Annotated in this window: 98 protein-coding genes and 2 pseudogenes (1 of these 100 running past the window's edge); 42 read left to right on the top strand and 58 right to left on the bottom strand. The window is 66.6% G+C overall.

The window, feature by feature from the left end; translation table 11 throughout:
- Nucleotides 1-166 precede the first annotated feature (166 nt).
- The 3 genes from A5733_RS03475 to A5733_RS03485 are packed head-to-tail and all read right to left on the bottom strand — an operon-like array spanning nucleotide 167 to nucleotide 3,601.
- Nucleotides 167-772 (bottom strand): BMC domain-containing protein, encoded by a 606-nt coding sequence (locus A5733_RS03475; protein WP_067768028.1) that lies wholly within the window; start codon nucleotides 770-772, stop codon nucleotides 167-169.
- A gap of 4 nt (nucleotides 773-776) precedes the next feature.
- Nucleotides 777-2,324: an aldehyde dehydrogenase family protein gene (locus tag A5733_RS03480; RefSeq protein WP_067768030.1), complete on the bottom strand. Its 1,548-nt coding sequence runs from the start codon at nucleotides 2,322-2,324 to the stop codon at nucleotides 777-779.
- Nucleotides 2,321-3,601, bottom strand: coding sequence for an aspartate aminotransferase family protein (locus tag A5733_RS03485; protein ID WP_067768032.1), 1,281 nt, complete (start codon nucleotides 3,599-3,601; stop codon nucleotides 2,321-2,323). The genes A5733_RS03480 and A5733_RS03485 overlap by 4 nt, the downstream gene beginning before the upstream one ends.
- Nucleotides 3,602-3,785: 184 nt before the next feature.
- Between A5733_RS03485 and A5733_RS03490 the strand changes: the two genes are divergently transcribed.
- Nucleotides 3,786-5,321: an APC family permease gene (locus A5733_RS03490; protein ID WP_076239102.1), complete on the top strand. Its 1,536-nt coding sequence runs from the start codon at nucleotides 3,786-3,788 to the stop codon at nucleotides 5,319-5,321.
- A 21-nt stretch (nucleotides 5,322-5,342) separates the two neighbouring features.
- Nucleotides 5,343-5,588 carry a hypothetical protein gene (locus tag A5733_RS03495; RefSeq protein WP_076239103.1) on the top strand — a complete coding sequence of 82 codons (246 nt, stop codon included), beginning with the start codon at nucleotides 5,343-5,345 and terminating at the stop codon, nucleotides 5,586-5,588.
- A 20-nt stretch (nucleotides 5,589-5,608) separates the two neighbouring features.
- On the opposite strand, the gene A5733_RS03500 is transcribed toward A5733_RS03495, so the two are convergent.
- The 4 genes from A5733_RS03500 to A5733_RS03515 all read right to left on the bottom strand — a co-directional run bounded on the left by A5733_RS03500 (nucleotide 5,609) and on the right by A5733_RS03515 (nucleotide 9,493).
- The gene (locus A5733_RS03500) at nucleotides 5,609-6,049 is read right to left on the bottom strand and encodes a TA system VapC family ribonuclease toxin (RefSeq protein ID WP_083665977.1); all 441 of its coding nucleotides are present in this window, start codon (nucleotides 6,047-6,049) and stop codon (nucleotides 5,609-5,611) included.
- Nucleotides 6,042-6,272 carry a hypothetical protein gene (locus A5733_RS03505; RefSeq protein ID WP_076239222.1) on the bottom strand — a complete coding sequence of 77 codons (231 nt, stop codon included), beginning with the start codon at nucleotides 6,270-6,272 and terminating at the stop codon, nucleotides 6,042-6,044. The genes A5733_RS03500 and A5733_RS03505 overlap by 8 nt, the downstream gene beginning before the upstream one ends.
- A 68-nt stretch (nucleotides 6,273-6,340) precedes the next feature.
- Entirely contained in the window at nucleotides 6,341-7,168 is an 828-nt protein-coding gene (locus tag A5733_RS03510) for an alpha/beta hydrolase (RefSeq protein ID WP_082957624.1), read from the bottom strand.
- A 162-nt stretch (nucleotides 7,169-7,330) separates the two neighbouring features.
- Entirely contained in the window at nucleotides 7,331-9,493 is a 2,163-nt protein-coding gene (locus A5733_RS03515; RefSeq protein WP_076239104.1) for an acyl-CoA dehydrogenase, read from the bottom strand.
- Nucleotides 9,494-9,616: 123 nt separating this feature from the next.
- On the opposite strand from A5733_RS03515, the gene A5733_RS03520 reads away from it, so the two are divergent.
- From A5733_RS03520 to A5733_RS03530, 3 genes are all read left to right on the top strand, one after another.
- A complete protein-coding gene (locus tag A5733_RS03520) occupies nucleotides 9,617-10,840 on the top strand; it encodes an alpha/beta hydrolase (RefSeq protein WP_076239105.1) in 1,224 nt (407 codons plus the stop codon).
- A gap of 27 nt (nucleotides 10,841-10,867) precedes the next feature.
- A complete protein-coding gene (locus A5733_RS03525; protein WP_076239106.1) occupies nucleotides 10,868-12,286 on the top strand; it encodes a wax ester/triacylglycerol synthase family O-acyltransferase in 1,419 nt (472 codons plus the stop codon).
- 173 nt (nucleotides 12,287-12,459) lie between these two features.
- On the top strand, nucleotides 12,460-12,648 hold the full coding sequence (locus A5733_RS03530; protein WP_076193987.1) for a ferredoxin: 189 nt from the start codon (nucleotides 12,460-12,462) through the stop codon (nucleotides 12,646-12,648).
- An 84-nt stretch (nucleotides 12,649-12,732) separates the two neighbouring features.
- Here A5733_RS03530 and A5733_RS03535 read toward each other — a convergent pair whose 3' ends face one another.
- The 5 genes from A5733_RS03535 to A5733_RS03555 are packed head-to-tail and all read right to left on the bottom strand — an operon-like array spanning nucleotide 12,733 to nucleotide 17,091.
- On the bottom strand, nucleotides 12,733-13,578 hold the full coding sequence (locus tag A5733_RS03535; protein WP_076239107.1) for a TauD/TfdA family dioxygenase: 846 nt from the start codon (nucleotides 13,576-13,578) through the stop codon (nucleotides 12,733-12,735).
- A gap of 28 nt (nucleotides 13,579-13,606) precedes the next feature.
- Entirely contained in the window at nucleotides 13,607-13,942 is a 336-nt protein-coding gene (locus tag A5733_RS03540; protein ID WP_067768047.1) for a hypothetical protein, read from the bottom strand.
- A complete protein-coding gene (locus A5733_RS03545; protein ID WP_076239108.1) occupies nucleotides 13,939-15,213 on the bottom strand; it encodes an aromatic ring-hydroxylating dioxygenase subunit alpha in 1,275 nt (424 codons plus the stop codon). Before A5733_RS03545 ends, A5733_RS03540 begins: the two co-directional genes overlap by 4 nt.
- Nucleotides 15,214-15,269: 56 nt before the next feature.
- Nucleotides 15,270-16,016: an SDR family NAD(P)-dependent oxidoreductase gene (locus tag A5733_RS03550; RefSeq protein WP_255376476.1), complete on the bottom strand. Its 747-nt coding sequence runs from the start codon at nucleotides 16,014-16,016 to the stop codon at nucleotides 15,270-15,272.
- A 10-nt stretch (nucleotides 16,017-16,026) separates the two neighbouring features.
- Nucleotides 16,027-17,091: a ferredoxin--NADP reductase gene (locus tag A5733_RS03555; protein WP_076239109.1), complete on the bottom strand. Its 1,065-nt coding sequence runs from the start codon at nucleotides 17,089-17,091 to the stop codon at nucleotides 16,027-16,029.
- A gap of 232 nt (nucleotides 17,092-17,323) precedes the next feature.
- On the opposite strand from A5733_RS03555, the gene A5733_RS03560 reads away from it, so the two are divergent.
- Nucleotides 17,324-18,421: an acyl-CoA desaturase gene (locus A5733_RS03560; protein WP_076239110.1), complete on the top strand. Its 1,098-nt coding sequence runs from the start codon at nucleotides 17,324-17,326 to the stop codon at nucleotides 18,419-18,421.
- A 25-nt stretch (nucleotides 18,422-18,446) separates the two neighbouring features.
- Here A5733_RS03560 and A5733_RS03565 read toward each other — a convergent pair whose 3' ends face one another.
- The 4 genes from A5733_RS03565 to A5733_RS03580 are packed head-to-tail and all read right to left on the bottom strand — an operon-like array spanning nucleotide 18,447 to nucleotide 21,801.
- Entirely contained in the window at nucleotides 18,447-18,899 is a 453-nt protein-coding gene (locus tag A5733_RS03565) for a MarR family winged helix-turn-helix transcriptional regulator (protein ID WP_076239111.1), read from the bottom strand.
- Nucleotides 18,900-18,948: 49 nt separating this feature from the next.
- Nucleotides 18,949-20,208 carry an amidohydrolase family protein gene (locus A5733_RS03570; RefSeq protein ID WP_076239112.1) on the bottom strand — a complete coding sequence of 420 codons (1,260 nt, stop codon included), beginning with the start codon at nucleotides 20,206-20,208 and terminating at the stop codon, nucleotides 18,949-18,951.
- Nucleotides 20,205-20,531 (bottom strand): hypothetical protein, encoded by a 327-nt coding sequence (locus A5733_RS03575; protein WP_076239113.1) that lies wholly within the window; start codon nucleotides 20,529-20,531, stop codon nucleotides 20,205-20,207. Before A5733_RS03575 ends, A5733_RS03570 begins: the two co-directional genes overlap by 4 nt.
- A gap of 4 nt (nucleotides 20,532-20,535) precedes the next feature.
- Nucleotides 20,536-21,801 (bottom strand): aromatic ring-hydroxylating dioxygenase subunit alpha, encoded by a 1,266-nt coding sequence (locus A5733_RS03580; RefSeq protein WP_076239114.1) that lies wholly within the window; start codon nucleotides 21,799-21,801, stop codon nucleotides 20,536-20,538.
- A gap of 104 nt (nucleotides 21,802-21,905) precedes the next feature.
- On the opposite strand from A5733_RS03580, the gene A5733_RS03585 reads away from it, so the two are divergent.
- Both A5733_RS03585 and A5733_RS03590 read left to right on the top strand, forming a co-directional pair.
- Nucleotides 21,906-23,366, top strand: a complete 1,461-nt coding sequence (locus tag A5733_RS03585) for an aldehyde dehydrogenase (RefSeq protein ID WP_076239115.1) — start codon at nucleotides 21,906-21,908, stop codon at nucleotides 23,364-23,366.
- Nucleotides 23,367-23,376: 10 nt separating this feature from the next.
- Complete coding sequence (locus A5733_RS03590; protein WP_067768066.1) at nucleotides 23,377-24,519, top strand: amidohydrolase family protein; 1,143 nt, start codon at nucleotides 23,377-23,379, stop codon at nucleotides 24,517-24,519.
- Nucleotides 24,520-24,607: 88 nt separating this feature from the next.
- Here the strand turns inward: A5733_RS03590 and A5733_RS03595 are convergent, their stop codons facing one another.
- Nucleotides 24,608-25,210 carry a TetR/AcrR family transcriptional regulator gene (locus A5733_RS03595; protein ID WP_076239116.1) on the bottom strand — a complete coding sequence of 201 codons (603 nt, stop codon included), beginning with the start codon at nucleotides 25,208-25,210 and terminating at the stop codon, nucleotides 24,608-24,610.
- 123 nt (nucleotides 25,211-25,333) lie between these two features.
- Between A5733_RS03595 and A5733_RS03600 the strand changes: the two genes are divergently transcribed.
- From A5733_RS03600 to A5733_RS03610, 3 genes are read left to right on the top strand one after another with little or no spacing between them, the layout of a single operon-like run.
- A complete protein-coding gene (locus A5733_RS03600) occupies nucleotides 25,334-26,512 on the top strand; it encodes a spirocyclase AveC family protein (protein WP_076239117.1) in 1,179 nt (392 codons plus the stop codon).
- A complete protein-coding gene (locus A5733_RS03605; RefSeq protein WP_076239118.1) occupies nucleotides 26,499-27,317 on the top strand; it encodes a CbbQ/NirQ/NorQ/GpvN family protein in 819 nt (272 codons plus the stop codon). Before A5733_RS03600 ends, A5733_RS03605 begins: the two co-directional genes overlap by 14 nt.
- Nucleotides 27,314-29,017: a nitric oxide reductase activation protein NorD gene (locus A5733_RS03610; RefSeq protein WP_076239119.1), complete on the top strand. Its 1,704-nt coding sequence runs from the start codon at nucleotides 27,314-27,316 to the stop codon at nucleotides 29,015-29,017. Before A5733_RS03605 ends, A5733_RS03610 begins: the two co-directional genes overlap by 4 nt.
- 22 nt (nucleotides 29,018-29,039) lie before the next feature.
- Here the strand turns inward: A5733_RS03610 and A5733_RS03615 are convergent, their stop codons facing one another.
- The 3 genes from A5733_RS03615 to A5733_RS03625 are packed head-to-tail and all read right to left on the bottom strand — an operon-like array spanning nucleotide 29,040 to nucleotide 32,715.
- Nucleotides 29,040-30,263: an alpha/beta hydrolase gene (locus A5733_RS03615; RefSeq protein ID WP_198938720.1), complete on the bottom strand. Its 1,224-nt coding sequence runs from the start codon at nucleotides 30,261-30,263 to the stop codon at nucleotides 29,040-29,042.
- Nucleotides 30,256-31,845 (bottom strand): acyl-CoA ligase FadD12, encoded by a 1,590-nt coding sequence (gene fadD12 / locus A5733_RS03620; RefSeq protein ID WP_067768101.1) that lies wholly within the window; start codon nucleotides 31,843-31,845, stop codon nucleotides 30,256-30,258. Before fadD12 ends, A5733_RS03615 begins: the two co-directional genes overlap by 8 nt.
- Before the next feature lie 60 nt (nucleotides 31,846-31,905).
- Nucleotides 31,906-32,715 carry a 1-acyl-sn-glycerol-3-phosphate acyltransferase gene (locus tag A5733_RS03625; RefSeq protein WP_076239121.1) on the bottom strand — a complete coding sequence of 270 codons (810 nt, stop codon included), beginning with the start codon at nucleotides 32,713-32,715 and terminating at the stop codon, nucleotides 31,906-31,908.
- A gap of 183 nt (nucleotides 32,716-32,898) precedes the next feature.
- Between A5733_RS03625 and A5733_RS03630 the strand changes: the two genes are divergently transcribed.
- Both A5733_RS03630 and A5733_RS03635 read left to right on the top strand, forming a co-directional pair.
- On the top strand, nucleotides 32,899-33,135 hold the full coding sequence (locus A5733_RS03630; RefSeq protein ID WP_076239122.1) for a type II toxin-antitoxin system Phd/YefM family antitoxin: 237 nt from the start codon (nucleotides 32,899-32,901) through the stop codon (nucleotides 33,133-33,135).
- Nucleotides 33,132-33,527 carry a type II toxin-antitoxin system VapC family toxin gene (locus A5733_RS03635; protein ID WP_067768081.1) on the top strand — a complete coding sequence of 132 codons (396 nt, stop codon included), beginning with the start codon at nucleotides 33,132-33,134 and terminating at the stop codon, nucleotides 33,525-33,527. The genes A5733_RS03630 and A5733_RS03635 overlap by 4 nt, the downstream gene beginning before the upstream one ends.
- 49 nt (nucleotides 33,528-33,576) lie before the next feature.
- On the opposite strand, the gene A5733_RS03640 is transcribed toward A5733_RS03635, so the two are convergent.
- Nucleotides 33,577-33,891, bottom strand: a complete 315-nt coding sequence (locus tag A5733_RS03640; protein WP_076239123.1) for a hypothetical protein — start codon at nucleotides 33,889-33,891, stop codon at nucleotides 33,577-33,579.
- A 153-nt stretch (nucleotides 33,892-34,044) separates the two neighbouring features.
- On the opposite strand from A5733_RS03640, the gene A5733_RS03645 reads away from it, so the two are divergent.
- Nucleotides 34,045-34,875 carry an arylamine N-acetyltransferase gene (locus A5733_RS03645; protein WP_076239225.1) on the top strand — a complete coding sequence of 277 codons (831 nt, stop codon included), beginning with the start codon at nucleotides 34,045-34,047 and terminating at the stop codon, nucleotides 34,873-34,875.
- Nucleotides 34,876-34,891: 16 nt separating this feature from the next.
- On the opposite strand, the gene A5733_RS03650 is transcribed toward A5733_RS03645, so the two are convergent.
- Complete coding sequence (locus A5733_RS03650) at nucleotides 34,892-35,419, bottom strand: DUF488 family protein (RefSeq protein WP_076239124.1); 528 nt, start codon at nucleotides 35,417-35,419, stop codon at nucleotides 34,892-34,894.
- A 77-nt stretch (nucleotides 35,420-35,496) separates the two neighbouring features.
- Between A5733_RS03650 and A5733_RS03655 the strand changes: the two genes are divergently transcribed.
- Nucleotides 35,497-35,721, top strand: coding sequence for a DUF2945 domain-containing protein (locus A5733_RS03655; RefSeq protein WP_076239226.1), 225 nt, complete (start codon nucleotides 35,497-35,499; stop codon nucleotides 35,719-35,721).
- A 49-nt stretch (nucleotides 35,722-35,770) separates the two neighbouring features.
- Nucleotides 35,771-36,322 (top strand): dihydrofolate reductase family protein, encoded by a 552-nt coding sequence (locus A5733_RS03660; protein ID WP_076239227.1) that lies wholly within the window; start codon nucleotides 35,771-35,773, stop codon nucleotides 36,320-36,322.
- A 118-nt stretch (nucleotides 36,323-36,440) separates the two neighbouring features.
- Here the strand turns inward: A5733_RS03660 and A5733_RS03665 are convergent, their stop codons facing one another.
- Together A5733_RS03665 and A5733_RS03670 are read right to left on the bottom strand one after the other, a co-directional pair.
- The gene (locus A5733_RS03665) at nucleotides 36,441-37,913 is read right to left on the bottom strand and encodes an aldehyde dehydrogenase (RefSeq protein WP_076239125.1); all 1,473 of its coding nucleotides are present in this window, start codon (nucleotides 37,911-37,913) and stop codon (nucleotides 36,441-36,443) included.
- Between the two features lie 55 nt (nucleotides 37,914-37,968).
- A complete protein-coding gene (locus tag A5733_RS03670) occupies nucleotides 37,969-38,727 on the bottom strand; it encodes a class I SAM-dependent methyltransferase (RefSeq protein ID WP_369830899.1) in 759 nt (252 codons plus the stop codon).
- A 48-nt stretch (nucleotides 38,728-38,775) separates the two neighbouring features.
- On the opposite strand from A5733_RS03670, the gene A5733_RS03675 reads away from it, so the two are divergent.
- Nucleotides 38,776-39,945 carry a glycosyltransferase family 4 protein gene (locus A5733_RS03675; RefSeq protein ID WP_076239127.1) on the top strand — a complete coding sequence of 390 codons (1,170 nt, stop codon included), beginning with the start codon at nucleotides 38,776-38,778 and terminating at the stop codon, nucleotides 39,943-39,945.
- A gap of 419 nt (nucleotides 39,946-40,364) precedes the next feature.
- On the opposite strand, the gene A5733_RS03680 is transcribed toward A5733_RS03675, so the two are convergent.
- Genes A5733_RS03680 through A5733_RS03690 form a run of 3 tightly spaced genes read right to left on the bottom strand, consistent with a single transcriptional unit; the run spans nucleotide 40,365 to nucleotide 43,414 of the window.
- A complete protein-coding gene (locus A5733_RS03680) occupies nucleotides 40,365-40,544 on the bottom strand; it encodes a hypothetical protein (protein WP_198938721.1) in 180 nt (59 codons plus the stop codon).
- Nucleotides 40,545-40,580: 36 nt separating this feature from the next.
- Nucleotides 40,581-42,203 carry a hypothetical protein gene (locus tag A5733_RS03685; RefSeq protein WP_198938724.1) on the bottom strand — a complete coding sequence of 541 codons (1,623 nt, stop codon included), beginning with the start codon at nucleotides 42,201-42,203 and terminating at the stop codon, nucleotides 40,581-40,583.
- A gap of 20 nt (nucleotides 42,204-42,223) precedes the next feature.
- The gene (locus tag A5733_RS03690; protein WP_076239129.1) at nucleotides 42,224-43,414 is read right to left on the bottom strand and encodes a DUF3068 domain-containing protein; all 1,191 of its coding nucleotides are present in this window, start codon (nucleotides 43,412-43,414) and stop codon (nucleotides 42,224-42,226) included.
- Nucleotides 43,415-43,649: 235 nt separating this feature from the next.
- Here A5733_RS03690 and A5733_RS03695 point away from each other — a divergent pair, with 235 nt between their 5' ends.
- Nucleotides 43,650-44,768 carry an acyltransferase gene (locus A5733_RS03695; protein WP_233152616.1) on the top strand — a complete coding sequence of 373 codons (1,119 nt, stop codon included), beginning with the start codon at nucleotides 43,650-43,652 and terminating at the stop codon, nucleotides 44,766-44,768.
- Between the two features lie 5 nt (nucleotides 44,769-44,773).
- Here A5733_RS03695 and A5733_RS03700 read toward each other — a convergent pair whose 3' ends face one another.
- Together A5733_RS03700 and A5733_RS03705 are read right to left on the bottom strand one after the other, a co-directional pair.
- Nucleotides 44,774-45,745 carry a phosphotriesterase gene (locus A5733_RS03700; protein ID WP_076239130.1) on the bottom strand — a complete coding sequence of 324 codons (972 nt, stop codon included), beginning with the start codon at nucleotides 45,743-45,745 and terminating at the stop codon, nucleotides 44,774-44,776.
- A 58-nt stretch (nucleotides 45,746-45,803) separates the two neighbouring features.
- A complete protein-coding gene (locus A5733_RS03705) occupies nucleotides 45,804-46,121 on the bottom strand; it encodes a GNAT family N-acetyltransferase (protein ID WP_076239131.1) in 318 nt (105 codons plus the stop codon).
- A 40-nt stretch (nucleotides 46,122-46,161) separates the two neighbouring features.
- Between A5733_RS03705 and A5733_RS03710 the strand changes: the two genes are divergently transcribed.
- From A5733_RS03710 to A5733_RS28165, 3 genes are all read left to right on the top strand, one after another.
- Nucleotides 46,162-47,748: an MFS transporter gene (locus A5733_RS03710; protein WP_076239132.1), complete on the top strand. Its 1,587-nt coding sequence runs from the start codon at nucleotides 46,162-46,164 to the stop codon at nucleotides 47,746-47,748.
- 105 nt (nucleotides 47,749-47,853) lie between these two features.
- On the top strand, nucleotides 47,854-48,792 hold the full coding sequence (locus A5733_RS03715; protein WP_067775895.1) for a R2-like ligand-binding oxidase: 939 nt from the start codon (nucleotides 47,854-47,856) through the stop codon (nucleotides 48,790-48,792).
- A gap of 1,252 nt (nucleotides 48,793-50,044) precedes the next feature.
- Nucleotides 50,045-50,251: a DUF3253 domain-containing protein gene (locus tag A5733_RS28165; protein WP_369830900.1), complete on the top strand. Its 207-nt coding sequence runs from the start codon at nucleotides 50,045-50,047 to the stop codon at nucleotides 50,249-50,251.
- Nucleotides 50,252-50,906: 655 nt separating this feature from the next.
- Here the strand turns inward: A5733_RS28165 and A5733_RS28170 are convergent.
- A pseudogene (locus A5733_RS28170) lies at nucleotides 50,907-53,024 on the bottom strand (DUF3367 domain-containing protein); the annotation flags it as partial.
- 7 nt (nucleotides 53,025-53,031) lie between these two features.
- Entirely contained in the window at nucleotides 53,032-53,205 is a 174-nt protein-coding gene (locus tag A5733_RS03725) for a DUF2613 domain-containing protein (RefSeq protein WP_003891682.1), read from the bottom strand.
- A gap of 103 nt (nucleotides 53,206-53,308) precedes the next feature.
- Between A5733_RS03725 and A5733_RS03730 the strand changes: the two genes are divergently transcribed.
- From A5733_RS03730 to A5733_RS03750, 5 genes are all read left to right on the top strand, one after another.
- Complete coding sequence (locus A5733_RS03730) at nucleotides 53,309-54,445, top strand: glycoside hydrolase family 3 N-terminal domain-containing protein (RefSeq protein WP_067775892.1); 1,137 nt, start codon at nucleotides 53,309-53,311, stop codon at nucleotides 54,443-54,445.
- A gap of 36 nt (nucleotides 54,446-54,481) precedes the next feature.
- Nucleotides 54,482-55,105 (top strand): TetR/AcrR family transcriptional regulator, encoded by a 624-nt coding sequence (locus tag A5733_RS03735; protein ID WP_067775889.1) that lies wholly within the window; start codon nucleotides 54,482-54,484, stop codon nucleotides 55,103-55,105.
- Between the two features lie 71 nt (nucleotides 55,106-55,176).
- Entirely contained in the window at nucleotides 55,177-55,482 is a 306-nt protein-coding gene (locus tag A5733_RS03740) for a type VII secretion target (RefSeq protein ID WP_067775886.1), read from the top strand.
- 1 nt (nucleotide 55,483) lies between these two features.
- Complete coding sequence (locus tag A5733_RS03745) at nucleotides 55,484-57,361, top strand: alpha/beta hydrolase (RefSeq protein ID WP_076239133.1); 1,878 nt, start codon at nucleotides 55,484-55,486, stop codon at nucleotides 57,359-57,361.
- Nucleotides 57,358-57,867, top strand: a complete 510-nt coding sequence (locus tag A5733_RS03750) for a hypothetical protein (protein WP_067775880.1) — start codon at nucleotides 57,358-57,360, stop codon at nucleotides 57,865-57,867. Before A5733_RS03745 ends, A5733_RS03750 begins: the two co-directional genes overlap by 4 nt.
- On the opposite strand, the gene A5733_RS03755 is transcribed toward A5733_RS03750, so the two are convergent.
- Nucleotides 57,864-58,952, bottom strand: coding sequence for a methyltransferase (locus A5733_RS03755; protein WP_067775938.1), 1,089 nt, complete (start codon nucleotides 58,950-58,952; stop codon nucleotides 57,864-57,866). The two genes, A5733_RS03750 and A5733_RS03755, sit on opposite strands and share 4 nt — an antisense overlap.
- A gap of 144 nt (nucleotides 58,953-59,096) precedes the next feature.
- Between A5733_RS03755 and A5733_RS03760 the strand changes: the two genes are divergently transcribed.
- From A5733_RS03760 to A5733_RS03770, 3 genes are read left to right on the top strand one after another with little or no spacing between them, the layout of a single operon-like run.
- A complete protein-coding gene (locus A5733_RS03760) occupies nucleotides 59,097-60,572 on the top strand; it encodes a DUF3375 domain-containing protein (protein WP_067775877.1) in 1,476 nt (491 codons plus the stop codon).
- Nucleotides 60,569-61,312, top strand: a complete 744-nt coding sequence (locus tag A5733_RS03765) for a DUF4194 domain-containing protein (RefSeq protein ID WP_076239134.1) — start codon at nucleotides 60,569-60,571, stop codon at nucleotides 61,310-61,312. The genes A5733_RS03760 and A5733_RS03765 overlap by 4 nt, the downstream gene beginning before the upstream one ends.
- Nucleotides 61,305-64,667: an ATP-binding protein gene (locus A5733_RS03770; protein ID WP_076239135.1), complete on the top strand. Its 3,363-nt coding sequence runs from the start codon at nucleotides 61,305-61,307 to the stop codon at nucleotides 64,665-64,667. The genes A5733_RS03765 and A5733_RS03770 overlap by 8 nt, the downstream gene beginning before the upstream one ends.
- 91 nt (nucleotides 64,668-64,758) lie before the next feature.
- Here the strand turns inward: A5733_RS03770 and A5733_RS03775 are convergent, their stop codons facing one another.
- Both A5733_RS03775 and A5733_RS03780 read right to left on the bottom strand, forming a co-directional pair.
- On the bottom strand, nucleotides 64,759-65,574 hold the full coding sequence (locus A5733_RS03775; RefSeq protein ID WP_067775935.1) for a MaoC/PaaZ C-terminal domain-containing protein: 816 nt from the start codon (nucleotides 65,572-65,574) through the stop codon (nucleotides 64,759-64,761).
- Between the two features lie 13 nt (nucleotides 65,575-65,587).
- Nucleotides 65,588-66,940, bottom strand: a complete 1,353-nt coding sequence (locus A5733_RS03780; RefSeq protein WP_076239136.1) for a 3-oxoacyl-ACP reductase — start codon at nucleotides 66,938-66,940, stop codon at nucleotides 65,588-65,590.
- Between the two features lie 109 nt (nucleotides 66,941-67,049).
- Between A5733_RS03780 and A5733_RS03785 the strand changes: the two genes are divergently transcribed.
- Together A5733_RS03785 and A5733_RS03790 are read left to right on the top strand one after the other, a co-directional pair.
- On the top strand, nucleotides 67,050-68,351 hold the full coding sequence (locus A5733_RS03785; protein ID WP_067775932.1) for an acetyl-CoA C-acetyltransferase: 1,302 nt from the start codon (nucleotides 67,050-67,052) through the stop codon (nucleotides 68,349-68,351).
- A 391-nt stretch (nucleotides 68,352-68,742) separates the two neighbouring features.
- Complete coding sequence (locus A5733_RS03790) at nucleotides 68,743-69,654, top strand: TIGR03564 family F420-dependent LLM class oxidoreductase (protein WP_067775866.1); 912 nt, start codon at nucleotides 68,743-68,745, stop codon at nucleotides 69,652-69,654.
- A gap of 48 nt (nucleotides 69,655-69,702) precedes the next feature.
- Here the strand turns inward: A5733_RS03790 and A5733_RS03795 are convergent, their stop codons facing one another.
- Together A5733_RS03795 and A5733_RS03800 are read right to left on the bottom strand one after the other, a co-directional pair.
- Entirely contained in the window at nucleotides 69,703-72,591 is a 2,889-nt protein-coding gene (locus A5733_RS03795) for an RND family transporter (RefSeq protein WP_076239137.1), read from the bottom strand.
- The gene (locus tag A5733_RS03800) at nucleotides 72,588-73,034 is read right to left on the bottom strand and encodes an MmpS family transport accessory protein (protein WP_067775861.1); all 447 of its coding nucleotides are present in this window, start codon (nucleotides 73,032-73,034) and stop codon (nucleotides 72,588-72,590) included. The genes A5733_RS03795 and A5733_RS03800 overlap by 4 nt, the downstream gene beginning before the upstream one ends.
- Nucleotides 73,035-73,161: 127 nt before the next feature.
- Between A5733_RS03800 and A5733_RS03805 the strand changes: the two genes are divergently transcribed.
- Nucleotides 73,162-73,755, top strand: a complete 594-nt coding sequence (locus A5733_RS03805; RefSeq protein WP_076239138.1) for a TetR/AcrR family transcriptional regulator — start codon at nucleotides 73,162-73,164, stop codon at nucleotides 73,753-73,755.
- 12 nt (nucleotides 73,756-73,767) lie between these two features.
- Here A5733_RS03805 and A5733_RS03810 read toward each other — a convergent pair whose 3' ends face one another.
- Together A5733_RS03810 and A5733_RS03815 are read right to left on the bottom strand one after the other, a co-directional pair.
- Nucleotides 73,768-74,061 (bottom strand): DUF3618 domain-containing protein, encoded by a 294-nt coding sequence (locus A5733_RS03810; RefSeq protein ID WP_076239139.1) that lies wholly within the window; start codon nucleotides 74,059-74,061, stop codon nucleotides 73,768-73,770.
- A complete protein-coding gene (locus tag A5733_RS03815; protein WP_076239140.1) occupies nucleotides 74,048-74,458 on the bottom strand; it encodes a phage holin family protein in 411 nt (136 codons plus the stop codon). The genes A5733_RS03810 and A5733_RS03815 overlap by 14 nt, the downstream gene beginning before the upstream one ends.
- A 172-nt stretch (nucleotides 74,459-74,630) precedes the next feature.
- On the opposite strand from A5733_RS03815, the gene A5733_RS03820 reads away from it, so the two are divergent.
- Nucleotides 74,631-74,903 carry a DUF4235 domain-containing protein gene (locus A5733_RS03820; protein ID WP_175616177.1) on the top strand — a complete coding sequence of 91 codons (273 nt, stop codon included), beginning with the start codon at nucleotides 74,631-74,633 and terminating at the stop codon, nucleotides 74,901-74,903.
- 40 nt (nucleotides 74,904-74,943) lie between these two features.
- Here the strand turns inward: A5733_RS03820 and A5733_RS27815 are convergent.
- From A5733_RS27815 to A5733_RS03840, 4 genes and pseudogenes are all read right to left on the bottom strand, one after another.
- Nucleotides 74,944-75,408, bottom strand: a pseudogene (locus tag A5733_RS27815) (hypothetical protein); the annotation flags it as partial.
- Between the two features lie 143 nt (nucleotides 75,409-75,551).
- On the bottom strand, nucleotides 75,552-76,484 hold the full coding sequence (locus tag A5733_RS03830) for a GGDEF domain-containing protein (protein ID WP_233152608.1): 933 nt from the start codon (nucleotides 76,482-76,484) through the stop codon (nucleotides 75,552-75,554).
- A 35-nt stretch (nucleotides 76,485-76,519) separates the two neighbouring features.
- Nucleotides 76,520-77,155: a DUF1361 domain-containing protein gene (locus A5733_RS03835; RefSeq protein ID WP_076239142.1), complete on the bottom strand. Its 636-nt coding sequence runs from the start codon at nucleotides 77,153-77,155 to the stop codon at nucleotides 76,520-76,522.
- Nucleotides 77,156-77,252: 97 nt separating this feature from the next.
- Complete coding sequence (locus tag A5733_RS03840; RefSeq protein WP_076239143.1) at nucleotides 77,253-79,091, bottom strand: acyl-CoA dehydrogenase; 1,839 nt, start codon at nucleotides 79,089-79,091, stop codon at nucleotides 77,253-77,255.
- Between the two features lie 236 nt (nucleotides 79,092-79,327).
- Between A5733_RS03840 and A5733_RS03845 the strand changes: the two genes are divergently transcribed.
- Nucleotides 79,328-80,428, top strand: a complete 1,101-nt coding sequence (locus A5733_RS03845) for a dihydrodipicolinate reductase (protein ID WP_076239144.1) — start codon at nucleotides 79,328-79,330, stop codon at nucleotides 80,426-80,428.
- 50 nt (nucleotides 80,429-80,478) lie between these two features.
- Here the strand turns inward: A5733_RS03845 and A5733_RS03850 are convergent, their stop codons facing one another.
- Nucleotides 80,479-91,533, bottom strand: coding sequence for a type I polyketide synthase (locus tag A5733_RS03850; protein ID WP_076239145.1), 11,055 nt, complete (start codon nucleotides 91,531-91,533; stop codon nucleotides 80,479-80,481).
- A gap of 192 nt (nucleotides 91,534-91,725) precedes the next feature.
- Here A5733_RS03850 and A5733_RS03855 point away from each other — a divergent pair, with 192 nt between their 5' ends.
- The 4 genes from A5733_RS03855 to A5733_RS03870 all read left to right on the top strand — a co-directional run bounded on the left by A5733_RS03855 (nucleotide 91,726) and on the right by A5733_RS03870 (nucleotide 99,191).
- Nucleotides 91,726-93,147 carry a condensation domain-containing protein gene (locus A5733_RS03855; protein WP_076239146.1) on the top strand — a complete coding sequence of 474 codons (1,422 nt, stop codon included), beginning with the start codon at nucleotides 91,726-91,728 and terminating at the stop codon, nucleotides 93,145-93,147.
- Nucleotides 93,148-93,213: 66 nt separating this feature from the next.
- Nucleotides 93,214-96,207, top strand: coding sequence for an RND family transporter (locus A5733_RS03860; RefSeq protein WP_076239147.1), 2,994 nt, complete (start codon nucleotides 93,214-93,216; stop codon nucleotides 96,205-96,207).
- A gap of 70 nt (nucleotides 96,208-96,277) precedes the next feature.
- Nucleotides 96,278-97,393, top strand: coding sequence for an acyltransferase PE (gene pe, locus A5733_RS03865; protein WP_076239148.1), 1,116 nt, complete (start codon nucleotides 96,278-96,280; stop codon nucleotides 97,391-97,393).
- A gap of 55 nt (nucleotides 97,394-97,448) precedes the next feature.
- Nucleotides 97,449-99,191, top strand: coding sequence for an AMP-binding protein (locus tag A5733_RS03870; protein ID WP_197508395.1), 1,743 nt, complete (start codon nucleotides 97,449-97,451; stop codon nucleotides 99,189-99,191).
- 6 nt (nucleotides 99,192-99,197) lie between these two features.
- Here A5733_RS03870 and A5733_RS03875 read toward each other — a convergent pair whose 3' ends face one another.
- Nucleotides 99,198-99,860, bottom strand: a complete 663-nt coding sequence (locus A5733_RS03875; RefSeq protein ID WP_076239149.1) for a GAP family protein — start codon at nucleotides 99,858-99,860, stop codon at nucleotides 99,198-99,200.
- Nucleotides 99,861-99,951: 91 nt separating this feature from the next.
- Between A5733_RS03875 and A5733_RS03880 the strand changes: the two genes are divergently transcribed.
- The gene (locus A5733_RS03880; protein WP_067775820.1) at nucleotides 99,952-100,437 is read left to right on the top strand and encodes a flavin reductase family protein; all 486 of its coding nucleotides are present in this window, start codon (nucleotides 99,952-99,954) and stop codon (nucleotides 100,435-100,437) included.
- A 14-nt stretch (nucleotides 100,438-100,451) separates the two neighbouring features.
- Here A5733_RS03880 and A5733_RS26935 read toward each other — a convergent pair whose 3' ends face one another.
- From A5733_RS26935 to A5733_RS03935, 12 genes are all read right to left on the bottom strand, one after another.
- The gene (locus A5733_RS26935) at nucleotides 100,452-100,613 is read right to left on the bottom strand and encodes a hypothetical protein (protein ID WP_142253790.1); all 162 of its coding nucleotides are present in this window, start codon (nucleotides 100,611-100,613) and stop codon (nucleotides 100,452-100,454) included.
- Between the two features lie 75 nt (nucleotides 100,614-100,688).
- Nucleotides 100,689-101,540, bottom strand: a complete 852-nt coding sequence (locus A5733_RS03885; protein WP_076239150.1) for a hypothetical protein — start codon at nucleotides 101,538-101,540, stop codon at nucleotides 100,689-100,691.
- On the bottom strand, nucleotides 101,537-102,565 hold the full coding sequence (locus A5733_RS27650; protein ID WP_076239151.1) for a hypothetical protein: 1,029 nt from the start codon (nucleotides 102,563-102,565) through the stop codon (nucleotides 101,537-101,539). The genes A5733_RS03885 and A5733_RS27650 overlap by 4 nt, the downstream gene beginning before the upstream one ends.
- A complete protein-coding gene (locus A5733_RS03895) occupies nucleotides 102,562-103,599 on the bottom strand; it encodes a VWA domain-containing protein (RefSeq protein WP_076239152.1) in 1,038 nt (345 codons plus the stop codon). The genes A5733_RS27650 and A5733_RS03895 overlap by 4 nt, the downstream gene beginning before the upstream one ends.
- Complete coding sequence (locus A5733_RS03900) at nucleotides 103,596-104,672, bottom strand: hypothetical protein (RefSeq protein WP_076239153.1); 1,077 nt, start codon at nucleotides 104,670-104,672, stop codon at nucleotides 103,596-103,598. The genes A5733_RS03895 and A5733_RS03900 overlap by 4 nt, the downstream gene beginning before the upstream one ends.
- Nucleotides 104,663-105,136, bottom strand: coding sequence for a hypothetical protein (locus A5733_RS03905; RefSeq protein WP_076239154.1), 474 nt, complete (start codon nucleotides 105,134-105,136; stop codon nucleotides 104,663-104,665). Before A5733_RS03905 ends, A5733_RS03900 begins: the two co-directional genes overlap by 10 nt.
- Nucleotides 105,136-106,026, bottom strand: a complete 891-nt coding sequence (locus A5733_RS03910) for a DUF58 domain-containing protein (protein WP_076239155.1) — start codon at nucleotides 106,024-106,026, stop codon at nucleotides 105,136-105,138. The genes A5733_RS03905 and A5733_RS03910 overlap by 1 nt, the downstream gene beginning before the upstream one ends.
- A gap of 9 nt (nucleotides 106,027-106,035) precedes the next feature.
- Complete coding sequence (locus A5733_RS03915; RefSeq protein ID WP_067775800.1) at nucleotides 106,036-107,040, bottom strand: MoxR family ATPase; 1,005 nt, start codon at nucleotides 107,038-107,040, stop codon at nucleotides 106,036-106,038.
- Between the two features lie 145 nt (nucleotides 107,041-107,185).
- Entirely contained in the window at nucleotides 107,186-107,938 is a 753-nt protein-coding gene (locus A5733_RS03920) for a succinate dehydrogenase/fumarate reductase iron-sulfur subunit (RefSeq protein ID WP_076239156.1), read from the bottom strand.
- A 2-nt stretch (nucleotides 107,939-107,940) separates the two neighbouring features.
- A complete protein-coding gene (locus A5733_RS03925; RefSeq protein ID WP_076239231.1) occupies nucleotides 107,941-109,848 on the bottom strand; it encodes a fumarate reductase/succinate dehydrogenase flavoprotein subunit in 1,908 nt (635 codons plus the stop codon).
- Between the two features lie 64 nt (nucleotides 109,849-109,912).
- Nucleotides 109,913-110,734, bottom strand: a complete 822-nt coding sequence (locus tag A5733_RS03930) for a hypothetical protein (RefSeq protein WP_076239157.1) — start codon at nucleotides 110,732-110,734, stop codon at nucleotides 109,913-109,915.
- 50 nt (nucleotides 110,735-110,784) lie between these two features.
- Complete coding sequence (locus tag A5733_RS03935; protein ID WP_067775791.1) at nucleotides 110,785-111,081, bottom strand: hypothetical protein; 297 nt, start codon at nucleotides 111,079-111,081, stop codon at nucleotides 110,785-110,787.
- Between the two features lie 198 nt (nucleotides 111,082-111,279).
- Here A5733_RS03935 and A5733_RS03940 point away from each other — a divergent pair, with 198 nt between their 5' ends.
- On the top strand, nucleotides 111,280-112,038 hold the full coding sequence (locus A5733_RS03940; RefSeq protein WP_076239232.1) for an isocitrate lyase/phosphoenolpyruvate mutase family protein: 759 nt from the start codon (nucleotides 111,280-111,282) through the stop codon (nucleotides 112,036-112,038).
- A 129-nt stretch (nucleotides 112,039-112,167) separates the two neighbouring features.
- The gene (locus A5733_RS03945; RefSeq protein WP_083665981.1) at nucleotides 112,168-112,632 is read left to right on the top strand and encodes a hypothetical protein; all 465 of its coding nucleotides are present in this window, start codon (nucleotides 112,168-112,170) and stop codon (nucleotides 112,630-112,632) included.
- A 54-nt stretch (nucleotides 112,633-112,686) separates the two neighbouring features.
- Here the strand turns inward: A5733_RS03945 and A5733_RS03950 are convergent, their stop codons facing one another.
- Nucleotides 112,687-113,166, bottom strand: a complete 480-nt coding sequence (locus tag A5733_RS03950) for an Hsp20/alpha crystallin family protein (protein ID WP_076239159.1) — start codon at nucleotides 113,164-113,166, stop codon at nucleotides 112,687-112,689.
- 107 nt (nucleotides 113,167-113,273) lie between these two features.
- A complete protein-coding gene (locus A5733_RS03955) occupies nucleotides 113,274-114,182 on the bottom strand; it encodes a DMT family transporter (RefSeq protein ID WP_076239160.1) in 909 nt (302 codons plus the stop codon).
- On the opposite strand from A5733_RS03955, the gene A5733_RS03960 reads away from it, so the two are divergent.
- Nucleotides 114,181-115,343, top strand: partial view of a PLP-dependent aminotransferase family protein gene (locus tag A5733_RS03960; RefSeq protein WP_076239161.1) — the 5' portion only. 250 nt of this gene lie beyond the right edge of the window; the window shows 1,163 of its 1,413 coding nt (coding positions 1-1,163); its start codon is at nucleotides 114,181-114,183; its stop codon lies beyond the right edge, outside the window. The two genes, A5733_RS03955 and A5733_RS03960, sit on opposite strands and share 2 nt — an antisense overlap.

Consider the following 115,343-nt stretch of genomic DNA (forward strand, 5'->3'; position numbering starts at 1 on the left):
GTTGTGTTTAAGTGCCAGGCCAAGCCGGCTGGTGGGGGGGCCGGGGCGGGGGGGGGGGGGACAGCCACCGGCCCCGGGGTCTTGGATGCCGGCCCCGCCGACAGGCCCGCTACCGCTTCGCGAACCACTTCGCGCACCAAGGCACGTAGGTCGTCTCTGCTGACGTTCATGCAGTGGCCCTGGCCAGTGCGTCTTGGGCCGCCTCGGCCGCGGTGCGGATGTCGGCCTCGGTACCGGACAGGTACACGCGGCCGGTGGCGCCGATCATCCGGAAGTCGATCACCTTGATGTCGGCGGCTTTCTCGGCCTCGTTGGTGGCCAGGATCGCGTAGGACGCCGGCTGAACCTCGAGGACGAACAGCGATTCCCCGGGCAGCACCATCGAGCCGATCTTGTTGCGGTTGATCAGGAATGCGTGTTGGTGGTCGACGCTGGAGATGATCCGCGAGGCCAGCACTTCCGGTCGTTTCGCGTTGCCGGTGTCACCGCCGAGCTCATCGAGCGCGGCGTCGGCCGCGGCCTTCACCGCACCGGTCTCACCGTGGAACTCCAGGTACCCGAATTGCCGCTCGACCACGAGGATTCCGGCCTTGACCTCGGCATGCTTGAGCGCCACGTCGGTGACCCCCTCGATGTCGAGGCCGGGGGCCACCTCGATGATCTGGGCTGCCTGGTTGGCCCGGGGCAGGGCACCTTTGATCCAGGTGCCCAGATACGACATCGTCTGCGGTTGCAGCCGGTCGATGAAGATAAAGGAACGCAGTTCGGCCACAGCCCTACCTCTTGATCAGTTGTGCGAGTTCTTCGACGACCAGCGCGCGCAGCTCGGCCCGCAACGCGTCCAGCCCCGGGTCGTTCGACCGGCCTGTCGCGGCATAGGAGCGGCGCGGTGGCACCGCGACGCCGTTGCGGTCGTTGGATGCGCGCGGATACTCCGGCACGGGACCGGCGGGCGCGTGCCACGGGTCGATGCCCGCGAAATTGCCCATCGGCACCGCCGAATCGCTGTTGTAGGCGATGCGGGCCCAGTTGATCAGGTTCTGCGGTTGCAGGTTCTCACCGATCGAGCTGCGCCCGACGAAACCGGTGCCGATGGTCATCGACGGCGCCAGGTTGGTGTCCAGCCCTGAACTGCCGGTGCTGTTGCCGACGTTGACCGACACCCGCAGCACGGGTACCTGCGCAGCGAAATCGGTGATCACCGAGGCGTTCTCGCTGTGGATGGCGGCCGAGTGGCCGGCCCCGCCGATCCGGACGACGGCCCGGGCCGCGCGGATACCGCGGGCGGCGTCGGCCGCGGTGGTCATGCCCAGCACCGGGGACAGCTTTTCGTGGGCCAGCATCTCCTCGGCGATCACGTCACCGAACGGCGCGATGAGCACCCGGGTCTTGGGGGTCACCCGCAGCCCGGCCTGCCCGGCGATCCAGGCGGCGTCGCGGCCCACGACCTCGGTGTTGAGGTGGCCGTCGGCAAACATGTAGGCCCGCAGCCGCCGTGCGCTGTCCTCGTCGAGGATGTGTGCCCCGGCGCGGGTCAGTGCCCCGCCGAGCCGCTCGGCGATCGCGTCCTCGGCGATCAGCACGGATTCGTTGGTACACAGCACCGAGTTGTCGAACGCCTTGCTGTCCACGATCCGCTTGGCCGCCGCATTGAGATCGGCGCTGGCCTCGACGAACACCGGGACGTTGCCCGGCCCGACGCCCAGTGCCGGGTTACCCGACGAGTACGCCGCCCGCACGACGCCGGTGCCGCCGGTGGCGACGATGACATCGGTGCGCTCGTCGGCCATCAGGGCCTGGACGAGGGGGATCGATGGTTCGTCGATCACCTGCACGATGCCGTCGGGTGCACCGGCGGCGACGGCCGCCTCGGCCAGGAGCCGGGCCGCGTCGGCCGAGCACCGCTTGGCCCGCGGGTGTGGGGCGATGACGACGGCGTTGCGGGTCATCAGGGCCAGGATGGTCTTGAAGTACACCGTGGCAACGGGATTGGTGGTGGGGGTGAGCGCGAGAACCACTCCGGCGGGCCGGGGTAGCTCGACGATCTTGCGTGCGGTGTCGACGCGGGGCGACACGTAGTCCTCACCCGCGTAGTAGTCGACGATGCCGCGGGAGCAGGCCCGGTTCTTGGTCACCTTGTCGGCGGCCACACCCATACCCGTCTCGACGACGGCCTCGGTGGCGAACCGTTCGGCCGCCGCGTAGGCGGCGTCGGCCACCGCGTTGACGATGTTGGTCACCGCAGCGGCGTCGTAGTCGGCGTATGCCGCAGCGGCCCAGCGGGCCCGCTCCAGCATGTGCCCGGCTTGTGCGGTACTGGTCATGATGCTTTACGTCCTCTCACGACGGACTCGGCCCGGGCCACCGCAACGGCGAGGCGGTCCAGCACGTCTTCACACAGCTCGCGCGAGAGCAACAGGCCCGGCTTGAACTGCAGCACACGGGGATCCAGCGTGGAGAAGATCGCCCACACCCCGTTGTCATAGAGCTCGCGCATCACGAACTTGGCGCCCTCGGGGTGATCGAACTCCAGTCCGATCACCACACCGTTCTGCCGGATGCCGACGAACCAGTCCGGATGGTCGGCTTGGATGCGCTGTAGCCCGTGGTCGAAGATGTCGGCGATGTAGTGCACCATCGAGCGCACCTCGGGCCGGGTGGAGATCTCCAGCGTCTTCAGCGCTGCGACACAACCCAGTTCGGCGCCACCGAAGGTGGAGATGTGGCCGAAGCCGTCCTCATCGAGCCACTTCGCGGCGCGATCACTGAGCAGGGCCGCGGTGATTGGGTACATACCGCCGGACAGGCCCTTGCCGGTCACCAGGATGTCGGGCTCGATGCCGTGCTTGGTGATGCCCCACAGCTCGCCGGTACGCATCAGCCCGGTCTGGACCTCGTCGGCGATGTAGAGCGTGCCGTGTTTTTCGGTGGCCGCCTTGACCGCTTCGAGGTAACCCGGTGCGGGAAGCGGGAATCCGTAGGTGGCCGGAATGGTCTCCATGATCACCGCCGCGACGTCGCCGCCGGCCAGCACGCGTTCCATCGCCTCGATGTCGTTGAACGGCACCTGCAGGAACTCATCGGGCTGATCGGCCAGGAAGAACTTGGCGAACCGATCGTCGCCGGTGGCCACCGCCAGACCGGTGTGCCCGTGGTAGGCCTTGACGATCGAGACGATCTTGCGCCGCTTGGTGGCGTGCCGGGCGCTCTTGAGGGCGATGTCGATCGCCTCGCCGCCGCCGGACCCGTAGGCCACCTTCTTGATCGACGCCGGCGCGGTCTCGACCAGGCGCTGTGCCAGCGCGGTGCGGGCCACCGACGGGAAGTGGTGGTTGCCGACGTCGAAGTGCGTCATGCCTTCGGTGATCGCCTGCATCACTTCGGGATTGCGGTGGCCGAGGTTGTAGGTTCCCCCGTTGAGATGCATATCGATCAGGCGGCGTCCGCCCATATCCCACAGGAAATATCCCTCGCGGCGGTCGATCACCAGATCGACACCCGTGTCGGTCCAGAACTGTGTCTTGTCTGGATTCCAGAACGTCTTGGCTCGTTCCAGCACTTCGGCTTTGGAATCGAACGTGAACGTGCCGTAGTCGTACATGCGGCTCCCTCTTCAGCTATCCGGTAGCTGTGATGGCCCTCACCGTAAACGGTTGCGACCATTTGTGTCAATGGTTGCAGGAAACGCTTGCGAACGCCTTTTGGTCATGCCAATATGCGTAAGGTTCGTTATGTGGTGCAGGCCACAACGGGCGTCCACTGTAACCTGGAAGGTATTCCACTAGATGACCGATCAAGCTGTCGCTGGGAGCGAAACTGCAGCTCATGACGTCCAGAGACTGAAACGCAACGCCGTCGGCACCGTCGGCGTCATCTTCATGGCGGTGGCGACCGCCGCCCCGATCACGGCAATGGTCGGCAACGTCCCGATCGCTGTCGGATTCGGAAATGGTTCACATGCGCCGGCCGGCTACATCGTCGCAACCGTAGTCCTCGGCCTCTTCGCCGTCGGCTACGCGACCATGGCCAAGCACATCACCACCACCGGTGCGTTCTACGGCTATATCTCCCACGGACTCGGCCGTATCGTCGGCATGGCCAGCGGCGGATTGATCACCATGGCCTATGTGGTGTTCGAGGCCTCGTTGATCGGGATCTTCTCGTTCTTCTTCCAGAACTTCATGCAATCCCAGCTGGGCATCCACATCCACTGGATCATCCCGGCGCTGCTGATGCTGGTCACCAACGCGGTGCTGACCTACTTCGACGTGAACCTCACCGCCAAGGTGCTCGGGGTGTTCCTGGTGACCGAGATCGTCATGTTGGCGCTCGGTGCGGTGGCAGTGCTGTTCCAGGGTGGCGGTCCGGACGGATTCGCCGTCGCCGAGACCATCAATCCCATCGGGGCGTTCTCTCCGGCAGCCGGAATTGCCGGTGCCAGTGCCGGTTTGGGTCTGTTCTTCGCCTTCTGGTCCTGGGTCGGCTTCGAATCGACCGCCATGTACGGCGAGGAGTCGCGTAACCCAAAGAAGATCATCCCCCGGGCCACCATGCTCAGTGTCGTCGGCGTCGGTGTGTTCTACGTGTTCGTGTCCTGGATGGCGATCGCCGGCACCGGCCCGCAGCACGCGGTGGAACTCGCGCAGGATTCCGCGACGTCCTCGGAGATTTTCTTCGGGCCGGTGCGTGACACCTACGGCGAGTGGGCGATCACGGTGTTCAACATCCTGCTGGTCACCGGATCCTTCGCCTGCGGTATGGCGTTCCACAACTGCGCCTCGCGCTACCTGTACGCCCTCGGTCGTGAGGGACTGTCCAAGAACTTGCAGAAGACCTTGGGCGCAACACATCCCACGCACGGCTCACCGCACATCGCCTCGTTCGTGCAGAGCGGGATCGCGTTGGTGATCATCCTGGCCTTCCTGTTCGCCGGGATGGATCCGTACGTGCACATGTACACGCTGCTGGCCATCCTCGGCACCATGGCGATCCTGATCGTGCAGTCGCTGTGCGCCTTCTCGGTCATCAGCTACTTCCACATCCGCAAGAACCACCCGGTCTCCAAGCACTGGTTCAAGACCCTGATCGCCCCGGGCCTCGGCGGAATCGGCATGCTCTACGTCGTGTACCTGCTGTGGGAGCACAAGGATGCGGCGGCAGGCACGGCGTCGGGCACCCTGCTGTTCAAGCTCACGCCGTGGATCGTGGTGGGCATCTTCATCCTGGGCGCGGGTATGGCCACGTACTTCAAGCTGCGTGACCCGCGCCGTTACGAACTGATCGGCCGGATCGTGTTCGAGGACACCGTCGTTCGAGACTGAGTCAACGGACAACGCTGGTAGATGGACACTTTCGAACGTCTCCTGCTGAAGTTCGTCCTCGCGTGGGCTCCCTACGGGGGTCCACGCGAGGACGATGTCTGGCTAGAGTTCGGTATGACCGCCGAACAGCTGTGCGTCCGGTTCGCCCGGATCGTCACCAGATTGGTCCCGCGGGTCAGGACGCTGTCGGCCGCCGATCGCTGCCTGTTGGAGCGGGCCTGCCGGTACCTACGTCACCAACGTGAATCAGCTGAACGCGGCGCGTAGGTACGCGCCGGCCGGCACTTTCAGAGCACCCGGACGAAACGCTGGTCTCGCGGTGTCAACGCCGCAGTCATGCGCCGGTCGAAGGTGACCAGTTGACCGCCCTCGGATGCGACCAGATTGACCAGATGAAAGTCTGTCGCTTGCTTGTGTCCGGAGAAACCGATGGTGTCGATCGAGGCGCTGGCCAGACTGGAACTGTCGGCAATGAACACCGCGCGGTTGTGGGCCCGCAATTTGGTGAGCACTGCGAGGACCTGCGCTGTCGATATCTGTTGACCCACCACTGCCGGGTTGAGCAGCAGGCGCACCAAGCCGTTCTCGGTAATCGGTGTCGTGGCGAAACGCGGGCAGGTTGCCAGCCACGCGTGCGCCTGACGGTGATGCTGGTGGGTGGCGTTGGTCAGGGCGACGAGCACGTTCACGTCGGGCATGGTGAACGTGGGCTCTGGCTCCTCAGGCATCCTCGGCTAAAGCCTTCTCAACCATTTCATCGGTGATCAGGTGGCCTTCGACCGCTGGGAGGACCGGAAAATCCGGATCCTCAAGCTCGGCAGTCGCGTGCTGAGCTTCGTAGCCGGCCATCGCGAGCTCCGAAATCGCCTGGCCCAGGGTCATTCCACGAGCGCGGGCCATTCCTTTGGCAGCAGCGAGGACGCGCTCGTCGATGTCGACTGTCGTCCGCATTTCGCCATGGTACATCACGCATCACGCATCAGTTTATGGCTTGTCGGTACCTACGTCACCAACGTGAATCAGCCGAAAGTCGCACGTAGGTAGTCGCATTGGCTGGCCAGGAAGGACTGGGCCACAGCAGTTTTCGCGGCGATCTGGTCGAATCCGTGGAACGCCCCGTGCACCTCTTCGACGTGAACCTCGACCCCGGCGGCGCGCAGACGTTCGGCGTAGGCCAAGTCTTCGTCGTGGAACAGGTCCAGCGTGCCGACGCCGATCCACGTCGGTGGCAGCCCGGCGAGATCGGTGCGGCGCCCGGGCACGGCCACGGCCGGGTCCGCCTTACCGAGGTAGGCAGACCAGCCGAACTTGTTGCTGCCCTGGGTCCACAACCGGTGACCGGGATTCTCCAGCTCCGGGCCCACCGACCGGTCGTCGAGCATCGGGTAGACCAGGATCTGCGCCGCGAGGGGAACCTCACCGCGATCGCGGGCCAGCAGGGCCAGGGCGGCGGCCAGGCCGCCACCGGCGCTGGCCCCGGCCACTGCAACCCGTGCGGCGTCGACCGCGGGCAGCCGCGACAACCATTTCAGGGCGTCATAGCAATCCTCGAGGCCGGCCGGGTAGGGGTTCTGCGGGGCCAGCCGGTATTTGACCGCGGCCACGGTGGCCCCGAGCTCCCGGGCAAACCGTCGGCAGAGCGCGTCGTCCTGGGCGGGGCTGCCCAGTACGTACCCGCCACCATGGATCCACAACAGCGCCGGTGCCGGGGTGGTGACGCCCTCGGGCCGGAACAGCCGGACCCCGACACCCGAGCTCAAGGTGAGCACCTCGACGTCTCTCGGTGTCTGCCGGTTCTGCAGGCTGGTCAGCCGCTGAAACAGCGGCAGCGAGCGCCGGTTCACCATTCCGCGTGGGAGGAAGCGGGCGATGCGTGCAAGGTCGGGATGGAAACCGGTGCTGGACGTCACGCTGTCTTTTCTACCGTGCCCGGAATCTGTCGACGTCGGTTTCCACGTCAGGGTCGTCGATCCGGCCCGCGCACAGCCCTGACGTGGAAAGCGGCGAATCTACTTCAGCAGCGGGTCGCGGGGCAGGCCCAGGATGCGCTCGGCGATCGTGTTCCGGGTGATCTCCGACGTGCCGCCCGCGATCGTCATCGCCCGGTTGCCCAGGTAGGCGCGGGTCAGCTTCGGCGTCTGCCCGGTCACCCCGGCCGAGCCGACCAGATCCATGCCCAGTTCGGTCAGATGCTGGGAGTGCTCGGCCACCAGCAGCTTGGTGACGTTGCCCTCGGGCCCGGGTTCGGTGCCCGCGATGGCCCGGCTGACCCGGCGCAGGTTCAGCAGCCGCAATGTGTGGCCGACGGCGATCACCTCGCCGGCCCGGCGGACATAGCGGGCGCCGTCGGAATCCGTGTCGATCAGGGCCACGAGCTCGTCGGCGTCGAATCCGGTCGGGGCGGCCGAGCCGCCGCCGATCGAGATGCGCTCGTTGCCGAGAGTGGCGCGGGCCACCAGCCAGCCCTTGTTCACGTCGCCCACGACATCGGCGTCCGGAACGAACACGTCGTCGAAGAACACCTCGTTGAAGTGGGCGTCACCGGTCAGGCCCCGCAACGGATTGACGGTGACTCCAGGGGCTTTCATGTCGATCGCCATCATCGTGACACCGGCGTGCTTGGGCGCCTCGGGGTCGGTGCGCACGGTGGCCAGCCCCCACTGGCAGTGCTGCGCCAGGCTGGTCCAGACCTTCTGGCCGGTCACCCGCCAGCCGCCGTCGACTTTCTTGGCGGCGGTGCGCACCGCGGCCGCATCCGAACCGGCGCCCGGCTCGGAGAACAGCTGGCACCACATCACCTCACCGCGGAGCACGGGCTCCACCCAGCGCTCGCGCTGATCGTCGGTGCCGGCCTGGGCGATGGTCAGCGTCACCCAGCCGGTGATCCCCATGTCCGCGCGCTCGATGTCGGCGAACTCCTCTTCGATCACCAACTGCTCCAACACATTTGCGGCGCGTCCGTACGGCTTGGGCCAGTGCGGCACCAGGTAACCGGAGTCCACCAGGTAGTCGCGGCGCTTGTCCTCGGGCAGTTCCTTCACGGCCGACGCCGCCGCCTGTGCGTCCTGGCGGTACTGCTCGGCCTCGTCCGGCAGGGCGAAGGACGCCCCGTGGGCCTGCCCGGTGCGTTGCCCCTCGACCACGTCGATCAGCGGATCGGCGCCGTCACCGAGCACCGCGGCCAGCGTCCGGGCCCGACGCAGGTAGAGATGCGCGTCGTGTTCCCAGGTGAACGCGATGCCACCGTGCAGTTGAACATTGTTCTGCGTGCAGAAGATCTGCGCCCGGATGGCGTGCGCGGCGGCCACCGCGGCGGCGAACCAGGCTCCGTCGAGGTCGTCGGCGCGGGCGGCATCCCAGACTGCGGCGGTGGTTTGCTCGGCGTCGACGAGCATGTTGGCGGCGTGGTGCTTGACCGCTTGGAACGTGCCGATGGTGCGGCCGAACTGCTCGCGCACCTTGGCGTAGTCGACGGCCATGTCCAGTGCGGCCCAGGAGACTCCGACGGCTTCTGCCGAACCGAGGATGCGGAACACCGTGCGGGCTCCGCGGGCGGCGCCGCGCAGGATCCGGCTCTCGTCGACGGCCACCGCGCGCAGGTCGACGGAGCCGATGCTGCGGGTGGTGTCCAGGGAGTCCTCGGCGGTGACGGTGATCCCGTCGGCGGTGGCGTCCAGGATGACGACGTCGTCTCCGGCGGCGAGCACGAGAACCTGCGCGTCGGGCGCCCCGAGCACGGCGCGCGCCTGCCCGCCGAGTCGGCCGTCGTCGCCGATGCTCACCGAGCCGGCCAGGCCGAGCGCGGCCACGGTCGCCCCGTCGGCCAGCCCCGGAAGGAGTTCGGCGCGAACGGGATCCGGCGCGAAATGGTCGATGACCACGGCAGCCGATACTGTCGGCAGAAACGGTCCGGGGCACAGTTCTCGGCCGGCGACCTCGGCCACCACGGCCAGCTCGGGCAGGCCGAACCCGGAGCCGCCGTACTCCTCGGCAATGGCCAGGCCGTTCCAACCGAGTGCGGCGCCGGCCGCCCAGATGTCGGCGGGGTAGCGGCCGGGGGTCTCCAGTGTGGCGCGCGCGGCGGCCCGGCTGTCGAGCCGGTTCAACTGTCCGAGCGCCGACTCGGCGAGGTCCTGGTGCTCTTCGGTGATGGCCAGCGCAGAATGGGTCATGGTCAGCGAAGCTAACGGCGGCGGGTGCCGACGTCGACGTGATCCAGGTCACAACACGACGGCTAGTGAACAACTCGGCGAAGTTGTCACCTGAGTCCAACCCCGGCGGGGTAGGCTCGCGAAATGACGGCACGACCGGATACCCGGTACCCCGCACCGACTCTCGCCGATCGGGCGCGATGGTTGCTGACGGCCAAGCCCGCGGACCATATGCTGGCGCTGAGCGTGGCATCAGCTTCGCTGCCGGTCGTCGGCAAGCACCTGGAACCGTTCGGAGCCATGGCCGCGATGGGTGTGTGGGGCTTCCGTAACCTGCCCGAGTTCGTCACCGCCTCGGCGAAGTCCTGGCTGGCCCCCGGTGCCGCCGGAATTCGCAAGTCCGAGCGCGAGCAGACCAATGCCGTGGTGCAAGAGGCCATGCGTGCCGTGGTGTCCGCGGCTGACCTGGCCGTCGACTGGCCGGCGCCGGACAACATGCCGCCGCTGTGGCGGACCCGTGAGTACCGTCGCGACGTGTACCGCACCTCGGTGCGCTACGGCGACGACCCGTCGCAGCTTCTCGATGTCTGGCGGCCCCGGGACCTGCCCGCCGAACCGGCGCCCGTGCTGCTGTTCGTGCCGGGTGGCGCCTGGGTGCACGGTGGCCGGGTCTTGCAGGGGTATGCCTTGTTGTCGCATCTGGCGCGACAGGGGTGGGTGTGCCTGTCCATCGACTACCGGGTGGCCCCGCATCACCGCTGGCCGCGGCATCTCACCGACGTCAAGGCGGCGATCGCGTGGGCACGGGCCAATGTCGACAAGTTCGGTGGCGACCGCAACTTCGTCGCCGTCGCGGGCTGCTCGGCCGGCGGCCACCTCGCCGCGCTGGCCGGCCTCACCCCCAACCACCCCGATCTGCAGGGCGACCTGCCCGACGGCTCCGACACCACCGTCGACGCCGTTGTCGGTATCTACGGACGCTACGACTGGGAGGACCGCTCCACCGAGGAGCGGATCCGCTTCGTCGACTTCCTGGAACGAGTCGTGGTGGGCCGCAAGCTCGACCGGCACCCCGAGATCTTCCGGCTGGCCTCGCCGATCGCCCAGGTTCACCCCGACGCTCCGCCGTTCCTGGTCATCCACGGCACCGGGGACAGTGTCATCCCGGTCGCCCAGGCCCGCAGCTTCGTCGACCGGCTCAAGGCCGTGTCCCGATCGGTGGTCGGCTACATTGAACTGCCGGGTGCCGGGCACGCCTTCGACATGACCGACGGGGCCCGAACTGGAGCGATGGCGACCGCAATTGGGTTGTTCCTCAACCAAATTCACAGAAACAGGGCGATTGACCGGACTAAAGCGGTTATATAGACGCCTCCACACCTGGGGAGGGACACCGTGAAGCGGTTGAGTGGGTGGGACGCGTTTCTGCTGTACACAGAGACGCCCACCGTGCACATGCACACATTGAAGATCGCCGTCATCGCGCTCGACGATCTTGGGGGACGTAAGTTCGGGATCGACGAGTTCCGTGAGGTGATCCGCGCACGCCTGCACAAGCTCGAACCGTTCTGCTACCAACTCGTCGACATCCCGTTCAAGTTCCACCACCCGATGTGGCGGGAGAACTGCGACGTCGACCTGGAGTACCACGTGCGGCCGTGGCGGGTGCGCGAGCCCGGTGGGCGCCGGGAACTCGACGAGGCCATCGGGCAGATCGGCAGCACCCAGCTGGACCGCAACCGGCCGCTGTGGGAGATGTACTTCGTTGAGGGTCTGGCCAACGATCGGATCGCGGTGGTCAACAAGATTCACCACGCGCTGGCCGACGGTATCGCCTCGGCGAACCTGCTGGCCCGCGGCATGGACCTGCAGGACGGACCGAAACACGACGACGCCTGCTACGCAGCCGATCCGGCGCCGTCGAAGACCGAACTCGTGCGCTCGGCGTTCACCGACCACATGCGCCAGCTCGGCCGGCTTCCCGGCACCTTCCGCTACACCGCCCAGGGCTTCGGGCGGGTGCGACGCAGCCACCGCAAGCTGTCACCGGAGCTGACCCGGCCCTTCACCCCGCCGCCCAGCTTCATGAACCACATCCTCGAGGAAAAGCGGCTGTTCGCCACGGCCACCTTGGCCTTGGCCGATGTCAAGGAGACCGGCAAGGCGCTCGGGGTCACGATCAACGACCTGGTGCTGGCGATGTCCTCAGGGGCGCTGCGCAAACTGTCGCTCAAATACGACGGTCACGCCGACCATCCGCTGTTGGCCTCGGTGCCGATGAGCTTCGACTTCTCGCCAGACCGTATCTCGGGCAACCGGTTCAGCGGTGTGTTGGTTGCGTTGCCCGTCGATGTCGCCGACACCGCCGAGCGGGTTCGTTGTGCGCACGATACGGCCGCGCTGGCCAAGGAAAGCCACCAACTGATCGGCCCCGAGCTGATCGCCCGGTGGGCGGCCTACATGCCGCCGGCGCCCGTGGAAGCGGTGTTCAAGTGGCTGGCCAACAAGGACGGCCAGAACAAGGTGCTCAACCTGAACATCTCGAATGTGCCCGGCCCGCGCGAGCGCGGCAAGGTCGGTGGTGCCACGGTCACCGAGATCTATTCGGTGGGACCGATCACCACCGGCAGCGGGCTGAACATCACGGTGTGGAGCTACGTCGACCAACTCAACATCTCGGTGCTCTCCGACGAGGCCACCGTCGACGATCCACATGAGGTCACCGACGGCATGCTCGAGGAGTTCCGTGAAATCCGCCGGGTGGCAGGGCTTTCCGATGAACTGACGGTGGTCGACTCCGCGATGCCGCAATAGCCCTGCCCCGCGAGCGTGCGTGTCTGCCCCTGGACACGCCGTCAAGCGTCAGCAGTTTGCGCACGCTCGCCGGAGCCCGGCCGCGTCGGGATTCCGTATGGCCTGTCCATCCGGCAACTCTTGACGTAGGATTTTTCCAACTAGGACTTGGATAAATTCCTGTGGAGGCTGCCGTGCGCGTCGAAGTTGACCTGGATCGCTGTGAAGGCAACGCCATCTGCGAGAAGCTCGCGCCGCAACTGTTCGAGCTCGACGAGGACGACTACTCCGTCGTCAAACTCGATCCGGTGCCGCCGGAGTTGGAAGAGCTCGCCGCCCGTGCGATCGAGGAATGCCCGCGCGCGGCACTGCGGCGCGGCTAGCCTGCAGCCCGCGAGCGTGCGCAGAAGGTTGCTGTTGCGCGGCGTGTCGGGCGACAGACGCGCACGTTCGCGGTGCGAGCTTTACTACTGGATCGGCTCGTCGCCGAGCACCGTGGTGCGCAGCATGTGCCGGCGTGAGTTGGGCTCATACGGCGCGGCGCGGTGCAACACCCCCTGGTTGTCCCAGATGACGGTGTCGCCGACGGACCACTTGTGGCTGTAGACCTTGTCCGGCGTGGTGGCGTGGTCGAGGAGTTCGGCCAACAGTGCCCGGCCTTCGTCGCGGTCCATGCCGACGATGTAGTCGGCGGAGGCGCCCAGTACCAAGGACTTTCGTCCGCTGCGGTGGGTCCACACCAGTGGGTTCTCGTGTGTCGGGCGAGCGGCCCACCGCGCGCGTTGCTCGGGTGTCGGATCGGGGTAGACGCGACGCTGTGAGGCCTCCAGGGAGTGCACCACCCGCAGCGTGGCGTAGCGCTCCTGCTCGGCGTCGGACAGGGATTCGTAGGCCGCATATGCGTTGGCGAACTCTGTTTCCCCGCCGCGGGCGGCCACCTCCACCGCCGAGAGCACCGTGGCCTTCTGCGGACATTCGTCGTGCATGGGGGTGCAGCCGTCGATGTGCCAGTCGAAGGTGGCCTTGAGGTACTCGGCCGCCTTGTTCTTCGACTTGTCCAGGGTGATCGGGTAGATGCCCGCCACTGGGTGATGACCGTCGGCGGAGTGGTCGATCTCGCCGAGGCGCCGCGACAATGCGACTTGGGCCTGCGGATCGAGGTGCAAGTCGTGGAAGACCAGCACGCCGTTGTCTTCCAGGGCGTCCAGGATGGCCGCGCCCAGGCTGTCGTCGGCGCCGAGGCGCTCGGGATCGACGCCGACAACCTCGGCGCCCACGGACGTGGTCAGCTTGTTGATGGTCAACACACTCATCGGTGTGCCCTTTCGTGTTCGGTGGCGGTTATGGCCGTGGTTCTCCGGTGCGGACCATGACGGCATCGGCGGAGTCGGTCGGGGCCGGCTGGTGCATGATCTCCACCGACATCGCGACCATGATCAACGAATAGATCAAGTGCAGCAGGTTGATCGCGTCGTCGGGCATGTCGTCGAGCGGAAACTTGTCGCAGTACTCGATCGCCTCTTCCAGCCGCGGGAAGAACGCGTCATAGAACTCGTGCATCTCCGGCATGGCGCTGGCCAGGCGACGTTCCCAGCGCTCGGTCTCGGTTGCCAGACACCAGGTTTCGGCGTACGGCTCCAGTTCGGCGAAGGCGCTGGGTAACCGCGGGGAGGTCATCGTGAGGCTCCCGCCGGGGTGAGGTCGCGCTGATACGCCTCGACCCAGTCGACCGCCGTCTTGTGCAGATGGCGCACCAGGATCTCCTGATCGTTGAGCGGGTAGTCGTCGATGACGTCGTACTCGAGCGCGGCCTGGGTGCCGCCGAGCATGCCGGCATCCTGCAGGGCGAACTCCTTGAGCACCACGGCGGCCACCTCGTGCTCGATGCGTTCACGCACGGTGCGGGCCGGGTGGAAATACGTGAAGGCCTCGTACCGGTGGGTGTTGTGCGAGGTCGGCCAGTACCGGTACAGCAGGTACCAGCCGCCGTAGATCAGGATCTCGATGTTGGGGAAGATCTGGAAGTTGCTGATCCCCCACGGCTCGATGTTGCCGGGGTTGAGTCCGTGCATCGGCAATTCACCCAGGTCGGGGGTCCGCCACGGACCCACCAGCCCGCTCTGGGTGGCCCGCTCGATCGGGTACATGTACTCGGGTGCCAGCAGCCAGCGCCGGGTGCCCGCCGTGGAGACGAGCCGGTGCGGGCCGTCCAGCTGGAAATGGCCACAGGTGAAGCCGGCGTTGGGATCTCGGACCTCCGGCGGCACCTGCTGGGTGTGCAGCGACGGCACGTGGTAGTACTCCTGGAAGGCGTCGGCGAAGATCTTCCAGTTGCTGTTGTTGTGCGCCACCCAGTCGTAGCGCTCCGTCAGCTTGTCGAAGGGATAGTCGTCGAGCGCGGTGACCATGGGACCGAGAAACTCCCGCAGGCTTTGGCGCGGTTCCCGGTCGAAGTTGACGAACACGAAGCCGGCCCAGACGTCGCAGTGCACCGGTACCAGGCCGTAGTCCGCGAGGTTGAATTCGGTGAAGCGTTCGGCATCGGGCGCCGAGGTCAGCCGACCGTCCAGTCCGTAACGCCACCCGCAGTGCCGGCACTCGAATTCGTCTCCGGCGTTACGCAATTCGGTGGCCCGGAAGTCCACGGGCACGACGGTGTGTCCGCGGCGACGGCACAGGTTGTGGAAGGCGAGGATGGTGCCGTCGTGGTCTTTGACCAGCAGCAGCGAGGCATCGGCCGCCTCGATCTGGCGGGTGATGTAACTGCCGGCCTCCGGCGTCTCCTCGACCCGGCTGACGTTGAGCCACGCGCGCTTGAAGATCGCCTCGCGTTCCATGGCGTAGAACTCTTCGGAGATGGAGTCGCGGAACGGGATCGGGCCGGTGCCCAGGTCGGGATAGTGTTCGGTCCAGGATCCCTCGGCCGGTTTGGGCCACTTGGTTGCCATGCGAACCTCCGTGTGACTAGTGGTTTTCCAATTGTCGAGCCGGGTCTACACGACCGCTACATCACGGAGCCGCCGTTGACCCCGAGGGTCTGGCCGGTGATGAAGCCGGCCTCCTCGGAGCACAGGAACCCCACGGCCGCAGCGATATCCGCTCCGGTGCCCAATCTGCCGAGGGGGATGTTGGCGGCGATGGTCTCATTGGGCGGCAGATAGCCCGCCGCTTGGGACTGGTGCTGCATCGGGGTCTCGATTCCCGACGGCGGGATGTTGTTCACCGTGATGCCGTGCGGGGCGTATTCGCGCGCCAGCGACTTCGTCAAGGTCAGCAGCGCCCCTTTCGACGCGGCGTAATGCGCCGCGAACGGGGTGCCACGCTGGGCGCTGGAGGAGGAGATCATCACGATGCGGCCCCATCCCGCGTCGACCATGTCGGGAAGCGCCACCTGGCAGCAGCGGAAGGTGCCGCTCAGGTTCACCTCGATCATCTGTGACCACGACTGCTCGGTGATGTCGGCGAAGGAGGCGTAACCAAACAGGCCCGCGCTGGTCACCAGAATGCCGACCGGACCGAGTTCGCTGCGCACCTTGTCGAACGCGTCCTGCACCGCGGCGCGGTCAGTGACGTCGGCGCCGACCGCGACGGCGGTCACGCCAACTGACCGTAGATCCTCGGTAACCCGTTGTGCTTCATCGGTGTTCACATCGAGCACGGCGACCGCATGGCCGCGGCGCCCTAGTTCGTGGCACGTCGCCTCACCCATCCCGGAGGCCCCGCCGGTCACCACGGCCACCCTGTTCGTCACGTCAGCCACCTCATTCGTAGACCACTCTCACTGTGCGACTGGTGGGTAGCGCCTGACAGGTCACCACCCAGCCGTCGGCGACCTCGTCGTCGTCGAGGGCGTCGTTGTTGAGCATGCGTGCGCTGCCCTCGACCACCTGCGCCATACAGGTTCCGCACGAACCGGTTTCGCACGACGACGGCGCCTTCAGGCCGGCCAGCCGGGCGGTCTGCAACAGGGTGTTCCCGGCGCGGTATGGCGCGGTGACGGTGCTGCGGTCGAGTTCGATGGTCACCTCTTCGGTGACCGCGGGTTCGGCTGGGTCTGGCACGGGGACGGCGGCCACGCTGAAGCGCTCCAGATGCACCTGCTGCTTGGGGATTCCGGAGTCGAAGAGGACCCTTTCGACGGTGTCCATGAACGGGGCGGGCCCGCAGACGTAGTAATCGGTTTCCGCGTGGCTACCGTCGGCGATGAAGTCGGCGATGTGTTGCGGCGAGACGACGCCGTCCAGATCGTCGAGATGATGGTGCACCGCAAGGCGCTCGCTGTAGGTGTCGACGAGGGCGGCCAACGCCTCCCGGAAGATGACGGAGTCAAGGTTGCGGTTGGCGTAGAACAGTCGAGTGCTGCGGGTGGTGGCGGCCAGTGCCGACTGCACCAACGAGAACACCGGGGTGATGCCGCTGCCGCCGGCGAAGGTGACGACGTTGCGCGCGCCGGCGGTGAGTACGAAGCGGCCTTCGGGGGGTGCGACGTGCAGTTCGTCGCCCACGCGCACAGTGTCGTTGATCCAGTTGGAGACCAGGCCGTCGCGATCACGCTTGACGGTGATCCGCAGGTCGGGATCGACGGCCGGCGACGATGACATCGAGTAGCACCGGCGGTGTTCAGCCCCATCGATTCTCGGCCGAATGGTGATGAATTGCCCTGCCGCATAACGGAACCGGTCTCTGATCGGCTCGGGGATATCGAGCACCAGGGACACCGCGTCGGAGGTCTCCCGGATCACCTGCTTGATCCGCGCGGGGATGAACCCGTCGGCGTCGGTCACGTCGGCGGATTCCATGCGGGGTGTCGTCGTCGATGTCTCCATCGCGGCCAACAATATCAAGTACTTGTCATTAATCTCAAGTGGTAGATAACGCCTGTCGTGGGGGAGGCATGACCAACTCTGGTGGAGGTGCGCGGACGGTCCGCCAGCGCCGCCATTTCGCCTGGTCGGCGCGCTCGATTACCTGTCGGTAACTCTGAGGCTCTAGGCTGCGGTCCGACGCTCGCGGTGATTGTGCCGCTCTACCTGCCGCACACACCCCGAGGACACCTTGATGGCGATCGCCGATGTTCCCGCCTACCTGCATCTCAGCAGCGCCGACGTCGAAAAGATCGCCGATGAACTCGATGCCATCCGCCGCGACGTCGAGGAGTCGCTCGGGGCGCCGGACGCGGCCTACATCCGGCGGGTGATCCATTTCCAGCGCGCGCTCGATGTCGCCGCGAGACTGATGATCGCCGGTACTCGGTCGAAGGCCGGATGGTTGGCGGGGACGTGCGCGCTGGCATATGCGAAGTCCATCGAGAACATGGAACTGGGCCACAACATCTCCCACGGCCAGTGGGATTGGATGAACGATCCCGAGATCCACTCCAGCACCTGGGAGTGGGACATGGTCGGGCATTCCGCGCAGTGGCGGTACTCGCACAACTACCGGCATCATGTGTACAGCAATGTGCTCGGGATGGACGAGGACATCGGCTACCGCCTGCATCGGGTCACCACCGACCAGCCGTGGCGCTGGGTCCACTTGGCAACTCCGGTGCGGAACCTGGTGCTGGCCGCGATGTTCGAGTGGGGCATCGCCCTGCATGGCCTGCACTCCGAGCGTCTGCGGCATGAGACGCCAGACGGCCTTGCCGTGGAGAAGCGGAAGTTCTTCGGCAAGATCGCCCGCCAGCTGAGCAAGGATTACGTGGTCCTGCCCGCCCTGAGCCTGCGCCGGTGGCGGCGGACTCTGGCGGCCAACATCACCGCGAATGTGGTCCGGAACCTGTGGGTGTACGTGAACATCATCTGCGGGCACATCCCCGACGGCACCGAGACGTTCGACCCGGCGGTGGTCACCGACGAGACCAAAGGCGAGTGGTATCTGCGGCAAATGGTCGGGACGGCAAACTTCAACGCGAGCCGGCTGCCGGCGTTCTCAGGCGGTCACCTGTGCTACCAGATCGAGCATCACCTGTTCCCCGACCTGCCGAGCAACCGCCTCCCGCAGGTCAGCGTTCGCGTACGGGAACTGTGCGACAAATACGACCTGCCCTACAACACGGCATCGCTTCCGCGCCAGTACTTCCGGACTCAGTGGATCATCCACGGGTTGGCGTTTCCCGACTGGATGGTGAGCATCGGCCGCCGACGCCGCAAATAGGCCTGGCGGCCTCCACCGGGAGACGTCATGGGTCGATGTGATCGGCGTGCGGCGTGTGGCCCGTACCTTGTTCGATCACCCGGCGCAGCAGAGCCTTCAACTGCTCCTGCTCGTCCTCACTGAGCACCCCGAACACCCGGTCGTGGGCGGCGACGGCATCGGCGACCACCGCCGAGGCCACCGCCCGACCCTCGTCGGTCAGAAAGACCTGAAGGATGCGGCCGTGCTGGGGGTCCTGCTTGCGCTCGACCAGGCCACGCTTCTCCAGAGCGGTGAGCGCGAGTTGTACGCCCTGGGGCGTGATCAACAGACGGCGGGCCAACTCGGCCCCCGACAGGCCCGGTTGGTTGGCCAACTGCCGCAGGACACCGATCTGAGCGGTGCTGACGCCGTGATCCTTGACCGACTCGTTGACGGCCGTGAGCGAGAAATAGAACGCCTGCTTGAGCCACCACAGGGTGTTCTCGGTGAGGTCCATCTTCTCGTCTCCTGCCACATGCGCGTCAACTCGACGCTAGCGCACAGTGCTACTTGTGCTTGACGACGCTGCCGTCCTTCATCACGAACCGGACGTCGAGTGTGGTCGCGATGTCCACGCTGGGATCGCCGACGACGGCGATGACGTCGGCCAGATAGCCCGGGGTCAGTTGACCCAGTTCGTCGGCGGCATCGACCAGGTCGGCGGCCACCACCGTGGCGGCCTGCAGGGCCTGCATCGGGGTCATGCCGCGTTCGACGAGCGCACACAGCTCCTTGGCATTCTCACCGTGGGGGATCGCCGGCGCATCGGTGCCGCACGCCACGCGCACCCCGGCGGCAATAGCCTTGGGCAGCATGGATTTTGCCCGCGGGAACACGTCGAGCGCCTTCTTGCGCAACTCCGGCGCGATCCGATCGATGGCCATCGCATCGGTGAGATACGTGGTTGACACCAGGAACGTGCCGTGGTCGACCATCATCTGGATCGTCTCGTCGCTGGCCAGGAATCCGTGTTCGATGCAGTCGATGCCGGCCCGGATGCAGGCCTGGATGGCGCTGTCCCCGACGGCGTGGGCGGCGACTTTCACCCCGGCGCGGTGGGCTTCGTCGGCGATCGCGGCGAACTCGGCATCGGAGTACTGCTGGGCACCCGGTGCGGTGCTGTGGGACATCACGCCGCCGGAGGCCGACACCTTGATCAGCTTGGCGCCGTGGCGGATCTGGTAACGCACACACGCGATGACGTCGGGGACACCGTTGGCAATGCCCTCGGCGACCGACAGCGGCATGATGCCCGGCGCCAGCCGCTGGAACACCGTGGGGTCCAGGTGGCCGCCGTAGGGGGTGACCGCGTGTCCGGCCGGGTAGATGCGCGGGCCGACGTGCCAGCCCTGATCGATCGCCCGCTGCAACGCGACGTCGAGCAGATAGCCGCCGGTCTTGACCATCAACCCCAGGTTGCGCACGGTGGTGAACCCGGCCTCCAGGGTGGTACGGGCGTTGACCGCGCCGCGCAGCGTCCGGTACGCCGGGTCGTCCTGCACCCCGTGCATCGGGGTGGGCAGCCCATTGGGGTTGCCCGGCCCGCCGATCAACAGGTTCAGTTCCATGTCCATCAGGCCGGGCAGCAGCGTGACATCGCCCAGATCGATGGTGGTGGCCGAATCCGGCAGTGGGCCTCCGGGATTGACCGCCGTGATGCGGTTGCCCTCGACGACCACAACGGCCGGGGAGCGGACCTGACCGCCGACGACGTCCACCCACCGGGCGGCGCGCAATACCGTCGGCTGATCGACGGTGCCGGTCACGGCACGGGCTCGACGACGCAGTCCAGCGATGTCGCGCCGGAGTCCGGTACCCGCGGTTGTTTCCAGCATTCCACCGGGAAGGACACCGTGATCATCGAGTACAGCAGGTGCATCAGGTTGAGCACATCCTCGGGCATGTCGTCGAGGCTGAACTTGTCGCAGAAGCTGATGGCTTCCTCCGCGCGCGGGGTGATCGCGTCGTAGAAGGCCTGCATCTCGGTCATCGTCGAGCCCAGCCGCTTGGCGTAGCGCTGCGGTTCACTGGACAGGCACCAATCCGAGAACTGTTCGAAATCGGCGAATTCCGCCGGTAGTTTGCTCATCGGTTCACACCCCCGCAGTCTTGCGCTGGTAGTCCTCGATCCATGCCGCGGTCTCCTTGTGCAGGTGGCGCAGCAGGATCTCCTGGTCGCACAGCAGGAACTCGTCGACCACCCGGGTCTCGATCGAGCTCTGGGTGGCCTCCAGGGTGTTGGCGTCCTGTAGGCCGTATTCCTTGAACGACACCGCGGCCAGCTCCTGGGCCAACCGCTCCCGCGGCGTGCGCGGCTGCGGGAAGTACAGCGTGCATTCGAAGAGGTGGGTGTTGAACGAGGTCGGCCAGTAGTGGTACGTCAGGTACCAGCCCTGGCCCCAGAACAGCATGACGAAGTTCGGGAAGAGCTGGAAGGAGTCCAGCCCCCACGGATCGCATTTGGCGGGGTTGAGGCCGGCCGGCATCTCGCCCAGGTCCGGCTTGTCCCACGGCCCGAAAAGCCCACTCTGACAGATGTCTTCGATGGGCTTGCGCATCTCGTCGGCCATCTCCCAGGCCCGCACCCCGGACGTGCTGACCAGGCGGTGCGGCCCTTCGATGCGGTAGTGCGGTGCTTCGAAGCCCGCCTCGGCGGCGGCCTTCGAGTAGGCGGTCGGGGATTGGTTCGCATGCAGGATGGGTGCGTGGTAGAACTCCTGGAAGGCATCCATATAGAGCTTCCAATTCGCTTTCACCTCAGAGCGATAGGTGAACCGTGACGTCATCTTGTCGAACGGATAGCCCGCCAGGTCGGTGATCATCGGGCCCAGGAATTCGCGCAGGGACTGCTCGGGTGTCTTGGCGAAGTTGACGAAGATGAAGCCCTCCCACACCTCGCAATGCACGGGCACGAGGCCGTAGCGACTCTTGTCGAGATCGAAGAACTCGGCCTCCTGCTGGACGAAGGTCAGCTCACCGTCCAGGTCGTATCGCCAGGCGTGGTACTTGCAGGTGAACTGCCGGCACACCCCGCTGGTCTCCTCCAACGGCATGTCATCCCACACCAGTTTGTTGCCACGGTGGCGGCAGACGTTATGGAAGGCCTTGACCTCGCCCGATTTGTTGCGCACCACGATGATCGAGGTGTTGGCCGCCTTCATTTCCCGGGTGAAATAGCTGCCCTTACGTGAAAGTTGTTCCACCCGGCCGACATTCAACCACGCGCGCTTGAAGATCGCCTGGCGTTCCAGCTCGTAGATCTCCGGGCTGATCGAGTCTTCGTAGGACACCGGCCCGGTGCCCAACTCGGGGTAGTGCTGGGTCCAGCTGCCTTCAGCCGGCTTGGAAAACCGAGCCATGCCCGCTCCTCTGCGATGTGATTCGACAGGCTCGACGGTAGACGGCGGTTCCCTCAATGACAAGTAGTTGATACTCTTACTTCGACTGAGGCGGGAGGGTCCGGATGGATCAGCATCTTGGGGAGTATCTCGGTGTCGAAGCCGACTGGTCGCCGAGCGGCGACCCGGCCGACACGATCGAAATCATCTCGCCGCACACCGAGCAACCCATCGCCCGCGTACCGGCCGCCAGTCTGGCCGACGTCGACGCCGCGGTCGACGCCGCTCGTGCGGCCATCGACCGGGGGCCCTGGCCCCGGTTGGCGCCCGCCGAGCGCATCGCCGCGGTGCGCAGGCTGGCCGGCATCTACGCGCAGCGACGCGACGAGATGGCACAACTGATCTCGGCCGAGATCGGCGCACCGATCAGCTTCGCCCAACGCGCGCAGGTCGGGTTGCCGACGATGATGATGTCGGCCTTCTGCGACCTGGCCGAAACCTATCCCTGGCATGAGGTCCGGCGCGGATTCTTCGGCTCCGACGTCCAGGTCAAGAGGCAGCCGGTGGGCGTCGTGGCCGCGGTCGTCCCGTGGAACATGCCGCAATTCCTCATCGTCACCAAGCTGGTCCCCGCGCTGCTGGCCGGCTGCGCGGTGGTGCTCAAACCCGCGCCCGAATCTCCCTTGGATGCACTGCTTTTGGCCGAGATGCTCAAGGAGGTCGGCCTGCCTGACGGCGTCGTCACCGTCGTGCCGGGCGACGCCGCGGTCGGCAGTCACCTGGTCTCGCACCCCGGCGTCGACAAGGTCTCGTTCACCGGCTCGAGTGCGGCCGGGCGGGCCGTCGCAGCGGCGGCCGCGGCCAACCTGACCAAGGTCAGCCTCGAGCTCGGCGGCAAGTCGGCGGCCATCGTCCTCGATGACGCCGACCCCGAAACCGTCGCCGCCGGCGTCCGGTCGGCCAGCCTGTCCAACAGCGGCCAGATCTGCAATGCGCTGACCCGCATCCTGGTTCCGGCTGCGCGGGCGCAGGACTACGTCGACGCCCTGGCCGCCCGGATGGGCGCTCTCGTCGTGGGCGACCCGGCCGACCCGGCCACCGAGCTGGGGCCGCTGGTGTCGCGTCGGCAGCAGCAGCGGGTGCGCGATTACATCGACCTCGGCGAACGGGAAGGGGCCAGGCTGGTCTGCGGCGGGACCGCCCTGCCCGACGGACTCGACAGCGGCTGGTACGTGCGGCCCACGCTGTTCGCCGACGCCGACAATTCGATGCGCATCGCCCGCGAGGAGATCTTCGGCCCGGTGCTCACCGTGATCGGCTACCGGGACGAGGACGACGCCGTCGCGATCGCCAACGACTCCGACTACGGCCTGGCCGGCTCGGTGTGGACCGCCGACACCGATCGCGGCGTGAGCATCGCCGACCGTGTACAAACCGGCACTTTCGGGGTAAACCAGGGATACACAATGGATCCGTTCGCACCGTTCGGCGGCGTCAAGTACAGCGGGTACGGCCGGGAGCTGGGCCGCGAAGGTCTCGACGGTTACCTCGAGGCCAAGTCCATCGCCGTCGCACCCGCACGTTGAGGGGACGAGCATGACCGTCACAGCTTCGCCGAGGATTCCGGCCACCGAACGCATCGCGGTCCGCTGCGTCGATTCCGATGTGCATCCCGTGCCCCGACGCGGGGACCTGGGCCAGTACCTGCCCGAGCCGTGGCGCACCCGGTATTTCGGTTCGCACGACGTGGGCGATCTCATCTACTACGACGCCCCCGACTACGCGCACGCCTACGCCATGCGCACCGATTCCTTCCCGGCCGACGGTGAATTCGCCGGCAGTGATCCTGACCTCGCCTTCCGGCAGTTGATCATGGAGGCCGGCGCCGACATCGCCATCCTCGAGCCCGCGGCGTACTCGGCGCACATCCCCGAGGCCAACCACGTGATGAACTGTGCGCTCAACGACTGGCAGGCCAACCACTGGCTCGATTCCCACAACAACTGGCACGAACGCTGGCGCGGCTCGATCTGCCTGGCCGTCGAAGCCCCCGAGCTCGGCGCGCAGGAGATCGAACGGTGGGCCGGCCATCCGTACATGGCGCAGATCCTGATCAAGGCGGAGCCGCGGCCGTCGTGGGGCGATCCGAAGTACGACCCGATCTGGGCCGCGGCCACCAGGCACGACATCACGGTGAGCTGCCATCTGTCCCGCGGCGAGTACGAGGAACTGCCGATCCCGCCGGTCGGATTCCCCAGCTACAACCACGACTTCATGGTCACGTATTCGTTGTTGGCGGCCAACCAGGTGATGAGCCTGATTTTCGACGGGGTGTTCGACCGGTTCCCGACGCTGCGCATCGTGTTCGTCGAGCATGCGTTCACCTGGATCCTGCCGTTGATGTGGCGGATGGATGCGATCTACGAGGCGCGCAAGAGCTGGATGGACATCAAGCGCAAGCCGAGCGAATACGTCAAGGACCACATCAAGTTCACCACCCAGCCCCTGGACTATCCGGAGGACAAGACCGAGCTGTCGCGGGCGTTCGAGTGGATGGAGTGCGACAAGATCCTGCTGTTCTCGTCGGACTACCCGCACTGGACCTACGACGATCCGCGCTGGCTGGTCAAACACCTGCCCGAGCACGCCCGCGAAAATGTGATGTTCCGCAACGGAATTCAGACCTATAAGCTCCCCGAGACCGTGCCGGTGCTCGAAGGTCAGGTGCGCGTCTTCTAGGGCGCGCCCAACTCCTGCGCCGAGACTACGGTTTATCGCCCAAATTCCGGCGAATGACGCCAAGAACCGTAGCGTCGGCGGGACTGAGTCATGGCAGCTTGATCGCCGACACGTACATGTCGACGATCGGCCGATAGAGGTCGACGTCATCGAGCTCGCTGCCCAGCACCACCGAATCGCTGGTGGCGATAAGCACCTGCGCAAAGGTCCTCGGCGGGATCAACAATGTGCCACCGAGTTTCTCGATGCCCTCGACGATGAAGGTCGCCAGCGCGTCGACCACCTCGGATCGCTTGGCCGCGACGCGATCCCGTGAGTCCGGGTTTCTGCGGAGGTAGAGCGTGAACTCGTGGCCCAACGCGGCATGCTCGGCGCCGCGGTCCTGGCTCAGCTGGCGCCAACGCGTGGCGATCTCGTCGCGTTCGTGGACACCGACCTGCTTCGCGCTCGACATCACCTCGGCGAAGTTGTCGAAATACCGCCGCCAGTAACGGTCACTCACCGCCAGGAACAGGTCTTCCTTGGTGGCGAAGTGCTTGTAGATCGCACCTTTGGTGTAACCGGCGGCCCGCGCGATGTCGTCCAGAGTGGCTGGCGCAAAACCTCTTTCGGCGAATACCTCTTCGGCGGCATCGAGCAGCACTGAGCGGGTGTGCTCAAGTCTGCGTTCGCGGGTCCAGCGCTCAGCCATGGCAAAAGTCTGCCACAGAATCTGAGTAACCTATTGGAATCTCAGATACCGATAAGTATATTTACCGCATCGGTTGGCCGCGTTCCGCCGAATGCCTCCACGATCGCCAAGGGGAAACCGAACATGAGTGATCTGTCCAAGAAGCCCGCCGTCACCGAATCGGTCGGTGGCATCGCCGAACTCGACAAGCAGGGCCCGCCGTCGTCGAACGCGTACCGAATCTGGGCGACCGTCGGCGGCGCGTTCCTGCTGGTGACGTTGTATGTCTTCACCCGGTGGGTGACCGGGCCATATTTCGAGTCGGTGCCGGGCGGGCCGAGCGAACCACCGATGTACATGAAGATCCCGCTGATCGCCAACGCCGTCGTGCTCTGGGTAGGTCTGCCGTTCGCGTTGTGGTTCTTCATCATTCGGCCGTGGCTGCGGGAGCGGCGCATCACGCTCGACGGCATGCTCCTGGTGTCGATGGGCCTGATGATGTTCCAGGATCCGATGCTCAACTACTACAGCACCTGGTGCACGTATAACGCGTGGCTGTTCAACCAGGGGTCATGGGCGCCGTACTTCCCGGGCTGGGTGGCGCACGAGGAACCGGGTCATACGGTGCCCGAACCGCTGCTGACCAACGTCCCGGGCTACGCCTACGGTGTCCTGCTGCTCACCATCGTCGGCTGCGCGATCATGCGCAAGATCAAGAACCGTTGGCCGGCGATCAGCAATCTGCGGTTGGTCTTGGTCACCTATGCGATCGCGATCGTCTTCGACTTCGTCATGGAGGCCCTGATCATGTTGCCGATCGGGTTCTACTCCTATCCCGGTGCCATCCAGTCCTTGTCGTTCAACGCCGGCACCTACTACCAGTGGCCGATCTACGAGGGCTTCATGTGGGGCGGGGTCCAGACGGCGCTTGTCTGCCTGCGCTTCTTCACCGACGACCGCGGCCGCACCCTGGTCGAACGGGGGATCGACCGGGTCCGCGGCGGGTTTGTCAAACAACAGTTCGTCCGCTTCCTGGCCATCTTCGGCGGTGTCAGCGCATGCTTCTTCCTGTTCTACAACGTTCCCGCGACCTGGCTCGGCACGCAGGCCGATCCGTGGCCGGAGGATGTGCAGAAGCGTTCCTACTTCAATCCCGGCATCTGCGGCGAAGGGACCGACCGACCGTGCCCGAACCCCGACCTGCCGTTACCGACCCACCGTTCGGGCTACATCAATCACGAGGGTGAACTGGTCCTGCCCGAAGGCGTGACCATCCCGCCGGTCGTGCCGATCCAACGGGCGAACAACGATGACGGTCAGTAAGATTCGGCCAATCGGCGAAGCGGGTGCCCCGTCGCCGTACTACCGGGCCGCGGGAGGGGAGATCGAGACCTTCCGGGCGGCTGCCCGCCGCGGCGCGCCGGTGTTGCTCAAAGGTCCCACCGGGTGCGGGAAGACGCGTTTCGTCGAGGCAATGGCGCACGAACTCGGTCGTGAGCTCGTCACCGTGGCCGGCCATGAGGACATGACATCGGCGGATCTGGTGGGCCGCTTCCTTTTGAAGGGCGGTGAAACCGTCTGGGTGGACGGCCCGTTGACCAGAGCGGTACGCGAGGGTGCCATCTGCTATCTCGACGAGATCGTGGAGGCGCGGCAGGACACGACGGTGGTCATCCATCCGCTCGCCGATCACCGACGCGAACTGCCCATCGACCGGCTCGGCACCACGCTGCCCGCGGCGCCGGGCTTTCAACTGGTGATCTCCTACAACCCCGGCTACCAGAGCATCCTCAAGAGCCTCAAAGACTCGACCCGACAACGCTTTGTCGCAATCAGCCTGGACTTCCCGGCTGCCGAGATCGAGACCCAGATCGTGGCCCACGAGGCCGGGATCGACTCCACCACTGCGGAATCGCTGGTCCGGCTCGGAAACGCCATCCGAGGTCTGGACCGCTCGGCACTGAGCGAGGTGGCGTCGACCCGCATGCTGATCCTCGCCGGCGGGCTGGTCGCCGAAGGGCTCAGTCTGCGCGACGCGATCCAGTCCGCGGTGGTGGAGGTGCTCTCGGACGATCCCGATGTGATCCGGGGTCTCGGGGAACTCGTCGAGGCCGTCCTGTCACGGTGAGCACCGGTTACCCCGAGCCGCACCACTTTCGGTTCCTGGCCGGTTTCCTCGCCGGGCGGCCGGTCGATGTCGCCGTGGCCCGCGCAGACGAATTGGCCTACACCGACGGCCAGATCATCTTCGTGTCGGCAAATGCCGACCCGGACCGGCAGCGTCGCGAAGTGCTGGTCCAGAGTGCGCTTCTGGGAGCCGGCAGCCTCGAAGGTCAGTACGTCAAGCGGCTGCGGGCCCGGCCTGTGGCGACCCGCCGCTACCTGACGCTGGAAGGCCACCGCGTCCTTGCCGAGCTCAGCCCGCGCGTTGCCCTGGCGGCTGCGGTCTGTCCCGCCTGCGCTGCGCAGTCCACCAATTCGGAGGAATCACTGCACATTGCCTTGGGCAGAACCACACTCGACGCACCACCGGAGTGGTTCGGGACCATCAAACCGTCCACACTGATCCGCGCCCGCATCGGCGGTGAGCCGGGGTCGCGGGCCACCGATGCCGACGTCCGGATGAACGCCGCGCAACCCGACCCGTCCGAGATGGTTCAGGACGATGACGACGACGGCGGACCGGCCGAGAAGAGCTGGATCCTCAAGCTGTTCGAGGTTCCCATCGGCGCGCAGGCGCCCGCGAGATTCTTGCGCTCGCTGTTCGGCAGTTCTCGCTCGTCCGAAAGTGAGGGTGCCGGTGCGGAGTTGGGCGTCGGATCGATCCGACGGACATCGCGCGCCGGGGTGAATGCGCGTCCCGTACCGACCCCGATTCACTTCACCGGTGCCGAGAAGCCTGTTGCAGCGCTCGCCGTCGGTGGCGCGTGGTATCCGGAATGGGATGTCTTCAGTGACCGGTATCGAGAAGAGTGGTGCCGTGTGATCGACTTTCCCGTCACCGCCACGGTCGACGTCTCAGCCGTCGGTGTGACGCGTGACGCGGTGCTGCGACGCAGACTGGCGCGAGTGGGCCTCGGTCCGAAAGTGTTGCGCGCCCGAGCCGACGGCGACGACGTGGACACCGAGGCCTTGATCGACCTGTTCGTCGATCTGCGCTCAGGCTATTCATCACCCGAGCATGTGTACACCGAGCGCCGCAAGCTCGCCCGCAATCTCGGGGTGCTCATCCTCGTCGACGCATCGGGATCGGCGACCGACGCCGACGGCGACGGCCTCGCCGTCCATGAACACCAACGCCGTGCGGCTGCGACGCTCGCCGTGACACTCGAGGAGCTCGGCGACCGCGTCGCGGTGTACGGATTTCGCTCACAGGGGCGTCGCGCGGTGCACCTGCTGGCCGTCAAGACCTTCGGCCACCGCTTCGGGGCCGCCGAACGGGCCCGGCTCAGCCGGCTGCAGCCGTACGGCTATACCCGGTTGGGGGCCGGTATCCGGGGCGCCGGAGAGATCCTGAAAACTCAAGCCGGAACGCCGAATCGGCTGTTGATCGTGCTCTCCGACGGCTACCCCTACGACGACGGCTACGAAGGCCACTACGCTCGGGCCGACGCCGCCAAGGCCCTCGAGGAACTCAGAGCCGATGGGGTGGCCTGCCTGTGCCTGTCCATCGGTGCGGATGCCGACGCCGACGCACTCGATCAGGTTTTCGGCGCAGCCAGTCATGCCAGTGCTGCCACGTTGGGCGAGCTGAGCCCGCGGATGGATGAGCTGTTCTTGGCGGCCTTACGTGAACTCGCCGCACCCAAACCGGCCCGGCGAAACTAATTTCGGCCCAGTTACTTCTCAGCTATTTCCGCGCCGCCCAGACCCGCGCCCACGTCAGGAACTTCGCGACCGCATCGGCCGTGTAGTGCCCGCGTGGTGAACCGAAGAAGTCGAACGCGTGCTGGGCATGCGGAATCTCGGCATAGATCACCGGTGACTTCGACACGTTGCGCAGGGCTTCGACGAACTCACGACCCTCGACCACCGGGATGAGTGAGTCGTTGGTCCCGTGCAACACGAAAAACGGTGGGGCGTCGGGGTGGACGAGGGTGATCGGTGAGGCGTCGCGGTACACCTGGTCGTCGGTGCCCAGCGGAATCTTGACGATCAGCCGTTCCAGGATCTCCATGAACTCGGCCCGGCCGGGGCCGGTGGTGGAAAACCAGTCGTAACGGCCGTAGACCGGCACCGCGGCGGCCACCGAGGTGTCGGCATCCTCGAAACCCGGCTGCCACTTGGGATCGTTGGGGGTCAGCGCGGCCAGCGCCGTCAGATGCCCGCCTGCCGATCCACCGGTGATGCAGACCGCGTCGGGGTCACCGCCGTACTCGGCGATGTTCTCCTTCACCCAGGCCAGCGCCCGCTTCACGTCGATGATGTGGTTGGGCCACGGGTGCCGCGGGCTGATGCGGTAGCCGATCGACACGCAGATCCAGCCCTGCTCGGCCAGGTAGCTCATCAGGGGATAGGACTGCGGCCGGCGCATACCGATCATCCAGGCCCCGCCCGGAACCTGCAGCAGCACCGGGGCCTTGCCGTCCCGCGGTAGGTCCGGGCGCATCCAGATATCGGCCAGGTTGGCCCGGTGCGGGCCGTAATGCACGGTCTCACGTGCGTAGCGGCGCCGGCTCATCGACGTGGAGTACACCTCGCCGCGGCGCAACGGCCGCAGGGCCGCGGGATACTCCTCGGCCAGGGCCTCGTGTACCGGATCTTCGAAATACGGCCGGGATTGCACGTTGCGCCGGTGCACCAGCACCAACAACGCCCAGGAGGTTGCCTTGAGCAGCAACGAGATTCGTCCACCCGTGGAGCGGTAATCGCCGCGGATGGCGCGTCGCACCGCATCCAGCGCCGACACCGTGATCACCAGCGGCGCGTTCTCCGAGGTCGGCCAACCGAACGCGAAGGCCGGAATGGTGCTGTAACCCTTGCGGCCGAGCGGTTTCACTGCGTTCGCAGCATTGAGGAACTCGGCGGCCGCCGTGAGCAGTCGCCTTCTCAGACCGGGTTGGCGTTCAGCCATTCACCTTCTCCTGGAGCGCGCGTCGGTCGATCTTGCCGGTGCTGTTGCGCGGCAACTCGTCGAGGACGGCGATCTCCCGCGGCACCTTGTAATTGGCCAGGTTCTCTCGAACATACGCTTTCAAGTCATCCGGGCTGGTGGGGGCGTCGGAGCCGGACAGCACCACAAACGCCGCCAGCCGCTGCCCGAACTGCTCGTCGTCGACACCGATCACCGCGGCCTCGGCAACCTCGGGATGGCCGGCCAGGACCTTCTCCACCTCGATCGGGTACACGTTCTCGCCGCCGGAGACGATCATCTCGTCATCGCGGCCGACCACGAACAACCGACCCGCCTCGTCCAGATAGCCGACATCGCCCGAGGACATGAACCCGTCGTGGAATTGCTTGGTGGTGCCGGAGGTGTAGCCGTCGAACTGTGTCGAGTTGCGTACGTAGATGGTGCCCACCTCGCCGGTGGGAACCTCGTTGAACTCGGCGTCCAGAATGCGGATCTCGGTGCCCTCGGCGGGTTTCCCCGCAGTATCGGGCGCGGCGCGCAGATCGGCAGGTGTCGCGGTGGCGATCATGCCGGCCTCGGTGGCGTTGTAGTTGTTGTAGATGATGTCGCCGAACCGGTCCATGAACGCGGTGACGACGTCGGGACGCATCCGCGAACCCGACGCCGCGGCGAACCGCAGCGAGCGACCGTCATAGCGGCGCAACACATTCTCGGGCAGTTCCATGATCCGGTCGAACATCACCGGCACCACACACAGGCCCTTGGCCCGGTGCCGGTCGACGAGCTCGAGGGTGGCTTCCGGATCGAACTTGCGTCGGGTGACGATCGTGCAGGCCATCGACGCCGCGAAGGCCAGCTGGGAGAAACCCCAGGCGTGGAACATCGGCGCAACGATCACCACCCGCTCCTCGGTGTGCCACGGGGTGCGGTCCAGGATCGACTTGAGCACTTCCGGCCCACCACCGGAATGCTTGGCGCCCTTGGGTGTTCCGGTCGTTCCCGACGTCAGAAGGATCACTTTGCTTTTCTCGCTCGAGCGCCGCGGCTCGGTCCCGCGATGTTCTTCGACCAGCTTGGCGACCGTGACGTCGTGCACGTGGGTGTCGGTCCAGGCCACGATCCGGGTGGTCGACGGGCGGTCCGCCAGTGCGCGGTCGACGATCTCGGCGAACTCCTCGTCGTAGATGACGGCATCCACCGACTCGCGTTCGACCACCTCGGCCATCGCCGGGCCGGCGAACGAGGTGTTGAGCAGCAGCACGTCGGCACCGATGCGGTTCGCGGCGATCAGCGACAGCACGAAGCCACGGTGGTTACGGGCCATGATGCCCAGCACCTTCGGCTCACCGGCCGGCAAGGCCTGCAGGCCGGCCGCCAAGGCGTCGGCCTGCTGGTCGACCTGTTGCCAGGTCAGCGTGCCGAGTTCGTCGACCAGGCCCGGCCGATTCGGGCACCGTTGTGCGGCGGCCGCGAAACCTGAAGTGACACTCATGTTCTCGCGAGCCATCGCGGCAGCGATGCGCAGATACTTGTCCGGCCGCATCGGCGCGATCAACCCGGCCCGGCGCATGGTGGTGACCATCCCGACGGCATCGGTGACCCGGTCCAGCGGCCCGGTCAGCAGATCAAGAGGTCCCACGGTTCAGCCGATCACCGGGAACCGACGCTGTTCGGCCAACTCATCGAGGGCCCGCTGCATGACCCGACGGACATGAGCGTCGACCTCGTCGATGTCCGGGTCGTCGCCGAACTCGGCAATGATGTCGATCGGCGGCAGCGTCTTCATCACGATCTTGGACGGCAACGGCACATTGAGCGGAAGTACCGCCGACAGGCCGAACGGGAAGCCGAAGGAGACCGGCACGATCTTGGTGCGGGCCAGGCGTGCGATGGGGCCGAGTGCCTTGGCCACCCCCGTACCCCGGGACAGGAAGAAGTGAGTTTCCTGACCGCCGATTCCGACCATGGGCACGATCGGTACGCCGGCGTTGATCGCGGCCTTGACATAACCGGTGCGGCCGGCGAAGTCGATCTGGTTGGCCGAGAGGGTGGGCCGGTACACGTCGTAGTCACCGCCGGGGAACACGACGACGACACCGCCCGAGCGCAGGGCCTCGTCGGCGTTCTCGTGGTTGGCCCGGATGAAGCCGGTCTTCTTGAAGAAGGCCGCCGTCGGTCCGGTCATCAACATGTCGTGACTGAGGGTGTACACCGGCCGTTCGTAGCCGAACTTCTCGTAGAAACCCGTGGCGAATACCGGAACGTCCAACGCGAACAAGCCACCGGAATGGTTCGACACCACCAGCGCGCCGCCGTTGGGAAAACTGTCCAACCCACGGACCTCGGCACGGTGATAGCCCTTGATCAGCGGCCGCAGGAAGCCCATGACCTTCTCGGTCAGACCCGGATCCCACTTCGTGATTTCGGACGGGTCGATGTCGGTTGCGGCCACAGAGTCCCCCTGAGGTGAAATGAAACGTGTTCTAGTTTGCCCAGTGTACCCAGGTCGGGGGCAAAAAACCGATTCGCGCTCAAAGTTCTTGCACCCGATATCGGATTGCCGCCGTCAATACTTTCAAACTTCCCGTCCGGTAAGACTAGTTCCACTAGTCCGACTGGTTCTAAACTCGGCTGGATGAAGACCGTCACCAGCACGGAGGCGAAAGCCAAGCTGAACGCCCTTCTGGCCGAGGTCGAGGCGACTGGGGTCTCCGTCACGATCACGTCCCATGGCCGCCCCGTCGCCGTGCTATCCCCAGTTGCTCCGCGGGGGCGGACCTTCGGGCAGTTCCCCGGCATCCAGATCCCGCAAGACTTCGACGAGCCGCTGCCACCTGGCGAACTCGACGCGTGGGAGGGCCTCAGCTCGTGACCGCGATTCTTCTCGACACCAACGCGGTGCTGTGGCTGGTGAAGTCACCGGACCAGGTGCTGCCGGCGGCTCTGAACATCCTGGAAGATCCGACGAACGCGTTATTTGTTTCTGCGGCTTCGGCGTGGGAAATCGCGACAAAGACGCGCCTTGGCCGACTCGATGGCACCGCGCTGCTCTCGAGCTGGTCGGACATTCTTGAGGCGATGGGAGCCGTGGATCTGCCGATCGATTCGGCGGACGCTGCGCTGGCCGGCCAACTCAACTGGGAGCACCGTGATCCATTCGACCGCATGATCGTCGCTCAGGCCATGCGTCGAGGGCTCACGATTGCCACCAGTGACAAGGAAATTCGCGAGGGGGCGATCACCCCCGTCATCATCACCCGTTGATTCTCCGGACCAGCTACGGCCACCTGCGGCTTCGTCGTCGTGCGATTGTTCAAGTGGTAGGCGGTATTTCAAGCGGATGTTGGCTCAACGGATCGACCACGATCCACGCAGTTTTCATCGGTTCGATCGAACGGTTGAGCTGGAGAATGCTTTCGATGTCACCCTCAAGCACCATGTACGCCGCACGATTCGCCTTGTCGTAGAACTCTTTCATGCCGTCGATGCTCCGAAACACCGGAAAGAACCGAACGCCGCTGCGCTCGAGCAGAAACAACTTTTGGCGGCCGTCCTTCGTATCGCCAAAGGGTGTCGAATACCAGACTTTGGTTTCGAGAGGGACTGCCTCCGGTCCAGGGCCGCGCATGCCGCGGTCAGTGATTCCCGGAGTTGCGGGCAGCCCGTCGCTCGAATCAGGCACTGACATGCCGCTTGTATAGCACCTGACTGCGGTTTCGGTTTGCGCATTCGAATGGTGACATTGACCTCAACCACTGTTGAGGCAGCATCATGGATGACCATGGGATTCGACCTCACTGTGTACTTCGACCGGATCGACTACCACGGCTCGGCAGCAGCCGATCTGGCCACACTGCAGGACATCGTGGCCGCCCATGGCCGGTCCATCCCGTTCGAGAACCTCGACCCGCTGCTGGGTGTTCCGGTCGACGATCTCAGCGCCGAGGCACTGGCCGACAAGCTCGTCACCCGACGCCGCGGCGGGTACTGCTATGAGCACAACGGACTGCTCGGTTACGCCCTCGACGCGTTGGGCTACGGCATCGAGCGTCTCGCCGGACGCGTGGTCTGGATGAAAGGACCCGACGCGCCGTTGCCCGCGCTCACCCACAACGTGTTGGCCGTGACGGTCCCGGGTGAGGCGGGACGCTTCCTGGTCGACGTCGGCTTTGGCGGGCAGACCTTGTCGTCGCCGATCCGGCTGCAGGCCGGCGCGGTGCAGCAGACCCGGCACGAGCCGTACCGTCTGCTCGAGCCGGCCGGCGGCGAGTTCGAGTTGGCCGCTCAGGTCCGCGGCCAGTGGCAGCCGCTGTACCGGTTCACCACGGCGCCGCAACCGCGAATCGACCTGGAGGTCGGAAGCTGGTATGCCTCAACGCATCCCGGTGGCGTCTTTGTCGTCGGGCTGACGGCGGCGCTGGTGACCGACGACGCCCGGATAAACCTGCGCGGCCGGAACCTCTCCATCCACCGCCACGGCGAGACCGAACGTATCCGCTTCGACAGTGCCGCAGAGGTTCTCGACGCGCTCACCGAGCGGTTCGGCATCAAGCTGTCCGATCTGGACGACGTGGACGTCGAGGCTCGGGTGGCGCAGGTGTTGGACAGTTGAGCCGGCCCGCTCTGTGTCAGCCGTCCGCCGGGTAGATCAGCTTTCCGCCCTCGAGTTTCGCGTTGTCGTTCAAGGTGGCCGGCCGGGCGGAGGTGGCCGACATGATGTGGGTGACCTCGACCCCCTCGATGATCAAGGCATCGGTGATCAGCCGACGATGGCACCGCCACGGCACGGCCTCGCTGCACATGATCACCGGCCGGTGTTCCCTGGACAGCTCGATCAGCTCACCGAGGCCCTCGGCGAACTCGGGAGTCTGCATGTAATCGGCATAATCGCGGAACGCCTTGACCCGCCACGCGGTATTCAAGGTGGGGGTGCCTGCCGGCGTGTGGCGGCGGCCACCGAGTTTCGGCAGCCACTGATAACCGATGTCGGGCGGCAGGCTGTCGATGATGGCCGCCTTGTTCCACTGCGGGAACTTCCGGGACGCCGGGAATGAGCGCACGTCGACCAGATAGGTGAGGTCGTATGTGCGCAATAGCTCGACCAGTTCGCCGAATTCACGGGTCGAGTGACCGACTGTCCACACCCGCTGGGTCATGTTCTCTCCTCCTCGGCGCTGGCATACCCCGGGTCGGCCCAGTTTCACCCCAGATGGCCGCGGGTAGCTCACATGACATGAACACCCGATTCAAAGTTGGCGACCACGTCAAATGGAACTCCGAAGCCGGGTATGTCAGCGGCAAGATCATCAAGGTTCATACCCGTGACGTGGACTACAAGGGGCACATGCGTCGCGCGAGTGGTGACGAGCCGCAATACGAGATCGCAAGCGACAAGACCGATCACGTCGCGATGCACAAGGGCTCAGCGCTCCAGAAGATTCCCCAAAACGGCGATTGATCCGGGCCGGCCGGCGGCCATACTGATCCCCGTGGATGAGAGGCTGACCGTGAAAACCGTGTACTACACCGCGTCGAGTCTGGACGGGTACATCGTCGACAGCGACGACAGCTTGGACTGGCTGATCTCACGTGACATCGACCAGAACGGGCCGTTCGGCTACGACGAATTCATCGGAACCATCGGCGCCTTGGTGATGGGATCTGCCACCTACGAGTGGATCGTGAAGAACCAGCCCGGCGAGTGGATGTACGAGCAGCCGACGTGGGTGCTGACTCACCGGCCGCAGATCGTCGTCGCCGGGCATCCCGTGCACGTTCATTCCGGAAGCGTCGGCGAGTTGCATCCACAGTTGGTGACGGCCGCGGCGGGCAAGGATGTCTGGGTGGTCGGCGGGGGAGAGGTCGCCGCTCAATTCGTCGCGGCGGGCTTGATCGACGAGATGATCGTCAGCTACGCGCCCTGTTCCCTGGGGGAGGGTGCACGCGTGCTGCCGGTCCGTTCCGAATGGGTACCGGCCGAATCGGCGCTCAACGGCGAGTTCGTCTGCGTTCGCTGGGTCAGGGCCAGTGCCAGGGCGGACAGTTCGCCGGGCCGCTGACATTTCCCCTGCCGAACAGACACAAACCCTTACCTTTTCGCGCGAAAAGGTAAGGGTTTGCGTCTGCTCGCGGGAAGAACCCGCGGGAAGAACCCGCGGGGAGAACTCGCGGGGAGAACTAGGGGGTGTAGCCGAACGGCAGCAGCACGCTCTTGGCCTGGGTGTAGGCGTCGATGCCCTCGGGACCGTTCTCGCGGCCGATGCCGGAGTTCTTGTACCCGCCGAACGGTGAACCCGGATCGAAGGCGTACATGTTCACCGCGTACGTGCCGGTGCGGATCTTCGAGGCGATCTCGAGAGCCTTGGGGAAGTCGGTGGTGTACACGCTGCCGGCCAGGCCGTAGGGCGAGTCGTTGGCGATGCGCACCGCGTCGTCCTCGTCCTCGAACGGAATGACCACGAGCACCGGCCCGAAGATCTCCTCCTGGGCGATGGTCATCGAGTTGTCGACATCGGCGAACACCGTCGGCTGCACGAACCAGCCCGAATCCAGACCCTCGGGACGGCCGCCACCGGTGACGACGCGCGCGCCCTCCTCGATGCCCTTCTTGATGTAACCCTCGACGCGGTCGCGCTGCTTTTCGCTGATCACCGGGCCGATCATGGCGGCCGGATCATCGGGCAGCCCGGCCTGCATGGCGCCGACAGCGCCGGCCAACTTCTCCACGACCTCGTCGTAACGGGACCGCGGGGCCAGGATGCGGGTCTGGCCGACGCAGGCTTGCCCGCTGTTCATCAGCCCGGAGAACACCAGCATGGGCAGCGTGGAATCCAGGTCGGCGTCCTCGAGGATGATCGCTGCGGACTTGCCGCCGAGTTCCAGCGTGCACGGCTTGAGCTTTTCGGCCGCGATCTTGCCGATCTCCTTGCCGACCGCCGACGAGCCGGTGAAGGTGAACTTGTCCAGCTCCGGGTTGTTGGTCAGGGCACGGCCGGTCTCGGGGCCGCCCGGAACCACCGACAGCACGCCTTCGGGCAGGCCGGCCTCGGCGAACACCTCGGCCAGCAGGTTTGTGGTCAGCGGGGTCTCGCCGGCGGGCTTGAGCACCACGGTGCATCCGGCCAGCAGGGCCGGCCCCAGCTTGTTGCAGGCCAGGAAGAACGGCACATTCCAGGCGATGACGGCGCCGACCACACCGATCGGCTCCTTGAGCACCAGCGTCTGGCCGTAGATGCCGTCGCGGATGTCGCGCCAGGTGTACTTGTCGGCCGCACCTGCGTAGTACTGCAGGCCGGACACACCCGCGCCGAACTGCATCATGTCGACGATCGTCTGCGGCTGGCCGGTCTCCAGCTTCAGCAAGTGCTTGAACTCTTCGGCGCGCGCATTGATCAGCTCGACAGCCTTGGCCAGGACGGCCTGCCGTTCCTCGGGCGACAGGTGCGGCCACGGGCCCTCGTCGAACGCCTTGCGCGCTGCGGCGCAGGCCGCGTTCACATCGGCCTCGGCGGCCAACGGCACCTGCCCGACCTTCTCACCGGTGGCCGGCGAGAAAACTTCGATGATCTCCGAGGTCGACGGCTCGACCCACTGACCACCGATGAAAAGCTTGTCGTAATCGGTCTTGGCGACAGTTGCGCTCTGTGTCATGGCCGTCACATTACCGAGGAATCGGCCAAACGAGAACCTGTTCCAGTTGACGGTTTCAGGATGGCCGGAGAACCAGCACCAGATTGCTCACCAGGAACTCCCGCAACCCCGGCACCGCGGTCATCCACCACGCCCATCGTGGGTGGTAGCGGGGAAAAGCGGCGATCAGGGAACCGGTCGAGCGCGCCCACTCCAGACCGTCGGCCGCCGACACCGCGAACAACGACGAGCCGTAGTCGTTTTTCGGTCGGTGGCCGTGCTTGCGGGTGTAACGCTCGGCCGCCCGGGCGCCCCCGAGGTAATGCGTCAGCCCCATCTCATGGCCGCCGAATGGGCCCAGCCACACCGTGTAGGACAGCACCGCCAACCCGCCGGGCCGCGTGACCCGCAGCATCTCGTTGCCCAACCGCCAGGGTTGGCGTACGTGCTCGGCGACATTGGACGACAGGCAGATGTCGACGCTGGAATCGGCGAATGGCAGTGCCATGCCCGACGCCCGGACGAATGTGCCCTCCGCGGCGTCGGCCGCCGGGCCGGCGTGCATTTCACGGGCGTCGGGCTCCACTCCGATGTAGCGCATTCCGGCCGCGTCGAACGCCGAGGCGAAGTAGCCCGGTCCGCCGCCCACGTCGAGCACGGTCCGCCCCGCCGGGGATTCGCCGGTGCTCGCGGTCCACAGATCGGTGACCATGGCGACGGTATCGGCGGCCAGCGCGCCGTAGAAGCGGGCCGGGTCGCTCTGCTCGAACCGGAACTGGGCCAGCAGGCCGATCGACCGACGCAGGCTCGCCCGCCGGGCGAAGCGTGCCGAGATGTCGCTGGGCTGCACCCGCCCAACCTACTCACCGGTACCCTCAACACGATGCCTGCCCGTCCTGACCCCCGCCTCCGGAGCGTCCTGCTGCTCTGCTGGCGTGACACCGGTCATCCTCAGGGCGGTGGCAGCGAGGCGTATCTCCAGCGGATCGGGGCCTGCCTGGCCGACGACGGTGTCGACGTCACCCTGCGCACCGCCCGTTACCCGGGCGCCGCCCGTCGTGAGGTGATCGACGGCGTGCGGATCAGCCGGGCCGGCGGGCCCCACAGCGTCTACATCTGGGCCGGGCTGGCCATGGTGGCTGCCCGCGTCGGGCTCGGTCCGTTGCGCCGGGTTCGGCCCGACGTGGTCGTCGACACCCAGAACGGATTGCCGTTCCTGGCCCGGCTGGCGTTCGGCCGGCGCGTGGCGGTGCTGGTGCACCACTGTCACCGGGAACTGTGGCCGGTGGCCGGACCGGTGCGGGGCCGGATCGGCTGGTTCGTCGAATCCAAGCTCTCGCCGCGTCTGCACCGCCGCAACCAGTACGTGACGGTGTCGCTGCCTTCGGCCCGCGACCTCAACGAACTCGGCGTCGATTCCAGTCGGATTGCGGTGGTACGCAACGGGCTTGACGAAGCGCCCGGCGCCACCCTGGAGCTGCCGCGGTCGCAGACGCCGCGGCTCGTGGTGCTCTCGCGTCTGGTGCCGCACAAGCAGATCGAGGACGCCCTGGCGGCCGTCGCCGTATTGCGCACCGAGGTGCCCGGACTGCACCTGGACATCCTCGGCGGGGGTTGGTGGCGGGAGCGCCTGGTCGAGCATGCCGAACTGCTGGGTATCTCCGACTCGGTGACATTCCACGGCCACGTCGACGAAGAGACGAAACACCGTGTGCTGCAGCAGAGCTGGTTACATGTGCTGCCCTCGCGCAAGGAAGGTTGGGGGCTCGCGGTCACCGAAGCAGCTCAACATGGCGTGCCGACCATCGGTTATCGCGCCTCCGGCGGGCTGACCGACTCGATTGTCGACGGCGTCACCGGCCTGCTGGTCGAGGACCGCGATGCCCTGGTCGCCGCGATCCGTCAGTTGTTGAACGACCCGGTCCAGCGAATCCAGTTGGGCAGCAAGGCGCAGGCCCGCAGCGACGAGTTCTCCTGGACGCTGTCCGCGGATGCGATGCGGGCAGTGCTGGAGTCCGTGCATGACGGGCAGTACGTCAGCGGCTTGGTGTAGCCGCCCCGAAGACGTGAGCTCGGCGTCTTGGGCGTCGCTGGTCGCTTCCGCCACGGTTTTCCGGGCGGTATGCGATGTGCCCGCCTAGTAGCGACAATCGAGCGACAATCGCCACATCGGTATCGTGACGTCTCACCAATCCCATTGTCGCTCGGCGATTTTGACCCTGGCGCACCATTGGCCTCATGAACATCAGCTGTCCAGTGCCCGCATGCGAGCGACTCTGTCGCTGATAGTTGAGCAACCCAAAATCCGTGGCGGGTGGGGCTTTTGGTGCTTCAGTGACGTGAGTAGTGAATAGCTGTGTGACGAACGGTGCCCATGATGCTCACGCGCCGATTGTCGCTGAGTTGTCGCGCATAGGCGGGCACCTCGCCACCCACTTGCGTTCCGCGACGCAAAAAGGCCAACCAGGCCGGTTACCCAGGGAATTCGATCGCGCACGCGAGGCCGGGCGCCTGGGCCAGTCGGACATCGAGGGTCACCAAAGGTGCATCGATGGCTTCGGCCAATGCGACGTAACCGGCATCGTGGCTGGACAGGTTGTCTCGCGGTTCCCAGATGCGCTGCGCCAGAGCCTGGTACGGCGAATAATTCACAGGCAGGCTGAGTGGGTCGGCATAAGCTACGGGCGGCTAAGGGTCCAACGATGCCCGCGAACCAACCCGCCGGGCACTGGCGGCCATCCCTACAGCGCCCGCCACCAGGGCGGACAACCACACCAGGTGCGCGACGATCATCAACGCGCGGTGCGGGGACGACGGAGACGAACCGCCCACCCGGTGCACGCTCACCTCGCCGCCGGATTCACGCACCACCCAGCCCACCCCGGCCTCGGCCAACTGCTGGTCGGTGGCGCCGGACAGCACCAGGTCCTGCACGGCCCGCGCTCGTGCCCCCTCCCCGGGCACGGTCTGGCCGCCGATGGACAGATCACCAGTCTGGAACACCTCGGCACGAACCCAGCGGGGCAGTGGGTCGAGCACCGGCGCGCCTCCGGCCCAAGGGAATTCGCGCATACTGTCCGGAGGCAACGCGACCACGGGCCGGGGATCGGCGTTGATCTGGGCTGCCGCGGCGGCCCAACTCGCGGGATAGTGCACGGCGCGCATCTGATTGCCCACGCCCCACGCCAGATCCGGCAACACCGCGATCAACACCGCGCAGCACACCGCGGCCGCGGCGGCAGCCGGTACCCGCAATCGACTCAACGTCACCGGGGCGGCAGCAGCAGCCAGCACGTAACCGGGGATGGCCAGGGCCATCCACTTCTGCCCGTCCCGCACCACACCGAGACCGGGAACGGCCCGCACCACCGCCTCGACGAACGCCAGTCCGGGCCCGGTGGCCATCGCGGCCGGGATCAGCACTGCGGCGGCCGCCAAGATCAGCAGTGGCACAGCCGACCGGTTACGAATCACCACAGGCAGACCGAGCGCCACGATACCGAGCAAGGCAACCGTCGCCACAAACGCGAAAACCGTTGTGCGCGAGTCGGGTACCGCTTCACCGTTCCAGATCCCGCCCAGGCCGGCCAGGCTGCCCACGGTGGCCAGACCGGGTTCGGCCCGGGCGGCGAACGCCTGCACCCCGGCCGCCGAGTCCGGCGACGACACGGCTCCGCCCACCACCGCTGCCACCAGCCACGGCGTCGCGGCCAGTACCGCCGCACCCAATCCGAGACCAGCCGCCCGAAGCCGCGGCCAACCGGCCTCCGGCGCCGCGACACACACCAGCGCGACCGTGGCGGCCAACATCAGACCCGTCGGCGTCAACCCGGCCAACGCGATCCAGAACACCACGCCCCAGACCGGGCCCCGGCCCGCACCGGCGCGGAGCTTGACCACCGATACCGCCACCCACGGCAGCGCGCCGTAGCCGACCAACAGACTCCAGTGGCCCTGCAGCAATCGTTCGGCCACATACGGATTCCAGATCACCAGCGTCGCAGCGATGAACTGGCCTGCCGAACCGGCGGCCAGCACGGTGGAGGCCAGTCGCGCCGCACCCCAACCGGCCAGCCACAGGCCGGCCACCAGAAGTATCTTCACGACCACCCCACCGTCCAGCACGGTCGAGGTGACCGCGACGAGGAAGTCCTGGGGCAGGGCCCGGGGTGCGGCCTCGGTCAGTCCCAGCGCCGCATCGGTCAGATACGACCGCGGGGTGGAGACGGCGTCGCGCAAAAGCAGGTAACCGGGTCCCAGCAGGGGCCCGGTTACCAGTAACGACAGTGCCAGCGAGTAGGCCGGCAGCAGTGCGGAGCGCAGACGCAGATCTATCGGTCCGGCGGTAGATCTGATGGGCGTTGCGCAGGCAGCTTCTCGGTCTTGGCCTCGGCGCCGGGGACCTGGAAGCCCTGGGTGTCGAAGAAGCCGTGATCGGCGGTGTCGAGCCCCGGATCGATCAGCGTGGACTCGGCGCGCACCGCGAACGAACCCACCACGGCACCGCCGACAAGGGCCAGCAGGCCCAGCGCGGTGAATGTGATCGGCAGGATCCGGGTCCACAACGCCACCCGGTCGCGCTCGTCTTGAGCCGCGGCAACCTGGGATTCCACGGTCTCCTCGTTGTAGGTGACCTTGTAGTCGACGTAGGTCACCTCTGGCTTGAGCGCATCGCGTGCGTAGTACTGATATCCGTGGTCCTCGGCCTTGACGATGGTGCCGGACACCGGATCGACCCAGAAGGTGCGCTGTGCGGCGTAGAAGCGGTCCATCGTGATCCGCTCGTCCGGCTCACCGGGGACACCCCACATCTCGGGGCTCGCGGTGACCGAACTGTCCGCGTCGTCCTCGTAGAGCGAGGAGTACTTGACCGGCTCGGCCAGCTTGCCGTCGGCGTCGTAGCCGACGTTCTGGATGAACCGGTAGGTGGTCAAGCCGTTGATGTCTTCTTCACCGTCGTAGTTCGCATCGAACGGCTTCTGCGCGATCGGATCGAAGAACGGGTAGGTCTTCTTCTCCGTGTCAAACGGGAATCGGTAGCTCAGGCCCTCGTGCGGCAACGCGATGTTCGTCGGCGGCTTCTCGTCCTCGATCGCCCGCGGCTTCTGCAGCGCGCCGCCCGGGTTGTTGTCGCTGGACACCGCCAGTGCGGTGCTGCGGTTCATCGTGACGGTGTCGACCATCGCCAACAACAGGCCGGAGTCCTTCTGGCGATCGGTGCGCCGCAGCGAACTGCCCACCTGCAGCGTCACCACTTCGGCGTTCGACGGCGACTCCACGCTGACCTGCTGTTGCAGGGCGACCGGCACGTTGCGGTCCACGGAGAACTTCTCGGCGGTCAATGATTCCGGATCGAACGCGGTCGCGGTTCCGTCGCTGACCAGGCTGGTATCCAGGTTGAGCGGGATCTTCGCGATCTTGCCCTTGGTATAGGTGGTGAGCAACAGTGCGGCGATGAGCAGGGCTGCACCGAGCCCCATCAGTCCGCATGCCGCGATACGCAGCGCCACTGCGCGGTTCAAACCGGGCCTCCTTCAGTGTGGGCCAACTCGTCGTGAGGCAAACCCGTTCGACCCTAACAGCACTATTTAAGGCCATTACTTACTCCGGCGGCACCCCACCGGTGCATTGACCCGCAGTTTGGCGGGGTTGTCGGGGCGCGGCACACTGGTCGCCGTGGCCACCGGAGGATCGGACCGGGACACCGGTACGGAACCGGTCGGCGGGACACGCAGCTTCCTGCCGGCTGTCGAAGGCATGCGCGCCTGCGCGGCCATGGGCGTGGTGCTCACCCACGTCGCCTTCCAGACCGGGCACACCACCGGGGTGAGCGGCCGGTTCTTCGGCCGGTTCGACCTCGCCGTGGCGGTGTTCTTCGCGCTGTCGGGCTTTCTGCTGTGGCGTGGCCACGCCGCCGCTGCCCGGGGATTGCGGCCGCGTCCCCGCACCGGTCACTACCTGCGCTCCCGCGTCGTGCGCATCATGCCCGGCTACGTGGTGGCCGTCGTGGTGATCATCCTGCTGCTTCCCGAGGCCAAGGCCGATCTGACGGTGTGGTTGGCCAACCTCACGTTGACCCAGATCTACGTGCCGCTGACGTTGACGGCGGGACTGACCCAGATGTGGAGCCTGTCGGTCGAGGTCAGCTTCTATCTGGCCCTGCCGGTGCTGGCCCTGCTGGCGCGACGGCTCCCGGTGCGGGCGCGCATCGGCGTGATCATCGCGGTGGCGGCGCTGAGCCTGCTGTGGGTGCGCATCCCGTTCGACGGGACGACGGGCCTCAACCCGTGGAACTGGCCGCCGGCGTTCTTCTCGTGGTTCGCCGCCGGCATGGTCTTGGCCGAGCTGACGGTGAGCCCGTTCGGTTGGGTGCACCGCCTGGCCCGACGGCGGGTGCTCATGGCCGTCATCGCTGCGGTGGCCTTCGCGATCGCGGCGTCGCCGCTGGCCGGGCTGGAGGGCCTGCGACCCGGTTCGGTCGAACAGGTGACGCTCAAGACCGCGATGGGCGCGATCGTCGCAGGTGCGCTGCTGGCCCCGCTGGTGCTCGATCACCCCGACACCCGGCACCGGATCCTGGGCAACCGGGTGATGGTGACGCTGGGCCGCTGGTCCTACGGGTTGTTTGTCTGGCATCTGGCCGCCCTGGCCATGGTGTTCCCGATGATCGGGGAGTTCCTTTTCAACGGGCAGATGCTGATCGTGTTGGTGCTGACGCTCGTGTTCGGCTTCGCGCTGGCGGCGGTGAGCTACGCGTTGGTGGAGTCGCCGTGCCGAGAAGCATTGCGGCGCTGGGAATACCGCAACGAACGTCCGGTTCCGCCGCTGGACAGCTCGATCACCGGCGAGCCCGAGCCCGCGCCGGCGGCGCGCTGAGGCGGTCAGTACCCGCCCTGGCGCTCGAAGATCCGGCGCGGGTTGTCCACCAACATCGTGGTGATCTGTTCCTCGGTGACCCCACGGTCACGCAGTGCGGGCAGCACGTCGTCGTGGATGTGCAGGTAATGGCTGTTGGGCAGGGCCGCTTTGGTCTTCTCGTCGGGCAGCGCATCGAAGTAGCACCAGGTGTCGTGGGAGAGCACCATCTTGTCGGCGTGACCGCGCCGGCACATCGTCGCGACGGTGGCGACCCGCTCCTCGAACGGTAGGAAGACGTCCACCCCGAACCGGTCCATGCCGATGTAGGAGCCGTTGGCGATCAACTCCTCGAGGTAGCCGATGTCGGTGGTGTCGCCGCAATGGCCGATCACCACCCGGGACAGGTCGACGCCCTCCTCGGCGAAGATGCGCTGTTGCTCCAGGCCGCGGCGGGTGGCGGCGTGGGTATGGGTGGAGATCGGCGCGCCGGTATGCCGGTGGGCCTGGGCGACGGCCCGCAAGACCCGTTCCACACCGGGCGTGACACCGGGTTCGTCGGTGGCGCACTTGAGGATTGCCGCCTTGATACCGGTATCGGCAATGCCCCCTTCGATGTCGCGGACGAACATCTCGGTCATCGGGTCGACCCCGCCCGCCGCGGGCGCGTTGAAGTGGAAGGTCAGGGGCAGATCGTTGTAGGTGTAGAAGCCGGTGGCGACGACGATGTTGAGGTCGGTGGCTTCGGCGATCCGGGCGATGCGCGGAATGTAGCGGCCCAGTCCGATCACCGTGAGGTCGACGATGGTGTCGATGCCACGGGATTTGAGTTCGGTGAGCCGCGCGATGGCATCGGCTTCCCGGCTGGCGTCGTCACCCCAGGACTCTGGATAGTTCTGGGTCATCTCGGCCGACATGATGAAGACGTGCTCGTGCATGAGCGTGGTCCCGAGGTCGGCTACGTCGATGGCACCCCGCGCGGTGTTCACAGTCGGCACAATCGGAGATGCTAGGCCGAATTCGCCACTGCGTACTGAGATTTGGTTTCCGTCCGGCTCAGGTGGCCGCTTCGACCGCCGCCTGCACCTCCGGGGTGGCCGGGTCCAGAACGTCGTCGAAGTCGTGGTGCTTCTGCACGTACTTGACGACGAACGGGCACACCGCGACGATGCGCTTGCCGGCATTGCGTGTGTCGGTCAGTGCGCCGGACACCAGCTCACCGCCGAGGCCCTGGCCGCCGAACTTGTCGTCGACCTCGGTGTGGTGGAAGATACGTTGATCGCCGGAGTCGACATAGGCGGCAAGGCCGGCATGCTCACCATCGACGGTGATCTCGTAGTGGTGTGCTTCGGGAATGTTGCGGACTTCAGCCATGTCCCCACTATGCCGCAGCCGCACTGGCACGATCTGTCAGATGGCCGTCACCACAACGTCGACCTGGGCGCCGTTGGCCTCGCCGATCTACCGCGCGCTGTGGATCGCGCAGTTCGTCTCCAACCTGGGTACCTGGATGCAGACGGTGGGTGCGCAGTGGATGCTCGTCGACGATCCGCGGGCCCCGGTGCTGGTGCCGTTGGTGCAGACCGCCACCACCCTGCCGGTGATGTTGCTGGCGCTGCCCTCTGGTGTGCTCGCCGACCTGGTCGACCGGCGCCGGCTGCTACTGGCCACCCAGGGGGCGATGGCGGCCGGTGTCGCCGCCCTTGCCACGTTGACCGGCGCGGGTCTGGCGACCCCGACGGTGCTGCTGACCCTGCTGTTCCTGATCGGCTGCGGGCAGGCGTTGACCGCCCCGGCCTGGCAGGCGATCCAGCCCGATCTGGTTCCGCGAGAACAGATCCCCGCGGTCGCGGCGCTCGGCAGCATGAGTATGAACGGTGCCCGGGCGATCGGTCCGGCGATCGCCGGTGCACTGGTGTCGCTGTCCGGGCCGACACTGGTGTTTGCGCTCAATGCCATTTCGTTCTTCGGCATCGTCGTGGTTCTGCTGCTCTGGCGCCGCCCGGCCGTCGAACAGCTGTTGCCCGCCGAGCGACCGCTGGCCGCGCTGAGCGCCGGGGGACGGTTCATCCGCCGCTCGCCGATCATCCGCCGGATCCTGCTGCGGGCGGTGTTGTTCATCGCGCCGGGAAGCGCGCTGTGGGGCCTGCTCGCGGTCATCGCCGAGCGTCAACTCGGGTTGACGTCGTCCGGGTACGGGCTGCTGCTGGGCGCGTTGGGTGTCGGCGCGGTGCTCGGTGCACTGGTCCTGGGGCGGCTGCAGTCGAGATTCGGCCTCAACACGTTGCTGATCGTGGCCGCACTCGGATTTGGCGGTGGCACAGCGGTTCTCGCGCTCGTGCACAACTTCGCCGTGGTACTGGCGGCGCTCGTCGTCGGCGGTACGTGTTGGCTGTTGGCACTGTCCACGCTCAACGCCTCGATGCAGCTGAGCCTGCCGGCCTGGGTACGGGCCCGCGGCCTGTCGGTGTACCAGTTGACCTTCATGGGCGGGCAGGCCATCGGCTCGCTGGTGTGGGGCCTGGTCGCCGGGGCCACCAGCACCGTGACGGCCCTGTTGATCAGCGCCGCCCTGCTGGTGTTGTGCGCGCTGTCAGCCTGGTGGTGGCCGTTGCACGCACGCACCGGCGATCTCGATCTCACACCGTCGGCGCACTGGCCCGAACCGGCCCTGGTGTTCGAGCCGGCACCCCCGGACGGTCCGGTCCTGGTGCTCACCTCCTACCGGGTGGCATCCCAGCATGAGAGCGAGTTCTTCGCGGCCATGGGCGTGCTCGGCCGGTCGCGGCAACGCACCGGCGCCACGCAATGGCAGCTGTTCCGCAGTGTCGAGGCTGAAGCCGTCTTCGTCGAGGCCTTCGTGGTGCGGTCGTGGGACGAGCATCTACGTCAACACCGCACCCGGCTGACCGGGAACGATCTGCTCATCGAGCAGTCGGTGGAACAGTGGGTCGAGGGCCCGCCGGTGTCGCATCATCTGATCGCGGTGAAGACCCGTTGAACGCCCCTGAATACCCCTGAAGACCTATTGACGGGCCGCCGAGCGTCCCCTTGACTGTGATCTATGCCACATTAAGATGGCGGGCGCATCCGAGGAGGTCTGCCCATGACTAGAACACGGTTCGGCTCGCTCGCGGCCGGTGGTCTCAACTGGGACAGCTTGCCGCTGAAGCTCTTTGCCGGGGGAAACGCCAAGTTCTGGAACCCGGCCGATATCGACTTCTCCCGCGACCGGGAGGACTGGGAGGCGCTGACCGAGCGGGAACGCGAGTACGCCACCCGACTGTGCGCGCAGTTCATCGCCGGTGAGGAAGCCGTCACCAACGACATCCAGCCGTTCATGAGCGCCATGCGGGCCGAGGGCCGTCTCGGCGACGAAATGTATCTGACCCAGTTCGCTTTCGAAGAGGCCAAGCACACGCAGGTGTTCCGGATGTGGCTGGACGCCGTCGGGGTGACCCAGGACCTGCACGGCTACTTCGACGAGTTGCCCGCCTACCGGCAGATCTTCTGTGACGAGCTGCCGGAGTCGCTCGAGAAGCTGACGGTCGACCCCTCGCCGGCCGCTCAGGTGCGGGCTTCGGTGGTCTACAACCATGTCGTGGAGGGGATGCTGGCGTTGACCGGCTACTTCGCCTGGCACCGGATCTGCGTGGGGCGCGGCATCCTGCCCGGGATGCAGGAGTTGGTGCGCCGGATCGGTGACGACGAGCGCCGCCACATGGCCTGGGGTACCTTCACCTGCCGCAGGCACGTCGCCGCCGACGACGCCAACTGGGAAGTCTTCGAATCCCGGATGACCGAGCTGATCCCGCTGGCCCTACGTCTCACCGAAGAGGGCTTCGCGCTGTACGCCCCGGACGTTCCGTTCGGTCTGGTCGAGGACGAGTTCATGCAGTACTCCAGCGACAAGGGGATGCGCCGGTTCGGCACGATCAGCAGTGCGCGTGGTCGGCCTGTCTCCGAGATCGACCTTGACTATTCGCCGTTGCAGTTGGAGGACACCTTCGCCGACGAGGACAAGCGGGCCCTGGCGACCGCCTGATCCGTCACCGTCGACGCCGCGACGACGAGCACCGACACCAGCGCAAGAAGCTGCAGCCAACCGGAGTGCCCGACGTAGCCGTCGACCGAGCGCCACGGGTACTGGCTCAGCGCGGCGCCGGCGAGGATGAGCCCGCCCGCGGCCGCCGACACCGTGATCTTCTCGCGCAGGTCTTCGCGATCACGCAGCAGATGCCGCAGGCCGAGAACGGCAGCGGCCACCCCCAACCCCGCCAGACCGGAGATCGCCGTTCCGACCGCGAGTACCGCTGCGCTGGCGAGCACTGGGGGAACCGGCCACGGCCGGGCCGGCTCGAGTTCGGGATCGCGGCGCCGGGCCGGCCACAACGCCAGCAGTGCCAGCACGGGCAGCAACGCGAGCCCGGCGATCAAGCCGATGCGGTAGGGCGTGTTCGACGGGAAGGTCAGCGTCACAGGTCCGGCGTCCCCGGCCGGGATCACCCAACCCTGCTGCCAGCCGTTGACCTTCACCGGCGTGAGCTCGGTGCCATCGGTGCCTCGCGCCGTCCAACCGGGGTTCACGCTCTCGGGGACCACCAGGACGCGGGCGGTGGCCGACGCCGGCACCTGCACCTCGCGCCGATCCGGTGACCACACCGGAGTGTCCACGGGAGTGGTTGTGGCGGTGGACAATTCGACAGCGGCCGGCGTGTTGAGCACGATCCCGTCGACGACGAAGGCGGCGCCCGGGCTGACCAACAGCTCCTGTTGCCCGGCGGGCAGCGTCACCGGGTCGGTCCGGCAGGGATGGGCCGGGATCGGGTCGCCGTCGAGCAGGGCGCCCACCGTGGTGCGCACCGAGGTCTGGATGAACTGCCCGGCCACACCGATGATCGGGCCCTGCCCGCACGGAAGTGACACTGCCCGTTGGCGATTGGCGGCCGCGTCGGCGGCGGCGATCGGCTTGCCGGCGACGTCGATGGCGGTCAGTTCGGCCAGCCCGGGCGGCTTGAGCTGATCGAATCCCAGTGAGGTCCGGTCGATGATGTCGTTCCACCCCAGCAGGGACACCGTGATCGTGTCCGTCGTCCGCGGCTTGAGTGTCACGGTGGTGGCCTCGCCCTCGGCGGGCAGCTTGTGCATCTGCGGACCGTCACCGAGGTCGATCGCCACCAGGGTCGGATGTGCGGGCGGCTGCGTGGTGCCGGGGTCGATCCGCAGCGCACCCACCTCGGCCGGTGCGGGCAGCTTCAGGGTCAGCGTCGGAGGCGCCTTGAACTGCACCACACGTTGTGGCGCGGTCCACGACGTCCTCGGATCGCCGTCGGTGGCGGCATACGACGAGCCGAGCACGTCGATCGGGTCGGCGTCGCCGAAGGCGCGGGTCTTGCCGGGTTGGGCGATCAGATCGGCCAGCTTCGGCCCCTGGCGGGACCGGACCCATACGGTCGGCTGCACCTCCGTGGCACTCGGCACCGACAGGGTGCGGCTCAGGTTGACCGGCTCCTCGGACGCCAGCGCCAACGACGCCGCGCAGCGCACGCCGGCCGGACTGTCGGCGCATCCGGGGCGGCCCAGCAGTTCGGTGCCCAGATCCCATTGCGCCACAACCGCCTCCGCCGGTGGTGGCGGAACCTCGACGGTGTGCCGCAACGTGATGGGGTGAGCGAAGCCCGACGCGTCGTACTGGGTGACCGCCAGGTCGGTGATACCGAACTGCACGCCTGCCGACCCGTCGTCGGTGGCGACTGCGGTAACCCGTACCCACGGTGTCTCACCGACGGGCAGCGGCACCGTCAACGGTTGTCCGGCGGTGTCGAACCGCAGGCTGCTGGTACCCGTCGCGGTGGCCACCTCGATCCGGCGCACCTGGGCGCCGACCGCGGTGGCACTGGGAGTGATGGTCAACGTGGCGTTGGTGACCGGATGGTCGAAATCGACCTGCAGCCACTGACCCACGGCGGCCTGCAGCGCATTGGACACCCACGCGGTCGAGCTGTCGCTGTCGACGGCCGCGGCGGGGCCGGTGGCCGGTGCGACGTTGGGGAGCGCGGTGGAATCGGCCGCCGAACTCGACACCGAGACCCGTCCGCCGTTCCACTTGCCGTACACCACGGCGGCACCGTCGGCCGGGTAGTCCGGCACCCGGTTGTGGGTGTGGCGGGCATCGTCGGGCGTGCGGATCGCCGAGGCATGGTCGTCGACGCGGCCGTAGTCGATCTCGCGGGCGGTCGGGGTGTCGGTGACGATGACGCCGCCGGTCTTGTCCGGCTGCACCGGTAGGCCGGCCCGTTCGGCGTCTCCGGCCAACAGCACCGGCCCCAGTGGGGGCCGGCCGGTCAGGCGACGTCGCTCGTCCAAGCGGAGCAGGGCCTCGGGAGCACCGGCCACCCGGGTCATGGCGTCGGCATCGACCAGATAGGGCGCGCTCGGGTTGGTCTGACCGGTGTCGACGCGGTAGATCTCGACGGCAGGGTAGCGCGGACGCAGACCGCTGTCTGCGACGAAACCCTCCAGGGTCCCCGGCCCCACGGGCGCACCGAACTCGGCCATTTTGACGATCCCGCGTGATCCTTCCAGAGCCCGGTGCACCAGGACCGGACGTGCCGACCGGGACACATCCGGATCCAGGTCGTTCCGCACCACTACGTAGGAAATGCCTTGGCGGGCAAGGGTATCGGCCAGTCCGTCGGACGGCCGGCCGGCGGCGAACAACCGCTGCACCGAATCCAGGGCGCGGATCGTCTCCGGCGGTGTCAACGGGATGGAGTCGCGTACCCCCCACGGGCTCGAGCCGAGCACCTGCAGGGGTTCGTCGTGGCTGTTGCCCCACGTCTGGGTGGCGAACGGGGCGCCGGGGGCGACGAGGACGCGGCCCCGGTCGGTGTTGTGTTCATCGAGCCAGTCGGCCGCATCGTGCCAGTACTGCGGGATCGCGGTGAAGGTTCCGGCCGGTGCGATTCGGCCGGTCCAGGCGATCGAGGTGCCCGCGGCGAGTGCCGACAGCACCACGATGGCCACCGCGATCCGCTTGTCACGTTCGGGTCGGGAGAACGCTCTGAGCCAGACGAGCCGGGGTGCGCTGCCGGGCAACGGGATCCGGCCCAGCAGATGTGCGATGCCCAGGGCCAGCGGCAGCCGCAGTACCGGGTCGAGCTTGGCCAGGTTACGCAGCGGTGTTCCGGTTCCGTCCAGGAAGTCCTGGACCGCGGTCGCCACTGGCGAGCCGAGTCCCCCGGAATAGCCGAGCGCGAGCAGCACCACACCGGTCAGCAGCATGGTGATCAGCCGACCGCGGGCGGGCATCGAGCGCAGTGCGAGTCCGGCCAGGCCCGCCGCGGCCACCAGGGTGGTGGCCAGCACCGCGACCGTACTCGTCACCATCGAGGCGGCGGCGGTGGCGGTGGGCGCCACGAACGGGGTCCAGCTGTGGGTGCCGCGCAGCATCTCGGTCAGCGACATCCACTGGGTGGTGACGCCCGAGGATTCGATGAAGTCCAAGAACGGCGGGCTGATCCGGCCCAACAGCACCAGGGCCACCACCCACCAGGTGACGGCCAGCGCCCCGCACAACGCCCACCACGCGGTGAACCGCCACCACAACCGGTTCGGCCGGTGACAGGCCCACCAGATGATCGCGGCCAGGCATCCCGTCAACGTGGCCACCGCGTTGACCGCACCCATCAGCGCGACGGCGCCCGCCGACCGGGCGGCCATCAGCCGCAGGTTCCGGTCGCCCCGCAGCGCCAGGATGACCGGCAACAACACCCACGGCGCCAGCATCATCGGCAGCGTCTCCGAGGAGATCGCGCCCAAGGTAGTCAGCACGCGCGGTGACAGGGTGAAGGCCAGCGCACCGAGAACCCGGGAACTCCTACTGCCGATGCTCAGGGCCTCGGCGACCCGAATCACACCCCAGAAGCCGAGAGTGAGCAGCAGCGCCCACCACAACCGCTGCGTCACCCAACCGGGAATGCCGAGCAGATCACCGGCCAGGAAGAAGGCGCCGTGTGGGAAGAGGTAGCCGTAGGCCTGGTTCTGCGCCTGCCCGAACGGCAGATCGCTGTTCCACAGGTTGAACGCCCGAGCTAAAAACCGCAGCGGGTTCGCGGTCAGGTCGAGCTTGGTGTCGGGTGAGATCTCTCCGGGTGACTGGGCGAATGTCAGGAGCAGTGTCGCAGCGGCGACCACCCACAGCCAGCGCCGCGGCAGGGGCACATCCAAGCCTCGCCGCGGCAGGGGCACATCCAAGCCTCGCCGCGGCAGCGGCACATCCAAGCTAAGACCGGTCGCCGTACTCGACCCGGTTGAGCACCGATGACGCCGGGTCGCCCGCTTGCAGCGGAGGCTTCGTATCCTGCTGCACCATCAGCGTCACACCGAAAACGGCGGCCGCCCCCAACAGCAGGCCGACGACAATGCTGGCCGCGGAGGGTACGACGAACCGATTCACCCGGCCAACCTAGCACGACAACACCACCGTTCCGGGTGAGGAGCAGCGGGACCGACACGCAGAGAATCGATAACGGCTTGTTCACCGGCTAAGGTCGGGGCCCATGGCTTCACCGCGTCTCGTCGCAACCTTCGTCGCGTTGTCCGGACTGCTGCTGGCCTGCTCGCCGAGCAACCCGTCGTCGGCACCGTCTTCCCCCGAGCACAAGCCGATGTCCACCAACGCGCCGCTGCCCGCGGCCCCGGTATGTGATCTCGCGGACCTGTCGCCGCGCGACAAACTCGCCCAATTGCTGACCGTCGGTGTCACCGACGGGAACGACGCCCGTGCGGTGGTCGCCGACCAGCACGTCGGCGGCATCATGATCGGCAGCTGGACCGACCTGTCGATGCTGTCCGATGGAACGGTGGCCGACATCGCCGGGGCCGGTCCACTGCCGGTCGCGATCACTGTGGACGAGGAAGGCGGCCGGGTGTCGCGGTTGTCCTCGTTGATCGGTGAGCAGCCCTCGGCCCGGGTGCTGGCCCAGACCCACACCGTCGACGAGGTGTACGGCATCGCGCTGGAGCGTGGCAAGAAGATGCGCGGGCTGGGCATCACGGTCGACTTCGCGCCCGTCGTCGACGTCTCCGACGCCCCGGACGACACCGTCATCGGCGACCGGTCCTTCTCTGCCGACCCGGCCAAGGTCACCGAATATGCCGGTGCCTACGCCCGCGGTCTGCGCGAGGCCGGGGTGCTCCCGGTGCTCAAGCACTTCCCCGGCCACGGTCACGGCTCGGGTGATTCGCATACCGGCTCGGTGACCACGCCGCCGCTGGCCGATCTGCAGAACAACGACCTGATCCCGTACCGCACCCTGACCACCGAGGCGCCGGTCGCGGTGATGGTCGGTCACGTCGAGGTGCCCGGTCTGACCGGCACCGACCCGGCCAGCCTCAGCCCGGCGGCCTATCAGCTGCTGCGCTCGGGTGGCTACGGCGGTCCGGGGTTCAACGGCCTGGTCTACACCGACGACCTGTCGAGCATGGCGGCGATCAACCAGCGTTACGGCGTGGCCGACGCGGTGCTGCGGGCCCTGCAGGCCGGCGCGGACAACGCACTGTGGATCACCACCGATGAGGTGCCCGCGGTGCTCGATGGCCTGGAGAAAGCACTCGCCGACGGTCAACTGAGCCAGGCCACCGTGGACGCCGCGTTGCAGCGCAATGCCGCGGCCAAGGGTGGCGTCCGCTGCTGAGAGTCCGCGGGCTCCGGCGACGCTTATCCTGTTCGGATGGCAGGTGGAACGAAGCGGCTGCCGAGGGCCGTACGCGAACAGCAGATGCTCGATGCTGCGGTACAGATTTTCTCGGTCAACGGCTACCACGAGACGTCGATGGACGCCATCGCCGCCGAGGCCGAGATCTCCAAGCCGATGCTGTACCTCTACTACGGCTCCAAAGAAGAGTTGTTCGGGGCCTGCCTGAACCGTGAGCTGGCCCGGTTCGTGGACACCGTGCGCGGTCAGATCGACTTCAGCCAGAGCCCGAAGGATCTGCTTCGGACGGCGGTGCTGGCGTTTCTGACCTACATCGACAGCAACCGGGCCTCGTGGATGGTGCTCTACACCCAGGCCACCAGCTCGCAGGCGTTCGCGCACACGGTCCGGGAAGGCCGTGAGCGGATCATCGACCTGGTCGCCCGGCTGTTGAGCACCGGCACCCGCAATCCGTCGCCGGACAGTGATTTCGAGATGATGGCCGTGGCGCTGGTGGGCGCCGGCGAGGCGATCGCCAGCCGGGTGAGCACCGGAGATGCCGACGTCGACGAGTCCGCCGAGCTGATGATCAACCTGTTCTGGCGCGGTCTGAAAGGCACGCCGTCGGACGCGGGCACACAGTCGGTGAGCGCCGGCTGAGCTTTTGGTCGCGGCAGCCCGCACGGAAATTGCTGTCCGGGTGACCCCGGTGCGGGCCATACGCTTGGAGCATGGGTTCTGAGCTCAAGGTTGCTCCCGGACAGTTGCGGGCCGCTGCCGGAACCGAGTCCGCCGTGGGTGCGGCCGTTTCCGGCCTGGATGTCGGTCAGCCGTTGAGCGCAGCGGCCGCGGCGATGCCGGGCCTGCAGAGCGGTGCCGCATGCGGCCAGGTCGCCCCGATCGTCGACGGTGCGGCAAAGACGGTCGGCAGCGAGGTCAGTGCGCACGCCGGCAAGCTGACCTCCGCGGCAGACGCCTACCAGCGCACCGACGACGAGTCCGCGCGTCGACTGAACTCGATCAAGCCGACCGGCTGACATGCCCGCGTCGATCTCTCAGGTGGAAGCGTCCAACCCTGAGGCACTCGTGCAGAGCGGCGCCGACATCGGCAACCGCGCATCGGTGCTGTCGGCCCAGATGGATCAGCAGCGAGCGATGATCGACACCCTGCGGTCGGGCTGGACAGGTACCTCGGCGGACGCCGCCATCGCAAGCGCGACAGCGTCATTGGAACGCATGCAACGCCTCCATGACAGCCTGACCGCGTTGCAGACCGCCCTGCAGTCAGGTGGCGCCGAGTTGGTGCAGCAACGCAACGCCATTCTCGGCAGCGTCGAACAGCTTCGAGGACAGGGCTGGCAGGTCGCCGACGACGGCACGGTCTCGATCCGTCCCGGCAGCGCGCTGGACTTCTTCTCGCGGTTGAGTCCGGTGAACCGGATGCTGCTGCAGGCGATGGCCGCCCGGGCGTCGGCGCAACTCAAGACGATGCTGGCGCAGTTCGAGACCACCGACACCAAAGTGGGACAACAGGTTCGCGATGCCGCGGCCTCGCTCAGCGCGCCGGACCCCAAGCAGGCACCCGATCCGAACAGCCCCAAGGCATTGGTGGACCGGCTGGCCGGGATGACGCCCGACGAGCGGGCCGCGTTCCTGGCGGGGCTGAGTCCGGAAACCCTGCACGAGATGGTGCTGGCCGACCCGCAGGTGATGGGCAACACCGACGGGGTGCCGTTCGATACCAGGATCGAAGCCAACAACATCAACATCCGCAACGCGCTCGCCGAGGAGAAGGCCAAGGAACATCCTGACGAGGCCCGCGTCAAGCAACTTGAGGCGATGCTGACCCCGATCAAGGATCCCAACGGCAGCGGCAATCTGGTGCCGCGCAAGTTCGTGGCCTTCTCCACCGAGGGCAACGGACGGATGATCGAGATGATCGGTGACATCAAGCCCGGCATCAAGGGCGTGGGCGTCGTCGTTCCCGGTACCAACACCAACCTCAACGGCAGTGGTTCGAACCACGCGTCGGCCATGGAACTGGCCAAGCAGTCCGGGTCGCCGGTCTTCCTGTTCCTCGGCGACGATTTCCCCCAGGGCCTGGACAAGGCTGCCGACCCGTCCTATGCCGCGTCGATGGCCCCGAAACTGGTGTCGTTCGGACACGAGATCGACCGCGCGGTGGGCGAGCGCGCACCGGGCACGCCGGTCACCTATATCGGCCATTCCTATGGTGGTGCCATCGTCGGCACTGCCGAGCAGATGGGTCTGCGCGCCGACCGGATTCTGCATGCGTCGTCGGCCGGCACCGGGATCCTCACCGGCGAGTACACCAATCCGAACCCCGACGTGCAGCGTTATTCGATGACCGCGCCGGGTGATCCGATTGCCGTGGTGCAGTCGTTGCCCCGCGATGTGTCCCTGTCGAACATCCCGGGGGTGGATCAGATCCCGGGTATCCCGCACAACGTCGACGGACGCATCGGCAACCCGTTGGGTGGGCTGCCCTCGGCGACCGATCCCGACAACATTCCCGGCGTCACCCGGCTCGACACCGGGTACTACGGGCCGGAAGGGGCCCACCCCAACCAGGTGATCGTGGGTACGGATGCGCACGGAAAGTATTGGGACGACTATGATTCCGATGCGTTCCGGAACATGGTGGCGGTGATCAACGGCGGCGAGGCCACGGGTTACGTCGAGCGCGGGATCCAGACCAACTACGTCGACATCGATGTCGGCGACGACGGGAACTTCGGGGCCGAGGCCGCCGACCAGGGGCGTGCGGCCGGTGGGCCGAAGATCCCCAACCTGCCGTGGGATGACAACGGATCCTACGATCGACGGCAACATCCGTGGGATAATCCGGTGGTGACGGACAATCCCGGCCGCGGACCTCGAGTGCAGGTCAAATGAAGCTCGCCACAACAGTTTTCGTGACCATGCTGGTGCTCGCCACCAGCTCCTGCGGGCTCTTCCGTAAAGACAATCCCGGTATCGAAGGGGAGGCGACGATGCAGCCCACCACCTTGACCGTGACCGAGGCCGCCCGGGTGGCAGCCGGTTATGTCTCGGCGATCGTCGACAAGCCGGTCAGTCCCGATCCGGCGTACGCCCGGAAGATCGGCTGCCGCACCGATGACGCGTTGATGTCGGTCGGTCCGCCGTGGAAGGTGCAGGTCTCCGAGTGGACCGTCGACCCGGCGCCGGCAGCGGTCGAGGCGGCGCTCACCCGCATCGATGCCCTGCGCGATCAGGGATTCCAACCGGTCCCGTGGACCCGGCCGGATCCCGAGCCGGAGAACTACAAGGTCTACCAGGATGGCCGCGGTTACGTGGTCTCGGTCAAGGCCGAAACGACGGCGGGCGGCGTGTACGGACTCGATGTGCATGCCACCTCACCATGCGCGGAAGAGGATTAGACCGCCGTCCCCTCCACCACGCTGAACGGCGAGGCCGTCGGCACCACGCGGGTCAACCGGAATCCGGCTTGCTGGTAGAGCTTTCGGTATTCATCCTCGTTGCGCTCCCGCGCCGCGATGCCGATCAGCATCTCCATGTCGGTCCACTTGCCGAGGTACTCCCGGTCATGGTCGGGTATCACGCCTTCGACCAGCAGCAGGGTGGTGCCCGGCGCCGCGGCCGCACGCACGTTGCGCAGGAGCGTCAACGCCAAGGCGTCAGGCCAGTCGTGGATGATGTTCTTCATCAGGTAGGCGTCGGCGCCATCGGGGACGCTGTCGAAGAACGAGCCCGCGACGATGCGGACCCGGTCGGTCACCCCGTACCGGTCCAGCAGCTCCGGCGCCCCCTCGACCACCTGAGGCAGGTCATAGAGCACTCCGCGGGCGGCCGGGGTGGCTTCGAGGACAGCCGCCAGCAGGCGGCCGTGGCCACCGCCGACATCGGCGATCGTGGAAAAGCGGGAGAAGTCGTAGGCCGCCACCACCGGCGCGATCGCCAATTCGGAGATGCTGGTCATGGCGTCGTTGAAGATCGCCCCGAGTTCGGGGTCGGAGCCGATGTAGTCGAACGTCTCCATGCCGCGCAGCTTGGGGACGACGGCCTCACCGGTGCGGACCGCGTCGGCCAGATGGCTCCAGTGCTCGCGGTGCTGCGGTGAGCCGACGAATTTCGCCATCCCAGCGATCGAGACCGGGGCGTCTTTGCGCAAGGTGTCGCCCAGCGCGTTGAGCGCATAACGACCGTCTCGGGTGCGACGGAAGATGCCCTCGCCCACCAGGGCCCGCATCAACCGGTCCAGGGCGTCCGGGTCGGCCTGGACCCGGGCGGCCAACTCTGCGGGGCGCAGCGGCCCGTCGGCCAGCGCGTCAGCCACCCCCAGCTGTGCGGCGACGGTGATGCCCTGGGCAACCCAGGCACCCAGGATCATCTCGAGCACCGCCGCCGGCGGCGGTACCGCACGTTGATGCAGGCGACGCAGATGATGGCGGATGCGTTCGACGGCGCGCACCAACCGGGCGGGCGGAACCTTCGCAGGAGGCATCGAATGAATGTAGGGCACCGCTGCTGAGGCGTTGGTCACTATTCGGCCACAACGGTGGCGATCAGCAAACCGAACGGGCGTCGGGCCCGTCAGCTCAGCCGCATAAAGTGGGGCCGATGTCCATTGCGAAACGAAGGGCCGGCCATGCCTGACTCCGGCGATCGAGCTGGTGCCGGCGGTGCGCTGGAACAGCTCTATCAGCTCAACTGTGAGCTGGCCGATTCGCGCTCGGCGCGGCTGCTGGTGACCAACAACCTGGCCACCTACCTCACGCTGATGGAACGCCACCTGGATCGCGGGACCAAGCTCACCGAGACCGAGCTGGTGGTGCGGTTGGAACGCGACCTGGCCGATCTCGGCTCCGAAACCGAACAGTCGGGCCTGGCCTTGATCAAGTACTGGGCCAGCCAGGGCTGGTTGCACCGCGTCACCGAGCAGTCCGGGGGCAGTGAACGCAACGTCTGCTACCTGACGTACGAGGCACGGGCCGTGCTCGATTTCGCCCGCCGCATGCGCCGCGAGGACACGATCGCCACCGGCGGCTCGATCACCGGCATCGCGGCCGGGCTGCGCCGGGTCGCCGGGCAGGTCAGCAACGACCCAGAGCGCATCCGAGCCGACATCGAAGCCGAAATCGCCAAGCTGCGTGACGAATTGGAAGCCCTGGAGCAGGGGCAGCGGCCCGAACCCGACCTGGTCGACGTCGAGGACGAGGCCCGTGCCATCGCGTTGCAGATGGAGCAGATCGTCTCCGACATCGGGCAGTACGGCAGCATGCTCAACCGCATCACCACCAGATTGCTGGACGCCTCCGCCGACACCGATCTGGGGTACCGGGAACGCCAGCGCCAACTGTTCGACGACTACGAGTCGTTGTTCGCCTCTCGGGAGAGCGCGTCGTACACCGCGTTCACCCGGATGATCCAAGATCCCGACCAACGGGCCGCGTTGGTGGCCGACATCGAGGCGGTCACCCGGGAACTGCCGCACCTGGATCCGAGCCTGCGTGAAGTGATGACCGGGTTCTTCAGCCTGGTGTCGGCCCAGACGGCCGAGGTGGGCCGCACCCGCCAGCGCTGTGCCCGCCGGATCAAGCGGTTCGTGGCGTCGGGCACCTTGGAACACAGCCGCGGCGTCACCCGCCAGCTCAACGACGCCCTGGCCAGCGCACATGACCTGCTCAGCGTCTCCCTGGCCGACAGCCGCCTCGGTGTCGAGGTTCCGCTGGTCCGGACCGACTTCAACTCCATCGGCGCCGTGGCCTTCAAGATCCGTGACGCCATCCCGCCGTCGCCGGCCGAGCCGTCCGAGGGGGAGGTGAACCTCTCGGCGTTCTCCGCGCTGGCCTCCCAGGTGGATGCCGCCGAGTTGGCCGAGTTGGTCAACGGCGCGGTGGCCGCTGGCCCCGTTTCGTTGCCCGACGCGATCGAACTGCTGGACTCGGCTTACCTGGGGCACGTGATCGTGCTGTGGTCCTGGGCGCTCAAGCAGCACACCTCCGACGGCGCCGAGACCGTCCGGGTGCGGTTCCGGTCGCTGGAAGGCGTGGACCGCGAAATCGAGATTCCCCGGCTGGTCTTCACCGAGCCGATACCAACTGCCAGCGAGAGCATGCTATGACCGACACCCCGGACACCCCCGACACCTCGCCCGTCTCGGATGCGGCGATCGATTTCGATGCCCTGCCGAGCATCGACGCGGTCGAGCGTTCCGCCGAACCGCACCGCGCGCCCCGCTTCGACGGGGATGTCAGCGAGTTACCCGACCGGGCCTGCTGGGCGCTGCAGCACCTGCTGTCACGTCGCTACGTCAGCAAGGACAATCACTCCGAACTGTGGTCCTGGGTGACGCGATACCGTGCCGAACTCACAGTGCGGCTCTCGGAACTCGATATGCGCCTGTGCATCTCGGACGATCACGACATCGCCTACGTCAAACAGGCGGACTACGAATCACAGTGGCGGCGCCGGCTGCTGCGCCGTGAGACGCTGAACACTTACGACTCGATCCTGGCCCTGCATCTGGCCAAGCTGATGCGGGCCGCGGCGCGCGACGAGAACGTCCTGATCAGCCGCGACGAGATTCACGAGCTGTTCGCCGGGGTCAACAACGACACCGACCGGGACACCGCGTCTTTCGACAAACGGATCGACAATGCGATCGAGCGGCTCACCGACATCGAGATGCTGGCCCGCAACCGGGAAGACGAAGACAGCTTCACCATCAGCCCCGTGGTCAACGCGATCATGACGGCATCGATGATCACCGAACTGCAACAGCAGTTCGAGCAGCTCAAGCGGGCGGCGAACGGCACCAGCACATCTGAACGGCTCGAGGATGAAGTGGACGCACATGGCTGAACCGACCAACCAGTTCTATCTGTCGCGCCTGCAGGTCATCAACTGGGGTGTGTTCGACGGGTACCACTCGATCCCGTTCAGTCCCCAGGGCACCCTGATCACCGGCTCCTCGGGAAGCGGCAAATCGTCACTGCTGGACGCGATTTCGCTGGCATTTCTGCCGTCGCACCGGCGCAACTTCAACGCCTCCGGTGACACCACCGCCGCCGGCTCGGGCACCGGCAAACGCACCGTCGACAAGTATGTCCGGGGAGCGTGGGGTGAGCGGCGCGAGGGCACCAACCGCCAGATCATGTACCTGCGCGGCACGGGCCCGGCGTGGTCGGCAGTGGCCGTCACCTACAGTGATCGCACCGGACGCTCGGTCACCGGGCTTGTGCTCAAATGGCTGGCCGCCGAGAAGACCTCCGATCCGGGAAGCCGTTACTACCTGATCGACGCCGACCGCGACATCTTCGGTCTGTGCAACCGGTGGGCGGCCAACGGCTATGACGCCGCGGTGTTCCGCGACGACGGCTGGACCGGCGGCCGCAGCGAGAGCCAGTACCTCGCGCAGCTGTACTCCAGCATCGGCATCCGGGCCTCGGAAGCCGCCCAGCAGCTGCTGGGTAAGGCGAAATCACTGAAAAGCGTTGGCGGGCTGGAGCAATTCGTCCGGGAGTTCATGCTCGACGAGCCGGTCAGCCTCAGCGGCGTGGAAGAGGCGCTTGAGCAGATCAATCCGCTGGTCGAGGCCCGCGGCCTGCTCGACGTGGCCCGGCGCAAGCGCAACACCCTGGGCAACATCGCTGCGGTGCAGGCGCGGTACGCCGACGAGGCGGCGAAGTTCGGGGTGATCGACACCATCGACAATGCGATGATCCGCGACTACGTCGACCACCTCCGCCTGGCGCAGGCCGGGCCGGAGATCGACAACCTCGACGATCAGATCACCCAACTCGGTGCCCAGCGCGACGAATTCGGTTCGCAGCAACGGCAACTGAAGAACGAACACAACTCGCTGATGGCGCAGATCAACACCATGACGGTGGATCTGGTGCCGTTGCAGCAGCGGCTCACCGAGGCCGAGCGGATCAGCGAAGAGGTGTCGCGGCGGCGCAGCGCCTACGAGGACAAGGTCACCTCGCTGGGGCTGACGCCGCCGGACAATGGCGAGGAATTCTGGTCGCTGCGCGAGACCTTGATGGACGAGGCCGACCGGCTGCACCGGGAGCTGTTCACCGGCAACCAGCCCTACGTCGAGGCCTCGGCCAAGGAGGTGCGGGCGCGGGAAACCCGCGAGAGTGTGGAAGCCGAGCTCGAGCGGGTGCAGCGGCTGGGCTCGCCGCTGCCCAAGACCGAGTACGAGATGCGGGCCCGTATCGCCCGTGCCCTCGACATCTCCGAGCGGGATCTGGTCTACGTCGCCGAGCTGATGGAGCTCAAGCCCGAGGAGACCCGCTGGCGGCTGGCCGTCGAAAAAGTGTTGCGCGGGGCGGGATTACGCTTGCTGGTCCCCGACGCCTACATGGAACGCGCCCTGCGGTTCGTCAACGAGAACGACATGCGTGGCCGCATCCAGTTGCAGCACGTCCAGCATGGTGCCCAGCTGCGCACCCCCGCGCCGGACACCCTGGCCACCAAGTTGCAGTTGGCCGATCCCACCCATGACAGCGCGGTGGAGGCCCTCAATGTGATCGCCGCCGTCGGGGACTACGTGTGCGTCGACGGGCCCGAGGAGTTCACCCAGCAGGCCCGGGCGGTCACCGACCAGGGGTTGCGGAAGGACAGTGGCCGGCTGTCGATCAAGGACGACCGCTCGCGCCTGCGGCCGTCGGACTACATCTTCCTCGGCGGTACCGCAGCGAAAATCGAAGCGCTGCAGGATGATCTGGCGGCGGCCCAGGACGTCTACCAGACTGCACGGACCGCACGTGAGCGGCTCGACGAGCACCGTGGCCAACTGCAGTCCCGCGAGCGGGCCTGCCGTGCGCTGTGTGACCAGTACATGCAGTGGAGCGACATCGACACCGACTCGGTCGACGAGATGCTCGAGCGGCTGCAGGACGAACACGACCTGCTCGTCTCGGACAACCCCGACGCCGAGCGGCTGCAACTTCGGGCCGACGAGTGCTGGGAACGGGTCGAGAAGGTCATCCAGCAGATCGGCTCGCTCAACGAGCGCGAGACCGCCCTGGACCGCAGGCGGACCGCGCTTCTGGAACTGAGCGAGGCGCTGACCGAACGGCTCGGTTCCAGCGAGCTTCCGCAACACACCCGCGACACCATCGACGGTTACGCCGCCGATATGGCGTTGCCGCTGGAACTGCTCGAATCCGAGCCGTACCGAGCTGAATTGGCCCGGGTCATCGGTCGCGAGCGCGACCGGCTGCGGGCCGACCGCAACCGCTCGCACGATGAGCTGGCCGGCATCATGGCCGCCTACGACAGCTCCTTCCCGGATGCGATCCCCAACGACAGTGACGTGTTCGACGAGCGGGTCCACGACTACGTCGCGTTGTGCCGACGCATCGACGAGCGGGAACTGCCCGACGCCTACGAGCGCATGCAGCGGCTGATCACCGAGCAGGCGCCCGGCGCGATCCTGAACCTGCACATGATCGCCGACAACGAGGCCCGGCGCATCACCGAGCAGATCGCTCGCGTCAACACCGGTCTCGGCGCGGTGGAGTTCAACCGCGGCACCCGGCTGACGTTGCACGCCGGTACCCGCCACCTGGCCGCGGTGGACGAGCTCAACGAGAAGGCCCAACGGATCTCGTCTCGCGTGTCGCTGGTCAGCTTCGGCGACGAGACCGCGATGTTTGATCAGTACACCGACATCCTGCAACTGCGAAAGTTGTTGGCCGGCATCACCCCCGAGGACCGGCAGTGGACCCGCGACGCGTTGGATGTGCGGAACCGGTTCGTGCTGTACTGCGAGGAGCGCGACGCCGAGACCGGTGAGGTGATCCGCACCTACAGCAACTCCGGTGACAACTCCGGTGGTGAGCAGGAAAAGCTCATGGCGTTCTGTCTGGCCGGGGCGCTGAGCTTCAACCTGGCCAGCCCGGACAGCAACGACACCCGGCCACTGTTCGCCCAGCTTATGTTGGACGAGGCGTTCTCCAAGTCGGATCCCCAGTTCGCCCAGCAGGCGCTTTCGGCGTTCCGTAAGTTCGGGTTCCAGTTGGTGATCGTGTCGACCGTGCAGAACAGCACGACCATCCAGCCCTACATCGACAACGTGGTGATGGTGTCCAAGTCAGATGCGTCGGCGCCCAATGCCCGGCCGGTCGCGTCGGTCACGTCAGCGTCGATCTCCGAATTCGTCGATCTGCGGCGCACTTCCGGGGACGCCGTCCCCAGCGCGTGACGTCCCGTCGTCGTCGCGAACAGACGCAAACCCGCACATATTCACGCCAGAAAGCGCAGGTTTGCGTCTGCTCGCGGGGGAAAGTCCAGGCTCAGAGCCCGGCGACCGTCGCGGTCAGGTGCGGGTAGCCCTTCTTCAGGTTGCGCAGGGTCAGCTCCCAGCCGTCGGCGTCGCGCTCGACGTACAGTCCGGCCTTGGCCGGCAGCACCACCGGCTTGGCGAACCGCACCGAGTACTTCACGGCATCGGGGAGCTGCCCCTCGATGTTCGCCAGAACGGCGGCCGCACTGAACATCCCGTGGGCGATCACCGTGGGGAAGCCGAACAGCTTGGCGGCCACGCCGTTGGTGTGGATCGGGTTGTGGTCCCCGCCGATCGATGCGTACTGCCGGATCTGTCCGGGCGTGATACTCAGAACGGCGTTGGGCGGCGGCAGCTTTGGCTGCTTCTGGGGTTCTGGCTTCGGTTCACCGGACAGGCTGGTCTTCTGCTGGTGCAGGAACGTCGTCACCTGGTGCCAGGCCAGCTCGTTGCCGACCTTGAGCTCGGTGACGATGTCCACCAGCAGGCCCTTGCGGTGTTCCCGCAGGTTCTCCGCATGTACCGCCGCGCTGACGGTATCGGTCACCTTGATCGGTCGGTACTGCGTGATGTGGTTTTCAATGTGCACCGAACCCATTGCGGCGAACGGGAAATCGAATCCGGTCACCAGGGACATCACGGTCGGGAAGGTCAGCGCGAACGGGTAGGTCAGCGGCAGGGTGTCGCCGAACCGCAACCCGGTCACCTGCGCATAGGCGGCGACGTTCGCCGGGTCGATCGGCAGCTGATCGACGGTGACGGTGTGCGCCGGCAGTGTCTCGGTGCGGGGGATGAACGGCAGTGCCCCGACCACGGCGCGCAGCATGTTGTTCACCGGTTCAGGCTCCCAACATGGCCTGGCCGCAGACCCGGATCGTGTTGGCCGTCACCGCGTTCGACGCCGGGCTGGCGAAGTAGGCGATCAACTCGGCCACATCGACCGGCTGCCCGCCCTGGAACAGCGAGTTCAGCCGGCGACCCACCTCACGGGTGGCCAGCGGGATGGCCTCGGTCATCTTGGTCTCGATGAAGCCCGGCGCCACGGCGTTGATCGTGATGTCTTTCTCGGCCAGCACGGGGGCGAGTGCCTCGGTGAGCCCGATCATGCCGGCCTTGGTGGCGGCGTAATTGGTCTGTCCACGGTTGCCGGCGATGCCTGCCATCGAGGACAGTCCGATCACCCGGCCACCCTCACCCAGGACCCCGGCCTCCACCAGACCTTCGGTGAGCCGTTGCGGGGCAAGCAGGTTCACCGCGATCACGGCGTCCCACCGGCCTTCGTCCATGTTGGCCAGCAGCTTGTCGCGGGTGATGCCGGCATTGTTGACCAGGATGTCGACCTTGCCGCCGTGGTGCTCGGTGACATGTGCGGCAATCGTGTCGACGGCATCATCTGCGGTGACATCCAGCGTCAGCGCGGTCCCACCGACCTTGTGCGCGACCTTGTGCAGATCATCGGCGGCCTGGGGAACGTCGACCGCGACCACGATCGCGCCGTCGCGGGCGAACACCTCGGCGATCGTCGCACCGATACCGCGGGCCGCGCCGGTCACCACGGCGACCTTGCCGGCCAGGGGCTTGTCCCAGTCGGCCGGCGGTGTGGAGTCGGCCGCACCGACCCGGTACACCTGCCCGTCGACGTAGGCCGACTTGGCCGAGAGGATGAACCGCATCGTCGACTCCAGGCCGGTGGCGGCGGGCTTGGCGTCGGCGGCCAGATAGACCAGCGAGACGGTGGCGCCGCGGCGCAGCTCCTTGCCCAGCGAGCGGGTGAAGCCGTCCAGCGCGCGCTGGGCGATCTGGGCGTGCACGCTGCCGGCCTGCTCCGGCGTCGTCCCGATCACGACCACCCGCGCGCACGAACCGAGGTTGCGCAGCACCGGGGTGAAGAACTTGTAGAGCTCTTTCAGACCGGCGGCGTCGGTGATGCCGGTGGCGTCGAGCACCACGCCGCCGAACGAATCGGCCCAGCGGCCGCCGATGTTGTTGGAGACGACGTCGTAGTCCCCGGCCAGGGCGAGGCGCAGCGGCTCGGCTACCCGGCCCTCCCCGCCGATCAGCAGCGACCCGGCCAGGGGCGGATCACCGGCGCGGTAGCGGCGCAGGGTCTCGGGCTGCGGTACGCCCAGCTGCTTGGCCAGGAACGAGCCCGGCCCGGAGTTGACCACTTGGGAAAACAGGTCGGAAGCCACTTCAGCTGCCTTTCGCTTCGCAGTACTGCGTTGTCCATACCGAACTTACTCCAGAGTAAGAACAGTGGGTAATATGGCCCCGGACAACCCGACAGTGGAGGGCAAACAAATGGCCAACAACACGACCCGGCGACGCGTTGCCGTTTTGGGTGGCAACCGAATTCCATTCGCACGGTCCGACGGCGCCTATGCCAACGCCTCCAACCAGGACATGTTCACCGCCGCCCTGGACGGGCTGATCGAGCGTTTCGATCTGGCCGGTGAACGTCTCGGCGCGGTGATCGGTGGTGCGGTGCTCAAGCACAGCCGCGACTTCAACCTGATGCGTGAATGCGTGCTGGGTAGCTCGTTGTCGCCGTACACCCCGGCCTACGACATCCAGCAGGCCTGCGGCACCGGTCTGCAGGCGGCCACCTCGGCCGCCAACGCCATCGCGCTGGGCCAGTACGAGTCGGCCGCGGCCGGTGGCGTCGACACCGCCTCCGACGCCCCGATCGCATTCGGCAACGACCTGCGTCAGGTGCTGTTGGGCCTGCGCCGGGCCAAGTCCAACCTTGACCGGCTCAAGCTCGTCGGCAAGCTGCCGGCCTCCCTCGGGGTCGAGATCCCGGTCAACAGCGAGCCCCGCACCGGTATGTCGATGGGCGAGCACGCCGCGGTCACCGCCAAGAAGATGGGCATCAAGCGCGTCGACCAGGACGAACTGGCCGCAGCCAGCCACCGCAACATGGCCGCCGCCTACGACAGCGGTTTCTTCGACGATCTCGTCACGCCGTTCCTCGGGCTCTACCGCGACAACAACCTGCGGGCAGATTCCACGCCGGAGAAGCTGGCCAAGCTCAAGCCGGTCTTCGGCGTCAAGGCCGGCGACGCGACCATGACCGCGGGCAACTCGACCCCGCTGACCGACGGCGCCTCGGTGGCCCTGCTGGCCAGTGAGGACTGGGCCTCGGCGCATGGCCACGAGCCGCTGGCCTACTTCGTCGACTCCGAGACCGCCGCCGTGGACTACGTCAACGGACCCGATGGTCTGCTGATGGCGCCGACCTACGCGGTGCCCCGGCTGCTGGCACGCAACGGCCTGACCCTGCAGGACTTCGACTTCTACGAGATCCACGAGGCGTTCGCCTCGGTGGTGCTGGCCACCCTGAGCGCCTGGGAGTCCGACGAGTACTGCAAGGAACGGCTCGGTCTGGACAAGGCGCTGGGCTCCATCGACCGGTCCAAGCTCAACGTCAACGGCTCCTCCCTGGCGGCCGGTCACCCGTTCGCGGCCACCGGTGGCCGGATCGTGGCGCAGTTGGCCAAGCAGTTGGCCGAGAAGAAGAAGCAAACCGGTCAGCCGGTGCGTGGGCTGATCTCGATCTGTGCGGCGGGTGGGCAGGGCGTCGCGGCTGTTTTGGAGGCGTAGCTTGCGGAGCCCGACCATCGATCTGGAGGTGTAGCTACGCCTGACCGCCGCGGGAAAAAACATCCGAAAAGTTTGTTTTGGAGATGTGTAACGGCAGCGGCATAGGGGTCGATACATGGGTAGCTCCGTGTTGCCGTCTGACCCCCCGACCCGACGGCAACACGGGGCACCTAGTTCCAAAAAATTCGCTGAATTTGGCCGTACTTCCCTCTGGTTCGAGGGGTGCCCGAGGCGTACGATCGACCCTACGACGGGTTCGGGAGTGACTGATCCAAAGAGTCGGTACAGGGGTGAAAGACCGACTGCGTGAGTCGAATGAGACGCCCCCAAGTGTCCTCCCGAACCCGCCCTTTTTTGCCCCATGACGGCCAGTGCCGCCTAGCGTGGTGGCATGCAGATCAGCCTCATCGCCTCTCTGAGTGAAACCGGTGGCCGCTCTCCTGTCGACGCCACCGTGGAAAACCTGGCGCGATTGCGTGACGAGGGTTTCCGACGCGTCTGGATGACCCAGATGCCCTATGAACCCGATCTGCTGACCGTGCTGGCGGTGGCGTTCCGGGAAGTCGACGGGATCGAGGTAGGCAGCGGGGTGATCCCGATCCAGAACCAGCACCCGATGCTGCTGGCACAGCGCGCGCTCACCCTCAGCCTGATCAGCGGCGGCCGGTTTCTCCTCGGCCTGGGCATGACACATGCCGCGGTCACCGAGGGCATGTGGGGCATTCCGTGGGACAAGCCGGTCCGACGGCTCCGTGAGTACCTGGACGGGCTGCAACCCCTGCTGAATGGCGAGCCCGCCGACGCACCCGGTGAAACCGTCACCACGCGCGGTGCGCTGCAGATCCCGGGGGCGTCCGCGCCGGACGTGTACATCGCCGCGCTGGGGCCGCAGCTGCTCAAACTCGCCGGCAAGCGCACCGCAGGCACCGTCACCTGGATGACGGGGCCGACCACGCTGGCCGAGCACGTCGCCCCGACCCTGCGCGAGGCTGCCGGAGACCGGCCGGTCCGGGTCGTCGCAGCGCTTCCGGTCAGTGTCACCGACGACGTCGACGGTGCCCGCGCCCAGGCCGCCAAACAGTTCGCGATGTACGGGCACCTGCCGTCCTACCGGGCCATGCTCGATCGGGAGGGTTACGCCGGCCCGGAGGATGCGGCCATCATCGGCGACGAAAGCACCGTGGCGGAACGCATTCGGTCACTCGGCGAGATCGGTGTCGACGAGTACGTCGGGGTGGTGTTCGACGCGTCCGCCGAGACCAGGGCTCGCACCCGGGCCCTGCTGCGCACCCTCGATTCCTGACCGCGAGCAGACACAAACCCTTACCAAATCCCGTGATTTGGTAAGGGTTTACGTCTGCTCGGCAGGCTCCGGATCGAGCAGCTTCCGCACGGAGGTCCGGGTGCCGTAGGGCCGCAGCATCCGGCTGGCCGGACGCGGACGCACGATCTGTGGCCACCAGAACCACCGGCCGAGCAGCGCGGCGATGGACGGGGTCATGAACGACCGCACGATCAACGTGTCGAAGAGCAGACCGAGGCCGATGGTGGTGCCGATCTGGCCGAGCACGATCAGATCGCTGAAGATGAACGAGGACATCGTGAACGCGAACACCAGGCCGGCCGCGGTCACCACCTTGCCGGTGCCGGCCATGGCCCGGATGACGCCGGTTTTCAGTCCGGCTCCGATCTCCTCTTGGAACCGCGAGATCAACAGCAGGTTGTAGTCGGCGCCGACCGCCAGCAGCAGGATGATCGCCAGCGCCAGCACGATCCAGTACAGCGGGATGCCGAAGATGTACTGCCACACCAGGACTGACAGGCCGAACGACGCGCCCAGTGACAGGGCCACCGTGCCCACGATGACGAACGCGGCGACCAGGCTGCGGGTGATGAACATCATGATGAGCAGGATCAGCGCCAACGCCGCCAGCGCCGCGATGATCAGGTCGTAGCGGGCACCGTCCTGGATGTCCTTGTACGCAGACGCGGTTCCGGCCACGTAGATCTTGGCGTCCGACAGGGGAGTGGCCTTGATGGCATCGAACGCGGAGTCCTTGATCGCGTCGATGTGTGAGATGCCTTCGGGTGTCGCGGGTGTTCCCTCATGCGTGATGATCATGCGGGCGGCCTTGCCGTCGGGAGAGAGGAACAGTTTCAAGCCGCGTTTGAAGTCCGGATTGTCGAAGGCCTCCGGTGGCAGATAGAACGAGTCGTCGTTCTTGGCGGCGTCGAACGCCTGCCCCATCGCGGTCGCATTTTGCAGGGCCTCCTCGGACTGCGTGTTGGTGCCGGCGGTGGTGGCGTAGTTCGACAGTGTGAGGTCACGGTTACGTTCCTGGATGGCGATCTGCGGTGGGAGCAGGGCCAGCAGTTGCGGTTGCAGCGCGTCGAGCTTGTCCAGGCTCGCCGTGATCTGTCCGAACTGGTCGCTGAGCTTGTCGATGCCGTCGAGCGCGTCGAACACCGATCGCAGTGCCGCGCACATCGGGATGTCGAAACAGTGTGGCTCCCAATAGAAGTAGTTTCGCAGCGGCCGGAACTGGTCGTCGAAGTTGGCGATCTTGTCGCGCAGATCGTTCACGATCGCGACGGTGTCGTGGAACGCCTGGGTCTGCTCATGGGTGGCATCGGCGCTGGCCTGCTGCAGCGTGACCTGCCGTTTGAGGATGTTGATGGTGTTGGACAGCTCGTTGGCCTGCTTGAGCAGGTCGGCGGCACGGTCCTGCTGATAGCCGAGATTCATGATCTGGCTGGCGCTTTGGGCGCTGATCTGGAACGGGATGGAGCTGTGTTTGATCGGGGTCCCCAGCGGTCGGGTGATCGATTGCACCAGCGAGATGCCGCGGGTGTGCAGAACGGCCTTCGCGACCCGTTCGAGGACCAGCATGTCCGCCGGGTTACGCATGTCATGATCGGTCTCGATCATCAGCAACTCGGGGTTGAGCCGGGCCTCGGAGAAGTGGCGCGCGGCGGCCGCGTATCCGATGTTCGCCGGGGCCGATTCCGGTAGGTAGGGCCGGCCGTCGTAACTGGTCTTGTATCCCGGCAAGGCGAGCAGACCGATCAGTGCGATCAGGCACGACACCACCAGGATGGGCCCGGGCCAGCGCACGATGGCGGTGCCGATCCGGCGCCAACCTTGGTTCCGCGCTTTACGTTTCGGCTCCAACAGACCGAAACGGCTGAAGATGGTGAGCATGGCGGGGCCCAGGGTCAATGCGGCGGCCAGCGTGACGAGCACCCCGATGGCCGCGGGCACACCGAGGGTTTGGAAGTAGGGCAGCCGGGTGAAATGCAGGCACGCCACCGCCCCGGCGATGGTCAGCCCGGAGCCGACGATGACGTGCACCGTGCCGGCGAACATGTCGTGATAGGCGGTTTCGGAGTCCATGCCGCGGTTACGCGCTTCGTGGTACCGGCCGACGATGAAGATGCCGTAGTCGGTGCCGGCGGCGATCGCCAACAGGGTGAGCAGGTTCGTCGAATAGGTGGACAGCCCGATGATCCCGGAATGGGCCAGCGCGGCCACGACGCCGCGTGCGGCCGCCAGCTCGATGAGCACCGTGACGAGCATGATCAGCATCGTGGTCACCGAGCGGTAGACGACCAGCAACATCACCGCGATCACCAGAAAGGTTATGCCAGTGACCTTTTCGGTGCCCTTGCTGCCGACTTCGAAGTTGTCGGTGATGAGTGGCGCGGCGCCGGTGACGTAGGCCTTGACCCCGGGCGGAGGGGGGACACTGGCGACGATGTCGCGGATGGCGTCGACGGATTGGTTGGACAACGCCTCGCCCTGGTTGCCGGCGAGATAGACCTGCACCAGCGCGGCCTTGCCGTCCTTGCTCTGCGAACCGCCTGCGGTGAGCGGGTCGCCCCAGAAATCCTGGATGTGTTCGACGTGCTCGGTGTCCGCGGCCAGTCGCTTCACCAGGGTGTCGTAGAAGCGGTGCGCCTCGTCGCCCAACGGTTGGTCGCCTTCGAGCACGATCATGGCCGCGCTGTCGGAGTCGAACTCGTCGAAGACCTGGCCGATGTGGCGCATCGCCTGGGTTGACGGTGCGTCGGGCGCGTTGAGCCCCACCGAGCGGGCCGCGCCGACGACTTCCAGTTGGGGCACAAGGATATTCGTCAACGCAGCGACGAGGACCCACAGCAGCAGGATGGGCACGGCGAGCGCGCGAATGGTGCGGGCGGTGCGCGACCCGACTGCACCGTCGGATCCGTGGCCGCTCATGCGGATTTGTCCAAGCAGGCGATGTAACCGTTCACGTTGTCGGTGGACCTTTCGTCCTTGACCACACCATTGACGGTGATGCGGCACCCGATGTACTCGCCGTCGCCCTGCGCGCGCAGATCGGCGAACAGCGTCGGATCATCCGTCACCAGCATCTGTGACCACGGCAGCGTCACGTCCTCGGCCCGCTGGGGTTGTGCGTCGATGTCGAGGTAGTTGACGGTGGCAACCGATCCGGGGGATCCGAACACTTCGAACAGCACGCGCTTGGGGTTGTAACCGGTGTTCTCCAAGGTGTCGGCACTGGGCCGGGACACCTCGTTGTCCGAGCCGAATATGCCGTGGAGGCGGCTGACGGTGAAGGCGACGACCGCCACCACGAGCACGGCAACGATCACCATCCAGCGTCGCCTGATCAGTCTGCCTACCGAGATCCCCTGCATCTCAGAGCCTTTCGAGAACCAGCGCACCCCGCGCCTTGAGGCGGGGGACTCGGCCGTTCCAAGCGCCTGAACGGTACCGTACGGTACAGTTTTTGATAGGGCAATACCCACGGGTGAAAGGTTCTCGGTGATTTCCACGTCGACAGCGCACGAACTTCCGGCCTCGCAGTGGACCGAGCGGGAAGCCGAATTGCTGTCGGTGACGCTGCGGCTCCTGCAGCAGCACGGCTACGACCGGTTGACCGTGGAAGCCGTGGCCACCGAGGCGAAGTCGAGCAAGGCCACCATCTACCGGCGGTGGCCGTCGAAGACGGAACTGGTGCTGGCGGCGTTCATCGAGGGCACCCGCGTCCAGCTGGTGGCGCCTCGGACCGGTTCATTGCGCACGGATCTGCTGAGTATCGGGGCGTCGGTGTGCGCTCAGGCGCGTCAGCACGGCAGCACGATGAGCGCGATCATGAGCGAGATCGCGCACAGCCCGGAATTGAGCGCGGCACTACAGCAGCAGTTCGTCCTCGAGCGCAAAAAGCTGATGGCCGACGTTCTGACCGAGGCGGTCGAGCGCGGCGAGATCGACGCCGCCGCCATCCACGACGAGCTCTGGGATGTGATGCCCGGCTATCTGGTGTTCCGATCCCTGATACCGGGCCGTCCGCCCACCGACGAGACGGTGCGCGCGCTGGTGGACGACGTCCTGATGCCCAGCTTGACCCGACTGTAGGATTCGTCGGCCTCAGCGGCGGCGCCACCACCACAGCAGGCCGATCGCGGCGAGCACAGCGATCACCGCGGCCGTGGGCACCGCGGGTTTGGCCTTGGCGGCGTCGGTGGCGGCGTGGGCCCGATCGACGACGGCATGCTTGGTTTCGGCCGCCTTGTGCTGGGCGCGGCCCTTGACGTCGAGTTTGTCGGACAGCGCGGCCACGGTGTCGCCCAGCTCGCTGCGCGTCTTGTCGATGTCGGACTGCAGTTCGTCGATGCCCGCGTCGGGCCCGGGCTCGGGCGGAAGGCGGTCAGCGCCGGCCATGTCGTGCCTCCTTGAGCTCATCGAGATCGTGTTTGACGCTGTCCACTGACTCGGCCGCCCGCGGCGGCACCTTCTGGACCTGGTTGCGGCTGACCATGGCGGCCACTCCGGCACCGAGGAACAGCACGGCCGCCACGATCACGGCGGCGGCCCAGACCGGCAGGACCAACGAGAGCGCCGCCACCGCCGCGGCGATGACGGTCGCCAGGCCGAGCACGGCCAGCAGCCCGGCGGCACTGATCAGACCCGCGCCGATCCCGGCGTGGCGTGCGGAGTCCTGGAACTCCCGCTGGGCCAGTCGGAGTTCGTCGCGAATCAGCCGGGTGGTCTGCTGCTGCAGTTGACCGAGGAGCTCCGCGGTGGATGCGTCGCTGATGGGTTTTGGTGCGGTAGTCATCGGTGGGACCTTTCCCCAGGCGTACTACTTCCCTCACAGCTGTGCCCGACGCGGGACCCGGCGAAACCTTCTGCCGATGACTGCGCCGTTACAACTGCCCACTTCGGGGTATCTGATTTGCAGGCCCGGCTAGCTCTCGTTCTCCGGGCCGTCGCCGATACGAGGAGGATCCGTGAGCAGAGGCTCGAAGGTGCTGTACATGCCGCTTTCGATGATGACGAGCGTGGCCGGAGGATTGCTGGCCAGCGCGCTGTTCACCCAGATCTGGAAGCGCATCGACGAACCCAACCGGAAGCCGCCCGACCCGAAGGACCTCAATCGGTCGACCGCCAAGGCTCTGTCCGCGGCGGCCCTGCAGGGGCTGGTGTTCGGCCTGACGCGCGCTGCCGTCGACCGGGCCGGAGCCAAGGGTTATCGGGCCCTGGCCGGCGAATCGCCGGTCTGAGGCCGGGCGGGTGCTCAGTCGACCCAGGCGCGCCGGCTGGTCGCCCGGACGCGGCTGTTGGTCGCGTTGTGCGGCCCGCGCAAGGTGCGGCGGGTGCCTGCCCATCATGCCGGCGACGGTCGTCGCGGTTGATGCGCCGGTTGAGCACCCGCTCGTCACGCTTGGTCAGCGTGCGATTACGCCGGACCAGCAGATCCAGCTGCTGCCAGCTCAATCCGTCGAGTTCACCATCGGTGTCGTGGGTGGCGACGACGACGCAGCCGCGCAGCAGCGGTACGGTCTTGGCGCTGAAAGTGGTTGTGGCCAACAAGAGTTCAGTGGCACGTCGGTTGGCGAGACGTTGGCACCCGTGGCTTGACGGGCTGAACCAGAAGTCGAACTGCCGGTCGGCTGAGGTCAGCGATTGCAGTCCGTGGTCATGGACGAGTTGGTCGATGTCGGCGGTGGTGTAGGCCCGGGTTTCATAGATGGCGCCATTGACGCTGAAATATAGGACGGTGTTCATGGTGATGGTCCATTCGACTCTTTCTTCTTGTGCGGTCGCGGGTCCGCTCCGCTGTTACTGAAGTTACCCATGTGGCAAATGGGATAAACCTCGATAACGATTCCGAAACGCAATCCGCTGGCGCAGAGGCGGGGGAACGGCTGCTAAATGATGCCTTTACGCTGCCGCTTGCGCTGGTACAGGCTTCTGTCCGCGGATTCCATTAGTCGCGCGAATACCCGGATGTCGCCCGGTGGCCCGACGGAAAGGCCGGTGCTGACGTAGACCGGCCCCAGGTTGGCGAGATCGTCGGCCATCGCGGCCGCCTGTTGCGCATCCAGGCCGGCGGTCACCGCCACGAATTCGTCGCCGCCGAGCCGGCCCAGCACCGCAGAGCCGGGCAATCGGGAACGCCATGACCGGGCCAGCTGGACCAACACGTGATCTCCCGCTGCATGGCCGCCTTGATCGTTGATCGACTTGAAGTCATCGATGTCGAGCAGGATCACCGCCAGCATCTCTCCACGCCGGCGGGCCCGCGCGGCCAGGTTCTCGACCTCCCGTTCCACACCGGTCCGGTTCCACACCGACGTCAAAGGATCCCGCAGGGCGGCATCCAGGAGTGCCGCATGCAGCAGCCCGAGCACCTCGGCTGCGCCCACAATGGACACCGTGAAGAGCAGCAGCCACAGCGCCGGCACCACGGCGGGCGCAATCAGCAGGGCGGCCACGGACGCCGCCGCCAGTAGTGCCGCGATCACCCGCGCGGTGGAAGGCCGGTGCCAGCTGCGCACCAACACCGCCAGGAACATCAGGGGAATCAGCGACCACACCTGCGCCACCGCCAGACGATGCGTCAGCAACGCGGCGACGGGTGCGGCCGCCGCGCAGCCCAGCACCACGAGGTAGCGCGGCCCGACAATCGGCCCGCGCCCAGCGACGACCAGCCCGAGCCCGCACAACACCACCGCGATCCATTCGCCGCGCGCGTCATCCCGGCCCAACGATGTCACGGCGGCCAGCAGATAGAGCACCAGCAGGATCGCCAGGTAGCTCAACAGCATCCGATGCCGAAGCACCTCACCGAAACGTGGCACACCGCAATTCTGGACCCTGGCGGCGGCCTGCTCGGTCAGGTTCGTAACCCGTTGAGTGCCCACACCGTCAGATAGGCCAGCCCGAAGAACGCCGCAACGGCGATCGCGACGCCCGTCGACTGGACGTAGGACAGCGGGGAGCGCACCCATTCGAATGTCGCCGCCACCACCGCGTCGGGGCGGGTGACCAGGTCCCAGGAGTTCCACCGTTGGAACCGGCCGATCACCACGCCGACCGCGCACAGTGCCACCGACGCCACCACGGCCAGCCAGCCCCAGAACGCACCGAATTCGTCGTCCAGTCGCCGATGTACGAGCAGTAGCGACACCACGCCGAGCAGGATTCCCGTCCACGCGGCGAACCCGTATTGCAGCACGTGGCGCCACAATTCGTAGCCCTCACCGAGATGCACAAGGTCGGTGACCAGGTAGGGGGAATTCGGCAGGAACGCCAGCCAGACCAGGCCGAGGGGCAACAACCACAGCCGGCGCTCCACCAGATCGAAAGCCACCGCGCAGATCATCGGGATCCAGGCCAGAATCAGATTCCACACCAGGAACTTGGTCGGGTAGGACATCGGGGCGGACGGATCGGTGATCCCGAGAGCGAGGGTCAGCGCCGTCGTCGCCATCAGCGAGACGACCAGCAGGATGCCGCGGGCTTCGGTCATGTGATCAGTGTGCCTGGTCGCGTCACGGTTGCCGCCCGAGCGCGCGAAAACCCCCAATTCCGCAGGGAAAAGGGGGCTTTCGCGCTACTCGTGAGGTCTAGAACGCAGCCTCGTCGAGTTCCATCACCTCGTTGTCGAGGGTCTCGATGACCTGGCGGGTGCTGCTCAGCAGCGGCAGCATGTTCTTGGCGAAGAACGACGCGGCCGCGATCTTGCCTTCGAGGTAGCTGCGCTCGTCACCGGTAGCGCCGGCGTCGAGCTTCTCGATCGCCACCGCGGCCTGGCGAGCCAGCAGCCAGCCAAGCAGCAGGTCGCCGACCGACATCAGGAAGCGCACCGAACCCAGGCCCACCTTGTAGATGCTGGCCTGGTCCTCTTGCGCGGCCATCAGGTAGCCGGTCAGGCTGGCGGCCATGCCCTGCACGTCCTCCAGCGCGGTGGCCAGCAGGGCGCGCTCGGTCTTCAGTCGGCCGTTGCCGGTCTCGTTCTTGATGAACTGCTCGATCTCACCGGAGACGAAGGCCAGCGCCTGGCCCTTGTCGCGGACGATCTTGCGGAAGAAGAAGTCTTGCGCCTGGATGGCGGTGGTGCCCTCGTAGAGCGAGTCGATCTTCGAGTCGCGGACGTACTGCTCGAGCGGGTAGTCCTGCAGGAAGCCGGAGCCACCGAAGGTCTGCAGCGACTCCTGGCCCAGCAGGACGAAAGCCCGCTCGGACCCGCAGCCCTTGACGATCGGCAGCAGCAGGTCGTTGACCTTGTGCGCCAACTCGGGCTCGATGCCGTGGACAGCCTTGGCGACGTCCTCGTCCTGGAAGGTCGCGGTGTACAGGTAGACGGCGCGCATGCCCTCGGCGTAGGCCTTCTGGGTCATCAGGCTGCGACGCACGTCGGGGTGATGGGTGATGGTGACGCGCGGGGCGGTCTTGTCCATCATCTGGGTCAGGTCGGCGCCCTGCACCCGCTCCTTGGCGTACTCGAGAGCGTTGAGGTAGCCGGTCGACAGGGTGGCGATGGCCTTGGTGCCCACCATCATTCGTGCCTGCTCGATCACGTCGAACATCTGCGCGATGCCGTTGTGAACCTCGCCGACGAGCCAGCCCTTGGCGGGCGTGCCGTGCTGACCGAAGGTGAGCTCACAGGTGGTGGAGACCTTCAGGCCCATCTTGTGCTCGACGTTGGTGACGAAGACGCCGTTGCGCTCGCCCAATTCGCCGGTCTCGAAGTCGAAGTGGTACTTCGGCACGAAGAACAGCGACAGACCCTTGGTGCCCGGGCCTGCGCCCTCGGGGCGGGCCAGCACCAGGTGCATGATGTTCTCGAACATGTCGTCGGAGTCGGCGGAGGTGATGAAGCGCTTCACGCCGTCGATGTGCCAGGAGCCGTCCTCCTGCTGCACGGCCTTGGTGCGGCCGGCGCCGACGTCGGAGCCCGCGTCGGGCTCGGTGAGGACCATGGTGGCGCCCCAGCCGCGCTCAGCGGCCAGCACGGCCCACTTCTTCTGCTCGTCGGTGCCGTTGTTGTAGAAGATCTCGCACATGCCCGCGCCCATCGCGTACATGTACGCCGCGGGGTTGGCGCCGAGGACGTGCTCGATCACGGCCCACTGCAGGGCGCGCGGCACCGGCATACCGCCGAGTTCCTCGGACAGGCCGACCTTGTCCCAGCCACCTTCGAGCAGCGCGCGCATCGACTTCTTGAACGACTCGGGCAGCTTCACGCTGTGGGTCTTGGGATCGAACACCGGCGGGTTGCGATCGCCATCGGCGAACGATTCGGCGATCGGTCCCTCGGCCAGACGGGCGATCTCCGCGAGCATCTCACGCGCCGAGTCCTGGTCGAGATCGGCGAACTTGCCGGAGCCGAACACCTTGTCGATGCCGAAGACGTCGAACAGGTTGAATACCTGGTCGCGGACATTGCTCTTGTAGTGGCTCACTTTTCCTCCTCGTGAGAATGCCACCTGAGGTTGGGTACTTCGGATAAGTTACCCACCAGTAACTGCGGCTAACTATACCGTTCAGTAACTTCAACGCAAAGAAACTCTGAGCAATTTCTGGCAGCTAACCAACCCAGCGGTTGATCGAGGTTTGTAGCCACTCATCGCAGCACCGCTGACCTGTGGTTTTGGTTCATTGTGACGATCCTCACGAATTTGGCCACTAGGGTGACCGGATGCGTCGAATCGCGGTGTGGGGCACGGGAAACATGGGCGCGACGGCGATCAGATCGGCCACGGCGTTCCCGGGCCTGCAACTGAGCGCGGTCATCACGTCGTCCGAGGACAAAGCCGGTGGTGACGCCGCGGCGTTCGCCGGGCTCGACGCCCCGACCGGCGTCATCGCCACCACCGATGTCGACACGGCGCTTGCCCAGTGCGACGCCGTTGCCTACATGGCCTCGGGTGACATTCGTCCCGACGAGGCCATCGCCGACATCGAACGGTGCCTGCGGTCGGGTGCGCACGTCGTCACGCCGTCGCTCTACTCCCTCTACGACCCGGTCTCGGCGCCGGCCGAATGGGTCGAGCGGCTGACCGCCGCCGCGGTCGAGGGATCCGCGACGCTGCTGGTCAGCGGTGTCGACCCGGGTTGGGGCAACGACGCGCTGGCCGTCACCGCCGCCAGTCTCTGCACCCGGATCGACACGATCTGCTGCCAGGAGATCTTCGACTACTCCACCTACAACCAGCCCGAGGCAGTGCGGGTGCGCTGCGGATTCGGCGGCTCGATGGACGAGGTGCCGCTGATGCTGTTGCCCTCGATCCCGACGATGGTGTGGGGCGGAAACGTTCGGATGATCGGCCGCGGACTCGGGCTGGAGATCGACGAGATCACCGAGGATGTGCAGCGCAGACCGCTCGACGAAGCGATCGACACCGTCATGGGCCGCTTCGAGCAAGGCACTCAAGGTGCCTTCTGGCTCAAGGTGATCGGCTGGTCAAATGGCCGACAGCGCATCGTCATCGACCACATCACCCGCATCCACCCGTCCTGCGCCCCGGACTGGCCACAACCCGACGAAGGTGTCGGCGACCACCGGGTGATCATCGACGGCGACCCGCAGCTGACCATCGTGACCCGCGCCGACGTACCCGGCGGGACTCGCGCCGACGGCGGCAACACCACCGCGGCCAACCGGCTACTCGGGGCCGTCAACTGGCTGGCCGAACAAAAGCCGGGCATCTACGACGGGCTCGACGTGCCACTCCATCAACCGCTGCCCGCCGAGGTCGCCGCCACCCGCTGGGTCACCTCACCCGCCGAGCAGACGTAAACCCGTAACAAATCAAGGGATTTGGTACGGGTTTACGTCTGCTCGCGGGGCTAGTCTGCGGCCGGGGTCTCCGTCTCCGGCGAATCCGCCGCGTCCGCATCGGGCAGCTGGCCCACCAGATATTCGGCGAGGCCGCCGATGGTCGGGTAGTCGAACACCGCCGTGGCGTTGAGCGTGAACTTTCCGCCGAACTGGCTGTGCAGCCGGTTGCGAAGTTCGATCGCCATCAGTGAGTCCGTGCCGAGATCCAGGAACCGGCTGGTCGCCGCCGGCGGTTGGGCCAGGCGCAGGAAGTTCTGCACCTCCTTCTGCAGGAACTCGGTGACGAACCCGGCCCGCTGCGGCACCGGGATCTCGAGCAGCTGCTTGAGCACCTCGCTGTCACCGACAACCTCTCCCGCGGCACTCGGCAACACGAGGTCGAGGATCGGCGGACGCGAACTGCCCAGCACCTTCGCGGCGCGTTGCCAGTTGGCCTTGAGCACGGTGGCCTGACCGGTTCCGTTGGCGACGACTTCGGCGAGCGCGGCCAGCGCCGCCGACGGATCCAGCGGAATCAGGCCTTGCGCACTGATGTTCGCCGTCGCCGCCTCCGAGGAGGCCATGCCGCCCTGGGCCCACGGGCCGAAGTTGACCCCGGTGGCCGGCAGACCCTGCGCCCGGCGCTGTGCCACCAGGCCATCGAGCCACGCATTGGCTGCCGCGTAATTCGACTGTCCCGGTGAACCGAACAGGCTGGACACCGACGAGGACACGATGAAGAAGTCCAGATCGTCGTCCCTCGTCAACCGGTCCAGGTGGCTGGCACCAAAAGCCTTGGGCGTCAACGTGGTCCGGAACCGCTCCAGGCTCTGCTGACCGAGCAGCGCATCGTCGAGCACACCCGCCAGATGCGCCACACCGGCCAACGGGGGCAACTCGGTTCGGATCCGCTCCAGTAGCTTCGCCACCTCGGCCTCGACCCCGACGTCAGCGGTAAAGACGTGAATACGGGTCTTGTAGCGCTCGGTGATCTCCTCGATCAACGTTTGTGCGTCCGAGTCGGGCGCACGCCGGCTGGTCAGGACGATGTCGCCGGCACCGAGCTGGGCCAGATATGCCGCCGTGTGCAGGCCGATCGCACCGAGTCCGCCGGTGATCAGATAGCTGCGATCGGGCTTCGGCTGCAATGGGTTCGGCATCTGCACCACGATCTTGCCGATGTGCCGGGCCTGCTGCATGCGGCGGAATGCCGCCCTGGCTTCGGTGAGTGGGTAGATCTCGGCTGGGAGCGGCGTCCACTCCGTTTCCGACGAGCGCTTGCGCGAGGAGTCGTCGGCTGGGGCCAGGCCCTCGGATACCTCGGTGAGCAGATCGCGAATCCGATCGGGCTCGGTGAACATCACGGTGTCCAGCGCGACGATCTCGTAGGCGATGTCGGGCCGGGCCTCGGTCATCTGCTCCGATGACCAGATGTCGCGCTTGGCGATCTCGGCGAAGCGGCCATTCGGGGCGGTGGCCCGCAGCGTCGCCTCGATGAACCCTTCGCTGGTGAGGCTGTTGAGCACCACATCCACACCCGCACCGTCGGTGTCGGCCAGGATCTGATCGGCGAAGTCGGTTGTGCGCGAGTCGTAGACGTGCTCGACCCCGAGCTTGCGCAGCGTCGACCGCTTGAAGGTGCTCGCGGTGGCGAACACCGTGGCGCCCTTGGCCTGCGCCATCTGGATGGCGGCCAGGCCCACACCACCGCTGGCGGCGTGGATGAGGACCTTGTCCCCGGGCTTGAGTTGCGCCCAGTCGAACGCCAGCCGGACCGTCAGCGCCGCGGCGGGGATCGTCGCGGCCTCCACCGCGCTGATCCCGTCCGGTATCGGTGCCAGGAACTGTGCCGGCGCGTTGAACCGACTGGAGAACGCCCCCTGCATCGAGCCGTAGACACGTTGCCCCACGTCGACTCCGGTGACGCCCTCACCCAATTGCGTGACGATACCGGCGAAGTCACCACCGATCGGTCCGGGATCACCCGGGTAGAGACCCAGAACGTTGAGCACATCGCGGAAGTTGAGGCCCGCCGCCTCCACGCGGACCTGCACGTAGCCCTCGTCGGGTGCCGGCACGTCCTTCTCGGTGATCCGCAAGTTGTCGATCGCGCCGCGCTCGGTGGGCGCCAGCACGTAGTCACCGCCACGCGGGACCGTCAGATGCCCGCTGCGCGCCCACGGCAACAATCGCGACGCCAGCAGCTTCCCTTGGCGCATCGCGATTTCCGGCTCGTCGACCGGCGTGGCCAACAGCGTTGCCAGCATCTGCACGGCCTCGGGTGAACCGTCGACGTCGACGAGCTTGGCGCGCAACGCCGGTTCCTCGTTGATCGTCGTGCGTCCGAAGCCCCACAGCGCACTCTGCACCGGATCGACCGGCTCACCGGACTCGGTGGCCACACCGCGCTCGGTGACGATCCACAACCCGCCGGGCAGTTTCTGTCCGCCCTGCACGGTGTGCACCGCGGACAGCAGATTCTCGATCTCGTTCTCCAGCCGCGCGGACGCGTCGGCAGCGGATTCGGTTATGCCTGGCGCACCGGCCCGCCACACCACACCGGAGAACGGCAGGCCACGCTCCTGAGCCTGAGTCAGCAGCTGTCCCAACAGTTCCGGATCGGCGGCCTGGTTGGCCGGGATGCAGCCCGGAATTTGTGCCGCCAGCTCGTCGAACCCGGCGATCAGCCAGGTGCCGGCGGCGGTTTCGGACCCGTCCTCGGTCGCGGGCGGAGGCGGCAATTCGTTCCAGCCAAGCGTGTAGAGCAGCCGGGTGGCGTCCCCGCCGAGGCCGCGCAGCAAGGCTTCCCGCGGCGCGCGTTTGACGGTGAACTCGCGAATCCCGCCGAGGTGACGGCCATCCCGATCCAGATACTCCAGATCGAACACCTGGGTTTCGCTATCCAGGGCGCTCTCGTGCCACCGGGCGCGGCAGTAGAAGCGCCGCGGCATCTTCTCCTTCAGCGTCACCTGCCCGTACCGCAGCGGCAGGAACAGATCGTTTACCCCCTGCTCCGCGGCGAGCAGCGCCGGGAAGGCCGGGAACGCCACACCGGTGCACAAATCCATCAGCACCGGGTGCATCGGCTCGGTGCCCAGTTGTTCGGCGAGTTCGGCACCGACCAGGATGTCGCCGATCGCCTCACCCTCCCCGAGCCACAACGACTTCAGGGAACCGGACCAGGTCGGTCCCCAGGCCAGCTCCAGGTCGGCGAAGGTCTCGAACAGTTCCTGTGGACGCATCCGCTCCAGGCGTTCGATCGCCTCGTCGACGGGATCGCTGTCGGCAGCCGGCTCGTCGGCGCCGTCTTCCACACCGGACACGACGGTGCCCTCGGCGTTCAACGACCATTCCGCATCCCGCTCGCCGTACGGGCGGCTGTGTACCTGGAACGTCCATTCACCGCCGGTCTCCACGGGATGCAGCGTCAACTGCACCTCTCGGGAGCTCTTCTCCGGCAAGATGATCGGCTCGTAGAAGAACACATCCTTGGCCCGCGCCGGGGTGCCGACCGCGGCCAGCGCCATAGCCGCGTAGGTGGCGCCGGGGACGACGACGGTGCCGTAGATGACGTGATCGGACAGCCACGGTTGCGACTTGACGGACAACCGGCTGGTGTAGACCGAGTCGCCGGATGCGAGATCCTTACCGCTGCCGAGGATTCCGGAGCCGCCGGAGCCCACCCCGCCTTCGACAGCGATCGCCCCGCCCTTTGGCCAGAAGCGGCGACGCTGGAACGGATAGGTGGGCAGTTCGACCCGTCGGCCCGGCCCGCCATGCACGGCGGCGAAATCGGGCCGGTGCCCGCCGACGTAGGCCGCGGCCAGCGCGTCGGCGATCTGACGGCGGTCATCTACGCCCTTGCGCAGCGAGACGATGGCTCGCGGCGCAGGGAGATGTTCGGGCCACACCTGCACCGCGGCCCCGGTCAGCACCGGCTGCGGACCGATCTCCATCAGCACCGAGCAGCCCAGCGCCGCCACGGTGCGCACGCTTTCGGAGAACTGCACGGGCTGGCGGGAATGGCGTCGCCAGTACTGGGCGTCGATCACGGTCTGGGCGGTGAGCACCGCGCCGGTGCGGTTGCAGACCAGCGGCAACGTCGGTGCCGCGTACTGGACTTGGGCCGCAAACGATTCGAATTCATCGAGCACCGGATCGAGTAGTTCGGAGTGGAAGGCGTGGCTGGTCTGCAGCCAGGTGCAGCGAATGCCCTCCTCCTCGAACCTGGCGACCGCCTTCTCCAGATCCTCACCCGGACCGGACAGCACGGTGTTGGGCCCGTTGTAGGCACCGACCGACACCCGCGGGAACTCGCCGGAGATCTGCTCGACCTGCTTGGGGTCGGTGAACACCGCCACCATGCGCCCACCCTCGGGCAGGCTGCCGAACAGCCGGCCGCGGTGGGCCATCAGCCGGGCGCCGTCCTCGAGGCTGAACACCCCGGCGACGCAGGCCGCCGCGTACTGCCCGACGCTGTGCCCCAGCACCACGTCGGGTTGGATGCCCCAGGACTGCCACAGCCGGGCCAGGCCCATCTCGACGGCGAAGAGCGCCGGTTGCGCATACGAGGTGTGCCGCAGCGTTTCCGCCGCCTCACCACCGGTGGCGAACATGACCTCCAGCAGCGGCTTGGGCAGGATGTCGGCGACCGCTTCGGCACAGCGGGACACGGTTTCGGCGAAAACCGGTTCGGCGTCGAACAATTGACGTGCCATCCCCGGATGTTGACTGCCCTGACCGGTGAACAACCAGGCCGTCGTCGGGTGATTCGTGTGCTCACCGCGGAGCACACCGGGTCGCGTGCGGTTCTCGGCCAGGTCGGCCAGACCCATGCGGGCGTCGTCGATCGAATCGACGACCAGCGCGGCGCGGTGCTCGAAGTGGGAGCGGCCCGTTCCGGCGGTCAGGCACACATCGGCGATGTCGACGTCCGGGTGGGCGTCCAGCCAGTTCTCGTAACGGCGGGCCAGGGACACCAGTGCTTCCGGTGACCGGGCCGACAGCGCAAGCACATTGGCGGTGGACTGCTCGGCGGGGTCGACGGGTGCCGGGTCGTCGCCCGCGGCGGGCGCCTCCACCGTGGCAGTCGGTGCCTCTTCGATGAGCACATGGGCGTTGGTGCCGGTGAATCCGAAGGAGCTCACCCCGGCCCGACGCGGCCGGCCGTTGGTCTGCCACGGCAGCGCCTCGTTGACCACCCGCACCGACAGGGAGTCCCACGGAATGTGCGGCGACGGGTTGTCGAAGTGCAGGCTCTGCGGCAACACCTCGTTCTGCAAGGACAGCACGACCTTGATCAATCCGGCGGCGCCCGAGGCGGATTCGGTGTGGCCGATGTTGGTCTTCACCGAGCCCATCAGCAGGGGCCGATCGGCGGCGCGGGAGCCGCCATAGGCGGCCGCGGCCGCCTGGACCTCGATCGGGTCACCCAGTGGCGTGCCGGTGCCGTGTGCCTCGAGGTAGTCGACGTCACCGCCGGACAGTCCGGCGCGGGCCAGCACCGAGGTGATGAGCCGTTGCTGCGCACCGCCGTTGGGCACGGTCAGGCCGCTGGACGCACCGTCCTGATTCACCCCGCTGGCCGGGATGACGGCGCAGATTCGGTCGCCGTCGCGTTGGGCGTCACTGAGTCTCTTGAGCACGAGGATGCCGCAGCCTTCGCTGCGCACGTAACCGTCGGCGGAGGCGTCGAACGTCTTGCAGCGCCCGACCGGGGACAGCATCCTGGCGCGGGAGGCGGCGATGACGGTCACCGGGCTCAGCAGCACGTTGACCCCACCGGCCAGGGCCATGTCGCAGTCCCCGGAGTGCAACGCCTGCACGGCCTGATGCACGGCCACCAGCGCCGAGCTGCAGGCGGTGTCCACGGCCACTGCCGGGCCTTCGAAGCCGAGGGCGAAGGCCACCCGGCCCGAGATGGCGTTGAGGGCGTTACCGGTGATGAAGTGCGGTTCGATCTTGTCGATCGGTTCGGCCGACAACAGGTGCGCGTACTCGTTGGCGGCCACCCCGGTGAAGATGCCGGTCCGGCTGCCGCGCAAGCTGGCCGGTGAGTACCCGGCTCGCTCCAGGCCCTCCCACACCGTTTCGAGCATCAGCCGCTGCTGCGGTTCTATCCACACCGCTTCGCGGGGTGAGATACCGAAGAACTCGGGATCGAATCCGTCGATGCCATCCAGGAATCCGCCGAAGCGGGTGTAGGTCTTGCCCGGGGCGTCTGGGTCGGGATCGTAGAACTCGTCGATGTCGAACCGGTCCTCCGGGACTTCCCGGATCGCGTCGACACCACCGGACAGCACGTCCCAGAACGCTTCGGGGTTGGGCGCTCCGGGGAAGCGGCACGACACCGCGATGATCGCGATCGGATCGTCGGTGCGCGAGGCCACCGATGCCGGTGCCGCCGCGGCAGGCGCCTGCTCACTGAGTCCGAGCACGTCGCCGAGCAGCCAGTCGGCCGCATCGGACAACCGTGGGTGATCCATCACCAGGGTGACCGGAATCTCGTGGCCCAGACCGGTTTCCAGGCGGCGCCGAAGTTCGACGGCCATCAGTGAATCCATGCCGAGGTCGAAGAACCCGGCGTCCTCACGGATCTCGGCAGCGTCCACGCGGGTCACCTCGGCCACGGCGTCGCGCAGGTAATCGGTCAGCAGCTTCTTGCGCTGCTGCACCGGCGCACTTGCCAGCCGTTCGACCAGCTGAGTCTTGCCGGACGCGGTGGCGACCCCGGCTGCGGACGACTGGGTGGGCACTTCGCGTTCCAGCTCCGCGAGGAACGCCCGCCGCCCGGCCTGCTGGTAGAGCGGTAGGAAACGCGCCCAGTCGACCCGGGCGATGACGCCCTGGGCCAGTCCCTGGGTCGAGCCCTGCCCCGCCGACGCCACCACATCGGCCAGGCCGGCCAGCGCGTCGGCCGGCGACAGCGTGCGGATTCCGCGCTGTTCCAGTCGTGCCCGGGATTCCGCGTCGGCCATGCCCGCCGACCAGGGGCCGAAGTTGACGCTGGTCGCAGCGACGCCGTGGTCCCGCAGCCGCCAGGCCAGGCCGTCCAGGAAGGCGTTGGCTGCGCTGTAAGCGGTCTGCCCGAATCCGCCCCACACCGAGGCGATCGAGGAGGTGTTGACGAAGAAGTCGAGCTTCAGGTCCGCGGCGGCCTCACTCAGATGCCAGGCGCCCCAGACCTTTCCGGAGAAGACGCGGTCGACTTCGGCGTCGGTCAGGTCGCTGATCGCGGTGGTGCTGTTCTCGCCGGCGGCGTGGACGATGCCGGCCAGCGGCGGCAGTTCGGCACGTACGGTGGCGAGCAACCGTGCGACGTCGTGTGCGTCGGCGACGTCAGCGGTGATGACCCGGACGGTGCAGCCGTACTGCTCGCTCAGCGTGTCGATGCGCTGCTGAGCGGTCTCACCGGCCGGGCGCCGGCTGGTCAGCACCAGCTGTTTGGCGCCGTGGGCGGCCAGGTATGCGGCGACCTCCAGCCCGATGGCGCCGAGGCCTCCGGTCACGAGGTAGCTCGCGTCGTCGCGCAGCGGCAGCGGCGTACCGCTGGGCAGCTGCTCACGCCGGACCAGCCGCGGAACGTAGACCGCGTCATCACGCAGCGCGATCTGGTCCTCGCGGGCGGCCGCATCCTGCGGCGTGGTCACCCGGTCGATGAGTCGCGACCACTCGTCGGCGCTGCCGTCGTGCAGATCGGCCAACCCGCCCCACAGCTGCGGAAGCTCCAGGGCCGCGGCCCGCCCGAAACCCCACAGGCAGCTCTGGTCCGGCGCCACGGTGTCGGTGTCGGTGTCGGTGTCGGTGTCGGTGACGCGTTGTGCGCCGCGGGTCGCCACCCAGATGGGGCTGCGCAGTTCGGCGGCCGCCGCGGCACGGAACAGCCGCAGCGTCCCGCCCAGGATCCGGTGCTGCATCCGCAACAACGACTGCATCGACGGTGCGCTCTCGGAGTCGACCGCCGCCACGTGCAGAACGTGCAGCGGCGCATCGTCGGCTGCCGCCGCACGCAACACCTCGGCCAGGTCTGCCTCGTCGGCCTCAGAGTCCGGCAACCCCACGAACCGGTGCTGGTGACCACGCGCGCTCAATGCCTCGGCCAGCGGTTGCACTGCCGCGGACTCCTCGCCGATCAGGATCCAGGTGGCCGCGCCGGCGGCCGGGCCGGACAGTGCGGCGGGGGACTTCTGCCAGCGGAACTCGTACCGGTCGTCGGCGATGGATTGTGTGGTGCGTTGGCGGTTGTGTTGGGCGGCAAGCTTGGTCAGCACATCCACGACCTGGCGGTCGCCGCTGTCCCCGCCGATCAGGGTCGCCAACTCGTCGAGCCGGCCATCCTCGAGCAGGCGTACGGCCTCGGTCCGCGGACCGCCGAGATGCTGGAGCTGGTTGGGGCGTTCCCGGTCGTCGCGGTACCAGTACTGGCGGTGCTCGAAGGGATAGGTCGGCAGGTCGAGCTTGCGGGCGTGGGCGGGGCGCAGCGCGTCGAAATCGGGCAGGTGCCCCAGGACGTACGCGTCGGCGAGGGCTTCGGTGATCTGGCGGTGATCGGTGGTGTTGCGGCGCAGCGAGGTGATCACCCGCGGCGCGGTGGCCGGGTCGGGCCAGGCGCTCAGGGCGGCCGCGGTGAGCACCGGGCGCGGGCCGATCTCCAGCAGCAGCTTGCAGTTCAGGTCGGCCAGTGTCTGCACGCTCTTGGCGAACTCCACCGGTTGCCGCGCGTGCCGGCGCCAGTAGGCACCGTCGAGCTTGACGCTGCGGCCCAGCGCGGCGCCGGTGCGGTTGTCGATCAGAATGCGTTGCGGGGCAGTGCAATCGACTCGGCTCGCGGCGGTTTCGAACTCATCGAGGATCGGCTCGAGCAGCGCCGAGTGGAACGCGTGGCTGGTCTCCAGCCAGTCACACCGCACGTTGTCGGTGGCCAAGCGGGCCACTGCCTGCTCCAGATCCGTTGCGGGCCCGGACAATACGGTGTTCGCACCGTTGTACGCGGCCACCGACAGGCTCGGGAACTCGTCGGTCAGGCCTTCGACCCGTTCCGCGTCGGCGAACACCGCGACCATCCGGCCACCGGCGGGCAGGCTGCCGAACAGCCGGCCGCGTTCGGCCATCAGCCGGGCGCCGTCCTCGATGCTGAACACGCCCGCGACGCAGGCCGCCGAGTACTGGCCGACACTGTGTCCGAGCACCACGTCCGGCTCGAAGCCCCAGGACTGCCAGAGCCGGGCCAGTCCCATTTCCACGGCGAACAACGCCGGCTGCGCGTAAGACGTCTGTCGCAGCGTCTCATCGCTGTCCGGCCCGTCGACATCGAAAATGACATCCAGCAACGGCTTTTCGAGAATACCATCGACGGCGACGGCGCAGCGCCGCACGGTCTCGGCGAACACCGGCTCGGTGTCGAACAACTCCCGGGCCATGCCCGGGTACTGGCTGCCTTGACCGGTGAACAACCAGGCCGTCTTGGGTTTGTCATACGATTCGCCGCGCACCAGGCCGGGTGCCGGGCGGTCGTCGGCGAGTGCCCCGAGCAATTCGAGGGCAGACTCGCGGGAGTTCACCACCAGGGCGGCCCGGTGCCCCAGATGTGCTCGTCCGGCGCCCGCGGTGTGGCACACGTCGGCCAGGCCGGCCTCCGGGTGCGCGGACAGCCAGCTGCGGTACTGATCGGCGAGCTGGAGCAGCGCGTCCGGAGTGTGCGCCGACAGCGGCAGGATGCTGAACTTTGCGCTCGACTGCTCGCTCGGTGTCGGGGCGACGGATTGCTCGGGAGCCTCTTCGAGGATCACGTGCGCATTGGTCCCGGCGAAGCCGAACGAACTGACCCCGGCGATCCGGGCCCGGCCGTTGCGTTCCCAGGGGATGGTTTCCTTCACCACCTCCACCGCCAGCCGATCCCACGGGATGTGCGGCGAGGGGTTTTCGAAGTTGAGGTGTTTGGGCAGCGTCTCGTTTTCCAGCGCCAGGATGACCTTGATGACGCCGGCGATGCCGGCGGCCGCCTCCAGATGCCCGATGTTGGTCTTGGCCGACCCGATCAGCAGCGGCCGGTCGGCTTCGCGCCCCGCACCCAGTACCGCGCCCGCGGCCTGGGCCTCGATCGGATCGCCCAACGACGTCCCGGTGCCGTGCGCTTCGAGGTATCCGACCTCGCTCGGCGACACGCCGGCGCGCCGGAGCGCATCGGCGATGACTCGTTGCTGGGCCACCCCGTTTGGCACGGTCAGGCCGCCTGATGCGCCGTCCTGGTTGATTGCGCTGCCGCGGATCACCGCGCGGATCCGGTCGCCGTCACGGACGGCGTCCTCGAGGCGTTTGATGACGATGACACCGCAGCCCTCGCCGCGCACATAGCCGTCTGCGGCGGCGTCGAACGTCTTGCACCGGCCGTCGGGGGCCAACATGTGAGCGTTGGAGAACGTGATCATCGTCGCCGGGGTGAGCAGGACGTTCGCGCCGCCGGCCAGGGCCAGGTCGCATTCACCCAGCTGCAACGCCTGGCAGGCCTGATGGATCGCCACCAGTGACGAGCTGCACGCGGTGTCGACGGCGACGGCCGGGCCCTGCAGGCCGAGCCGATAGCTGATCCGGCCGGCGGCCGCGGCGTTCGACGTCCCGATGGCCATGTAGGCCTCGATCTCGGGATAGGTCAGCTCGTCGGATGCCATGCCCAGGTAGTCGTGAGTGGCCAGCCCGACGAACACGCCGGTATTGGATTTCGCAAGAGAAGTCGGCGCGGTACCCGAGTGTTCCACTGCGCGCCAAGCGGTCTCGAGCAAAAGCCGGTGCTGCGGATCCATCAGCCGGACCTCGCGGGTCGACATGCCGAAGAACGGCGCGTCGAAACCCGTCACATCGTCGACGAATCCGGCTCGGCGGGTCACCACCTTGCCCGGTGCTCCGGGCTCGGGATCGAAGAATTCATCGACGTCCCAGCGATCTTCCGGAACCTCGGTTATCGCTTCACGGCCCTCGCGCAGAAGATCCCAGAATTGGTCGGCATCTTGGGCTCCGGGGAACCGGGCCGCATAGCCGACGATCGCGAAGCGTGGCGCGAGTTCGATTGGAAGATCGGCCGATTCCATGCCGGTGTACTCCTTGTATCGTCGGTCATGTCGCGGCCTGCAGCCGCATGTTTTGACCCCTGCGGCCACACGCCGCACGCCAACCCCCGTCGGACACTATTGCATGTGCATCGGTGACATGCGAGGGTGTTCCGGTCGAAGATTTGACCGGACTTCGGGGGATGGCGGTCGCCTATCTGGGAGGACGGCGCTTTGCGCATTGGGCAGATAACCGTTGGCGCACTTGATGAATGGACGTTGAGTGGCGGTTCGGTGACTTCTTGGCATCCGACTGTGGAAGCCCAGGAAAAGGCAAGCCGGGCACCGGTCAGTTCAGTGCCGGTCAGTTACATGCAAAGTCAACACCTTCGAAACTATTGCGAACGCAAAGTATTGGGGCTGAACTTTTCTCGGCAGATCATCGCCAGCTGTGAAGTGGCTGGGAAGTGTGACATAGCAGCGATGGATCAGGCCGTCAACGCCTACCTCCGCCGGCACGACACCTTCCGCAGTTGGTTCAAGCAGGTGGATGACGGCGACTTCATCCGGCATGCGCTCGAAGACCCGGCTGACATCGAATTCATCCCGGTCGATCAGGGTGTCATGACCGTCGACGAAATACGTGCCCACGTCATCGATATTCCGAATCCGCTGGAGTGGGGCTGTTTCACGTTCGGGGTAATCCAGAACGAGGAGCACTTCACTTTCTTCGCCGCGATGGATCACGTGCATGGCGATGCCACATTGATCGGCACCACAATGCTGGAAGCAAACGGCATGTATTCGTCGCTGAGCGGAACCGGCCAAGCACTCACATTGCCCGATGCCGGGAGTTTCGACGATTTCTGTATTCGCGAGCGTGACTACACCGCGGAGTTGACGGTGGACTCGCCGGGCGTCCGCGCCTGGATCGAGTTCGCTGAGAACAATCGAGACGGGTTCCCGGAATTCCCACTGCCACTGGGCAATCCGCTGGAGGCCACCCGCAGTGACATGACCTCCGAAGTGCTGATGAATCCCGCGCAGACCGAACGCTTCGAGGCGGCCTGCACGGCAGCCGGGGCACGCTTTGTCGGTGGCCTGTTCGCCTGCCTCGGACTGGTGGAACACGAATTTACCGGTGCACTCACGTATTACGGGCTCACGCCGAGAGATTCCCGAACCGCGAGCGACAATTTCATGACGCAAGGCTGGTTCACCGGCCTGATTCCGATCACGGTTCCGGTGGCGGCGACGTCGTTCAGTGACGCCGCCTGGGCCGCACAGGCGTCATTCGATTCGGGTCTGGATTTGGCGCGAGTGCCGTATTACCGGGTGCTGGAGTTGGCGCCCTGGTTGAACTGGCCGCGTCCCAACTTTCCGGTGTCGAACTTTTTGCACGGCGGCGCGGCGCCGCTCAACGCGATCCTCGCCGCGGCCGACATGGGGCTGGCCAACAACATCGGCATCTATCCCGACGGGCGCTTTTCCTACCAACTGACCATCTACATTTTCCGCTACGGCGAGGGCACGGTCATGGCGATCATGCACCCCGACAACCCTGTCGCCAAGAAGTCGGTCACCCGCTACATGGCGGCGATGAAGTCGGTGGCTTCGCGCGTCGCCGACACCGGTCAGTGGGGCCGCGTCGCCTAGCGGAGCGTTGTTCATGGTCAAGGATTTTCTGCTCGGCCTCACCTTCGGGGCGAAGGTGAGGGTGACATGCGACGGCTAGCTGACCTGGTGGTGCGATGGCCGTGGGTGGTCATCGGGGTCTGGGCCACATTGCTGGTTGCCCTGCCGCTGTCATTCCCGTCGTTGGGTGCGATGGCCGAGAAGCATCCGCTGACCATCCTGCCCGCTGACGCACCGTCGAGTGTCACCGCGGCGAAGATGACCGAGGCGTTCCACGAACCGGGCAACGACGACCTGCTGTTGGTGGCGCTGATCAACGAGGACGGCCTCAAGCCGGACGACGAGGCGGTGTACCGCAAGCTGGTCGACGCGTTGCGCGACGACCAGGCCGACGTGGTGAGCGTGCAGGATTTCGTCGCCACCCCGCAGTTGCGTCCGTTCCTGACGAGCAAGGACAAGACCACCTGGGTGTTGCCGGTCGGCCTCAAGGGGGAGTTGGGCACCCCGCGGGCGATCGAATCGTTCAACCGGGTTTCCGAGGTCGTCGAACGCAGTACCGCAGGCAGTCCACTCGCCGTGCACCTGACCGGTCCCGCGGCCACCGCCGCGGACCTCACCGTCGCGGGTGAACACGATCGGCTGCCGATCGAGATCGCGATCGCCGTCCTGGTCCTTGCCGTACTGCTACTGGTCTATCGCAGCGCCGTCACGATGCTGCTGCCGTTGGTGACCATCGGATCCTCACTGCTCATCGCACAGTCCCTGGTGGCCGGCTTCTCCCACCTCACCGGGGCCGGAGTGTCGAATCAATCGGTTGTGTTCCTCAGCGCGATCATGGCCGGCGCGGGGACGGATTACGCGGTGTTCCTGATCAGCCGCTATCACGACTATCTGCGGTTGGGGAAGGATTTCGACGAGGCCGTCCGGGCGGCGATGGCCTCGATCGGGAAGGTGATCACCGCTTCGGCGGCGACGGTCGGGCTGACGTTTCTGCTGTTGAGCTTCACCAAGATGGGTGTGTTCCGCACCGTGGGCACATCGGCGGCGATCGGGATCGGCGTCGCCTACCTGGCTGGGCTGACGCTGCTCCCGGCCATCCTGGTGCTCGTCGGGCCGCGCGGCTGGGTCAAGCCGCGGCGGGAGCTGACCTCCCGGTTCTGGCGCCGTTCGGGTATCCGCATCGTGCGCCGGCCGGTGCCGCACCTGGTCGCCAGCCTGCTGGTGTTGGCGCTGTTGGCCGGTGCCGCGATCTTCGCGCAGTACAACTACGACGACCGCAAGGTTGTGGCGGCAGATGCGCCGAGTTCGATCGGTTATGCCGCCGTGGAACGCCACTTCCCGATCGCACAGTCCATCCCCGAATACATCCTGATCCAATCGCCGCACGATCTCCGTACCCCGCGTGCTCTGGCGGACCTGGAACAGCTCGCCTCGCGCGTCGCGCAGCTGCCCGACGTCGGCCTGGTCAGCGGCATCACCCGCCCCCTGGGCGAGGTGCCCCGGGAATTCCGGGCCACGTTCCAGGCCGGCATCGTCGGGACCCGGCTCGCTGACGGGTCCGATCAGATCGACCAGCGCAGCGGTGACCTGAACCGGCTGGCGGCCGGTGCCAACACGCTGGCCGGCAGCCTGGCCGACGTACGCACCCAGATCAACCAGATCGCGCCCAGTCTGCAGAGCCTGGTCGACACCTTCTCCTCGGTGCGAACCGAATACGGCGGCGACAAGCTGGTCCATGATGTCGAGGTCGCGGCCAAGCTCGTCGACAGCATCAACGCGCTGTCCAATTCGATGGGCTACAACTTCTCCGCGGTCAAGAACATGTTCGCCTGGATCGGCCCGGTGTTGGCGGCGCTGCAGAACAACACGGTCTGCGACAGCAACCCGTCGTGCAGTGAGACCCGCATCCAGTTCCAGCGGCTGATGGATGCCAACAACGACGGCAGCCTCGACCAGATCAACGACCTGGCGCATCAACTCCAAGGTGTCGGTGACAAGCAGACCCTCAACGCCACGGTCACCAAGCTGAACAAGGCCCTGGCCAGTGTCAGCAAGGCCGTCGGCACCATGGGGCTGAACAAGCCCGGCGGCCCGCAGGCAGGTCTGCGGGATCTGCAGCAAGGGGCCAACCGCCTGGCCGGGGGGAGCCGCGAGGTGGCCGGCGGCGTCGACGAACTCGTCAAGCAGATCAAGGTGATCTCGGCCGGGTTGGACCAGGCCTCGTCATTCCTGCTGTCCATGCGCAACGAGGCTGCGGACCCGGCGCAGGCGGGGTTCAACATTCCGCCCGAGGTACTGGGCCTCGACGAGTTCAAGAAGGCTTCCGCGGCCTACGTCTCGCCGGACGGCCGCTCGGTGCGGTATCTGGTGCAGACCAAGCTCAACCCGTTCAGTTCCGAGGCGATGGACCAGGTCAACGAGATCCAGGACATCGCCCGCGGCGCCCAACCCAACACGACGCTGGCCGACGCCTCGATCTCGATGGGCGGTTTCCCGGCCGCCCTGCGGGACACCCGCGACTACTACCAGCAGGACATCCGGTTCATCATCATCGCGACCCTCATCGTGGTGCTGCTGATCCTGATGGTGCTGCTGCGCTCCCTCGTCGCACCGCTCTACCTGGTCGGTTCGGTGGTGATCTCGTACTTCGCCGCACTCGGTATCGGGGTTCTGGTGTTCCAATCCCTGTTCGGTCAGCAATTGCACTGGAGCGTGCCCCCATTGGCGTTCGTGGTGCTGGTAGCGGTGGGTGCCGACTACAACATGCTGCTCGTGTCACGAATGCGGGACGAGTCGGCACACAGCATGCGGTTCGGCGTGATTCGCACCCTCAGTTCGACCGGTGGCGTGATCACCGCGGCCGGGCTGATCTTCGCGGCCTCGATGGCCGGTCTGCTGTTCTCCACCATCGGCATGGTGATCCAAGGCGGGTTCATCATCGGGGTCGGGATTCTGCTGGACACCTTCGTGGTCCGCACCATCACGGTGCCGGCCGTCGCGACGCTGATCGGGCGGGCGAACTGGTGGCCGTCACGCGCGGGGGTCTCGAAGCCGCTGCGTAGATCGGCGGCCGGCGCGTGACGGCGGCGGGAAGCGCACCGAGGCGATGTATGGGAAACTACGAAACGAAGCGATGCGGGCAGGGGCAGAGATGAAGAAGCTGATCGCTGGAATCACGGTTCTGGTAACTGCCGGTGTCACAGGATGTTTCGGTGTCGGGGCGGCCAGCGCCGACGACACCCGGGCCCCCGGTGGCCCACCGGCTCCCGCGCCGGCCGACCCGGGCACCGCCTATGCCCTGGGCGGCGCCCACGTCCTGGGGATTCCGTATGACGAATACATCCGGATGACCGGTGAGCACTGGTTCCCCGGCATGAAGCGGGTGAAGGTCGACTACCCGGCAGGCCAGGTTCAGGGCCACACCCTGGAACGCTTCTTCCCCGGGATCGGTGCGATCGGTGAGCAGATCTATCCCGGCATCGGTCTCGACGGGCCCAGCATCGGTGAATCGGTCGACGAAGGCGAGGGAAACCTCGACGCGGCCATCCGTAGCGGTGGCCACGGAACCGCGATGGGATTGTCCGAGGGCGCGCTCGTGCTCAATGCCGTGAAGGCCCGCCTGGTCAATGATCCGATCGCTCCGCCGCCGGATCAGCTGACCTTCGCGACGTTCGGTGACCCGATCGCCAGGCATCCGTTCGGCGAGAGCTTCCTGACCCAGAACTTTCCCGTCGGCAGCGTGGTGCCGTTCATGGATTACCGGATACCGGCCCCCGTGGAAAGCCAGTACCACACCGATCAGTTCATCTCGGCCTACGACAGCATCGCCGACTGGCCGGACCGGCCGGACAACTGGATGAGCGTCATCAACGCGATCGCCGGACTGGCCACCGGGCACACCGCGATCGCCTTCACCAACCCGAGCAACGTTCCCCCGCAGAACATTCGGACGACGGTGAACTCCAAGGGTGCGACGACGACGACGTACCTCGTCCCCGAAGAACACCTGCCACTGGTGTTGCCCTTCAAATACCTCGGCTACGACCAGGACACGCTCAACAAGCTGGACGCGATCCTCAAGCCCCGGGTCGACGCGGGCTATTCCCGTAACGACGATCCGGCCACCGCTCCCGTCACGGTGGATCCGGTGAACGGCTTCGACCCCGCAGAAGTCACCGCACCGGCCAACGAGGCCACGTTCGGTGGACAAACCGACCCCATTTCCGAGATTGCCAACGGTGCCCTGTCGTTGCTCGGCGGGCACTGACACCGACACCGACGGATTCCACGAGTAGTACGGACGTGATATGACGCCGACGCCCCTGCCCCAGTCCACCATCCTCTCGATGCTGCACGGCCGTGCCAGCTTGCGCCCCAACGACATTGCCTTCACCTTCACCGAGTACGCCGACGACCCGGCCGGGGTCGCCGAGACGGTGACGTGGTCGCAGCTGTCCCGCCGAACGATGAGTGTGGCCCGCACGATCCGGCGCAGCGCCGCCGTCGGGGACCGCGCGGTGATCCTGGCCCCTCAGGGCCTGGAATACATCCTGGCCTTCCTCGGCTCGATGCAGGCCGGGCTCATCGCGGTGCCGCTTCCGCTGCCGCATCGCGGCTCCAGCCACGACCGGGTGAGCGCGGTGTTCACCGACACCCGGCCCGCGGTGGTGTTGACCACCTCCGCGGTCGCCGAGGACGTCGGTGACTACGTCGATCAATCCCGGTTGGACACGGCGCCCAAGATCCTCGAGGTCGACTTGCTGGATCTGGATGCTCCGGCGGGTGCGGATGACGACATCGAAACCGACACGGTCGAATACCCCACGACGGCGTATCTGCAGTACAGCTCGGGCTCGACCCGACTGCCGACCGGCGTGATGATCTCGCATCGCAATCTGCAGGCGAACTTCGAGCAGTTGATGCGCGGTTTCTTCACCGACGTGCTCAGCCGGTCTGTCGCCGAGGCCACGGTCGTGTCGTGGTTGCCCTTCTATCACGACATGGGGTTGGTACTGGGCGTCTGCGCACCGATCCTGAGCGGATTCCCCGCTGATCTGATGAGCCCGGTCGCCTTCTTGGAGCAGCCGGCCCGATGGGTGCGGGCGTTGGCGTCGAGCCCGAATACCTTCTCGGCCGCCCCCAACTTCGCCTTCGATCTCGCCGCCCGCAAGACGAAGGACGCCGACCTGACGGGTCTGGACCTCGGCGGGGTGCTGGGCATCATCAACGGCGCCGAGCGGGTCGAGCCGGGCACCTTGGAACGATTCTCAGATCGATTCGCGCACTTCAACTTTCGTGACGAGATGCTGCGTCCGTCGTACGGGATGGCCGAGGCCACCGTGTTCGTGGCGACGGGCACGTGGAACGAATCCTCGGGGGCGGTGGCGTTCGACACCGACGAACTGTCGGTGGGACGCATCCGCCGGTCGACGCGATCGGCCGGCACATCCCTCGTCAAATACGAGCTGCCGCAATCGCCGATCGTGCGGATCGTGGACGTCGACACCCACCGCGAGTGCCCACCGGATGTGGTGGGCGAGATCTGGGTGCACGGCGACAATGTCGCGTCCGGTTACTGGAGCCGGCCTGCCGAGGAGCAACAGTGCTTCGGCGCCACTCTCGTCGACCCGACCCCGGGCACGGTCGAGGGCCCCTGGCTGAAAACCGGAGATCTGGGTTTCGTCTCCGAAGGTCACCTGTTCATCGTCGGGCGCATCAAGGACCTGCTGATCATCCGCGGTCGCAACCACTATCCCGAGGACATCGAGGCAACCGTCCAGCAGATCACCGGGGGCCGGGTGGCGGCCATCTCCGTCCCGGTGAACAGCACGGAGAAGCTCGTCACCGTCATCGAGCTCAAGAAGCGCGGGGAGGAGGCGGTGCATTGGCTCACCGGGCTCAAGAGTGAGGTCACCTCGGCGATATCGAACGCGCACGGCTTGAACGTCGGTGACCTCGTGTTGGTGCCGCCCGGATCGATACCGACGACGACGAGCGGCAAGATCCGACGAGCGGCCTGCGTGGAGCAGTATCGGCAGGACGAGTTCGCCCGGTTGGACGCCTGAGCTTGTTTACATGCCGATGAGGCCGGCGACCAGCAGCACACAACCGACCGTGGCGACCACCGCGGCCACCTTGCGGTGGCGTTGCGTCTGAAGCCATTCGTGCAGGGCTGACAGCGCGGCGCGGGTCCGCTCGGGAGCCAGCAGGTAGGAAATCAGCGGGATCTCGACGAGCCCGAATGCCACCACGTTGAACAGCAGCAGCGCACCGACCTGGGTGGCGGCCGCGGCACCCGAGGCGACGATGAGCGCGAGCGCGGCGAGATAGTCGACCGACGGTAGGGCGATGCCGAGGCCCGCGGCGCTCGCCGTCCACAGCGAATGACCGCCCAACAATTGCCTGGCGCGGGTCACGAGCTGCCCGGGTTCCCGATCGGGTTTCGGCGTGAACATCCTCGCGGGCCGGCCGGCGGCCCGGCCGGCCGCGGCCAGCAACGCCACCGCTCCCACCGCGAGCTGAACCCTGGGCAGTGTGAAATGGGACGAGCCCAGTGCCGGCCGCAGGATGAACAGCACCACCACTCCGACCGCGGTGCCCATCGCGAATCCGCCGATCAGGAAGGCCAGCAAGTGCAGCAGCGGACGCGGCCGGTTGAGCATCACGATCGTCATACCGATCCGAAACGGCTCCAGGCTGACTGCCGCGGCCATCACCAGGAGCGTGATCCACATGATGGGCGCCAACTTACTCCGCCAACGTTGTCCCGCTGGCCGCACCCGGACCTGCGCGGTGTGGGTCGGCACATGTGAAGATGGAGGTGTTATGAGTGCAACAGAATTGAGCCCGACGTCGCTGCGTGAAGCGTTCGGCCACTTCCCGTCCGGTGTCATCGCGATCGCTGCCGAGGTAGAGGGCACCCTGGTCGGCTTGGCCGCCAGCACCTTCGTACCGGTGTCGCTGGACCCGCCGCTGGTGTCGTTCTGCGTGCAGAACTCGTCGACCACCTGGCCCAAGCTGAAGGATCTTCCGTCGCTGGGGATCAGTGTGCTCGGGGAGTCCCATGACGCCGCGGCACGCGCCCTGGCCGCCAAGACCGGGGACCGCTTCGCCGGGCTTCAGACCGAGTCACGTGAGTCCGGCGCGGTGTTCATCCACGGCACGAGCGTGTGGTTGGAGAGTGCCATCGAGCAGTTGGTGCCCGCCGGCGACCACACCATCGTGGTGCTGCGGGTCAGTGACATCACGGTCAACGCCGAGGTGGCGCCGATCGTCTTCCACCGCAGCACGTTCCGCAAGCTCGGCGCCTGAGCTTCCCGTTCGGGTCAGGGCCGCGCGGCGAGCTCATCGCGGTACTTGGCGATGCGCTGCTCGATCTCTCCGGCATCGGCGGGGCGGCCCTCTTTTCGGGCCAGCTCCGCCCGGGCCGACAGTTCCCGGATCGCGGTGCGGATCTCGTTGACGCTGTGGATCTGTCCCATGCTCATGGAGCTGCCTTTCAATGCTGATTTCGGCTGATTGGCTGCTTTCCGGCGAGCCTACCCGCCGATTCGAGGATCGGCTCAAACCTCCTGCAGCCCGATGATCACTTTGCGGAACAACTGCGCACCGGCGTCCTTCTGAGCCGGCGGGCACGTGACATTCACAATCATTCCCCGGACCAGACCGTAGTAATCGCACTCCTCGGTCTCGGTCGTCGTCAGGGCGAAGGAGTCGTCGGCGGCCGATTCCGGCGCGGCCGTCACCAGATGGTCCAGGGTCCGCGTCTTGGTCTCGATGACCTGACCGTTCTTGCTGACGACGGTGGTCACCTTGGCGCCTTTGCAGCGCTCGTACCACTGGCGGCTGAAGTCGAGGCTGGTCGGATCTTTCGACACGAACACCGTCAGCGAGAAGGACTGACTGTCTTCCTTGTTTCCGCCCGGATCGTCGACGGGGTACATCAAGCGCGAGATCCGGGAGTCCTTGTAGCGTTCCGGATCTTTGTCGTCACTTCCGAAGTCGTACTTGGCGTTGTACATCGGGTCGTCGTCGGACGTGCAGCCCGCGGGATCGGACGAGAACGTGTACTTGCGGTCGGGGTCGTAGGAGGAATCCGTGCCGCGGTCCATCTTCGTGTAGTCGAATTCGGTGTAGCCCGGCGGATACAGCGAATCGAAATCGATCGCGTTGAGGATCATCGTCGGCGGTTTGTCGCTGAGCAGGGGTCTGTCCGTGTCCGGTGCGTCGGCTTGGTCGATCGGCGCTGTGCGCGGCCAGGCCAGCCACGCCACCAGTGCGACGGCCAACAGCACCACGACGGCGACGCCCACGCCGCCCAGGACGATCGTCCGGCGGGACAGCTTCCGCGCACGGGCCGCACCTGGCGGTGCCGAGTATGACCACTGGTCGGGCATCCCGTTGGGCCCGGTCACGGCTGCGGTCCTGCGGTACTGCACATGGCGGCGGTCAAATGGCCGAGCGGAGTTCCGTCCGGATCGCAGAACCCCGGACCGTCGGCCGGACGAAGCTCCACGTGATCGGGATATTCCACGGGTCCGTCGGGGCCAGGTGCCTGACCCGGACCTGGGCCTTGACCTGGCGCCGGCGCCGGCGGCGGGGCATCGGCGGGCGCGGGCTGGTTGGGATCCGGCGGGGGCTGCTGTGCCTGCTCTTGTTGCTGCTGAGCCTGGCGCGCGGCTTCCGTCTTCTGTGCCACCTCCCGGTCCTTCATTGTGATGCAGTCCTTCATGCGGGCTTCGTCATCGGGATAGGGGCAGGGGCCGGTCTTCGATTCGGTGAAGTCGATTCCGCCGCCGGGCGCACGTTTGTAGTCGTAGCCGTCGGGTGTCTTCGTCAGCGCTCCGCCTTTGAGCGCCGCCAGCTTGTTGGTCAGCCGCTCGGGTGTTTCGCCGACGAACGCGCGGACGTCCGGGCTCGCGGAGGGGAACGTCGTGAAGCAGCCGGTGTCGCCGGTGGCCGCGTCCACCGCGGGGCTGAGGATCTCCCGCGCCTTGGTGAAATGGCCCTGTTTGAGTTCGTTGTCGCTCAACTTCTCGGAGATCAGGGCGAAGTTGCCACGCGGCGGGCACGCCTTCGGTTCCTGTTCGTGTGCGGCCTTGAACTGCTCAAAGGCGCCGGGAACGTCGCCGCGCAGCATCAGCAGGTCACCCTGGGCGTGCTTCTCCCGGAAGCCTCGGCCGATGTTGCCGACATCGATCCACTCGAGAGTGTTCTGCATGGCCGCGTCGTCGCGGGCGGCGAACTGACCGGGCAGCTTGTTGCCGAGGATGCCGACGCTGGCGATCTTGACCGCCAGCAGGAGCAGCAGTACCAGCACGGGAGTCGACCAGAGCAGAAGCGTGCGCCGCAACTGCAGGCGGCTCGGTCGGGCGGAGGCCGGCTTGTGTTCGGTCGCCGGTGCCGCGCTCGACTCGGTGGGTGGGAGCGTCTGCGTCATTTCCGTAGAGTCCCCCTTCGGCGCCGCAGCCAGTGGCCGGCCAGCCCGTACAGTTCGACGCCGAACAGCGCTGCGGCGATCGCGGCGAAGAACCAGTAGAACTCGATCCGGTCCGGGTGCGGGACTTTGGGAACGATCGGGTCGGCCGGGATGGCCTGCGGGACGGCCGAGGGCAGCTCGTCGGCGTCGATCAGCCCGCTCTCACGTTTCTCGAACGGAAGTCCCAGACTGTCGGCCGCGGCGGTCAACGCTTCTTCGTTGAGCGGCACGTCGACGGTGTCATAGTTCTTGCCGGCGTAGACGCGGGGTTTGGTGTCGTTGGTCCCGTAGCCGAACACCGCCCCGCCGGATACCTGAGCCAACGGGATGTCGAACGCCGGGTCGTCGGTGTCACTGCCCGCACCGAAGATGAAGACCAGGTTCGCCGATCCCGGATACCGGCGCGAGGCTGCATTGAGTTGGTCTTTGAGCAGCGAATTGGCTACCGCCACATCGGTTTCCACCACGCCGTCGGTCGATCGTTCGCCGTAGGGTTCGACGTTCTGCAGGAACGGCGCCAGGCTCCACTCGTCGCGGGAGATCGGCCAGTCGACGCGCGCGGTGTCGGCGTAGGAGATGACCGCGAAGCGGGCGTCGGGATACTTGGTCAGCACCACCTGGGCGTCTCTCATCGCGCCCTCCAGTCGGGTTTCGCTGTCGCCGTAGGCGGTTCCTGCCGAACGGCCGAAGCCGTTCGCATTCATGCCGGCCGAGCGGTCGATCACCAGGAACACGTTGATGTTGGATTCCTCGGCGGTGGCGGTCAGCCGAGGCGGGCGTTCGGCGTCGGACTCGTCGCCGAGGCGGGTGGCGGCCAGGCCGAGGCTCAGGATGGCCACCACGGCCATCGTGAGCCGTAGCCATTCGCGGCCGACGGGCATCCTGCCCCGGCGCCGGGCCGTGACGATGGCGGCCGTCACCCGCAGGCCGACGGCCACCAGCACGAGCAGCACGATGAGCCAGATCGGGAACACCGGGGCGACACTGAGTTTCACAGCCGCATCCCCAGCCGTGCGGCGGCAAGTCCGACAGCCGCGATCAACGCGATCTGCAGCAGCAGGTCGGGCACGTCCCATCGGAACGGATGCTTCTGTTCCTCGCGCTGCTCATCGAGTGCCGACGGCGGTGGGTTCGACAGGATCTTGTCGATCGCGCTCGACAGCTCCTCTTTCTGGTTGTCGATCTTCCGCGGTGTCGCGTCGTCGCCGACGATGCCGCCCACCTCGGTGTACAGGTATTGGCGGCCACCGGATTCCTTGACCAGCTTGGTCACGAAGTCGCCGGGATGGGTGCCGGGCACGATCGTGTTCACCTGGATCTTTGTGTCCTTGACGATCTCGGCCAGCATGCCGTCGGAGTACGTGGGCGGGGTGTCGGAGTAGCTCTTGGTGCCACCCACGTAGAGGATCACCCGGCCGCGACCGTTGTCCGAGCCGACCGCGGGAAGACCCATCGCGCACATCGCGATCGTGTCGTTGATCGACGACCTGGCGTCGGCGTAGCGGTTGTACAGCTCGCTGTCTGACGAAAATGCCGCCGCAGGATTGTCTTTGGCCGACGCGGCCTCGGCGACTTTGGCGATATCGGAGAGGCGTTGTGACACCCATGGCAGGTCGGAGGTGACCGGGAAGTTGCGATAGAACTCCTTGGTCATCCCGATGCGCTGATTGCCGAAGCCGTCCACTTTCTCGCTCACGATGTTCATCAACTGGGATATGGCAGAGCTGTCGGTCAAGCCGATGTTGTAGAGCGGACCGAAGCACAACATGATGTCGACATTCGGGGTGTCCGACCCGGCCAGCTGCGGTTCGTAGGTTTTGGTCGGGCGCAGGGTGGCACCGATCAGCATGAACACCGCGACGATCGCGAACACCAGCGCCGCGACGGAAAGACGCTCGTGCAGCCGCAGCGCACGTTGATACTCGGGCAGGGTCGTGATCCGGTATGACCGTGCCAGATAAGGCAATTCGCCCTGCCAGCCGAAGCGGGTGCGCCGCATGGCGTACCACACCGCCACCCCGATGGCGATGGCGATCGGCAGGAGCAGAAGGGGCCATTTCACGCCCATGTCAGCACCGCCGTCCGGGCCGCGTCGACGACGCCGGGTACCGACCGCGGATCGGCCTCGTCGAACTGGCCGGTGTAGGTCATCGCCAGCACGTTGAGGGCGGGACCGGCGAGCGGGCTGTGCGCGACATCCGTCGCCGTCATCCGCCGGGCTTGGAAACCGGTGCGAAAGTCGATGAAACTGCGGAAGATCCGGCTGATCTCGTGGAAGGCGTCACGCGTGGACAGCCGGCCCTCATGGTGCAGCTGTTCGATCCTGGTCAGCGACCGGGAGAATTTGAAGCGCAGCACCCGGTAGCTGATGTCGCGGATGACGGGAATCCTCCGGAGCACCTCGATGGGCAGCGTCCACACGATCACCCCGACGATCCAACCGATGATGAGCAACACCAACAGCGCGGCGCCGATCACCCACCACACCGAGTACGGCATCGGTGGAAACAGAAACTCGACCGCATCGTGCATCAGGACCGCCCCTCCGACAGTGCGGACAGGGCCGGCCCGATGTCGGCGCTGGAGGAGATCCGCACACACGGGCTGTCGAGTTGCGCGATGAAGGACTGCCATTCGGCCATCCGGGCCGCCTCCGCCCGGCGATAGGAGTCCAGCACTTTGGCGCCGAGGACCGACGGCGTCAGCAGGGCCCGGCCGGTGGCGACGTCGAGCACTTCGTCGGCAGCATGCGGCTGGCCGAGGATGTCGAGGTCCTCGATCAGGATCCAGTGGATCGCGTTGCGGCCCCGCACCGTCATCGCCGCCGCAACGAGATCCGGTGTGACAGCGGGTTGATCGCAGACGATGTAGATGGCGTAGCGCTTGTCGAGGGTCCCGGCGACGAACTCGAGCTGCCGCACGATGTTGGACGGGTTGCCCACCTCGATGCGCAGGTGGCTGAGCAGGGTCAGCATCTGTTCGAGATGGTCCTCGCCGGTCTTGCCGGGCTCGATCGACGAGCCCCGGTCGTCGCCGTAGACCAGGCTGATCTTGTCGGCCTGCGCAGAGGCCACCAGACCGACCGCGCCGAGCGAGAGGATGGCCAGGTCGCGTTTGCTTTCCCCGCTGGGCGCGTGGGCCAGCAGGTTCGCGCCAGTATCGGCGATCAGCAGGAACTCCTGGGCTTTTTCCGCGACGTAGCGACGAACGACGAGGTGCGTGTTGCGGGCCGAGGCCTTCCAGTCGATGTCGCGGACATCGTCACCGATGGCGTACTCGCGCAGGTCGACGAAATCGTCGGAGCGGCCGAACTGCAGCGAGGTGTGGCCGCCCTCCAGGACCCGGTGTGACCGCAGCCGCATCCCCACGGCCCGAGGGTCGAAGTTGAGGTGGGCGCGGACCCGGTTGAGAATGTCCCCCATCGTGGCTCGTTACGGCGTCGGCACGCGGTGCAGGATGCCGTCGATCAGATACTCGGGTGTGATGCCCTGAGCCGAGGCCTGGAATTTCAAGATGATGCGATGTCGGAGGACACGTTTGGCGACCGCCTTGACGTCGTCCGGCACGGCGTAGGGCCGGCCTTCCAGTAGCGCGTGGGCGCAGGCCGCCCGGCACAGGGCGATGGTGGCCCGGGGGCTGGCGCCGAACTGGATGAGGTCGGCGAGTTGGGGTTCGAGGTAATTCTTGGGATGGCGGGTCGCGTTCACGATGTAGCTGGCGTACTTGACGATCGACCGGTCGATGAACACCCGCTTGAACATGGTCTGAAGCCACAGCACGCGCTGCGTATCGAGTTGGCCGTTGCCGGCTTGCGGATGGTTGTCGAAGACCCCGCCGGCGATCCGGGCGATGACTTCCTCTTCCTCGTCGGGGGAGGGGTAGGTGAGGATGTCTTTCAGCATGAAGCGGTCCATCTGTGCTTCGGACAGCTGGTACGTGCCTTCTTGGTCGATCGGGTTCTGCGTCGCGAGCACCAGGAACGGGTTCGGCAGCGGGTAGACGGTTCCGCCGATCGTGGTCTGCCGCTCCTCCATGGCTTCCAGCATCGCGCTCTGGGTTTTCGCCGAGGACCGGTTGATCTCGTCGAGCAGCACGATGTTGGCGTGCACCGGGCCGAACGAGACCTTGAACTCACCGTTCTTCTGGTCCCAGATCTGGCCGCCGGTGATATCGCTGGGCAGCAGGTCCGGCGTGCACTGAATGCGTTGGAACCGGGCGGACAGGCTCTCGGCGAGGGTCTTTGCCGCTGTCGTCTTGGCCAGTCCGGGAACGCTTTCCAGCAGGACATGGCCGGAGGCGATGAGCCCGATCAGCAGGGACTGCTGCAGTGTCTTCTGGCCGACGATCTTCGCCGACAGGGCGTTTTGCAGGTACTGGACCGTCCCACCGACGCGTTGGAGATCCTCGTGGGACAGCTGAGGCCCGGACAACTGCATGCGTATCCCCCGTCGAAGCGCGCGTGATGTCGATTGAGCCTAACAACGGTCGGGCTGGCGCGGGTACACCAAAATTTTTGTCCCGACGGTGCGTTCAGATCGCGAATTCGTGCCGGATCGCGATCTGAACGCACGCTCGGGGTGACTACTTGTGCCGGAAAAGCTTGTTGCCCAACCACACAATCGGGTCGTACTTGCGGTCGGCCACACGCTCCTTCATCGGGATCAGCGCGTTGTCGGTGATCTTGATGTTCTCCGGGCACACCTCGGTGCAACATTTGGTGATGTTGCAGTAGCCCAGCCCGAACTCGTCCTGGGCCATCTCCTGGCGGTCGGCGACGTCGAGCGGATGCATGTCCAGCTCGGCGATCCGCATGAGGAACCGCGGGCCGGCGAACGCCTGCTTGTTCTCCTCGTGGTCACGCACCACGTGGCAGACGTTCTGGCACAGGAAGCACTCGATGCACTTGCGGAACTCCTGGCTGCGGCCCACGTCCTCCTGTTGCATCCGGTACTCGCCGGGCTGCAGATCCTTAGGTGGCGTGAACGACGGGATCTGACGCGCCTTTTCGTAGTTGAACGACACGTCAGTCACCAGGTCGCGCATCACCGGGAATGTCCGCAGTGGCGTCACGGTGACGGTTTCCGACGGGTCGAACGTCGACATCCGGGTCATACACATCAGGCGTGGGCGGCCGTTGATCTCCGCCGAGCAGGATCCGCACTTACCTGCCTTGCAGTTCCACCGCACCGCCAGGTCCGGGGTTTGGGTGGCCTGCAACCGGTGGATGATGTCGAGCACCACTTCGCCGTCGTTGACCTCGACGGTGTAGTCCTGCAGTTCGCCGCCGGTGTCGTCGCCGCGCCACACCCGCAGGTTCGCGTTATACGCACTCATGCTCAGCCCTTCCGATCGGGGTGCTCGGCCAATTCCTGGTCGGTGTAATACTTTTCGAGTTCGGACAGCTCGAACGTGGCGAGCAGGTCCGCCCGCATCGGCAGCTGCGACTCGGGCGTCACCGTGACGTCCGGCACCACTTGATCCTCACCCGCAGCCCGGCACACCAGGAGGGTGTTGCGCCAGTTGGCGTCCATGTCCGGATAGTCGTCGCGAGTGTGCCCGCCGCGGCTCTCGGTGCGGGTCAGCGCGGCTTTGGCGACACATTCGCTGACCAGCAGCATGTTGCGCATGTCGATGGCCAGGTGCCAGCCCGGGTTAAAGGCGCGGCCGCCCTCGACGCTGACGTGGTGCACCCGGGTGCGCAGCTCGGCCAGCTTGGCCAGGGCCTCCTCGATCTCGTCGGCCTTGCGGATGATGCCGACCAGATCGTTCATGCACTGTTGCAGCTCGGCGTGCAGGGTGTACGGGTTCTCCGGATTGGCGTGTGTTTCGAAGGGCGCCAAGGCCAGTTCGGTGGCCTCGATGAGCGCGGCCTCGGAAACCTTGGGCCGTTCCGGCAGCTTCTGCACGTAATCGGCCGCACCGAGCCCGGCCCGCCGACCGAACACCAACAGGTCCGAAAGCGAGTTCCCGCCAAGCCGATTGGAGCCGTGCATGCCGCCGGAGCACTCGCCGGCGGCGAACAAGCCGGGCGTGGCGGCTCCGCCGGTGTCGGGATCTACCTCGATACCACCCATCACGTAGTGACAGGTCGGGCCGACTTCCATCTCGTCCTTGGTGATGTCGACCTCGGCCAGCTCCATGAACTGGTGGTACATCGAGGGCAGGCGTCGCTTGATCTCCTCGGTGGGCATCCGGGACGCGATGTCGAGGTACACGCCACCGTGGGGTGAGCCGCGGCCGGCCTTCACCTCGGAGTTGATGGCGCGGGCGACCTCGTCGCGGGGGAGCAGATCAGGGGTGCGGCGCGCGGAGTCGTTGTCTTTGAGCCACTGGTCAGCTTCTTCCTCGGTCTCGGCGTACTGGCCCTTGAACACCGAGGGGATGTAGTCGAACATGAACCGCTTGCCCTCGGAGTTCTTCAGCACCCCGCCGTCACCGCGGACACCTTCGGTGACCAGGATGCCCTTCACCGACAGCGGCCAGACCATGCCGGTCGGGTGGAACTGGATGAACTCCATGTTGATCAGGCCCGACCCGGCGCGCAGGGCCAGGGCGTGGCCGTCGCCGGTGTACTCCCACGAGTTCGACGACACCTTGAACGACTTGCCGATGCCGCCGGTGGCCAGCACGATCGCCGGGGCTTCGAACAGCACGAAGTTGCCGGTTTCGCGGTAGTACCCGAACGCGCCGGCGATGCGGTCCCCGTCCTTGATGAGTTCGGTGATCGAGCACTCGTGGAAGACCCTGATTCGCGCCTCGTAGTCGCCGAGTTCGGCCTTGTCCTCCTGCTGCAGTGAGACGATCTTCTGCTGCAGGGTGCGGATGATCTCCAGGCCGGTGCGGTCGCCGACGTGCGCCAGCCGCGGGTAGGTGTGTCCACCGAAGTTGCGCTGGCTGATCCGGCCGTCCTTGGTCCGGTCGAACAACGCGCCATAGCTCTCCAGTTCCCACACCCGGTCCGGTGCTTCCTGCGCGTGCAGTTCGGCCATCCGCCAGTTGTTGAGGAACTTGCCGCCGCGCATGGTGTCACCGAAGTGCACCTGCCAGGAGTCCTTGGTGTTGACGTTGCGCATGGCCGCGGCGCAACCACCCTCGGCCATCACGGTGTGCGCCTTGCCGAACAACGATTTCGTCACCACGGCCACCCGCAGGCCACGTTCGCGGGCCTCGATCACCGCGCGTAGTCCGGCTCCGCCGGCACCGATCACGACGACGTCGTAAGTGTGCCGTTCCAACTCGCCCATGAAAATCCCCACTCGCCTTCTTGCGTGTACGTACTTGTCGGCCAAAGAAAGTCGGCTGGCCGAGTCAGCCAATGAACCTGAGATCGGAGATGGTGCCGCTGGCCACCAACATGATGTAGAAGTCGGTGAGAACCAAGGTGCCCAGCGTGATCCAGGCAAACTGCATATGGCGGGTGTTGAGTTTGCTCACCTGTGTCCAGATCCAATAGCGCACAGGGTGTTTGGAGAAGTGCTTGAGCCGGCCGCCGGTGACGTGGCGGCACGAGTGGCAGGACACCGTGTAGATCCACAGCAGGATGACGTTGCCGACCAGAATGATGTTGCCGAGGCCGAATCCGAAACCGGACGGTGAGTGGAACGCGACGATCGCGTCGTAGGTGTTGAGCAGTGAGATCAGTACCGCGACGTAGAAGAAGTACCGGTGGACGTTCTGCAGGATCAGCGGAAGTCGGGTCTCCCCGGTGTATTTCGCGTGGGGTTCGGCGACTGCGCAGGCGGTCGGTGACTGCCACACCGACCGGTAGTACGCCTTGCGGTAGTAGTAACACGTCAGCCGGAAGGCCAACAGGAACGGCAGTGAGATGAACGCCATCGGGATGAACCAGGGCAGGTCGCCGACCCATTGCCCGAGATGGCTGGAGCCGGGCGCGCACGCCGTGCTGATGCACGGTGAATAGAAGGGCGTCAGATAGTGATAGTCGGCCACCCAGTACGCGCTGCCCCAGAACGCCCGGACCGTCGCATAGATGACGAAGGCCGCGAGCCCCAGGTTGGTCAATAGTGGTGCCTGCCACCACCGGTCGGTCCGTAGGGTGCGTTGCGGGATCTGTGCTCGGGTGGGCGAGAAGACCCCGGTCGCGCGACGGTCAGCGGTGGGTGCGCTCACGGTTCCCTTTCTTCAGTTCAGTTGTTGCGGGCGGCAAACGCCCCGTGAGCTCAGCGGTATCCGCCGAGACCCTCGTCGGCGACGTCCTGCCAGAACTCGCTTCCGTATTGGGTGTCGGGGATGCCGATCTTCTCGCGGGCCGGTTGTTGGCGGGTCACGCCGTGACGCATCTCCAACTCTTCGGCGTCGATGTCCAACCGCTCGATGTCATTGAGGATCCGTTCGGCATCGTTGACCACGCGGCGCATGGCCGGGGAATCCCCGTATTTCGATGCCAGCGCGGTGACGCAGCGACGCATATCGCCGATCAGATTGTGAAGTTCGGCGAACTCGGTGGTGGTGGACAAGTGACCTCCTCGGGCTGAAGGTGTCAGGGCTCACAGTACGACACCCAATGCTAGCCACATCACGATCCGGACGTGATGCACATCACGTCCGAAAGGGCGTGCTGCTCGTCGTCCAAGTGACGGTCGAACCGGGGCCGTACTGTTGGGCCCGACGGCTTCGCGGCCGGTCAGGACATGTTCGAGCACCTGGAGGAACCGATGAGTGAGACCACGTTGCAAGACCGGGCCGCGGCGCTGCTGGCGCTGCATCAGCCGGGCAACCCCGTTGTGCTGCCCACAGTCTGGGACGCCTGGTCGGCCCGGCTGGCGCTCGGCGAGGGGTTCGCCGCGCTGACCGTGGGAAGTCACCCGCTGGCCGATTCGATCGGCAAGGCCGACGGCGAGGTGATGTCCTTCGACGATCTGCTGACCCGGGTGCGTCAGATCACCGACGCGGTCGACGTCCCGGTCTCGGTGGACATCGAATCCGGTTACGGGGAAGCCCCGGAGCGGCTGATCGAGGGTCTGCTCGAGGTGGGGGCCGTCGGGTTCAACCTCGAGGACACCGTGCACAAGGAGGGCAAGCGGTTGCGCAGCCCGGCCGAGCACGCCGAGTTGGTGGGCCGGCTCCGTGCGGCCGCCGACGCCGCCGGCGTGCACGTGGTGATCAATGCGCGCACCGACCTGTTCCTGCGCAAGGACGGCGACGAGAGCGATCGTGTCGACCGGGCGATCGCCCGCCTGACCGAGTCCGCGGCGGCGGGTGCCGATTCGCTGTTCCCGGCCGGCTTGGCCGACCCGGATGGATTGGGGCGCTTCGTGTCTGCGGTGCCGCTGCCGGTCAGCGTGACGGTTCCGCCCGATTCCGCCGACCTCGCCGCGCTGAGCGCCCTCGGCGTCGGCCGCATCACCTTCGGACCGTTCCTGCAGGCGGCGCTGAGCGCGCGGGCCACGGAGATACTGAGGCGCTGGCGCTGACATCCGCCGCTTTCGCCGGAGAATTTCGCCGAACTGCTGCTCCTGGGCGCGCGTCGTGTGCCAATAATGGCCCACTGGTTACGTCGAGCAGGCGGGATGCAGGCGATGAGGTGGCGCGCAAGACACACGATGGCCATGGTTGGGATCGGTGTGGTGGTGCTGAGTGGGATCGGAGCGTCGCCGGCGTCGGCGACGACGATGGTGCCGCTGTCGAACCACATCCGCAACTGTGATTTCGCCGAGGGCTTGTTTCTCGACGGGATGGGGTCGGGCAGCGGCAACGGATTCGCCCACATCGGCTCAGATGGCTCGCAGGTGAGTGCGCAGGTGACCATTCAGTCGGCTCGGCCGGGCACCGACTACCGGGTCCGGCTGATCCAGATGCCCCGTTCGGCGGTGGCCACCTGCAGTGTCGGGGATCGCGGGGTGTCCGGCGGTCTGTTGCGCACCGACGCCAGCGGCACCGCGACCACCACGGTCTCCGGGCCGGCGATGGACGGTGCAACCGAGGCGTGGGTGGTGGTCGAAGGACCGCCGGCGCCAGGGCGCATCCGCAGCGACGTCTACAGCTCGGACTTCCTGGTAAAGATCTGATTCACCGGAAAGCCCGTGAAATCCAAGGGATTCCACGGGCTTTCGATGTCGGTGCTACTTGCTTTCGATGGCGATTCGCTGGGGCTCGGCGCCGGCGTATACGCCGGCGACCCGCACCGTCAGCACTCCGGCGTCGTAAGAGGCCGTGACGGCATCGCCGGTGACGTGGCTCGGCAACTTGAACGTCCGGCGGAACGAGCCGTAGCGGACCTCGCTGACAGTGCGCTCCCCGGCGTTCTCCGCGCGCTCGTCGCGGCGTTCGCCGTGGATCACCAGCCGCCCGCGATCCACCTCCACGTTGACGTCGTTGGCCACGGCGTCGGTGCTGAGCCCGGGCAGCTCAAGACGCACGACAGCGTCGTCGCCGTCCTTGCTGACCTCGGCGGCCGGACTGAAGTCCTTGACCCAGTCGGCGCGGATGCGCGGGGCCAGGGTGTCGGTGATGACGGTGGGTCCGAAGAAGTCACGAATCCAGCCGTCGCTCTGCCAACCGGGTCGTGCCCAGACGGCGGGAGTCCTCGTCGCAGTGCTCATGTGAGACCGTCTCCTTGTAATCGTGGACCGGCACCGCGCCGGTCTGCTACTCACATAACTTGAGTCGGCCACGCTCATGTTCCCGCGCGCTGTTCGCTGTTGGCGAATCATCGCAGCCGGATGCGGACGGCCAGGGCGGCGCATCCGATCACCACGGCGCCGCCGAGGACGGTCGACCACGTCAACCGCTCGTGCAGCAACAGCGCGGCCCAGGCGATGGTGAGTACCGGTTGGATCAACTGCACCTGGCTCACCTGGGTCATCGGCCCGATCGCCAGCCCGCGGTACCACGCGAAAAACCCCAGATACATGCTCACCGCGGCCAGGTAGCCGAACGACGCCCACTGCACCGGCGTCGCATGCGGCGGTTGTTGGACCACGGACAGCGCCGTCAATGCCACCATCACCGGCGCCGCGACCACCAGGGCCCACGACACCGTCTGCCACGCGCCGAGTTCCCGCGCCAGCAGCCCGCCCTCGGCGTAACCGATGGCCGCCGCCAACACCGCGCCGAACAGCAGCAGGTCTGGCCAGCTCAGATGGCCGAAACCCGAGCCGTGCACCATCGCGAACGCGATGGCGGCCAGTGCCCCGGCCGCGGCCATCAGCCAGAAGGCGACCGGTGGGCGTTCGTGGCCGCGCAACACCGCGCACCCCGCGGTGGCGGCCGGTAGCAGGGCGACCACGATGGCGCCGTGGCTGGCCGGAACCACGGTGAGTGCGTACGAGGTCAACAGCGGAAACCCGGCCACCACGCCGGCGGCCACCACAACCAGCCGCAGCCATTGCCGCCCCATCGGCAACGACTGGCGGGTGAGCGCCAGGGCGGCGGCCGCGATCGCCGCGGCAACGACCGCGCGGCCGGCGCCGATGAACAGTGGTGACAGCCCGCCGGTGGCGACCTTGGTGAACACGATGGTGAACGAAAAAGCCGTCACTCCCAGCAATCCCCACCACAAACCCGAGTGGGATAGCGCTGTCACCTGATTCCGAGTAGCGCTACTCTGTCTCAACATGGATAACGATAGCACCGAGCGGATCGTTTCCGGTCTGCGTCGGTGGATCGCCAACGCTCCGGCAGGCGCCCGGCTGCCGACCAACCGGGCCCTGGTGGCCGAATACGGTGCCAGCCCGGTCACCGTCGCCAAGGCCATGCGGACCCTGCGTGGCCTCGGACTCGTCGAAAGCCGTCCCGGCGTGGGCACTTTCGTGCGCTCGGTGCGGACCGCCCGGCTGCCCGACTATGGCTGGCAGACCGCGGCGTTGAGGTCGCCGCAGGCGCGGATTCCGGCATTGTCCACTCCGCTGCGCAGTGTGGCGCCCGACGTGATCGCCCTGCACTCGGGCTATCCGGCCGCCGATCTGCTCCCACGACGTCTGGTGCGCACAGCGTTGGCGCGGGTCGCCCGCACCGACGCGGCGTTGAGTCCGGCGCCGTCGCCGGGGCGGCCCGACCTGCAGGCGTGGTTCGCCCAGGAGCTGGCCGAGACGTTCGGTGCCGACGCGAGTGTGCCGACCGCTCGCGAGGTGATCGTGCTACCGGGCAGTCAGAGCGGGCTGAGTTCGATCTTCCGGGCCCTGGTGGGGTTCGGACAGCCGATGTTGATCGAGTCGCCCAGCTATTGGGGAGCCATCTTGGCCGCGGCCCAGTGCGGGGTGCGGCTCGTGCCGGTGCCCAGTGGACCGAATGGCCCTGAACCCGAGGAGCTTTCGCGCGCCTTCGCCGAGACCGGGGCGCGGGTGTTCTATGCGCAACCCAATTTCGCCAATCCGACCGGCGCCCAATGGGATCCCGATCTCGCCGAGCAGGTTCTCGAGGTGGTGCGCAGCCACGGCGCCTTCCTGATCGAAGACGACTGGGCCCGTGATTTCGCCATAGAGGGCACCGCACGGCCAGTGGCGGCCTCCGACGAGGCCGGCCACGTCATCTATCTGAGGTCGCTGACCAAGAGTGTGTCGCCGTCGATTCGGGTGGGCGCACTGGTGGCCAGAGGTCCGGCGCGCGACCGCCTTCTGGCCGACCGGGGCGCGGAGTCGATGTACGTCAGTGCGGTGTTGCAGGCCGCCGCGCTCGAGGTGGTTTCCCAGCCGGCCTGGCGCACCCACCTGAAGGACTTGCGGCACCAACTGCGAGCGCGCCGAGATCTGCTCGTCGCCGCCCTGGCCGAACATGCGCC

The sequence above is a fragment of the Mycobacterium sp. NS-7484 genome (assembly GCF_001953975.1).
Lineage (GTDB): Bacteria > Actinomycetota > Actinomycetes > Mycobacteriales > Mycobacteriaceae > Mycobacterium.

Bases quoted from the DNA above. Each gene is read 5' to 3' on its own strand.
- A5733_RS03480 (WP_067768030.1), bottom strand. From the start codon at position 2,324: ATGACCAGTACCGCACAAGCCGGGCACATGCTGGAGCGGGCCCGCTGG.
- A5733_RS03485 (WP_067768032.1), bottom strand. From the start codon at position 3,601: ATGTACGACTACGGCACGTTCACGTTCGATTCCAAAGCCGAAGTGCTG.
- A5733_RS03490 (WP_076239102.1), top strand. From the start codon at position 3,786: ATGACCGATCAAGCTGTCGCTGGGAGCGAAACTGCAGCTCATGACGTC.
- A5733_RS03495 (WP_076239103.1), top strand. From the start codon at position 5,343: ATGGACACTTTCGAACGTCTCCTGCTGAAGTTCGTCCTCGCGTGGGCT.
- A5733_RS03500 (WP_083665977.1), bottom strand. From the start codon at position 6,049: ATGCCTGAGGAGCCAGAGCCCACGTTCACCATGCCCGACGTGAACGTG.
- A5733_RS03505 (WP_076239222.1), bottom strand. From the start codon at position 6,272: ATGCGGACGACAGTCGACATCGACGAGCGCGTCCTCGCTGCTGCCAAA.
- A5733_RS03510 (WP_082957624.1), bottom strand. From the start codon at position 7,168: ATGGTGAACCGGCGCTCGCTGCCGCTGTTTCAGCGGCTGACCAGCCTG.
- A5733_RS03515 (WP_076239104.1), bottom strand. From the start codon at position 9,493: ATGACCCATTCTGCGCTGGCCATCACCGAAGAGCACCAGGACCTCGCC.
- A5733_RS03520 (WP_076239105.1), top strand. From the start codon at position 9,617: ATGACGGCACGACCGGATACCCGGTACCCCGCACCGACTCTCGCCGAT.
- A5733_RS03535 (WP_076239107.1), bottom strand. From the start codon at position 13,578: ATGAGTGTGTTGACCATCAACAAGCTGACCACGTCCGTGGGCGCCGAG.
- A5733_RS03540 (WP_067768047.1), bottom strand. From the start codon at position 13,942: ATGACCTCCCCGCGGTTACCCAGCGCCTTCGCCGAACTGGAGCCGTAC.
- A5733_RS03545 (WP_076239108.1), bottom strand. From the start codon at position 15,213: ATGGCAACCAAGTGGCCCAAACCGGCCGAGGGATCCTGGACCGAACAC.
- A5733_RS03555 (WP_076239109.1), bottom strand. From the start codon at position 17,091: ATGGAGACATCGACGACGACACCCCGCATGGAATCCGCCGACGTGACC.
- A5733_RS03560 (WP_076239110.1), top strand. From the start codon at position 17,324: ATGGCGATCGCCGATGTTCCCGCCTACCTGCATCTCAGCAGCGCCGAC.
- A5733_RS03565 (WP_076239111.1), bottom strand. From the start codon at position 18,899: ATGGACCTCACCGAGAACACCCTGTGGTGGCTCAAGCAGGCGTTCTAT.
- A5733_RS03575 (WP_076239113.1), bottom strand. From the start codon at position 20,531: ATGAGCAAACTACCGGCGGAATTCGCCGATTTCGAACAGTTCTCGGAT.
- A5733_RS03580 (WP_076239114.1), bottom strand. From the start codon at position 21,801: ATGGCTCGGTTTTCCAAGCCGGCTGAAGGCAGCTGGACCCAGCACTAC.
- A5733_RS03585 (WP_076239115.1), top strand. From the start codon at position 21,906: ATGGATCAGCATCTTGGGGAGTATCTCGGTGTCGAAGCCGACTGGTCG.
- A5733_RS03590 (WP_067768066.1), top strand. From the start codon at position 23,377: ATGACCGTCACAGCTTCGCCGAGGATTCCGGCCACCGAACGCATCGCG.
- A5733_RS03595 (WP_076239116.1), bottom strand. From the start codon at position 25,210: ATGGCTGAGCGCTGGACCCGCGAACGCAGACTTGAGCACACCCGCTCA.
- A5733_RS03600 (WP_076239117.1), top strand. From the start codon at position 25,334: ATGAGTGATCTGTCCAAGAAGCCCGCCGTCACCGAATCGGTCGGTGGC.
- A5733_RS03605 (WP_076239118.1), top strand. From the start codon at position 26,499: ATGACGGTCAGTAAGATTCGGCCAATCGGCGAAGCGGGTGCCCCGTCG.
- A5733_RS03615 (WP_198938720.1), bottom strand. From the start codon at position 30,263: ATGGCTGAACGCCAACCCGGTCTGAGAAGGCGACTGCTCACGGCGGCC.
- fadD12 (WP_067768101.1), bottom strand. From the start codon at position 31,845: ATGGTCACCACCATGCGCCGGGCCGGGTTGATCGCGCCGATGCGGCCG.
- A5733_RS03630 (WP_076239122.1), top strand. From the start codon at position 32,899: ATGAAGACCGTCACCAGCACGGAGGCGAAAGCCAAGCTGAACGCCCTT.
- A5733_RS03640 (WP_076239123.1), bottom strand. From the start codon at position 33,891: ATGCGCGGCCCTGGACCGGAGGCAGTCCCTCTCGAAACCAAAGTCTGG.
- A5733_RS03645 (WP_076239225.1), top strand. From the start codon at position 34,045: ATGGGATTCGACCTCACTGTGTACTTCGACCGGATCGACTACCACGGC.
- A5733_RS03650 (WP_076239124.1), bottom strand. From the start codon at position 35,419: ATGACCCAGCGGGTGTGGACAGTCGGTCACTCGACCCGTGAATTCGGC.
- A5733_RS03655 (WP_076239226.1), top strand. From the start codon at position 35,497: ATGAACACCCGATTCAAAGTTGGCGACCACGTCAAATGGAACTCCGAA.
- A5733_RS03665 (WP_076239125.1), bottom strand. From the start codon at position 37,913: ATGACACAGAGCGCAACTGTCGCCAAGACCGATTACGACAAGCTTTTC.
- A5733_RS03675 (WP_076239127.1), top strand. From the start codon at position 38,776: ATGCCTGCCCGTCCTGACCCCCGCCTCCGGAGCGTCCTGCTGCTCTGC.
- A5733_RS03695 (WP_233152616.1), top strand. From the start codon at position 43,650: ATGCGCGCCTGCGCGGCCATGGGCGTGGTGCTCACCCACGTCGCCTTC.
- A5733_RS03705 (WP_076239131.1), bottom strand. From the start codon at position 46,121: ATGGCTGAAGTCCGCAACATTCCCGAAGCACACCACTACGAGATCACC.
- A5733_RS03710 (WP_076239132.1), top strand. From the start codon at position 46,162: ATGGCCGTCACCACAACGTCGACCTGGGCGCCGTTGGCCTCGCCGATC.
- A5733_RS03715 (WP_067775895.1), top strand. From the start codon at position 47,854: ATGACTAGAACACGGTTCGGCTCGCTCGCGGCCGGTGGTCTCAACTGG.
- A5733_RS03730 (WP_067775892.1), top strand. From the start codon at position 53,309: ATGGCTTCACCGCGTCTCGTCGCAACCTTCGTCGCGTTGTCCGGACTG.
- A5733_RS03735 (WP_067775889.1), top strand. From the start codon at position 54,482: ATGGCAGGTGGAACGAAGCGGCTGCCGAGGGCCGTACGCGAACAGCAG.
- A5733_RS03740 (WP_067775886.1), top strand. From the start codon at position 55,177: ATGGGTTCTGAGCTCAAGGTTGCTCCCGGACAGTTGCGGGCCGCTGCC.
- A5733_RS03745 (WP_076239133.1), top strand. From the start codon at position 55,484: ATGCCCGCGTCGATCTCTCAGGTGGAAGCGTCCAACCCTGAGGCACTC.
- A5733_RS03750 (WP_067775880.1), top strand. From the start codon at position 57,358: ATGAAGCTCGCCACAACAGTTTTCGTGACCATGCTGGTGCTCGCCACC.
- A5733_RS03755 (WP_067775938.1), bottom strand. From the start codon at position 58,952: ATGCCTCCTGCGAAGGTTCCGCCCGCCCGGTTGGTGCGCGCCGTCGAA.
- A5733_RS03760 (WP_067775877.1), top strand. From the start codon at position 59,097: ATGCCTGACTCCGGCGATCGAGCTGGTGCCGGCGGTGCGCTGGAACAG.
- A5733_RS03765 (WP_076239134.1), top strand. From the start codon at position 60,569: ATGACCGACACCCCGGACACCCCCGACACCTCGCCCGTCTCGGATGCG.
- A5733_RS03770 (WP_076239135.1), top strand. From the start codon at position 61,305: ATGGCTGAACCGACCAACCAGTTCTATCTGTCGCGCCTGCAGGTCATC.
- A5733_RS03775 (WP_067775935.1), bottom strand. From the start codon at position 65,574: ATGCTGCGCGCCGTGGTCGGGGCACTGCCGTTCATCCCCCGCACCGAG.
- A5733_RS03785 (WP_067775932.1), top strand. From the start codon at position 67,050: ATGGCCAACAACACGACCCGGCGACGCGTTGCCGTTTTGGGTGGCAAC.
- A5733_RS03790 (WP_067775866.1), top strand. From the start codon at position 68,743: ATGCAGATCAGCCTCATCGCCTCTCTGAGTGAAACCGGTGGCCGCTCT.
- A5733_RS03795 (WP_076239137.1), bottom strand. From the start codon at position 72,591: ATGAGCGGCCACGGATCCGACGGTGCAGTCGGGTCGCGCACCGCCCGC.
- A5733_RS03800 (WP_067775861.1), bottom strand. From the start codon at position 73,034: ATGCAGGGGATCTCGGTAGGCAGACTGATCAGGCGACGCTGGATGGTG.
- A5733_RS03810 (WP_076239139.1), bottom strand. From the start codon at position 74,061: ATGGCCGGCGCTGACCGCCTTCCGCCCGAGCCCGGGCCCGACGCGGGC.
- A5733_RS03815 (WP_076239140.1), bottom strand. From the start codon at position 74,458: ATGACTACCGCACCAAAACCCATCAGCGACGCATCCACCGCGGAGCTC.
- A5733_RS03835 (WP_076239142.1), bottom strand. From the start codon at position 77,155: ATGACCGAAGCCCGCGGCATCCTGCTGGTCGTCTCGCTGATGGCGACG.
- A5733_RS03845 (WP_076239144.1), top strand. From the start codon at position 79,328: ATGCGTCGAATCGCGGTGTGGGGCACGGGAAACATGGGCGCGACGGCG.
- A5733_RS03850 (WP_076239145.1), bottom strand. From the start codon at position 91,533: ATGGAATCGGCCGATCTTCCAATCGAACTCGCGCCACGCTTCGCGATC.
- A5733_RS03860 (WP_076239147.1), top strand. From the start codon at position 93,214: ATGCGACGGCTAGCTGACCTGGTGGTGCGATGGCCGTGGGTGGTCATC.
- pe (WP_076239148.1), top strand. From the start codon at position 96,278: ATGAAGAAGCTGATCGCTGGAATCACGGTTCTGGTAACTGCCGGTGTC.
- A5733_RS03875 (WP_076239149.1), bottom strand. From the start codon at position 99,860: ATGTGGATCACGCTCCTGGTGATGGCCGCGGCAGTCAGCCTGGAGCCG.
- A5733_RS03880 (WP_067775820.1), top strand. From the start codon at position 99,952: ATGAGTGCAACAGAATTGAGCCCGACGTCGCTGCGTGAAGCGTTCGGC.
- A5733_RS26935 (WP_142253790.1), bottom strand. From the start codon at position 100,613: ATGAGCATGGGACAGATCCACAGCGTCAACGAGATCCGCACCGCGATC.
- A5733_RS27650 (WP_076239151.1), bottom strand. From the start codon at position 102,565: ATGACGCAGACGCTCCCACCCACCGAGTCGAGCGCGGCACCGGCGACC.
- A5733_RS03900 (WP_076239153.1), bottom strand. From the start codon at position 104,672: ATGGGCGTGAAATGGCCCCTTCTGCTCCTGCCGATCGCCATCGCCATC.
- A5733_RS03905 (WP_076239154.1), bottom strand. From the start codon at position 105,136: ATGCACGATGCGGTCGAGTTTCTGTTTCCACCGATGCCGTACTCGGTG.
- A5733_RS03910 (WP_076239155.1), bottom strand. From the start codon at position 106,026: ATGGGGGACATTCTCAACCGGGTCCGCGCCCACCTCAACTTCGACCCT.
- A5733_RS03915 (WP_067775800.1), bottom strand. From the start codon at position 107,040: ATGCAGTTGTCCGGGCCTCAGCTGTCCCACGAGGATCTCCAACGCGTC.
- A5733_RS03920 (WP_076239156.1), bottom strand. From the start codon at position 107,938: ATGAGTGCGTATAACGCGAACCTGCGGGTGTGGCGCGGCGACGACACC.
- A5733_RS03925 (WP_076239231.1), bottom strand. From the start codon at position 109,848: ATGGGCGAGTTGGAACGGCACACTTACGACGTCGTCGTGATCGGTGCC.
- A5733_RS03940 (WP_076239232.1), top strand. From the start codon at position 111,280: ATGAGTGAGACCACGTTGCAAGACCGGGCCGCGGCGCTGCTGGCGCTG.
- A5733_RS03945 (WP_083665981.1), top strand. From the start codon at position 112,168: ATGGCCATGGTTGGGATCGGTGTGGTGGTGCTGAGTGGGATCGGAGCG.
- A5733_RS03950 (WP_076239159.1), bottom strand. From the start codon at position 113,166: ATGAGCACTGCGACGAGGACTCCCGCCGTCTGGGCACGACCCGGTTGG.
- A5733_RS03955 (WP_076239160.1), bottom strand. From the start codon at position 114,182: ATGTTGAGACAGAGTAGCGCTACTCGGAATCAGGTGACAGCGCTATCC.